The organism is Rathayibacter sp. AY1B4, assembly GCF_002932815.1.
GTDB lineage: Bacteria > Actinomycetota > Actinomycetes > Actinomycetales > Microbacteriaceae > Rathayibacter.
The window spans coordinates 55405-150738 of the sequence record NZ_PSWN01000009.1; the positions used below are offsets into that span (position 1 = coordinate 55405).

A 95334-nucleotide genomic window follows, 5' to 3' on the forward strand; every position below is an offset into this window, starting at 1 on the left:
ACCATGGGCGGCGTCGGCATCCTCATCGGCCTCGGCGCGATGTACGGCAAGCTCCTCGCCGACTCGGGCGGCGCGGACCGCATCGTGGACACCCTCATCGCCCGCTCGAGCACTCGTGCGCTGCCCTGGATGATGGGCTTCGTCGGCGCGCTGATCGGGCTGCCGATGTTCTTCGAGGTCGGGCTCGTGCTGCTGATCCCGGTCGTGATCCTGGTCGCCCGCCGGAGCGGTCTGCCGCTGATGAAGGTGGCGATCCCGACGCTCGCCGGCCTCTCGGTGATGCACGGCCTCGTCCCGCCCCACCCCGGACCGCTGGTCGCGATCGACGCGCTCGGCGCGAACCTCGGCGTGACCCTCGCGTTCGGCGTCCTGGTCGCGATCCCCACCGTCGTCGTCGCCGGCCCGCTCTTCGGCCGGGTCGCCGCCCGCTGGGCGCCGGTGGAGACGCCGCCGCTCTTCGGCGGGGGCGCGGGCGAGACGCGCGAGCACCGCCCGGGCTTCGCCGCCGCCGTCGCGAGCATCCTGCTGCCGGTCGTGCTGATGCTGGGCAAGGCGATCGCCGACATCGCGGCCCCCGGATCCACGGACGCCTGGAAGGGCGCCCTCGACTTCCTCGGCACACCGACCATCGCGCTGGGGATCGCGCTCCTGGCCGGTCTGGTCCTGCTCGGACGCGGCGGCCGGATGAACCGCACCGAGCTGCAGGCCTCGCTCTCGAGCTCGCTGCCGCCGATCGCGGGCATCCTGCTCATCGTCGGCGCGGGCGGCGGTTTCAAGCAGGTCCTCGTCGACACCGGGATCGGCGGGGTGGTCGCCCAGCTCGCGGAGGGGAGCGGCGCCTCGGCGCTGCTGCTCGCCTGGCTCGTGGCCGTCGTGATCCGCGTCGCCACCGGCTCCGCGACCGTCGCCACCGTGACCGCCGCAGGGATCCTCCAGCCGCTGACCGAGACCATGGACGGGCCGATGGTCGCCCTCATGGTGCTCGCGATCGGCGCCGGCTCGGTGTTCCTGTCGCACGTCAACGACGCCGGGTTCTGGCTGGTGAAGGAGTACCTCGGGCTCAGCATCGGCCAGACGCTCAAGACCTGGACCGTGATGGAGTGCCTGGTCTCGGTGACCGGGCTCGCCGGGGTCCTCCTGATCGGTCTCTTCGTAGGAGGTATCTGATGACCGCTCTTCCCACCGTCCCCGTCCGCGCCGTCGTCGTCATGGGCGTCTCCGGCAGCGGCAAGTCGACCGTCGCGTCGCTCCTGGCGCGCCGACTGGGCTGGGAGTTCCTCGAGGGGGACGACCTGCACCCGCAGGCGAATGTCGACAAGATGCACGCCGGCATCCCGCTGACCGACGAGGACCGGGCGCCCTGGCTGGCCGAGATCGCCCGCGTGGTGGACCAGCGGATCGCCGCGGGCGGCTCGGTCGTCGTGACCTGCTCTGCCCTGCGCCGCCGCTACCGCGACGTCCTGCGCCGCGACGACCTCGTCTTCGCGCACCTCGCGGGATCGAGGGACCGTATCGCCGGGCGGCTCGCCTCGCGGGTCGGCCACTTCATGCCGACCACGCTGCTCGACTCGCAGTTCGAGGCGCTCGAGCCCCTCGGCGACGACGAGCTCCACGTCACGGTCGACGTGGGCGGCGCTCCGGAGGAGGAGATCGCCGAGATCCTCGGGGGGCTCGGCCTCGCGCCCGCGGGCGCCTAGAGCAGCAGCGACTCCACCGGCACGGCCGGGAGGTCGAAGGCCGCGGCGACGGCGGTGTTCGTCACCCGGCCGTCGTGGGTGCTCAGGCCGCGGGCGAGCGCCGGGTCGGCGGCCAGGGCGGCCCGCCACCCGCGGTCGGCCAGCGCGAGCGCGTAGGGGAGCGTCGCGTTGGTGAGCGCGCGGGTCGAGGTCTCGGGGACGGCGCCGGGCATGTTCGCGACGCAGTAGTAGACGCTCCGGTGCACGGGGAACACCGGGTCGTCGTGCGTGGTCGGACGCGAGCCCTCGAAGCAGCCGCCCTGGTCGATCGCGATGTCGACCAGCACCGAGCCCGGCTTCATCGTGGCGACCATCTCGTCGGTCACCAGCTTGGGCGCCTTGGCGCCCGGGATGAGGACGGATCCGATCACGAGGTCGGCGTCGGCCAGCTGCGCGGCGATCTCGTAGGCCGAGGAGGCGCGGGTCTGGATCGCGCCCTGGAAGCGGTTCTCGAGCTGCGCGAGGCGGGGGAGCGAGAGGTCGACGATCGTGACGTCGGCTCCCATGCCGAGGGCGTTCGCCGCGGCGTGCTCGCCGGCCGTGCCGCCGCCGATCACGACGACCCTCGCCTTCGGAGTGCCGGGGACCCCGCCGAGCAGCGTGCCCCGTCCGCCGACGGCGCTCATGAGGTGGTAGGCGCCGACCGTGATCGACAGGCGCCCGGCGACCTCGCTCATCGGCGAGAGCAGCGGCAGCCGCCGGTCGTCCAGCTGGACCGTCTCGTAGGCGATGGAGGTCGTCCCCGCCGCGAGCAGCGCATCGGTGCACGGGCGGGAGGCGGCGAGGTGGAGGTAGGTGAAGAGCACCTGGTCGCGGCGCATCCGCGGGTACTCGGCCTCGATCGGCTCCTTGACCTTGAGGACCAGCTCGGACTCGCCCCAGACCTCGTCGGGCCCGTCGACGACGAGGGCGCCGGCGCGGCGGAAGTCGTCGTCCGACACGCGCGAGCCCAGGCCCGCGCCGGCCTCGACGAGGACCTCGTGGCCGCGGCGCACCAGCTCGTGGACGCCGGCCGGAGTGGCGGCGACCCGGTTCTCGTTGTTCTTGATCTCGGTGGGGATCCCGACGCGCACGGCGGCTCCTTCGCTGCGGCCCGCGGGGCGGGCGGTGGGCGCCGATCCTGCACCGGCTCTGCCCCCATCGTGCGAAGATCGTGCCCGGAGCGGAGGAAATCCGCAGGATCGGTCGGAAGTCACCGCACGAGCCGAAGGTTCGTCGGCGGAGTGGAGGAGCGGGCGCATGCCACCGAAGGATCTGCACGACCTCGACGACCTGGATCCGGTCGACCGGACCCTGGTGCGCCTCCTCCGCGCCGACGCGCGGACGCCCAACAGCCGGCTCGCCGAGCGCGCCGGCATCGCCCCGTCGACCTGCGTCGCACGCGTCCGGGGCCTCGTCGAGCGCGGCGTCATCACCGGCTTCACCGCCGAGCTCGACCCGGCGGCGCTCGGCCTGACCCTGCAGGCGCTGATCAGCGTCAGCATCCGCGTCGGCCAGCGCCAGGCGATCACGCGCTTCGCGGAGGAGATCCGCGCGCTGCCCGAGGTGGTGCAGGTGTTCTTCCTCGGCGGCTCGGAGGACTTCATCATCCACGTCGCGGTCCGCGACTCCAGCGACGTGCGGGACTTCGTGGTCTCGAACCTCTCGGCGAACCCGGCGGTGGCCTCGACGCGCACGAGCCTGGTGTTCGACCACCACCGCAAGGGCCCGGCAGTCCCCGAGTAGCGCGGGCCGGCGCGGGTCCGAGCGGCCGCTCGGCCCGCGCCCGTCCCTGGGAGCTAGTGCGCCCCGGGGTTCACGTCGCCGCCCCCGCGCTGCATGAGGCCGGGGATGCGCTTGGCGAGCCCCGGGATCGCCTCGTCCGAGATCGAGATGCGCGTGTCGCGCAGGCGCTGGCGCAGCAGGGTCTCGACGTCCTCCTCCGGTCGCAGCTCGGCGTCGCCGGCGACCTGCAGCAGCACGCCGCGCAGCTTCTCGTCGAGCTGCGCGTCGTCGCTGCCGTGCTGGATCGGGTGGTCCTGGGATGCGTTCGTCATGCCTCCATGCTGGCACCGGCGACCCCGAGCCGAGAGGACTTGCGCCGCGGCAGGATGGTCGCATGCCGTTCACCCGCGCCGAGCTCGCAGCGTTCCAGGACCGCACCGTCGAGGACCTGCTGGGCGACGACGTCCGGCTCCTCTTCGTCGGCATCAACCCGGGACTGTGGACCGCCGCCACCGGCGCGCACTTCGCCCACCCCGGCAACCGCTTCTACCCGGCGCTCGTCGCGGCCGGGATCCTCGAGCGCGCGCCGCGCGTGTCCGAGGGGATGAGCGCTGCGGACCGCGCGGAGCTCGTCTCCCGCGGCGTCGGCATCACCAATCTCGCCTCCCGGGCGACCGCCCGCGCCGACGAGCTGACCGCGGAGGAGCTGCGCGAGGGTGCTCAGCGGCTGGTCGCCACCGTGGAGCGGGTGCGTCCCCGGGCCGTCGCGGTCGTCGGCATCACCGCCTACCGGATCGCGTTCGGACGCCGCAGGGCGGTGCAGGGCAGGCAGGAGGAGGACGTGGCGGGCGCGCCGCTCTGGGTGCTGCCGAACCCGAGCGGCCTGAACGCGCACGACACGGTCGCCTCGCTCGGGCGCGCCTACCGCGAGCCGGCGCTCGAGGCGGGGATCGTCTCTTCCGACGCGCTCCCGCCCGGGTACGTCGGACCCCGCCCGCAGGAATAGCCGTCGACCCCCGGAGGTTGCAGAAGTCCATGAGTATGCATGAAGTCAAGTTCGGCGTCGACACGTTCGGCGACGTCACCGCCGGCCCCGACGGCGCCCCGCTGCCGCACGGCCAGGTCCTCCGCGACGTGGTCGAGGAGGGAGTCCTGGCCGACCGGGTCGGCATCGACTTCTTCGGGATCGGCGAGCACCACCGCGCCGACTTCGCCGTGAGCGCACCGGACGTCGTGCTCGCCGCGATCGCGGCCCGCACCGAGCGCATCCACCTCGGCTCCGCCGTGACGGTCCTCTCCTCGGACGACCCGGTGCGCGTCTACCAGCGCTTCGCCACCCTCGACGGACTCTCCGGCGGCCGGGCCGAGGTCATCCTCGGCCGCGGCTCCTTCACCGAGTCCTTCCCGCTTTTCGGCTACGACCTCGCGCAGTACGAGGTCCTCTTCGAGGAGAAGCTCGACCTCTTCCACGCCCTGATCCAGGGCGGCCCGGTCACCTGGCAGGGCACGACCCGCCCCGCGCTCACCGAGCAGAGCGTCTACCCGACCCTCGACAACGGCACCCTCCGCACCTGGATCGGCGTCGGCGGCAGCCCCGAGTCGGTCGTCCGCGCCGCCCGGTACGGCTTCCCGCTCGTCCTGGCGATCATCGGCGGCTCGCCGGCCCGCTTCCGCCCCTACGTCGACCTCTTCGGCCGCGCGCTCGACCAGCTCGAGCAGCCCCGCCTCCCGGTCGCCGTGCACTCGCCCGGCTTCGTCGCCGACACCGACGAGGAGGCGCGCGAGCTGTACTTCCCGCACCACAAGGCGATGATGGACGCCATCGGCCGCGAGCGCGGCTGGTCCCCGATGACCCGCGAGCGCTTCGAGGAGGAGGCCGGCCCCGACGGCGCCATCCACCTCGGCTCGCCCGAGACGGTCGCCCGGAAGATCGCGCGAACGGTCGAGGCCCTGGGCATCGACCGCTTCGACCTCAAGTACAGCGCCGGGACGCTGCCGCACCCGGCGATCATGCGCAACATCGAGCTCTACGGCACGCAGGTCATCCCGCGGGTGCGCGAGCTGCTCGCGCACTGACCCCCGCCGGGCGCCCGTTGCCCCGCTGGGCGCTCGGCGCGTTCCGAGCCGACGCGGTGCGCGCTCCCACCGGGCGCCCGGCCCGCGTCGATACACTCGGAACCCCCCGCCCCGACCCTCCCGGAAGCACATGCCCGACAGCCACGCCGCCCGCACCCCCTACGAGGTGCTGGGCGTCGCCGCCACCGCGTCCGACGACGAGCTCCGCCGGGCGTACCGGCTCCGCCTCCGCGAGACCCATCCGGACACGGGAGGCGACGCCGCGTCGTTCCACGCGGTGCAGCTCGCCTGGGAGCGGATCGGCAGCGCCTCCGCCCGCGGCGACTACGACCGAGGCGCTCCCGCCCCCGGGAGGTCCTCCCCGCAGTCGCCGTACACCGGCTCGCCGCGCCCGCAGACCGCCTCGGCCGTGCGCGCCCGCTCCTACGGTCACCCGGGAGGCGCGGCGCGCGAGTACTACCTGCGCCTGGTGCGCGAGTGGCTCGGCCGCGGCGTCGAGACCGAGGACCCCTTCGACCCGGCGATCGTCCGCTCCGCTCCTCGCGAGATCCGCTCCTGGCTCGCGAAGGCTCAGGCCGAGGAGGCGACGGCCGCGCTCGTCGGCGCGCTCGGCATCGCCTACACGATCTGGAACGACGTCGCGGTCGGCGACGGCGGGCTCAAGATCGACCACCTCGTGCTCGGGCCGGCCGGCCTGCTCGCGCTGACCTCCGCCGACTGGGGCGACCCGGTCCGCTTGAAGAAGGGCGAGCTGGAGGGCCCCGGGATCGCCGAGGACGAGAAGCCGATCGCCTCGCTCGCGAAGGCCGCGCGCCGTCTCGGCCGCGAGCTGGGCGTCCGCTTCTCGACGAGCGTCGTGGTCGTGCCGGACGACGCGCTGGAGCAGCCGTTCGAGCAGGTCGAGCGCGGCAGGCACCAGGGCGCCGTCGTCATCCGCCGCTCGCTGCTGCCGCAGCTGCTGCGCTCCGGCACGGACGACCCGCGGCTCGGCGGGTACGGCGAGTCGTTCGAGGTCCGCACCCGCGTGCAGAACCGCATCCGCTTCGTCTGACACCGCGCTAGCCGCCGCTCGCGACCGGGGCAAGGGGTTAGCGCGCATCCGGCGCCCCGCCCACCATGGGACGTGCCCCCGGGCATCCCACGACGAGCGGAACGAGGACGGACCATGGTGCGATTCGGATACACCCTGATGACCGAGCAGAGCGGACCCAAGCAGCTGGTGGGCTACGCGGTCGACGCCGAGAGGCTCGGCTTCGAGTTCGCGGTCTCGAGCGACCACTACTCGCCGTGGCTGACCGAGCAGGGGCACGCCTCCTACGCCTGGACGCTGCTCGGAGCGGTCGCGCAGGCCACGTCGACCATCGACCTCACGACCTACGTCACCGCGCCGACCATCCGCTACCACCCGGCCGTGGTCGCGCAGAAGGCCGCGACGCTCGCGATCCTCTCCGACGACCGCTTCACGCTCGGCCTCGGCTCGGGCGAGAACCTCAACGAGCACGTCGTCGGCGAGGGCTGGCCCTCGGTCGCCGTGCGCCAGGACATGCTCGAGGAGGCCGTCCACCTCATCCGCGAGCTGCACACCGGCGAGCTGGTGACCTGGGAGGGCGAGTACTTCCGCGTCGACTCCGCCCGCATCTGGGACCTGCCGGACGAGCCGGTCGAGATCGGCCTGGCGGTCTCGGGGGAGAAGTCGATCGCCCGCTTCGCGCCGATCGGCGACCACCTCATCACGACCGAGCCCGACGCCGAGCTGATCTCGCAGTGGACTGCGGTCCGCGGTGCGGACGCCGCCCCCTCGCGCACGATCGGCCAGATCCCGATCTGCTGGGCGCCGGACAAGGAGCAGGGAGTGGCGCTGGCCCACGAGCAGTTCCGCTGGTTCGCCGGCGGCTGGGCGGTCAACTCCGATCTGCCGACCCCCGCCGGCTTCGCCGGAGCGAGCCAGTTCGTGCGCCCGGAGGACGTCGCCGAGCAGATCGCCTGCGGCCCCGACCTCGACGAGCTCGCCCAGAGCTTCGTGCCCTACATCGAGGCGGGGTTCACCGACATCGCCCTCGTCCAGGTCGGCGACGAGCTGCAGCAGCGGTTCCTCGACGAGGCGGCGGAGGGGCTCCTGGAGCGCCTGCGCACGCTCGCCCCCTGAGGCCGCTGCCGGGTCGCGCGGTCAGAATCCGCGGAGCCGCTCGATGTCGCGCCGGTCGCGCTTCGTCGGGCGGCCCGCTCCGCGGTCACGGACGATCACGCCCGGCGCGGACTCCCGGGGTGGCGGCGGGGGCGTCCGGTCCTCCATGCACTCGGCGGCCACCGGCGCACCGACCCGCTTGACCACGAGTCCGCGGACGATCAGCTCCCGGTCGAAGCCGCCGATCCGGGCGCGGACCTCGTCGCCGACCCGCACGGTCTGCGCCGCCTTGGCCCGCTCGCCGTTGACGCGGATGTGGCCGGCCCGGGCCGCGGTCGTCGCGGCGGAGCGCGTCTTGTAGATGCGCACCGCCCAGAGCCACGCGTCCACCCGCACGGCACCGGTCACCGGGATCTGCATCCCCCCAGTCTACGAACGGCGCCCGCTCGCCACCCACCCCGCGGTCCTACACTGGCCGCCGACAAGGAGGTTCCCATGAACCGAGACGACAGCATCTACACCGGAGCGGACGACGCGCTGCGGAGCGGCGACGACCGCATGGTCGCGGCGAACGACAGCTCCGGAGCCGGCGGAACCCGCGGCGACGTCGGCATGAGCACGACGAGCGGCGAGGGCACCGGGGTCCCCACCCGCGGCGCGCCTCCGCAGAGCGGATCCCCGTCCGAGCTGCGCCCCACCGGCTTCCCGCACGCGGGCCTGGAGTTCTCGCTCGTGCCGTCCGGGCACGAGGAGTGGCGGATCGAGCACCCGGGCGGTCGCACCGTCGGCGTCCTCGCCGTCATCTCACACGCGGGCGAGGAGTCGGAGGCCGTGTTCGTCACGCGCCGCGTCGGCTCCGAGGACGCCGTGGCCGAGGGCACCGACTGGCGCGGCATCGTGTCGGCCGTGATCAACGACGAGGCGGCGGACGAGCGCGATCCGGTCCAGCTCGACCCCACCGTCGAGCACGTCCGCGGCGGACTGATCAGCCGCGGCCCCGCGGACGTCGACGGCCTCTCCTGAGCCCTCTCTCCTCCGGGACGCCGTCCGCGCTCGGCGCGGGGCGTCCCACGGGGAGGATCGGAGTCTCAGCGGGCGAGCAGTGCGGCGTTGATCCGGGCCGAGAGGTCGGCGTCGACGCGGCGGTCGGTCCCGTCGACGGCGCGGACGGGAGCGGCGTTGCGCGCGCTCGAGACCAGCCACGCCGCGTCCGCCGCCTCCAGATCGCCCGAGCGCAGCGGACGCACCGCCGTCCCGAGGCCGAGGCCCGGCGCGAGCGCGAACAGGTCGGCCTGCGTGGTGCCGGGCAGCAGCCCGAGGCTCGGCGGAGGAGTCACGAGCTCCCCGCCCGTCAGCAGCACGAGGTTCGAGGTCGGCCCCTCGAGCAGGTAGCCGTCGCTCGACACGAACAGGGCGTCGTCGGCACCGCGCCGGGCGGCCTCCCGCGCGGCCGCACGGTTCACCGCGTACGAGAGCGTCTTCGCGCCGGCGAGCAGCCAGGGGGACGTCGACTGCACGTCCGAGCGCAGCCCGCGGTCCAGGAGCACCACGCGCACGCCTTCGCGGCGGGCCGGGCCGAAGTCCGGGCTGGTCTGGACGAAGACGACGCCGGTGGGCCGCCCGCCGCCCTCGACGCCGCGGGTCAGGATCGTCTTCACCATCGCCTCGGCGACGGGAGGGTGCGCGGCCACCGCCGCTCCGATCGCCTCGAGCCAGGCGGGCCGGTCCGGCCGGGGCAGGTCGAGCATCCGGGCCGAGCGCTCGAAGCGGTCCAGGTGCGCGTCGAGCGCCTGCAGCCGTCCGTCGACCAGGTTGATCGTCTCGAACACGCCGTCGCCGCGGGTGAAGCCGAGGTCGGTGACGTCCAGATCGCCGCGCCCGCTCGGATCGATGCGGTGCGCGGGTCCTCCCGGCGAGTGGGCCTCGGCGTCGAGGGAGGGCCGGTCGAGGACGACGAGGGTCTCAGCGGGCATGGGCGGTGCGGTCCTTCCGGGAGCGGCGGCGGGGGGAGAAGCGGAGCAGCGCGATCGTCAGCAGGGCTCCGATCAGAGAGCCGCTGCCGTTCGAGACCAGGTCCTGCACGTCGGAGACGCGGGTCGGCAGCCACAGCAGCTGCGCGGTCTCGACGGCCGCCGACACGGCGAGCCCGATGGCGGCGGCCCACAGGCGGCGCCCCGCCGGCAGCTGCGCGGCGATCAGCGCACCGAGCGGCACGAAGAGCAGCACGTTCGCGGTGAACTCCGCCACGTCGAAGTCGAACCAGCCGGTGAGCGGCGTGGAGGCGAGGAACGTGATGATCCCGCGGATCAGCGCGTTGGGCTCCCCGGCCGGGTAGGGCGCGGGCGTCAGCGTGATCAGGGCGATCAGCGCGAGCCAGGCGAGCGTCGCGAGGCGGAGGGGTCTCGAGCGGCGCATCGTCCGATTCTGCCAGCCCGTCGGGGTCGGGTGCGGCGGGCGCGGTGTGGGAGGCTGGAGGGCATGACCAGCGAGGACCCCGGCGCGGACGCCGTGCTCCCGCGCCACCCCTTCGACGCGTCGCTCGGCGACGGCTGGGTCGAGATCGGCGACGGACGCCGCTTCTGGGGGCGCTTCGGCGCCGCCGGCCTCCTCCTTCGCGATCCGTCGGGACGCGTCCTGCTCCAGCACCGCGTCAGCTGGAGCCACTTCGGGGACACCTGGGGGCTGCCCGGCGGCGCCCGCCACCCCGAGGAGACGGCCTTCGAGGCGGCCCTCCGGGAGTCGGAGGAGGAGGCGGGCGTCCCCGCCGACCTGATCCGGCCCGTGCTCTCCAGCGTCGTCGTGATCGGACCGTGGAGCTACTCCACAGTCCTGGCCGAGTCCCGCGAGCACTTCACTCCCCGCATCAGCGACGCCGAGAGCACCGAGCTGCGCTGGGTCGCCCCCGACGAGGTCGACTCCCTGCCGCTGCACCCGGGCTTCGGAGCGGCCTGGCCGGGCCTGCGCGCGCTCGGCTCCTCGATCCCGGTGCTCGTCGTGGACGCCGCCAACGTGGTCGGCTCACGCCCCGACGGCTGGTGGCGCGACCGCGCCGGCGCCGCGGAGCGCCTCCTCGCCACCCTGGCCCGCCTCGCGGAGGCCGGCGTCCCCGGCCGTCTCCTGGGGATCGACGCCGACACGGTCTGGCCGCGCATCGCCGTGGTGCTCGAGGGAGCGGCGCGCGCCGCCCGTCCTGAGCCGGGCGCTCTCACGGAGCGGCTCACGGTCCACTCGGCCGACGGCTCGGGCGACGACGCGATCGTCGAGCTGGTCGGCGCGCTCGAGACCGCGGTCGTCGTGACGGCCGACCGGGGACTGGCCGCCCGCGTCGAGGCGCTCGGGGCCGCCGTGGTCGGTCCGCGCTCGCTGCTCGACCTCCTCGATCCCGCCCGGGAATAGGCCGCGGGGGCACCCGGTTGCATCCCCCATGGCTACGACTGCGATGACCCTCGACTCCCACGACCAGACGATCGCCGACGGCATCGTCCTCATCGACTTCTGGGCCGACTGGTGCGGCCCGTGCAAGCAGTTCGCTCCGGTCTTCGAGGCCACGAGCGAGAAGAACGCCGACATCACCTTCACGAAGGTCGACACGGAGGACCAGCAGCAGCTCGCCGCGAGCTACGGCATCTCCTCCATCCCCACCCTCGTGGTGTACCGCGACGGCATCCCGCTGATGGCTCAGCCCGGCGCCCTGCCCGCCCCCGCGCTCGACAACCTGATCGAGCAGGTCCGCGGCCTCGACATGGTCGAGGTGCGCCGCCAGTACGAGGAGGCGAAGGCCGCTCAGGAGGCCGGCGCCGCCCCGCAGGCCTGATCCGCCCGGCGCCTCGACCCGCTCCGCAGGCGGGAGGCGCCCGCAGACGCACGAGAACCCCCGACAGCCGTGAGGCCGCCGGGGGTTCCGTCGTTCCGAGCCGGGATCAGCCGGTGTTCTGCAGCCCCGCCGCGACTCCGTTGACCGCGAGCAGGAGCAGCCGCTGGTTCTGCTCCGTCCCGGATCCGCCCGGGTCGGTGCGGAGCGCCTTCAGTGCGCGCAGCTGCAGGAGCGAGAGCGCGTTGACGTACGGGGTGCGCAGGCGCACGGCACGGCCGAGCACGCGGTGGCCCGTGAGCAGGCTCTCCTCGCCGGTGATCGAGAGCACCCACCGGCGGGTGAGCGCCATCTCGTCGAGCACGAGTCCGGCGAGGTCGTCGCGGGAGTCGAGGGCGAGGTACCGGCGGGCGATGCCCTCGTCGGTCTTCGCGAGCGACATCTCGACGTTGTCGACCATCGTCGTGAACAGCGGCCAGGAGGCGTAGGCCTCGCGGAGCAGGTCGAGGTCGCCGACGGCTTCGAGCGCGCTGCCCAGCCCGAACCAGCCGGTCAGGTTGACGCGGGCCTGGGTCCAGGCGAAGACCCACGGGATCGCTCGCAGGTCCTCGAGCGACTCGACGGAGAGGCCGCGGCGGGCCGGACGCGAGCCGAGGGCGAGCAGGCCCACCTCCTCCTGCGGGGTGACCCGGGCGAACCACGGCGCGAAGCCGTCGGCCTTCACGAGCTCGAAGAAGCGGCGGCGCGACTCGCGGTCCATCGTCGCCGCCACCTCGGCGAAGCGCTCCGCGGCGCCCGCGTTGCGCTCGCCGACCGCGGGGGAGGAGGCGAGCAGCGTCGCTCCCGCCACCTGCTCGATGTGCCGGGTGGCGATGTCCGGGTTGCCGTAGCGGGCGAAGATGACCTCGCCCTGCTCCGTCAGCTTGAAGCGGCCGTCCACCGATCCGGGCGGCTGCGCGAGGACGGCCCGGTTGGCCGGCCCGCCGCCGCGGCCGAGCGCTCCACCGCGCCCGTGGAACAGCGTGAGCACGATGCCCTCGTCGGCCGCCCACTGCGCGATGCGCGCCTGCGCGTCGTAGAGCGCGAGCGTCGCCGAGACCGGTCCGACGTCCTTCGACGAGTCGGAGTAGCCGAGCATCACCTCGAGCCGGTTGCCGGTGGCCGCGAGGCGCGCCTGCACCTGGGGGAGTCGGATCATCTCGGCGAGGATGTCGGTCGAGGCGTCGAGGTCGGCGAAGGTCTCGAAGAGCGGGACCGCGTCGATGATCGGCGGGACGCCGTCGGTCGCCGCCTCGGCCAGTTCGAAGACCGTCCGCAGGTCGTCGGCCGACTGCGTGAAGGAGACGATGTACCGCCTCGCCGCGTCGGTGCCGAAGCGCTCCTGGACCTTCGCGATCGCCCGGAACACCGACAGGACCTCGAGGCCGCGCTCGTCGAGCTCCTCGCCGGCGCGGATCGCGGCGATCGTCTCGCGGTGCACCTTCGAGTGCTGGCGCACCTCGATCTCGGCGAGGTGGAAGCCGAAGGTCTCGAGCTGCCAGACGAAGTCCTGGAGGTCGCCGTAGGCGGCGCGGACGTCCTCGGCCTCGACCAGGGACTCCTGGAGGGTGCGCAGCTCGGCCAGCAGCTCGGCGGCGGCGGAGTAGGCCAGCGGCCCCTCGGAGCGGGTCGCCGCCAGGCGCTCGGCCGCGAAGAGCAGGACGCGGCGGTGCGCCTCGTTGGGCGAGCGCTCGGCGATGTCGGCGGCGAGCTCGGGAGCCCGCTCGACGCAGGAGGCCCAGAGCGCCTCGACGGCGGCCGACGGGGGAGTGGTCGACGCGTCGAGGGTCAGCGCGCGGCCCACGCGGCGGGCGACGCGCTCGAGACCCATGAGGACGTGCTCGGAGGCGATGTCGACCGCAGCGAGGGTCGTCTCGGCGGTGACGAAGGGATTGCCGTCGCGGTCGCCGCCGATCCAGGTGCCCAGGCGGACGAAGGCCGGTGCGACCGGAGCCCGGGTGCCCGAGCCCTCGCCGAGCAGAGCGTCGTCGAGGCGGCGGTAGACGCGGGGGAGCACCGAGAACAGCGACTCGTCGAAGACGCTCATCGCGGTGCGCACCTCGTCGAGGGGAGTGGGCTTGGACTCGCGCAGCGGAGCGGTGCGCCACAGCGTGTCGACCTCGGCCAGCAGCCTGCGGCGGATCTCCACCAGCACGACGCCGCCCATGCGCGGGTCGTCGCGCTGCTCGAGCAGGTCGCTGATGCGGCGGATGGTCGAGGCCACCGCGCGGCGGCGCGCCTCGGTCGGGTGCGCCGTGAGGACCGGGCGGAACTCCAGTCGTGACAGGCGCGCGAACGCCTCGTCCTCCCCGAGCTCCCCGGTCAGCCGGCGCATCGAGGCGAGGATCGAGTCCTCGGGCGACTGCGCACCGGCGTCGGCCTCGCGCCGGCGCAGCACGCGGACGCGGTGGAACTCCTCCGCCACGTTGACGAGGTGGAAGTAGCAGGTGAACGCCCGGGCGACCTCCTCGGCGCGCTCGAGCGTGAGCGAGGCGACGAACTCCTCCGCCTCCGCGGTCCCGGCCGCGTCGCCGCTGTCGTAGGCGCTGATCGTGAGCGCGCGCAGGCGCTCCACGTCCTCGTAGAGGGAGGGCTCGCCCGACTCGCGGAGCACCTGGCCGAGCAGCTCGCCCAGCAGGTGGACGTCGGCGCGGATCCTCTCGTCGAGCGGAGGCGCGGTCGTCCCGTCGGCGGAGGAGGGGGCGGTGGCGGAGGCGGGTGCTGCGGTCGCGGCGGACGCGTCGGAGAACGGAGGCACGGGAGAGACCTTAGCGGCGGTGCGTATCGAGCACATGACGCCTGCGTCACGATCCGAACTGGAATGATCGAGGGGTGACCGTGACAACCGCACCCCCCGCTCCCGCCGTCCAGACCGAGCAGGCGGCACCCCATGTCGTCGTGCTGTTCGGCGCCGTCGGCGACCTGGCCCGGCGCAAGCTCATCCCGGGGATGGCCCACCTCGCGCTCTCCTCCCTCGCACCGGACCTGCAGATCGTCGGCACCTCGCTCGAGGAGCACGACGACGCCTCGTTCCGCGCCTTCGCGAAGCTGGCCTACGACGAGTTCGGGAGCCGCTCCCTGACGCCGGCGCAGTGGGACGAGTTCGCGTCCAAGCTCCGCTACGTCCCGCAGTCCGCCGGTCCGGCCGCGCTGGCCGCCGCCGTGACCGACGCCGAGGCGGTCCTCGGCCCGGACGTGAGCCGGCTGCACTACCTCAGCGTCCCGCCCAGGGCAGCTCTCTCCGTCGTGCGGATGCTCGCCGAGGCCGGGCTGGTCGAGCGCTCGCGGATCATCATGGAGAAGCCGTTCGGCGTCGACCTCGAGAGCGCGGTCGTCCTCAACGCGGAGCTCCACGAGACCTTCAGCGAGGAGCAGATCTTCCGGATCGACCACTTCCTCGGCAAGGAGCCGGCGCAGAACATCCTCGCCTTCCGCTTCGCCAACGGCCTCTTCGAGCCCATCTGGAACCGCAACTTCATCGATCACGTCCAGATCGACATCCCCGAGCGCCTCACGCTCGACCGTCGCGCCGAGTTCTACGAGTCCACCGGCGCGTACAAGGACATGGTCGTCACCCACCTCTTCCAGGTGCTGGCGTTCATGGCCATGGAGCCGCCGACCGCGCTGGAGCCCCAGGCCATCAGCGAGGAGAAGAACAAGGTCTTCCGCTCGATGCGTCCGCTGAACCCCGAGAACGTGGTGCGCGGCCAGTACATCGGCTACCGCGACGAGCCGGGCGTCGCCGCCGACTCCGAGACCGACACCTTCGTCGCGCTGAAGTGCGAGATCGACAACTGGCGCTGGGCGGGAGTGCCGTTCTACCTCCGCACCGGCAAGCGGATGGCCGAGGGTCAGCGCATCATCTCGATCGCGTTCCGCGAGCCCCCGAAGAGCATGTTCCCGCAGGGCTCCGGAGTCGGTGCCCACGGCCCGGACCACCTCACCTTCGACCTGGCGGACGCCTCGAAGGTCTCGCTCTCGTTCTACGGGAAGCGCCCCGGTCCCGGCATGCGGCTCGACAAGCTGAGCATGCAGTTCGCGCTCCAGGAGACCGACCGCGCGGGCGACGCGCTCGAGGCCTACGAGCGCCTGATCCTCGACGCGATGCGCGGAGACCACACGCTGTTCACCACCGCGGAGGGCATCGAGCGGCTCTGGGAGGTCTCCGCGCCCCTCCTGCAGGATCCGCCGCCCGTCCGTCTCTACGCGCCCGGCTCCTGGGGGCCGAACGCCATCCACCAGCTGATCGCGCCGCACGCCTGGCGCCTGCCGTTCGAGCGGGTCTGGCGCGACAAGCGCTGACCACGCCGCCGTGCGCCCCGCCTAGGCTGGGCGCATGGCGCGCACCGGTGAGGACCGGATCTGGACGGTCCCGAACGTCCTCAGCATGGTGCGCCTCGCCCTGGTGCCGGTGTTCCTCGTGCTCGTGGTCCTCGGCGAGGACGCGCTCGCGCTCCTGACCCTTGTTGTCTCGAGCCTCACCGACTACCTCGACGGCTGGATCGCGCGCCGCTTCGACCAGATGACGCGCCTCGGCCGCGTCCTCGATCCGGCCGCCGACCGCCTCTACATCTTCGCCACCGTGCTGGGCCTCGCGGCCCGCGGACTGGTGCCCTGGTGGCTGGTCGCGGTGCTGCTCGCCCGCGACCTGATGCTCGTGGTCCTGGCGGTCGTCCTGGCGAACAACGGCTACGGACCGCTTCCCGTGCACCACCTGGGGAAATTCGCGACCTTCTGCCTCTTCTACGCGCTCCCGCTGATCATGCTGGGGCAGGCGTTCCCGGCTCTCGCGCCCGCCTCGCTCCCCATCGCCTGGGCCTTCGCGCTGTGGGGCGCGTTCCTCTACTGGTGGGCCGGGATCGTCTACGCCGTCCAGACGCGGGACCTCGTCCTGGGGGTCCGCACAGGTGCTCAGGGGTCCGACGAGGGTCACGATTCGGATACGCTGACCTGATAGGAGGTACGTCTTGGTCGAGCCCGTCGGTGGAGCATCATCCGCCCAGCACAATTCCGTTCCCGGTGAGCCGTCGACGGAGACGACTCTGACGTTCACCGACGACATCGGCGCCCAGCTCGCCGCTCTCGACAACCGCGCGTCGCGCGAGGAGGCCGAGGCCGTCGGCGCTCTGCCCTCGGGATCCGCGCTGCTGGTCGTGCGGCGCGGACCGAACACCGGCGCCCGCTTCCTCCTCGACACCGACTCCACGACGGTCGGCCGTCACCCCGATGCGGGCATCTTCCTCGACGACGTCACGGTCTCACGTCGGCACGCCGAGTTCGTCCGCCGGGGCACGGCGTTCGAGGTCCACGACCTCGGCTCCCTGAACGGCACCTACTTCGACGGGGTCCGGATCGAGTCCGCGATCCTCACCGACGGCTCCGAGGTGCAGGTCGGCAAGTTCCGACTCACCTTCTACGCGTCCCGCGCCGACCTCGTCGCCGCTCCGGACGCGTGAGCCGTGGGCCGCTCCTCCGCGCGCGCCCTCCCCACCGGATCCGCCGCTCTGCTGAGCATCGGGCAGGTGCTGGCCAGGCTGACCACTGAGTTCCCGGACGTCACCCCGTCCAAGCTGCGCTTCCTCGAGGAGCAGGGGCTCGTCTCGCCGGCCCGCACCGACTCCGGCTACCGCAAGTTCTCGGGCTCCGACGTCGAGCGGCTCCGGATGATCCTCGCTCTGCAGCGCGACCACTACCTCCCCCTCAAGGTCATCCGCGGATACCTCGACGACATCGACGCCGGACGCGAGCCCGCCCTGCCGGCCGGTGTCGGGGGTCCGAGCGCCTCGCTCCTCGGCCCCGCCACGCGCTTGACCCGCGAGGGCCTCGCGGCCGAGTCCGGTGCCACGCCCGCTCTCGTCCAGGAGGCCATCGCCGCCGGGCTCGTGCGGGGCGGCGACGTGTTCGGGGACGAGGCCGTGACGACGCTCAAGGCGCTCGTCGACCTCGGCCGATCCGGTATCGAGCCCCGCCATCTCCGACCGCTCCGCGTCGCCGTCGAGCGCGAGATGTCGCTCATCGAGAGCGTCGTCGCCTCCAGCGCCCGCCGCGGAGAGGCGTCCGGCTCCGCCGGCGCTGCCGAGAACGCGGTGGGGCTCGCGACCCAGCTGGGCACGATCCGCGGGGCGATGGTGCGCAGCGCCCTCTCGCGGATCGCCCGCTCGTGAGGGCCGCGCCGCCGGCCGTCGGGCGGCCCGTGCGACACGCCGCGGCGCCGAGGCCGATGTCGTTTACTCGGCCTGCGCCGGTCGGTACGGTAGGGAGCGCGTTCGGAGGATCCGGCGTCCGGATCCGAGAGGCACAGGGATGAGAGAAGTCAGCCGCGACGTCAGCGGCCAGCGCGACCTCGTCCTGTTCACCGACGGACTGCCCGAGCTCGACGCCGACGCGGGCTACCGCGGGGCCGTCGCGGCGCGCGCCGCGGGGATCACCTACCGGCAGCTCGACTACTGGGCGCGGACCGAGCTCGTCGAGCCCACCGTGCGCGGCGCGTCCGGCTCCGGCACGCAGCGCCTCTACGGCTTCCGCGACATCCTCGTGCTGAAGCTGGTCAAGCGCCTGCTCGACACCGGGATCTCGCTCCAGCAGATCCGCACGGCGGTCAACCAGCTCCGCGAGTCCGGGGTCGACGACCTCGCGCAGACGACCCTGATGAGCGACGGCGCGAGCGTCTACCTCTGCACCTCGAACGACGAGGTCATCGACCTGCTCAGCCGCGGCCAGGGCGTCTTCGGCATCGCCGTCGGCAAGGTCCTCCGCGAGGTCGAGTCGAGCCTCGTCGAGCTCGACCACCAGTCGGTCGACCCGGGCGACGAGCTCGCCCAGCGCCGCGCCTCCCGCCGCGTCGGCTGACCGCCCACCCCTCGCGGGTCGGCCGCTGCTCCGGGTCGGCCGCTGCTCCGGGGACTCCCGGGTCTCCTCCGCGCGCTCAACTGGTAAGGAGCGGACCCGCCTGCAGCCGTGCTGTGCGAGCAACGGGCGCCACCCGAGTCTCACCGTGCTGGTCGAGTGGCGGGCCCCGCGCGCGTGAACCGTCCGCCGGACGCGAGCTCCCCGCCGATCACGCCCGCTCACCCTGCTGGTCCGATGACGGGCTCCGTCCGTGTCCCGCCCTGCGGATCCGACGATGGGCTCCGCCCGCGCATCGAGAGTCCGTGCTGAACTCCGACGCCGAGCGTCCGCCGGCGCCGTCCCTGGCACTCCTCGGGCACCGAGCATCGCCCACGTCCCGAGACCTCGAGCCGGAGAAGTCCGGCGGACCCGCCGGCCCTAGGTCGCGGCGGGGACCTGCTCGCCGATGCGACCGGTGCGGATCACGCGGTCGAGCAGCAGGTCGAAGTTGTGCGCCATCTCCTGAGCGCTCTCCCCGGGCCAGACATGCACGGGCTTCGCCGCGCCCTGCGCCTGCTGGAGAGAGGTGCGCTCCGGGAGCTGCGGGCTGAGGACGAGCGGCCCGAACATGTCGCGCAGCTCCTTGATCCGGAACTGGTGCTCCAGCGACTGGACGCGGGCGCGGTTCACGATGATGCCCAACGGCTGGAGGCGCGGGCTGAGTCCGCGGCGGATCTCCTCGATCGCCCGGAGCGCCCGGTCGGCGGCGGCCACCGAGAACAGGCCCGGCTCCGTGACGACGGCGACGCGGTCGCTCGCGGCCCACGCCGTGCGGGTCAGGGCGTTGAGCGAGGGGGCGCAGTCGATCAGCACGAGGTCGTAGTCGGCCTCGACGCTCGCGAGGGCCTCCTCGAGCTTCCAGATGTCGCGGATGCTGGGGTGCGGCCCGTCGAAGTTGATCGCGGAGGGGCTGCCGATCAGCACGTCGATCGTGCCGTGGTGCTCCTTGGTCCAGCCGGAGGGGGCGATCGCCGACCGGACGATCTTCTCCTTCGGCGACGTCAGGACGTCGGCGATGTTGAGGTGGCCGGCGACGTTGATGTCCATTCCGGTCGACACGTCGGACTGGGGATCGAGGTCGACGACCAGCGTTCGCAGGCCCTTCGAGAACGCCGCGGATGCAAGGCCGAGCGTCACCGTGGTCTTGCCGACGCCGCCCTTGAGGGAGCTCACGCTGAGTACATGCATGGCTGACTACTTTACGTTCCTCCGGGCGGCAGAACCTAACCGTTCGCTGCACGCGCCGTCCGCGCCGCCTCCGGAAGCGGGCCGCACTAGCAGTCGGAGCGCGCTCCGACCAAGCCGCCCGGCGCGATCCGGGCCCGCCGGTACACTCGTCCTGAGCGGAAGGAGGCTCGTTCGCATGGATGAGCGCAACGACGAACAGCCCGACACCGGCACCGGTCCCACGCCGCGGACCGCCATGGACGCGGCTCGGGAATCGGGTCAGTACTCCCCGCGAGCGAGCGACACCGCTCCGACCCTCCTGCCCGACGGCGTGCGGATCACCCCGCCCGGCCCGCGACGCCGCTCCACCGCCCCCGCTCCGGTCCAGGACGAGGACGCGATCGACGTCGGCCGCCTCGGCCTGCCGCCCTCGCGCTCGCACGCTCTCGTGCCCCCGGAGCCGAGTCCTGCTCCTACCCCCGCACAGGCTCCCGCGCACCCGTCCGGCGCGAACGGACCGGTCTCGGCGGGGATCCCCGTCCGAGCGGAGTCCGCCGAGAAGCCCGCGGCGTCCGAGTCCGCGGGGGAGCCCGCCGCCGTCCCCACGCGCCGCGACCGCCTCCGCGCCGAGTCCTCGAGCGCCGCTCCCGCCCCGTCCGCGCCGAGCGCCGCCGTCCCCGAGTCGGCGTCGATGCTCACCCCGGACAGGCTCCTGGAGGTCAACCGCAAGACCCGCCCCGCTCCCACGGGCGGCTGGCACCGCTTCCTCTACGGCCTGACCTTCCAGACGGTCAACCTCGGCGACTCCGCGAAGGTGAAGGCGTGGAAGGCGATGGACGAGCGGATCGGCCGGCAGTTCGAGGGCGGCACCCGCTTCGTCCCGGTCATGACCCGCAAGGGCGGCGTCGGCAAGACGACGGTCACGACGCTCCTGGGCATGGCCCTCGCCGATGCGCGCGAGGACCGCATCATCGCGGTCGACGCGAACCCCGACCGCGGTACCCTGGCCGAGCGCGTCCCCAAGCAGACGCGGGCGACCGTCCGCGATGTCGTGAACCGCGCGGCCGGCGTGACCGGATTCACCGAGTTCTCGACGATGGTCTCCCGCGACGAGACCCGCCTCGACGTCCTCGCCTCCGACACCGACCCGCAGCTCTCCGAGGCCTTCGACGAGGACGACTACAACGTGGTCGCCGATCTGGTCGAGCGCTTCTACTCGATCATGCTCACCGACTGCGGCACGGGCATCGTGCACTCGGTGATGCGGCCCACGCTGCAGCGCGCCGACACAGTCGTGATCGTCTCGGGCGGCAGCGTCGACGAGGCCCGCCTGGCCTCCGAGACCCTCACCTGGCTGGACGCGAACGGCTACGGCGCCCTGGTGCGCAACGCGGTCGTCGCGCTCAACACGGCGACGCAGGGCACGAGCCTGGTGAAGCTGGAGGAGATCGAGTCGCACTTCCGCTCCCGCGTCCGCGACATCGTCCGCATCCCCTACGACCCGGTGCTCGCCGCCGGCTCCGTGGTGAAGTGGGAGCAGCTGCGCGAGGGCACGAAGGACGCCGCACGCCTGCTCGCCGCGCTCGTGGTCGAGGGCATGCCGGTCCGACGTGTCTGAGCCGCGGGGCTCCGGGGCGGCGTCCGCCGCGCACCAGGACCGCACCGACGGGCCCGACGCGTCCACCGACGCCTTCGACCTGATCGTCATCGGCGCCGGCTCCGGCAACTCGATCGTCGGTCCGGAGTTCGACGGCCTGCGGGTCGCGATCCTCGACGACGGGGAGTGGTTCGGCGGCACCTGCCTCAACGCCGGCTGCATCCCGACCAAGATGTTCGTCCACGTCGCCGACGTGGTCACCGACGTCGACCAGGGCGGCCCGATCGGCGTCCACTCCCGCCTCCGCCGCCCCGAGTGGGCCGAGGTGCGCGACCGTGTGTTCGGCCGGATCGACGCAATCAGCGAGGGCGGTTTCGAGTACCGCGATCAGCGCTCCCCGAACGTGACCGTCCTCCGCGAGAGCTTCGGCTTCGAGTCGCTCGGAGACGGCGACCGCCCGCACGTCCTCGTCAGCGCCAGCGGTGCCCGCATCAGTGCTCCGCAGGTGGTCGTGGCCGCCGGCTCGCGGCCCAGGCCGCTCCTCGCCGCGTACGAGCCGGACCCCCGCATCCAGGACTCCTCCTCGGTCATGCGGCTCGACGAGCTCCCCGAGCGGATGCTGATCCTCGGCGGCGGCGCCGTGGCCGTCGAGTTCGCCCACGTCTTCTCCTCCTTCGGCACGGCCGTGACCGTCGCCGTCCGCGGCGACCGCCTCCTCCGCGCCCTCGACGAGGACGTCTCGCGCCGGTTCACCGGGATCGCCGCCGAGCGGTACACGGTGCTCACCGGAGTGAGCGCCGAGAGCGTCGACGCCCGCCCTGACGGGCTCCGCGTCGCCCTCAGCGACGGCACGACGGTCGAGACCGACCTGCTGCTCGTCGCGCTCGGCCGCGACCCCAACAGCGACACGGTCGCCGCAGCCTCCGTCGGGATCGATCTGCACGAGGACGGCCGGATCAGCGTCGACACCGAGCAGCGCGTCCTCTCCGGCGGACGCCCCGTGCCCGGCCTCTTCGCCCTCGGCGACGTGTCGTCCCGCTGGCAGCTCAAGCACGTCGCCAATCACGAGGCGCGCCTCGTGGCGCACAACCTCCTGCACCCGGGCGAGCTGCTCTCCAACATCCTCTCGCCGGTGCCCGGCGCGATCTTCGCCCACCCGCAGATCGCCCACTTCGGGCTCACCGCGGCCGAAGCGCGGGACCAGGGCCTGGACGTCGTCACCGTCACCCAGGAGTACGGCTCCACAGCCTTCGGCTGGGCGCTCGAGGACGACTCCAGCGCCTGCCTCCTGGTCGTCGGACTCGACGGCGCCCTCCTCGGCGCGCACATCATCGGGCCGCAGGCCAGTATCCTCATTCAGCCGCTCGTCCAGGCCGCCAGCGCCGGCACCGGCATCCGCGGACTCGCCCGCAGCCAGTACTGGCCGCACCCCGCAGCGAGCGAAGTCGTCGAGAACGCCCTCCTGAGCGCGGAGGAGGCCCTGAGGGAGCGCACCACATGACCGAACGCCAGATCCGCATCTTCGGGGACCCGGTGCTGAAGACCCCGTCCACGACCATCGAGACGGTCGACGCCGGCGTCCGCGGCCTCGTCGAGGACCTCGTCGACAGCGTCCGACCGCCCGGACGCGCCGGCGTCGCAGCCCCCCAGATCGGCGTCAACCTCCGCGCCTTCAGCTACAACGTCGACGGCGTCATCGGGTACATCCTCAACCCCGAGATCATCGAGCTCAGCGGAGACCCGCGACCGGTCGACGAGGGCTGCCTCTCCGTCCCGAACCTCTGGTACCCCGCGATCCGCTACCCGCACGCGAAGGTCCGCGGCACCGACCTCGACGGCAACGAGATCGTCCTCGAAGGCGACGGCCTCATGGCCCAGGCCCTCCAGCACGAATGCGACCACCTCGACGGACGCCTCTACCTCGACCGCCTCTCCCAGGACGACCGCCGCGCCGCCATGAAGGCCGTCCGGGAATCCGACTGGTTCTGAGTTCGATTGCCGGGCCGGTCCCTGCCCGGCCCGGCGCGGTCGGCTCAGCGAGGTGGGGGCGTTCCGTGGAGCGTCGTGCGTTCCGCCGACGGTGAAGCGCTGGCACGCGCTTCACCGGATACGGCTGTGTTGGTGGGGAGCCGGTCCTTGCCCGGCTCCACGCAGTCGGCCGCTCGAGGTGGGTGCGTTCCGTGGAGCGTCGTGCGTTCCGCCGACGGTGAAGCGCTGGCACGCGCTTCACCGAATACGGCTGTGTTGAGGGGGAGCCGGTCCTTGCCCGGCTCCACGCAGTCGGCCGCTCGAGGTGGGTGCGTTCCGTGGAGCGTCGGGCGTTCCGCCGACGGGAAAGCGCTGGGACGCGCTTTTCCGGATCCGGCTGTGTTGGTGGGGAGCCGGTCCTTGCCCGGCTCCGCGCGGTCGGCCTTTCGAGGTGGGCGCGTTCCGTGGAGCGCCGTGCGTTCCGCCGACGGTGAAGCGCTGGCACGCGCTTCACCGGATACGGCTGTGTTTTGGGGAGCCGGTCCTTGCCCGGCTCCGCGCGGTCGGCCTTTCGAGGTGGGCGCGTTCCGTGGAGCGTCGTGCGTTCCGCCGACGGGAAAGCACTTGTACGCGCTTTCCCGGATACGGCTGTGTTGAGGGGGAGCCGGTCCCTGCCCGGCCCGGCGCGGTCGGCACCGCGACAGGGGCGCGTCGAGGAGAGCGTCGGGCGTTCCGCCAACGGGATAGAGCTGGGCGCGCTGTCCCGGAGGCGGCTGCGATCGGGACGGCCTGCTGGTGACGCGGGGAGAGCGCGGGGTCAGCGGAGGGAGATGCCCTCGGTGGCGGGGGCGGCGGAGTAGACGGCGGCGATGGTGTCGGCGAAGTCGGCGAGGATGACGTTGCGCTTGATGCTCATCTTCGGAGTCAGGTGACCGCTCGCCTCCGTGAACTCGGTCGGGAGGATCACGAACTTCCGGATCGACTCGGCGCGGGACACGCGCTCGTTCGCCGCATCGACGGCCCGCTGCACCTCGGCCAGAACGACCGGGTTCACGGCCGCGTCCTCGAGTGAGAGGCCCTTGTCCTGCCCGTTGTTCGCGAGCCACGTCGGCAGCATCTCGGAGTCGAGCGTGACCAGAGCAGCGATGAACGGGCGCTGATCGCCGACGACGACGACCTGGCCGACCAGCGGGTTCGCGCGGATCGGATCCTCCAGCGCCGCCGGAGCGACGTTCTTGCCGCCGGCGGTGACGATGATCTCCTTCTTCCGCCCGGTGACGCGCAGGTACCCGTCCTCGTCCAGAGTTCCGAGGTCGCCCGTGCGGAACCACTCGCCGTCGAACGACTCGGCCGTCGCAGCCTCGTTGTTCCAGTAGCCGCCGAAGACGTCGATGCCGCGCACCTGGATCTCGCCGTCGCCCGCGATCCGGATCGAGACCCCGGGCATCGCCGGGCCCACCGAGCCGATCTTGAACCGCTCGGTGCGGTTGACGGTGGCGGGCGCCGTCGTCTCCGTGAGGCCGTAGCCCTCGAGGATCTTGATGCCGAGGCTGTGGAAGAAGTGCCCGAGCCGGTCTCCCAGCGGCGCCGAGCCGGACACGGCGAAGCGGACGTTCCCGCCCATGGCGGTGCGCAGCTTCGAGTAGACGAGCCGGTCGAAGAGGAGGAACTGCAGCTTCAGAGCGAGCGGCACCGAGCCCGCCTCGAGCGCCATCGAGTGGGCGACGGCGACGTCGGCCGCGCGGCGGAAGATCTTCCCCTTCCCCCCGGCCTCGGCCTTCTGCTCGGCGGAGTTGTAGACCTTCTCGAACACGCGCGGCACGGCCAGGAGGAACGTCGGCTTGAAGGACGCGAGCGAGGGGAGCAGCTGCCTGGTGTCGGCCTGGTGCCCCACCTTCACCCCGCCGTGCACGCAGAGGATCGCGATGAAGCGGGCGAACACGTGCGCCGTGGTGATGAACAGCAGCGTCGACGCGCCGGGCTGGTGGATCAGTTCCGTCAGGGCGACCGCCGAGTTGCGGCTGAGCTCGACGAAGTTCGAATGCCGGATGATGCAGCCCTTGGGGCGGCCGGTGGAGCCGGAGGTGTAGATGATCGTCGCGATGTCGGTGCCGGTCGCCATCGAGCGGCGGCGCTCGATCTCGGCGTCCGGCACGTCGCCGCCGCGCGCGACGAGCTTGTCCAGATCGCCCAGCCCGATCTGCCAGGCGAGTCGGACCTCGGGAAGGTCGGCGCGGATCTCGTCGAAGCGGGCGAAGTGCTCGGGGGTCTCGACGATCACGGCGTGCGCGCCGGAGTCGGCGAGGTTCCACTGCACCTGCGCGGGGGAGGAGGTCTCGTACACCGGGACGAGGACCCCGCCGGCGAACCAGACGGCGAAGTCGATCAGCGTCCACTCGTAGCGCGTCTTGCAGATCAGCCCGACCTTCTCGCCCGGCTCGAGGCCGGCGGCGACGAAGCCCTTCGCGAGGGCCGTGACCTGGTCGAGGAACTCCTGCGCCGTCACATCGCGCCAGCCGTCGCCGTCGGGCAGCGCGAAGAGCGGGCGATCGGGCGTCTCGCGGACGCGGTCCAGCAGGAGGGCGGTCGTGTTGGCCTGGGGATCGGCCGGAACCACCAGGGGGGAATCGAACTGGTCCACGGCAACTCCTTCGGTACCTGAATGAACGTCGTCTCCACCCTACCGGCGCGGCGCAAGCTGTGGATCCGTTCAGGGTAACGATCCAGGGGTGGCTCCGCGAGGAGGGCCGACACGCGTCGCCGGGTCTCGCCGCTGAGCCGCATCGGAGCGCTCGCGGTCACTACACTCGTCCTGGCCGCCGCTCAGGGCGGCCCGCCGACGCTGCCGCGCCGGTGGCGACGGGAAGGCGGTTCGCGTGCACGCGATCGGGATCGACATCGGCGGCACGAAGATCGCCGGAGCCCTGGTCGACGAGTTCGGGGGGATCCTCCGCGAGGACCGTCGGCCCACTCCCGCCGGGCACCCCGAGCTGATCGTCGACGTCGTGGTCGAGATGGTCGAGCATCTGCGCTCCGGCCTGCTCCCGGGAGACGTCTCCGCGGTCGGAGTCGCCGCCGCCGGCTTCATCGACGCCTCGCAGTCGATCGTCTACTACGCCCCGAACATCAACTGGCGCAACGAGCCCTTCCGCGAGAAGCTCTCGGCCCGCATCGACCTGCCGATCATCATCGAGAACGATGCGAACGCCGCCGGCTGGGCCGAGTTCCGCTACGGCTCGGGCCGCCTCGTCAGCGACATGCTGATGCTCACCATCGGAACCGGAGTGGGTGGCGCGATCGTCATCAACGACCGGCTCCTGCGCGGCGGCTTCGGCGCAGCGGCCGAGATCGGGCACATGCGCGTCGTCCCCGGAGGCCTGCCCTGCGGCTGCGGCGCCCGCGGCTGCATCGAGCAGTACGGCTCGGGCCGCGCGCTCCAGCGCTTCGCCGGCGAGCTGGCCGACGCGGGCGGGATCGGCCAGGGCATCGCCGACGCCCGCGCCCGCAACGGCGGCGAGCTGAACGGCCACCTCATCTCCGAGCTGATCACCGCCGGCGACCTCGGCGCCCTCGCGGCGCTGCGACAGCTCGGCCACTGGCTGGGCGAGGCGGCGGCCAGCCTGAGCGCCGTCCTCGACCCGCAGATGTTCGTCATCGGCGGCGGAGTGGCGCAGGCGGGCGACCTCCTGCTGGATGCCATCCGCCAGGCCTACCTCGACAACCTCCCCGCCCGGGGCTACCACCCCGAGCCCGAGTTCCGCATCGCGGAGCTCGTCAACGACGCCGGAGTCGTGGGGGCCGCCGACCTGGCGCGCCTGCACGCGAGCTCCCTCTAGCGGCACCCGCCGCACCCGATCCGCCGCACCGCCGAGGAGCCCGATGTTCTACTGGTTCATGAAGCACATCGTCGCGGGCCCGCTCCTGAAGACGATCTTCCGGCCGTGGGTGGTCGGTGCCGACAAGGTGCCGCAGAACGGCGGCGTGATCCTCGCGAGCAACCACCTCTCCTTCATCGACTCCGTGATCCTCCCGCTGGTGATCGAGCGGAACATGGTCTTCCTCGCCAAGAGCGACTACTTCACCGGCAAGGGCCTCAAGGGCTGGGCGACGCGGACGTTCTTCACCGCCACGGGGATGCTGCCCATCGACCGCTCCGGCGGCAAGGCGTCGGAGGCCTCGCTCAACACGGGACTCCGCGTCCTCGCGGGCGGCCACGCGCTGGGCATCTATCCCGAGGGCACGCGCAGCCCCGACGGCCGCATGTACCGCGGCCGCACCGGAGTCGCCCGCATGGTCCTCGAGGCCCGCGTGCCCGTCATCCCGGTCGCCATGATCGACACCGCGCGCATCATGCCCATCGGCAAGCGCCTGCCGAAGCTGGGCCGCATCGGCATCGTCTTCGGGGAGCCGCTCGACTTCAGCCGCTTCGAGGGCATGGAGGGCGACCGGTTCATCCTCCGCTCGATCACCGACGAGATCATGTACGAGCTCCTCGCCCTGAGCGGCCAGGAGTACCTCGACGTCTACGCGACCTCGGTCAAGGAGAAGCGCGCGGCCCTCATCCGCTGAGCGCGCGCTCGACGCCGGGGCCCCCTCCCGGCCGAGCGCCCTGCCAGGCGATAAGCTCGTCAACCGCTGCCGTCCGTCCGGACGGCGGCCCTCCGCGCGCCGCTGGCGCCCGTCAGAACCGGGAACACCCTCGTGGTCATCGATCCGAACGAACCGTACGTCCTCGCCGCCCCCTCCGTGGTCGCCGGCCTGGACTATTGGCGCGAGCTCGAGATCAAGCAGCAGCCGCAGTGGCCCGATGCGGAGGCCGTGCGAGCGGCGTCCGCCGAGGTGGCCGCGCTCCCTCCGCTGGTGTTCGCCGGCGAGGTGGACCAGCTGCGCGAGCGTCTCGGAGCCGCGGCCCGCGGCGAGGCGTTCCTCCTGCAGGGCGGCGACTGCGCCGAGACCTTCGCCGGAGCGACCGCGGAGCAGATCCGCAACCGCGTCAAGACCGTGCTGCAGATGGCCGTCGTCCTCACCTACGGCGCGAGCATGCCCGTCATCAAGATGGGCCGGATGGCCGGCCAGTTCGCGAAGCCGCGCTCGAGCGACCTCGAGACCCGCGGCGACGTGACCCTGCCCGCCTACCGCGGCGACATCGTCAACGGCTACGACTTCACCCCGGAGTCGCGCGCCGCGGACCCGCGCCGCATCGTGCAGGGCTACCACACCGCCGCCTCGACGCTGAACCTCATCCGCGCCTTCACGCAGGGCGGATTCGCCGACCTGCGCCTCGTCCACTACTGGAACAAGGGCTTCACCGAGAACCCGCAGAACCAGCGCTACGAGCAGCTGGCCCGCGAGATCGACCGCGCGGTCAAGTTCATGGTGGCGTGCGGGGCCGACTTCGAGGGCATGAAGCGCACCGAGTTCTACACCGGCCACGAGGGCCTGCTGATGGACTACGAGCGCCCCATGACGCGCATCGACTCGCGGACCGGCACGCCGTACAACACCTCCAGCCACTTCATCTGGATCGGCGAGCGCACCCGCGAGCTCGACGGCGCGCACGTCGACTTCCTGTCGCGGGTGCGCAACCCGATCGGCGTGAAGCTCGGCCCGTCGACCACGCCCGAGACGATGCTCGAGCTGATCGACAAGCTCGACCCCGAGCGGGAGCCCGGTCGCCTCACCTTCATCACCCGCATGGGTGCCGGGAGGATCCGCGACGCCCTCCCGCCGCTGCTCGAGGCCGTCAAGCGGAGCGACGCCCTGCCGCTGTGGGTGACCGATCCGATGCACGGCAACGGGCTGACGACGCCGACCGGCTACAAGACCCGTCGCTTCGACGACGTGGTCGATGAGGTCAAGGGCTTCTTCGAGGCGCACCGCGCTGCGGGGACGCACCCCGGCGGCATCCACGTCGAGCTCACGGGCGACGACGTCACCGAGTGCCTCGGCGGCTCGGAGCACATCGACGAGGCGACGCTCGCCACCCGGTACGAGTCGGTCTGCGACCCGCGCCTCAACCACATGCAGTCGCTCGAGCTCGCGTTCCTCGTGGCGGAGGAGCTCCGGGGCCGCGCGATCTGATCCGGCCCCGACCGCCGGTCGAGTCCCCGTCGAGGGGCTCGACCGGCGGCGTCAGGTCGTGATGGTGATCGACAGCTGGATCGTCGTGCCGCGCTGCACGAGATCGCCGGCCTTGTTGGACTGGTTCGTGACCTTGGTCAGCTCGTTCGGCGCCGCGTCGATCAGCGGGCCGAGCGTCGTCAGGGAGTAGCTCCACGACAGGTCCGCCGCCTCGAGGGCCGCCTTCGCCTCGTCGCGGTTCATCCCCACGACGTTCGGCACGGCGACGGGCTCGGGCCCCTTCGACACGACGACCGAGACGGTGTCGCCGGTCACGGCGGGCGCCTCCGGGTTCGCCTGCGTGAGGACGACGCCCGCGGCCACGGTGTCGCTCCAGTCCTCGCCGCTGCGGTCGAGGGCGAGACCGGCCGCCTCCGCCTTCGCCGTCGCGTCGTCGATCGAGAGACCGACGACGTTCGGGATCGGTCCGAGACTCACCACCATCGCGATGGTGCTGGTCTCGGACATCGTCTCGGGCAGCGCCGATCCGTCAGGCAGCGAGGCGGAGACGACCACACCCGCGTCGACGTCGGCGTCGAAGATCTTCGAGACGTCGCCGACGGTGAAGGAGCCGCCCGTCACCGCGGCGGCAGCGTCGGCCTCCGAGAGGCCGGCGAGCGACGGGACCGGCAGCTGGCGCGGCCCGCTCGAGACGGTCAGCGTGATGACGGAGCCCTTGTGCACCCCCTGCCCGCCGGGCGGATCGGAGCTCACCACCGTCCCCGCGGGCACGGTGAGGTCGGGCGTCTCCTGCGGCTGCACCTCGAAGCCCTGCGCCTGCAGCTGGGCCGTCGCGTCCTGCTGCGACTGGCTGACGACGTCCGGGATCGACACGATCGCGCCGGGTCCCTCGCCGAACCACCAGGCCGTCCCGCCGCCGATGAGCGCCAGGAGGAGGACGACCACCGTGAGCAGGACGCCGCGGCGCCGTCGGACGCGGCGCCTGCTCGCGAGCCGGGCGACGGTGTCGTCGTCCTCGTCGACCACGAGCACCGCTCCGGGGGCCGGCGCCGGGTCGAAGACCGAGGTCTGCCCGGGCTCCGCCGTATCGAAGACGGCCGTCGCGGGCGCCGGATCGGCGACGGGCGCCGGGAGCGGGGTGACCGCCTGCGTGTCGCCGCGGCGGTCGCTCGGTGTGATGCCCATGAGCCGCTCGGCCTCGAGCAGCTGCGCGAGCATGACACCGGCGTCGCGGGGCCGCATGTCCGGGTCGCGCTCGGTCGCCCAGAGGACGAGCTCGTCGAGCGAGGTGGGGACGGAGGCGACCGTCGCGCTGGGGTACGGGACGGAGTCGTTCGCGTGCTGGTACGCGATCTGCATCGGCTGCTCGCCCGTGAAGGGCTGCTCTCCGGTGAGCATCTCGTAGATCATGATCCCGATGGCGTAGATGTCGCTGCGGGTGTCGGCGGTGCCCCGCGTGACCAGCTCGGGGGAGAGGTAGGCGATCGTGCCGAGGAGGGCCTGACCGGAGGCGGTGTTGGCGGAGGCGGCGCGCGCGAGGCCGAAGTCGCCGATCTTGATCCGGCCGTCGTCGGCGAGGAGCACGTTCTCGGGCTTGAGGTCGCGGTGGAGGATCCCGGCGCGGTGCGCGGCGGCGAGACCCGAGAGCACGGAGTGCATGATGTCGACGACCTGCTGGGCGGTCAGCCGGCCGCGCTCCTTGAGCAGGTCGCGCAGGGTGATCCCGGGGAGGTACTCCATCACCAGGTAGGCCATGTCCGAGTCCTGGCCCTGGTCGAAGACGCTGACCACGTTCGGGTGGGCGAGACGGGCGGCGGAGCGCGCCTCCTGGACGAAGCGGTTCTTGAACGTCGCGTCGTCGGAGAGGTGGCCGTGCATGACCTTCATCGCCACGCGGCGCTCGAGGCGCTGATCGTGCGCGAGGTAGACCGTCGCCATGCCGCCGCGGGCGATCCTCGAGCGCACCTCGTACCGGCCGTCGACGAGACGGCCGAGGAGAGGGTCGAGCTGGCTGGTGGTCACGCGACGAGTCTAGGCAAGACCCCCGGGGGAACCGGTGAGCGACGCCCGGGCGGCGCAGGACGGGCCCGACTCCTTCTCCGGGGCGCCCGCAGTTGGCGGCCCTCCGGGCTCGTGGCAGTCTTGACGCGTGACCGACTCGTCCACTTCCCCCGCCACCTCGACCGATTCCGAGCTCGAGTGGCTGACCGTCCCCGACCTCGTGGAGCTGACCGGGCTCGGCGCCGGCCGGGTCCGCCGCCTCCTCGAGGAGCGCCACCTGCTCGGCACCCGCCGCGACGGCGTGCTGAAGGTCCCCGCCCTCTTCCTCCGCGACGGGGAGCCGATGAGCGAGATCCGCGGCACCGCGATCCTGCTCGCCGACTCCGGCTTCACCGACGACGAGGCGGTCGACTGGATGCTGACGGTCGAGGAGAGCCTGGGCACGAGCCCGATCGTCGCCCTCCGCGCCGGCCGCAAGGCCGAGGTCCGGCGGGTCGCCCAGGCCCTGGCCTGATACCGCCGGTCCGCTCCTAGGAGGTGCGGACCGTGACCTGGGCGGCCAGCTCGCGCAGCTCCGCCACGCCCTCCGTGCGGAGCGGCGCGTCGGGGAGGACCGCGATCGCCGCGGCCACCTCCTGGTCGATGCGCTCCTCGAGCCGCTCGAGGGCGCCGCTGCCCGCGATGATCTCCTGCGCCCGCGCGATGGACGCCGCGTCGGCGTCGCTCCGGCCCACGACCGCGTCGAGCTCGGCCCGCTCGCCCGGCGAGCACGCGCCGCGGGCGAGGCCGAGCAGCACGGTGCGCTTGCCCTCCCGCAGATCGTCGCCGGCCGGCTTGCCCGTCACTGCCGGGTCGCCGAAGACTCCGAGGACGTCGTCGCGCAGCTGGAAGGCGATCCCGACCGGGAGCCCGAAGCGGCGCAGGGCGTCCAGCTGAGCGTCGTCGCCGCCGGCGAGGGAGCCGCCGATCACCAGCGGCGCCTCGATGCTGTACTTCGCGCTCTTGTAGACCACCACCCGCTCCGCCCGCTGCAGGTGCTCGTGCTCGGGGTGCTGCACCCACGCGCTCTCCTCGAGGATGTCGAGGTACTGGCCCAGCGTGACCTCGGTGCGCATCAGGTTGAACTCCGCGCGCGCGCGCTCGGCCGCGACTCGATCCCCGAGCGACCACTCCGCCGCGGCGAAGATCTCGTCCGACCAGACCAGGAGGAGGTCGCCGAGGAGGATCGCGGAGGAGCGGCCGAACTCGTCGCGGTCGCCGGTCCAGCCGCCGTCGGCGTGGAAGGAGGAGAAGCGCCGGTGGGCCGCGGGAGCGCCCCGGCGGGTGTCGGAGTTGTCGATCACGTCGTCGTGGACAAGGGCGGCGGCGTGGAACAGCTCCAGCCCGGCGCCCACCCTCGCGATCGGATCGGAGCCGCTCGGATGGGCCTCGCTCGAGGTGCTCGACACCGCGTTCCAGCCCGCCTCGCAGAAGCGCGCGCGGAACCGCTTGCCCCCGCTGAGAAAGTCCCGCGAAAGGTCGCCGAGGGCGGAGACGTCCTCTCCTATGGAGCGCAGAATTGGCGTGCGCCCGGTGAGGAATTCATCGATTCGGAGCTGGACGCGATCGACCAGTCGAGAGCTGTGGTTCACCCGACCAGCCTATGCACCGAAGGTGCCTGGTGCCTGCGTCGGGCTCGGTCTACACTGAAGCGCCGCCCGACCGGTCGAGCCCAGACGCCGCCTATTCCGGTGCCGATCCCCGAAAGGGTCGACGCCGCACCCTGAAGGGGTCACGATGCCGCTTTCGGAACACGAGCAACGGCTCCTCGATGAGATGGAGCGGAACCTCTACCAGAACGACGCCGATTTCGTGGCGGCGGTCGGCAAGGGACGCGGCGGCACCAACTACCGGGCCCTCGTGCTCGGCATCCTCCTCGGCATCCTCGGTCTCGCCGTGCTCGTCGCGGGAGTGGTCGTGCGCCAGCCCCTCGTCGGCATCCTCGGGTTCGCCTTCATGCTCGGCGGCGTGATCGTGGCCATGCGCCCGGCCGCCGGCGGCTCCTCCGAGCCCGGCCTGCCCGACGTCGGCCGTCCGTCGAAGCCCCGCTCGGGCAACCGCCAGGGGTCCGGCTTCATGGACCGACTGAACGACAGGTGGGACAACCGCGGAGACGGGCGCGGCTAGCCTCCCCTCCGTTCCACCACAGGGTCGATCCTCACGGATCGGCCCTTTTTTCGTGCCCGCGGCCTCCCTCCCGCGGCACTCCCCCTCCACTTCGCCCCACTGTCGCGATTCCGCGGAAACACGCGGATGACCGGGGCCTCTCCGGCGCGCCCCGCGCCGCGCCGGGGTTGTGAGTGGGGGGAAGTGGAGTACTGTGGAGGACACACCATCCTTGGCCGGAAGAAGTGGGGGGCAGTCCGTGTTCCTCGGCACCTATTCCCCCAAGCTCGACGAGAAGGGCCGCGTGATCCTCCCCGCCAAGTTCCGCGACGAGCTCTCCTCCGGAGTCGTCGTCACGCGCGGCCAGGAGCGGTGCCTGTACGTGTTCAGCCAGGCCGAGTTCGAGGTGATGCACGAGAAGATCCGGCAGGCGCCGGTGACCAGCAAGCAGGCGCGGGACTTCCTCCGGGTGTTCCTCTCGGGCGCGAGCGCCGAGACGCCGGACAAGCAGAACCGCGTGACCCTCCCGGCTCCGCTGCGCGCCTACGCCGGCCTCGACCGCGACCTCACCGTCATCGGAGCGGGCAACCGCGCCGAGATCTGGGCGCAGGGCGCCTGGGAGACCTACCTGCAGGAGCAGGAGTCCGTGTTCTCCGACACCCAGGAGGAGGTGATCCCCGGCCTGTTCTAGGTCCTGTCGCGCGACTCCCAGCCACTCGGCGCCCGGACGCACCTTCCCCGGTGTCCGGACGCGAGGTGGATGGGGATCGGACGACAGGAACGGGAACGGCGGGACCGCCATGGCAGAGAACACTCCGAAGGACGCTCCGCGCCCGACCGAGGAGCGGCACCTCCCGGTGCTGCTCGAGCGCTGCGTCGAGCTCCTCGCTCCGGCGCTGGAGCGCGACGGGGCGGTCGTCGTCGACGCGACGCTCGGTATGGGCGGGCACTCGCTCGCGCTGCTCGAGCGCTTCCCCGGCCTGCACCTCGTGGGCCTGGACCGCGACCCCGAGGCGCTGCAGCTCGCGGGGGAGCGGCTCTCCGCCCACGCCTCCCGGATCGACCTCGTGCACGCCGTCTACGACGAGCTGCCCGACGTGCTCGACGAGCTGGGCATCGACACGATCGACGGTGCGCTCTTCGACCTCGGCGTCTCCTCGCTCCAGCTCGACGAGACCGAGCGCGGCTTCTCCTACTCCAAGGACGCGCCGCTGGACATGCGGATGGACTCGACCGCCCCGCTCACGGCGGCGAGCATCCTCGCCGACTACGACGAGACCGCCCTGCGCCGCATCTTCCACGAGTACGGCGAGGAGCGCCTCGCCGCGCGCTACGCCAAGAAGATCGTGGAGGCCCGCCGCGAGGCTCCACTGGAGCGCTCCGGCCGTCTCGTCGAGATCATCCAGGCGGCGACCCCGGTCGCGATCCAGCGGAACGGCCACCCCGCCAAGCGCGTCTTCCAGGCGCTGCGGATCGAGGTCAACCAGGAGCTGTCCGTCCTCGAGCGGGCGATCCCCGCCGCCCTGGGCCGGATCAACGAGGGCGGGCGGATCGTCGTCGAGGCGTACCAGTCGCTCGAGGACCGGATCGTCAAGCGCGCGCTCCAGGCCGCGTCCTCCTCCACCGCCCCGGCCGGCCTCCCGATGGAGCTGCCGGAGCACCGACCCGAGTTCCGACTCGTCATCCGCGGAGCCGAGCTCGCCTCCGACGACGAGAAGGCCCGCAACCCCCGAGCGACACCCGTGCGTCTGCGCGCGGCCGAGAGGATCAGGAGCACCGCATGAGCGCCACCGCCGTCATCGACCCCGCCGTCATCGACACCGCCCGCCGAGCACGCCCCGAGGAGGAGGCGCCCCGCCCCCGCATCGAGGCCGTCCCGGCCGGTCAGGCGCAGTCGCGCCCGAAGCTCGTCTACGGGATCGTCGCCGTCGCCGGCCTCTTCGCGATCATCGTCGTCCAGCTCCTGGTGAGCGTCGGCCTCTCGCAGGGGGCCTACCAGATCTCGGCACTGCAGACCGAGCAGAAGTCGCTCACCCGCAGCAACGCGGAGAAGCAGGACGCCGTCGACACGCTGAGCTCGCCGCAGAACCTCGCCACCGCCGCACAGGGCCTGGGCATGGTCGCCAACACCGCGCCGGTCTACCTCCGCCTCTCGGACGGCGCCGTGCTGGGCGACCCCTCCTCCGCCGCGTCGAGCGAAGTCGCGGGCACCGCCTCCGCGCCGCTCGTGCCCAACGCCCTCGTCCCGGCTCTCCAGCCCGGCGCGAGCGCGTCCTCCCCGGCTGTCGACGGCGCGGCCGTACCGTTGCAGGGCGAGCTGCCCGCGCCCATCACGCACTGACGCACGGCGTCGCGGTCCGCCTCCGCGCGGGCACCCGCCCCGCGGGGCGCACGACGACCATCCGGACCCGACGAACGGCGGCCCGCCCGCCCGGAGCAAGAAGGACACCGCCGCAGTGAGACACCACCGCTCGAGCAGACGCCGCACGGCCGTCACGTTCGTCATCATCGTCGCCGTCGTCGGGCTCTTCATCGGCAAGCTGGTGGACATCCAGATCGTGCGGGCCAACGAGCTCACCGATGCGGCCGCCCAGAACCAGTCGAACAGCGTCGTCACCTACGGTCAGCGCGGCCCCATCGTGGACCGCTCCGGGACGGTGCTCGCGGACACCACCACGCGCTACCGGCTGACGACCTCGCCGAAGAACGTGGCCGAGTTCCCGCGCGAGCTGGGCGAGGACCAGAAGGTCATGGTCAGCGTGCAGCAGGCCGCGTCCGAGATCGGCGCGATCACCGGGCAGTCGGTCGAGCAGATCACCGGAGCGGTGGACGCCGCGCTCGCGAAGGACGCGAAGGCCAACTACCTGATCCTCTCGGAGGGGCTCGACCTCGAGGCCTACCAGAAGCTCGTCGCGCTCGACATCCCGTGGACCTACTTCGAGACCCAGCAGGGCCGCAGCTACCCCAACGGCGCGGTGGCCGGCAACCTCGTCGGCTACGTCGGGGCGGACGGAGCGGCCCAGGAGGGCATGGAGTACGCGGAGAACACCTGCCTCGCGGGGCAGAACGGGTCCGAGAGCTACGAGCGCAGCGCCGACTACGTCCGGATCCCGGGCAGCACCGTCTCGGAGACCCCGGCCGTCGACGGCGGGACGCTGAAGCTCACCATCGACTCCGACCTCCAGTACTACTCCCAGCAGGTCCTCTCGCAGCGCGTCGCCGAGGTCGGCGGCAGCTACGGGATCGTCGTGGTGCAGGAGGTCAAGACCGGCAAGCTGCTCGCCGTGGCCGAGACGCCGACGGTCGACCCCAACAACGTCGAGGCGAGCGCCTCCGCCGACCGCAGCTCGCGCGCCTTCCGCGCGCCGTTCGAGCCGGGCTCGACCTTCAAGCCGATGACGGCCGCGATGCTGATCGACCAGGGCCAGGCGGGCCCGACGACCCAGGTCGTCGTCCCGGACTCCTTCGAGAAGGACGGCGCCTCGTTCAGCGACGACTTCGCGCACACCCCGACGAACTACACGCTGACCGGCATCCTCAAGGACTCGTCGAACGTCGGCATCTCGATGCTCGGCTCCCGTCTGTCGGCCCAGACCCGCTACGACTACCTGCAGAAGTTCGGTCTCGGCACGCCCACCACGAGTGGCTTCCCCGGCGAGGAGGGCGGCCTGCTCGCCGACTACCAGGACTGGGACAACCAGACGAACTACACGACGATGTTCGGCCAGGGCGTCTCGGCGACCGCGGTGCAGGTCGCGAGCATCTACCAGACGCTCGGCAACGGCGGAGTGCGGCTCCCGTCGCAGCTGATCGACGGCTGCACCACGGCCGACGGCTCCGTCGTGGACGTCCCCGATGCGACGGGCACCCAGGTGGTGTCGAGCTCGGCCGCGAAGCAGGTCGTCGACATGCTGCAGACCCACTACAACGAGGGCTGGCTGGCGAACGACATCCACGTCGACGGCTACAACATCGCCACCAAGACCGGTACCGCGCAGCAGCCCGACGGGAAGGGCGGCTACTCGAAGAGCTACACCGTCTCGCTCGCCGGGCTCGCGCCGGCGGAGGACCCGGAGTACGTCGTGACGGTCACCATCGCCGATCCGGTTAAGATGAACACGTCCCAGGCGACGGCTCCCGTCTTCCAGCAGGTCATGACCCAGGTGCTCAAGACCAACCGGGTGGAGCCGTCCACGGTGCCGCCCGTCCAGTACCCCACGACGTGGTGAGCCCCGCCGGGACCACGATCCACGCACCAGAACGAGAGAAAGAGCGGGCAGTGCACGACCCTCGCCCGCAGTCCTCCCTCCGCCCCGAGCACCCCGTGCCGCGGAGCCTCTCGCAGCTCGTGGCCGAGTTCTCCCTCGGCCCGGTCCGCGGCCTCGAGGGCGTCGAGGTGAGCGGAGTCACGCTGGACTCGAACCAGGTCGAGTCCGGAGACCTCTACGTCGGTGTCGCAGGACGCCGTGCCCATGGCGCGGCCTTCGCGTCCGCCGCCGCGGCGTCCGGAGCCGTCGCCGTGCTGACCGATCCCGCCGGAGCGGAGCTCGCCGCCGACAGCGGCCTGCCCGTGCTGGTGACCCCCGACCCGCGGGCCGCCCTCGGCGACGTCGCCGCGTGGATCCACCGCACCCGCGAGGACGTCCCGACGCTCTTCGGTGTGACGGGGACCAACGGCAAGACGAGCGTCGTCTACATCCTCGACGCGCTGCTGCGCCGGCTCGGAGTCGTCTCCGGCCTCAGCTCCACCGCCGAGCGCCGGATCGGCGACGTCGCCGTGGTCAGCTCGCTGACCACTCCCGAGGCGAGCGAGCTGCACGGCCTGCTCGCGCGGATGCGCGAGTCCGCCGTCCGCGCGGTCTCCATCGAGGTCTCGGCGCAGGCGCTCACGCGGCACCGGATCGACGGCCTCGTCTTCGACGTCGTCGGCTTCACGAACCTCAGCCACGACCACCTCGACGACTACTCCGATCTGCGCGAGTACTTCGAGGCCAAGGCCGACCTCTTCGAGCCGGAGCGCGCACGCCGCGGCGTCGTCACGGTCGACAGCGCCTGGGGGCGCGAGCTCGCCGAGCGCAGCCGCATCCCCGTCGCGACGCTCGCCGGCTCTCCGGTCGTCGGAGTCGCCCCGACGACGCCCGCCGACTGGTCGATGACGGTGCTGGACGCGACGCCCGACAGCACCACCTTCCGCCTGGAGGGGCCCGAGAACCGCTCCGTCGTCGTCACCGTCTCGCTGATCGGCTGGTACATGGCGTCCAACGCGGCGCTGGCGATCGTGATGCTGGTGGAGTCGGGCTTCGACCTGGACGCCGTCGCGCACGCGCTCGAGGACAGCCGTCTCGACGTCTACATCCCGGGCCGCGCCGAGCTCGTCTCGGGGGAGCGCGGACCGCGCGTCTACGTCGACTACGGCCACACCCCCGACGCGTTCCAGAACGCGCTCGAGGCGCTGCGGACCATCACGCCCGGCCGCCTGTTCATGGTGTTCGGGGCGGACGGGGACCGCGACACGACCAAGCGGAGCGATATGGGCGCCATCGCCGCCCGCCTCGCCGACGTCGTGGTCGTCACCGACTTCCACCCGCGCTGGGAGGATCCGGCCGCCATCCGCGCCGCGCTCCTCCAGGGCGCCCGGGCCGCCGTGCCCGACCGGGAGATCCACGAGATCGCCGACCCGCGCGCCGCCGTGCGCGCCGCCGTCGCCCTCGCGCGCGAAGGGGACTCGATCCTCTACGCCGGGCCCGGCCACGAGGACCACCAGGAGATCGCAGGAGTGCACATGCCGTATTCGGCCAGAGACGACGTCCGTCACGCGCTGCGCGAGGCGGGCTGGCTGTAGATGATCGCCCTCACCCTCACCGAGATCGCCGAGGCCGTCTCCGGACGCCTCCACCTGGCCGGCTCGTCCGCCACGGCCGCCACCGTGATCGATGGAGCGACCGAGACCGACTCCCGCGAGATCGCGCCCGGCGGCATCTTCGTCGCCAAGCGCGGCGAGCACACCGACGGCCACCTCTTCGCTCCCGCCGCTCTCGAGCGCGGTGCCGCGCTCCTCATCGTGGAGCGCCCGCTCGACCTCGACGTGCCGCAGGTCCTCGTCGACGACTCCGTGGAGGCGCTCGGCGCGCTGGCGACCGAGGTCGTCCGCCGCGTCCGCGCGAAGGGCGGGCTCACCGTCATCGGCGTCACCGGCTCGAACGGCAAGACGACGACCAAGAACCTCCTCCGCACCGTCCTCGAGCGGGTCGGCGAGACGGTCGCTCCGCGCGGATCCTTCAACAACGAGGTCGGCGCGCCGATCACGATGCTCCAGGTGTCCGAGTCGACGCGCTTCCTCGTCGCCGAGATGGGCGCGAGCGCGGTCGGCGAGATCCGCCGCCTCGTCCGGATGGCCAGGCCCGACGTCGGCGTCGTCCTCGCCGTGGGCCTCGCGCACGCCGGCGAGTTCGGCGGGATCGAGCGCACGCTCGAGGCCAAGACCGAGATGGTCGCCGACCTCACCGCCGACGACGTCGCCGTGCTGAACGCCGACGACGGCCGGGTCGCCTCGATGGCGGGCAGCACCGCCGCCCGGGTCCTCTGGTTCGGCCGCGGCGAGAGCGCGGACGTGCGCGCCGTCGACATCGACGCGACCGCCGACGGCACCCGCTTCGCCATCGAGGTCTCGGCCGGGGAGGGCCGCGAGGCCGCCCGCGCCGAGCTCCTGCTGCGCGTCCTCGGCGAGCACCACGTGATGAACGCCCTCGCGGCGACCGCCGCCGCGCTCTCGGTCGGAGTGGCGCTGCCCGCGATCGTCGAGGCGCTCGCGACCGTCACCCTCGCCGAGCGCGGCCGCATGGAGGTCCTGGGCGGCGAGGACGTCCGCGTCATCAACGACGCGTACAACGCGAGTCCCGACTCCACCGCGGCCGCCCTGCGCACCCTCGCCCAGATCGCGAAGCCCGGGGGGCGCACCGTCGCCGTCCTGGGAGAGATGAGCGAGCTCGGCGAGTGGGCCGACGAGGAGCACGAGCGCGTGGGCCTGCTGGCCGTCCGCCTCAACATCTCCCAGATCGTGGTGGTGGGCCGAGGCGCCCGCCGGATCCACGTCGCGGCCGAGCGCGAGGGATCGTGGAGCGGCGAGTCCGTCTTCGCGGAGACCTCCGACGAGGCGTTCGACCTCCTCGAGGACTACCTGCGACCCGGCGACACCGTGCTGGTCAAGTCGTCCAACTCCGCGGGGCTGCGCTTCCTCGCCGACCGTCTCGGGGAGCGTCACCGATGAGGGCACTCCTCCTGTCCGGCGCGTTCTCGGGAGCCTTCACGCTCCTGATGACGCCCCTGTTCATCCGTCTCTTCCACCGCCTGCAGTGGGGCCAGTTCATCCGCGAGGACGGACCGAAGTCGCACCACGTCAAGCACGGCACGGCGACGATGGGCGGCATCGTCATCATCATCGGCACCGTGGTCGGCTACTTCCTCGGGATGCTGTTCGGCAACCGGGCGATCGCGCCGTCGGCTCTGCTGGTGCTGTTCATGATGGTCGGGCTCGGACTCGTCGGCTTCGTCGACGACTTCCTGAAGACCCGCAACCAGCGCAGCCTCGGCCTCGGCGGCTGGGCGAAGATCGCCGGCCAGGTCATCGTCGCCGCGGCCTTCGCGGTGATCGCGATCATGGTCCGCGACTCCAACGGGCTCACCCCCGCGTCCACCTCGATCTCGTTCATCCGCGACCTGCCGTTCGACTTCGCCTCCCTCGGCTGGATCGGCATCGGCCTGTTCGTGCTGTGGATCTGCATCATCGTCACCAGCACGTCGAACGGCGTGAACGTCGCCGACGGGCTCGACGGACTCGCGACCGGGTCCTCGATCCTCGCGATCGGCTCCTACGTCATCATCGGGTTCTGGCAGTCGAACCAGTGGTGCTTCGACCAGCACCTCAACCCCGAGGTCGTCGACAAGTGCTACCAGGTGAGCGACCCGTTCGACCTGGCCATCATCGCGGCGGCCGTCTCCGGTGCACTGGTGGGCTTCCTCTGGTGGAACACCTCGCCGGCGCAGATCTTCATGGGCGACACCGGCTCGCTCGGCCTCGGCGGCGCGCTCGCGGCCCTGGCGATCCTCACCCGCACTGAGCTGCTGGTCATCCTCATCGGCGGCCTTTTCGTCATCGTGACCGGCTCGGTCATCCTCCAGCGGATCTACTTCAAGCTGACCCGGGGCAAGCGCATCTTCCTGATGAGCCCGCTCCACCACCACTTCGAGCTCAAGGGCTGGGCCGAGATCACCGTCGTGGTCCGGTTCTGGATCATCGCCGGCATCTTCGTCGCCGCCGGAGTCGGGCTCTTCTACCTGGAATGGCTGTCGCTGGCATGACCGATCCCGCCCGTCCCGACTCCCTCCGCAGCTGGCACTCGGACTGGCGCGGCCTGCGCGTCGCCGTGCTGGGCCTGGGCGTCACCGGGTTCTCGGTGGCCGACACCCTGACCGAGCTCGGCTCCGAGGTGCTGGTCCTCGCCGACCGCGCCGACGAGGAGCGCGAGCGCCTGCTCGAGGTGATCGGCGCCCGCCTGCACCGGGCCGACCGCCTCGACTCCGCTCCGGAGGAGCTGCACGCGTTCGCACCGGAGCTGGTCGTGGTGTCGCCCGGCTTCCGGCCGACGCACCCGATCCTCGTGTGGGCGGCGGAGTCCGGGATCCCCGTGTGGGGCGACGTCGAGCTCGCCTGGCGCGTCCGCGACAAGGTCGTGCGCGCCGACGGCACTCCGGCCGACTGGGTGGCCGTCACCGGCACCAACGGGAAGACCACGACCGTCCAGCTCACGGCGACGATGCTCGTGGCCGGCGGCCTCCGCGCCGCCCCCTGCGGCAACATCGGCGTGCCCGTGCTCGACGCGGTCCGCGACCCGCAGGGCTTCGACGTCCTCGTCGTGGAGCTCTCGAGCTACCAGCTGCACTACCTGGGCGCGATCGAGCCGATCGCGAGCGCGTGCCTCAACATCGCCGACGACCACCTCGACTGGCACGGCTCGTTCGACGCCTACCGCGCGGCCAAGGGCAAGGTCTACGCCGGCACCCGCGTCGCCTGCGTGTACAACCGCGCCGACGCGGCGACCGAGCAGATGGTGCTCGACGCCGAGGTGGTGGAGGGCGCCCGGGCGATCGGGTTCGGCCTCGGCGTGCCCGGCCCGAGCGACTTCGGGATCGTCGACGGCATCCTCTGCGACCGCGCCTTCCTCGAGGACCGCCGCACCAGTGCCCTCGAGATCACCACCGTGGACGAGCTCGCCGCACGGAACCTCGCCGCTCCGCACATCGTCCAGAACGTGCTCGCCGCGGCAGCGCTCTCCCGAGCGTGCGGGATCGAGGTCACGGCCGTCCGCACCGCGCTGGCGTCCTTCGAGCTCGACGCCCACCGCATCCAGGTCCTCGCCGAGCGCGACGGGGTGACCTGGGTGAACGACTCCAAGGCCACGAACCCGCACGCCGCCGACGCCTCGCTGCGCGCGTACCCGTCGGTCGTCTGGGTCGTCGGCGGGCTGCTCAAGGGCGTCGACGTGGACGCCCTCGTGGCCGCGCATGTCGGCCGCCTGCGGGGCGCCGTGGTGATCGGCGCCGACCGCTCGGCGCTGCTCGCAGCATTCCGACGACACGCGCCCGCCCTCCCCGTGAGCGAGGCGGTGCCGGACGACACTGGTGCGGTGATGCAGGCGGCCGTCGAGGCGGCCGCGACGCTCGCCCGCTCGGGGGACGTCGTCCTGCTCGCACCCGCCGCGGCCTCGATGGACCAGTTCCTCGACTACGCGGCTCGGGGCCGCTCCTTCGCGGCCGCCGTGGCGACACACCTGGGAGGGGGAGCCGATGACCGCTCCGACGACGAGCCGCCCCGCGGGCCGCTCGCGCACTGAGCCGCGCGGGAAGGACCGGAGCGGGGCCCGCTCCGCGCGGATCGTCCTGTCGAAGGTCTTCGCCTCCCACTCGCCGAACTTCTACCTCCTCTTCGGAACCACGCTCTTCCTGGTGCTGTTCGGACTGACGATGGTGCTCTCCTCCTCGTCGGTCACCTCCTACGTGTCGAGCGACGACTCCTTCGGGGGCTTCCTGCGCCAGGGCGGGTTCGCCCTCCTCGGGATCCCGATGATGCTGGTGGTCTCGCGGCTGCCCCTCGGCGTGTGGAAGCGCGTGACGCCGATCCTGCTCATCGCCGGCTGCGTCCTCCAGTGCCTCGTGCTCTTCACACCGCTCGGCGACTCCGTCGGCGGGAACCGCAACTGGATCCGCCTCGGCGCCTTCAGCATGCAGCCCTCCGAGATCATCAAGCTCGCGCTCGCCCTCTGGCTGGGGCTCCTGCTCGCCCGCCGCTACCGGTCGCCGAAGGACTGGAAGGACGCGCTCATCCCCGTCCTGATCGTCGGCGGCGCAGCGATCGGACTGGTCCTCATCGGAGGCGACCTGGGCACGGTCGTGATCATGGCGGGCATCGTCCTCGCCGCTCTCTTCTACGCGAACGTCCAGATGAAGGTCCTCGTGCCGATCGTGGTGGTCGGCGCGATCGGAGCGGTGCTGTTCGCCGTCTCCAGCGACAACCGCCTCACCCGGATCATGTCCTTCCTCGGCGACTGCTCCAACGTCGAGGAGTACCAGAACTCGTGCTGGCAGCCGGTGCACGGCACCTGGGCGATGGCCTCCGGCGGGATCTTCGGCGTGGGCCTCGGCAACTCCAAGGCCAAGTGGTCCTGGCTGCCCGCCGCGGACAACGACTACATCTTCGCCATCATCGGCGAAGAGCTCGGGCTGATCGGAGCGATCGTCGTCCTGGCGCTGTTCGTGGTCCTCGCTGTCGCCTTCTTCCGCGTCATCCACGCGTCCTCCGATCCGTTCGTGCGGATCAGCACCGGCGCGATCATGGTCTGGCTGATCGGCCAGGCGTTCGTCAACATCGGCGTGGTCCTGGGGGTGCTCCCGGTGCTGGGAGTCCCGCTGCCGCTGATCTCCTCCGGAGGCACCGCCCTGCTCAGCTCGCTCCTCGCCATCGGCGTCGTCCTCTCCTTCGCCCGCACCCAGACCGCGCCCCTGCCCGGCGCGGGCGTGCTGCGCCGCAGGAAGGCGGCGGCGGAGTGACCCGCTACCTCCTCGCCGGCGGCGGCACCGCCGGCCACGTCAATCCGCTGCTCGCGACGGCCGATGAGATCCGCAGGCGGAACCCGGACGACGAGGTGCTCGTGCTCGGCACCGCCGAGGGGCTCGAGGCCCGCCTCGTCCCCCTCCGCGGCTACGAGCTCTCGGTGATCCCGCGGCTGCCGTTCCCGCGCCGTCCGAACGCGGCGGCGCTGCGGTTCCCCGGAGCCTTCCGTGCGACCATCGCCGGCATCGTCCGGACGATCCGCGACCGGCGGATCGACGCGGTGGTCGGCTTCGGAGGGTACGCGGCAGCACCCGCCTACCTGGCGGCCCGCCGCGCCGGCGTCCCCTTCACCGTCCACGAGGCCAACGCGCGCCCCGGGCTCGCCAACCGCCTCGGCGCGCGCGCGACCCGCTCGGTCGGCGTGGCCTTCGAGGGCACGCCCCTGCCGCACGCGCGGGTCGTCGGCATGCCGCTGCGCCGCGAGATCGCCGAGCTCGACCGGGCCGCGCGCCGCGACGAGGCGATGGCGGCGCTGGGCCTCGACCCGTCCCGGCAGACCCTCCTGGTGACCGGCGGCTCCCTCGGCGCTCGGCGGATCAACGCGACGGTGCACGCCGCCGCCCGGGATCTCGTCACCACCGGCTTCCAGGTCCTCCACATCACGGGCGACCGCGCCGAGATCACGGACCCGGGGGTGGCCGGCTACCACCTCCTCGCCTACTGCGACCGGATGGACCTCGCGCTGTCCGCCGCGGACGTGGCCGTCTCCCGCGCGGGGGCGGCGACCGTCAGCGAGCTGACAGCCCTCGGCCTGCCCGCGGTCTACGTCCCGTACCCGGTCGGCAACGGCGAGCAGCGCTACAACGCGCGCGGCGTCGTCGACGCCGGGGGAGCGGTCCTCGTCGAGGACGCCGCCTTCCTCCCCGGCTGGGTCCAGCGGGAGCTCGTACCGCTCCTGGGCGACACCGCCCGTCGCGACGAGATGGCGCGCCGGGCCGCCCGCGTGGGAGTCCGCGACGGCTCCGGGCGGCTCGTCGACCTGATCGAGTCGACCCTCTCCGCTCCGCGCTGAGCCCGCTCCGCGCGGCTCGTGAGAGCACTCCCGCCCACCGTCTACACTGATCCGGCGCACCGCGGGAGGCCCCTCCCGCCCGCCGCGACCCACCCGAAAGCGAGAGCCCCGTGATCAAGCCCGACCTCGGCATCACCGTCCCCGACGAGCTCGGCTCGGTCCACTTCATCGGCATCGGCGGCTCCGGGATGAGCGGGATCGCCCGGCTGTTCCACCACGCCGGGCACCGGGTCACCGGGTCCGACGTCCGCGAGTCCCACCCCATCGAGCAGCTGCGGGAGCTCGGCGTCCCGGTCGCCATCGGCCACGACGCGGCGAACCTCGGGGACGCCGAGGCGGTCGTCGTCACCTCCGCCCTGTGGCCCGACAATCCCGAGTACCTGCTCGCGAAGGAGCGCGGCCTGCCCGTGCTGCACCGCTCGCAGGCCCTCGCCTGGCTGGTGCGCGGCAAGCGCCTGGTCGCGGTGGCCGGAGCGCACGGCAAGACCACGTCGACCGGCATGATCGTCACCGGCCTGCTCGGCGTCGACGCCGACCCCAGCTTCGTCAACGGCGGCATCATCGAGAGCCTCGGCACCTCCTCCGCCGCCGGCTCCGGCGAGGTCTTCGTCGTCGAGGCCGACGAGTCGGACGGCAGCTTCCTCCTCTACGACACCGCGGTCGCCCTCATCACGAACGTCGACCCGGACCACCTCGACCACTACGGATCGCTGGAGGCGTTCGAGGAGGCCTTCGTCACCTTCGCCTCCTCCGCGAGCGAGCTCGTCGTCATCTCCTCCGACGACCCCGGCGCCGTCCGCGTCACCGAGCGGCTGGACGGCGGACGGGTGCTGACCTTCGGCGAGGCCGAGGGGGCGGACGTCCGCGTCGTCGACCTCGACCTCGTCGGCCCCGTCGGCTTCTCGGTCGAGTACGAGGGCAGGCGCTACTCGGCCCGCCTCCGCATCCCCGGCCGGCACAACGCGATCAACGCGGCCGGCGCGTTCGCAGTGCTGGTGGGCCTGGGCTTCGATCCGGCCGCCTCGCTCGAGGCCGTGTCGGCGTTCGGAGGCACGGAGCGCCGCTTCGAGCTGCACGGAGCGGTCCGCGGAGTCAGCGTCTACGACGACTACGCCCACCACCCCACCGAGGTGGCCGCCGCCCTCTCCGCCGCGCGCACCGTGGTCGGCGAGGGCCGCATCATCGCCGTGCACCAGCCGCACCTCTACAGCCGCACCCGCCTCTTCGCCCGCGAGTTCGCCGAGACGCTCGAGCGCTACGCCGACGAGACGATCGTCCTCGACGTCTACGGGGCGCGCGAGGATCCGGAGCCCGGAGTGACCGGAGCGCTGGTCAGCGAGAAGTTCGCCGACCCGTCGCACGTCTCGTTCGTCCCGGACTGGGCGGAGGCGGCCCGCCTCACGGCCGGCATCGCGCGCGAGGGCGACTTCGTCATCACCCTCGGCTGCGGCGACGTCTACCGGATCATCCCGCAGGTGCTCGAGTCGCTCGGCGCGAGCGAGGCCGCGCCGGTCGCACGATGACCGCGGTCCTCGCGCCCGAAGCGGGGGAGCGGCCGTGAAGCGGCCCGACGGCGGACGCCCTCCGGCGCGCGGTCGGAGCGTCCCCACGCGCGGCGGCGAGCCGGAGCCGGACACCGAGCCGATCCGGATCGTCACCGCGATCCGCGTGGACCCGGAGCCGGCCGAGCGCACTCCGTCGCGCGCGGGCGCGGTCCGCCGCGCCCTCTCGGGCCTGCGTCTGCCCGGTGCCGAGAACCGGGCCGTCTCCCGGGCCGCCCGCGAGCGGAGGCGCTACGAGCGGGGGGAGGTCCGCCGCTTCACGAAGCGCGCGCGTCGGCGCCGCCTGATCGCCCTGGTCGTGGCCGGGTCGCTCGTCGCCCTCGCCCTGATCGTCGGAGTCGCGGCCTTCTCGCCGCTCATGGCCGTGCGCACGATCGAGATCTCGGGCACCCAGCGCGTCGACGCCGCCGCCCTGCAGAGCGAGCTCGACGACCAGCTCGGCGTCCCGCTCACCCTCGTGGACCGGAACGAGGTCGGCCGCGTGCTGGGCGCGTCCCCGCTCATCCAGAGCTACTCGGTGCAGACCCGGCCGCCGAGCACCCTCGTGGTGTCGATCGTCGAGCGCACGCCCCTCGGCGTGATCGCGGCGGGGGGCCGCTTCGAGCTCGTGGACGCGGCCGGAGTCGTCATCGAGACGGCGGACTCGGCGCAGCCCGGCTACCCGGTCCTCACCACCGCGTCCGGCGACGCCTCGGGAGCCGGCTTCCGCGCGACCGCGCGGGTGCTGCGCTCCCTGCCCGCGTCGCTCGCTCCGCAGGTGACGGCCGCCACCGCCACGACCGGCGACGACGTCTCGCTCACCCTGCAGAACGGCACGGAAGTCGTCTGGGGCGGGTCGGACGAGTCGGCGCTCAAGGCCGTCGTGCTCGAGAAGCTGATGGCCGCGACCGACCCCGCCGTCGTCGGCACTTACGACGTGTCCTCGCCCCAGGCCGCCGTCGTGGCGCCCCGGCCCTGACCGGCGGCGGATCCGCGCGTTCTTTCGAGCGTTGCGGGCGTGTCTGCTGGGAGCGCGACCGGACTCCGCCTACCGTCGGAGCCGAACCCCAAATGCATACTCAGCATAACTTTAAGCCTCAACTACAGGTTTAAGGTTCAGCCCGGAGGCCGGAGACGTGACTTCAAACCAGAACTACCTCGCCGTGATCAAGGTCGTCGGCATCGGCGGTGGCGGCGTCAACGCCGTCAACCGCATGATCGAGCTCGGCCTGCGCGGTGTCGAATTCATCGCGATCAACACGGACGCCCAGGCGCTCCTGCTCAGCGACGCCGACGTCAAGCTCGACGTGGGCCGCGAGCTGACCCGCGGACTCGGCGCCGGCGCCGACCCCGAGGTCGGCCGCCGCGCCGCCGAGGACCACGCCGAGGAGATCGAGGAGGTCCTCGCGGGGGCCGACATGGTCTTCGTCACCGCGGGCGAGGGCGGCGGCACCGGCACAGGCGGCGCGCCCGTCGTCGCGCGGATCGCCAAGTCGATCGGCGCCCTCACCATCGGCGTCGTGACCAAGCCCTTCGGGTTCGAGGGACGCCGTCGGCAGACGCAGGCCGAGGCCGGCGTCGCGACGCTGAAGAACGAGGTCGACACGCTCATCGTCGTCCCGAACGACCGCCTGCTCGAGATCAGCGACCGCGGCATCTCGATGCTCGAGGCCTTCGCGACCGCCGACCAGGTGCTCCTCGCCGGCGTCCAGGGCATCACCGACCTGATCACCACGCCCGGCCTGATCAACCTCGACTTCGCCGACGTGAAGTCGGTCATGCAGGGCGCGGGCTCGGCGCTGATGGGCATCGGCTCGTCGCGCGGCGCCGATCGCGCGATCAAGGCGGCCGAGCTGGCCGTCGCCTCACCGCTGCTCGAGGCCAGCATCGACGGCGCGCACGGCGTGCTCCTCTCGATCCAGGGCGGCTCGAACCTCGGCATCTTCGAGATCAACGACGCGGCGCGCCTCGTCCAGGAGGCGGTGCACGCCGAGGCGAACATCATCTTCGGTGCCGTGATCGACGACACGCTCGGCGACGAGGTGCGCGTCACCGTCATCGCCGCGGGCTTCGACGGCGGAGAGCCGGGCGGGACCGCTCAGGCCGCGATCGCCCAGCCGCGCCAGCAGCAGAGCTCGGCGAGCGAGTCGGCCGCCGAGCCCGTCCCGGCTCCCGCCGCCGCCCCTGCGGCCGGCTCGATCTGGGCGAGCACCCCCGTCGCCGCCCCGGCCCCTGTCGCCGACCCGTCCTTCGACGACGACGACAGCGACCTGGACATCCCCGACTTCCTCAAGTAGTCGTGCCGGATCCGGAGCTGGCCGCGCGCTGGGCCGAGGTCTCCGAGCGGGTCGCCGACGCGACCCGCTCGGCCGGTCGCGAGGCGTCCTCGGTCACGACCATCGTGGTGACCAAGTTCCACCCCGTGTCGCTGCTCCGCGACCTCCTCGAGCTGGGCGTCGTCGACTTCGGCGAGAACCGGCACCAGGAGGCGCAGGAGAAGTCGGCCGAGCTGGCGGGGACCGCTGCGCGCTGGCACTTCATCGGGCAGCTCCAGAGCAAGAAGGCGCGCCAGGTGCGCCGCTACGCCGACGCCGTCCACTCCGTCGACCGGCTCGCGCTCGTCCCGCTGCTGGAGGCGGGGGAGGAGCCTCTCGACGTGTTCCTGCAGGTCAACCTCACCGAGGATCCCGACCGCGGGGGAGCGTCGCCCGCCGACGTCGAGCCCCTCGCCGAGGCTCTCGCCGGTGCGCCCGGCCTCACGCTGCGCGGCGTGATGGCGGTCGCTCCGCTGGACGAGGAGCCCCGTCCGGCGTTCGCCCGGCTCCGGTCGATCTCCGACCGCGTGCGCGCCGTCGAGCCCTCCGCCACGGCGATCTCGGCGGGCATGTCGAACGACTTCGCCGAGGCGATCGCGGAGGGTGCGACACACCTGCGAATCGGATCGGCAATCACCGGAGAACGCCCCGCCCGCACCTAACCTCGTGGTGACCCACCTGTGGGAGCACACACGACACGGAGGACACCCCATGGCCAACCCGCTGAAGAAGACGATGGTCTACCTCGGACTCGCCGACGAAGAGGTCGAGTACGAGCGCGCAGAGCCCGTCGAGGCGGCCCCGGCGACGGCCCACCGCGCACCGGTCTCCCCGGTGCAGCCCGTCCCTCCCGTCGAGCCGGTGCAGCAGCCCCGCGCGACGGTCACCCCGCTCCGCAAGCCCACCCCCCAGACCCCGAAGGCGACGGCACCCGCCGAGATGAACGAGATCCTCACCGTCCACCCGAAGCAGTACCGCGACGCGCAGGTCATCGCGGAGAACTTCCGCGACGGCATCCCCGTGATCATCAACCTCTCGCAGATGAGCGATGCGGACGCCCGCCGCCTCATCGACTTCGCGAGCGGACTCTCGCAGGGCCTCTACGGCCGCATCGAGCGCGTGACGAGCAAGGTCTTCCTGCTCTCGCCGTCGCACATCACCGTCGCCGGCGACTCCGCCTCCGCCGAGAGCGACGCCGACGCGTCGTTCTTCGCGAAGTCCTGATCCCGGGGAGCCCTGGCCCCCGGTGACCTCCGTCGTCTCGCTCCTCGGGAGCGTCCTGTACTTCGTGCTGCTGCTCTACTTCTTCGCGATGTGGGCGCGGTTCGTGCTCGACCTCGTCCGCGTGATCCGACGCGACTGGCGCCCCCGCGGTGCCGGCCTCGTCGCCGCGGAGGGCGTCTACACCGTCACGGACCCGCCGATCGGCTTCTTCCGACGCCTGATCAAGCCGGTCTCGATCGGTCCGATCGCGCTCGATTTCGGCTGGAGCCTCACCATGCTCTGCGTCATCGTGGGCATGTACATCGCCACGTGGCTCCAGCGCGCCTGACCGTCCCTGTATCGTTGGCACGTCCGGACGTTCCCCGCGGTGTCAGCACTGCGCCGTGCGCCTGAAGTTGCTAGCTTTAGTCGCGCGTTGTTAAACGTGTACCTACTTGAAATCGAAGGTGGAAAGCCATGGCGCTCACTCCCGAAGACGTTGTCAACAAGCGGTTCCAGCCGACCAAGTTCCGTGAGGGATACGACCAGGACGAGGTCGACGACTTCCTCGACGAGGTCGTCGTGGAGCTCCGCCGCCTGAACCAGGAGAACGAGGAGCTTCGTCAGCGCCTCTCCTCCGGCGACAGCCGCCCCTCGGACGCCCGAGTCTCCGACGCCCCGCGCGAGAGCACTCCTGCTCCCGCTCCGGTGGTCGACGAGGCACCCGAGCCGGAGCCGCAGCCCGAGCCCGAGCCCACCCCGGCTCCCGCACCGGTCGTCGCTCCCGTCAGCTCCTCGCAGTCGGCTCCGGTCGACGAGGCCGAGAGCTCCAGCGGACTCCTGCAGCTCGCCCGCCGCCTCCACGAGGAGCACGTGCGCGAGGGTGCCGAGAAGCGCGACGCGCTCGTCGCCGAGGGTCGTGCCACGGCGGCCCGCATCGTCGCCGAGGCCGAGGCCAAGCAGCGCCAGCAGGTCGCGAAGCTCGAGGAGGAGCGCGCGACGGTCGAGCACCGCATCGACGAGCTCCGCACCTTCGAGCGCGAGTACCGCCAGAAGCTGAAGAGCTACATCGAGGGCCAGCTCCGCGACCTCGACACCCAGCCGGCGTCGACGGAGTCCTCGCTGTCGGGCTTTGGGGCGTAGTCCCGCCGCAGCGGACGTCAGGCCGAGGGTGCTCGTCACCCTCGGCCTCGTCGCGCTCGCGGTCTTCGCGATCGATCAGACCGCGAAGTTCCTGGTCACGACGAACCTGACCCTGGGCGAGGACGTCCACGTCCTCGGCGACGTCCTGATCCTGCACTACGTGAAGAACCCGGGTGCCGCCTTCTCCCTCGCGAGCGGGTCGACCTGGATCTTCTCGATCATCGCGGCGTGCGTCGTCGTCGCCGTGATCTGGTTCTCGCGCCGGATCCGTTCCACCGCGTGGGGCGTCTTCTTCGGCCTGCTGCTCGGCGGCACCCTCGGCAACCTCTTCGACCGGCTGTTCCGAGAGCCCTCCTTCGGGCTCGGACACGTCGTCGACTTCCTCTTCACGCCGTGGCTGCTCCCGGCGATCTACAACGTCGCCGACATCGCGATCTGCACGGCGATGGCGCTGTTCGTCCTCCTGAGCGTGCGGGGCGTCGGCCTCGACGGCACCCGCGAGCGCGCGGGCCGCGACGAGCAGGTCGCGTCCGAGGACGGCGCTCCCGCCGCCCCCGGAGCGGGCGCCCCCGCAGCGGCCTCCTCCGTCGAGGAGGCGGCCCGCGACGCCGACCGCCCCGGCGGACGCTGATGGCGCAGTCCCGAGAGCTGCCGGTCCCGGACGGGCTCGACGGCCTCCGCGTGGACGCGGCCGTCGCGAAGCTGCTCGGCTTCTCGCGCACCTTCGCGGCCGAGGTCGCCGAGGCGGGCGGAGTGAGCGCCGACGGACGGGTCCTCGACAAGAGCGATCGCGTGCACGCCGGCACCTGGCTGAGCGTCGAGTGGAGCCCGCGCGAGGAGCCGCGGATCGTGCCGATGGCGGTTCCCGGCCTCGGCATCGTGCACGACGACGACGACATCGTGGTGATCGACAAGCCCGTCGGAGTGGCCGCGCACCCCGCGGTGGGCTGGGAGGGGCCGACGGTGCTCGGCGCCCTCGCCGCCGCGGGCTTCACCGTGTCGACCTCCGGTGCGGCCGAGCGCGCGGGCATCGTGCACCGGCTCGACGCCGGCACGAGCGGCCTCATGGTCGTCGCGAAGTCCGAGCGCGCCTACACGCACCTCAAGCGCGCGTTCCACGACCGCACGGTCGAGAAGGTCTACCACGCGGTCGTGCAGGGCCACCCCGACCCGCTCGCCGGGACGATCGACGCCCCGCTCGGCCGCCACCCGTCCTCGGACTGGAAGTTCGCGGTCCGCGCCGACGGCAAGCCCTCGGTGACCCACTACGAGACGATCGAGGCCTTCCCGTTCGCCTCCCTCCTCGAGATCCACCTCGAGACCGGCCGCACCCACCAGATCCGCGTGCACATGGCCGCCCAGCGCCACCCGTGCGTCGGCGACACGATGTACGGCGCCGATCCGACCCTCTCGAAGCGGCTCGGCCTCACCCGCCAATGGCTCGACGCGGTCCGGCTCGGCTTCACCCACCCGGGCTCGGGGGAGTGGGTGCAGTTCGAGGCGTCCTACCCCGACGACCTGGTGCACGCCCTCGAGGTGCTGCGCGGGGAGTGATCCGCGCTCTCCCGGCCGGACCCGCGTCCGGCGCGGTTAGACTTCTTCCCGCCGTGTCCACGGGCCCTCCCGGGTCGCCGGCCATCCCTCCCCTGCCCGCAGTCCGCCGGAGGCGCATCCTTGCCGAGTAACGATTCCTTCGTCCACCTCCACGTGCACAGCGAGTACTCGATGCTCGACGGTGCAGCGCGGGTGAAGCCGCTGATCGACGCGGCGGTCGAGGAGGGCATGCCGGCCATCGCCGTGACCGACCACGGGAACGTGTTCGGCGCCTTCGACTTCTGGCGCACCGCGACGGCGGCGGGGATCAAGCCGATCATCGGCACCGAGGCCTACCTCACCCCGGGGACGCACCGCTCCGACAAGACCCGCATCCGCTGGGGCGACGGCGGAGGGGACGACGTGTCCGGCTCCGGCGCGTACACCCACATGACGCTGCTCAGCTCGACCACGACGGGCATGCACAACCTCTTCCGCCTCTCCTCGCGCGCGTCGATCGAGGGCTACTACTTCAAGCCGCGCATGGACCGCGAGATCCTCTCGCAGTACTCCGAGGGCCTGATCGGCACCACGGGCTGCCCGAGCGGCGAGGTCCAGACGCGCCTGCGCCTCGGCCAGTACAAGGAGGCCCGCCAGGCGGCCGCCGACTACCGCGACATCTTCGGCAAGGAGAACTTCTTCGCCGAGATCATGGATCACGGCCTCGACATCGAGCGGCGGGTGATCGGCGACGTCATCCGGCTCGCGAAGGACCTCGACCTCCCGTTGGTCGCCACTAACGACCTGCACTACACGCACGCGCACGACGCGACCTCGCACGCGGCGCTGCTCTGCGTGCAGTCCGGGACCACCCTCGACGACCCCAAGCGCTTCAAGTTCGACGCGGACGAGTTCTACCTCAAGTCGCCGCGCGAGATGCGCCAGGTCTTCCGCGACCACCCCGAGGCCTGCGACAACACGCTCCTCATCGCGGAGCGCTGCGACGTCCAGTTCGACACCTCGGCGAACTACATGCCGCGCTTCCCGGTGCCGGAGGGCGAGACCGAGGACACCTGGTTCGTGAAGGAGGTCGAGGCCGGACTGCGCGAGCGCTACCCGGACGGCATCTCCCAGGAAGTGCGCGACCGGGCGGACTACGAGACCCGCGTCATCCTGCAGATGGGCTTCCCCGGCTACTTCCTCGTCGTCGCCGACTTCATCAACTGGTCCAAGCGCAACGGGATCCGCGTCGGTCCCGGCCGCGGCTCCGGTGCCGGCTCGATGGCGGCCTACGCCATGAAGATCACCGACCTCGATCCGCTGCGCCACGGCCTGATCTTCGAGCGCTTCCTCAACCCCGACCGCGTGTCCATGCCCGACTTCGACGTCGACTTCGACGACCGTCGCCGCGGCGAGGTCATCCGCTACGTCACCGAGAAGTACGGCGACGAGCGCGTCGCGCAGATCGTCACCTACGGCACCATCAAGGCGAAGCAGGCTCTCAAGGACGCCTCGCGCGTCCTCGGCTTCCCGTTCGGGATGGGCGAGAAGCTGACGAAGGCCATGCCGCCCGCGATCATGGGCAAGGACATCCCGCTCAGCGGCATCAACGACCCCGCCCACGCGCGCTACAAGGAAGCGCTCGACGTGCGCAACGTCATCGCCGAGGACCCGCAGGCCAAGCTGGTCTTCGACACCGCGCTCGGACTCGAGAACCTCAAGCGCCAGTGGGGCGTGCACGCGGCCGGCGTCATCATGTCCAGCGATCCGCTGCTGGACATCATCCCGATCATGAAGCGGGAGCAGGACGGCCAGATCGTCACGCAGTTCGACTACCCCGCGTGCGAGTCGCTCGGGCTGATCAAGATGGACTTCCTGGGGCTGCGGAACCTCACGATCATCGACGACGCCCTCGACAACATCCGCGCCAACCGCGGACAGGACCTCGTGCTCGAGGACCTCGAGCTCGACGACCAGGCCGCCTACGACCTCCTCGCGCGCGGCGACACGCTCGGCGTCTTCCAGCTCGACGGCGGCCCGATGCGCGGGCTTCTCCGGCTGATGAAGCCCGACAACTTCGAGGACATCTCCGCAGTCCTCGCGCTCTACCGGCCGGGCCCGATGGGCGCCGACTCCCACACCAACTACGCGCTGCGGAAGAACGGCGTGCAGGAGATCACCCCGATCCATCCGGAGCTCGAGGAGCCGCTCTCGGAGGTGCTCGGAGGGACCTACGGCCTGATCGTGTACCAGGAGCAGGTCATGTCGATCGCGCAGAAGCTCGCGGGCTTCACGCTCGCGCAGGCCGACCTGCTGCGGCGCGCGATGGGCAAGAAGAAGAAGTCCGAGCTGGACAAGCAGTTCGAGGGCTTCTCGGGCGGCATGATCGCCAACGGCTACTCGATGGAGGCCGTCAAGACCCTCTGGGACATCCTGCTGCCCTTCTCCGACTACGCCTTCAACAAGGCGCACTCGGCGGCGTACGGCGTCGTCTCCTACTGGACGGCGTACCTCAAGGCGCACTACCCCGCGGAGTACATGGCCGCGCTGCTCACCAGCGTCGGCGACTCCAAGGACAAGATGGCCGCCTACCTCAACGAGTGCCGGCGGATGGGGATCAAGGTGCTCCCGCCGGACGTCAACGAGTCGATCGGCTTCTTCACCGCCGTCGGCACCGACATCCGCTTCGGCCTCGGCGCCGTCCGCAACGTCGGCATGAACGTCGTCGAGGGCATCCGGGCCGCCCGCGAGGAGAAGGGGCGCTTCGAGACGTTCCACGACTTCCTCCGCAAGGTGCCGTTGCAGGTGACCAACAAGCGCACCATCGAGTCGCTCATCAAGGCCGGCGCCTTCGACTCGCTCGGCTCGACCCGCCGCGCCCTGGTCGAGGTGCACGAGGACGCCGTCGAGGCGGCGGTGGGGGAGAAGCGCAACGAGGCGAACGGCCAGGTCGGCTTCGACTTCGACAGCCTCTGGGACGAGCCGCAGGCCGCGATCCAGGTGCCCGAGCGGCCCGAATGGGCCAAGCGCGACAAGCTCGCCTTCGAGCGCGACATGCTCGGGCTCTACGTGTCCGACCATCCGCTCGCCGGACTCGAGACCGAGCTCGCCAAGCACTACAGCACCACGATCGCCGACCTGCTGATCTCGGAGACGATCGCCGACGGCGAGACAGTGGTCGTCGCGGGCCTCGTCACGAGCGTCCAGCACCGCATGGCCAAGGCGTCCGGCAACCAGTACGGGATGATCCAGGTCGAGGACTTCGGCGGCGAGATCACCTGCATGTTCATGGGGAAGGCGTACCAGGAGTTCGCCCCGGCGCTCACGAACGACTCCATCGTCGTCGTCAGAGGCCGCGTCAGCATGCGCGACGACGGGATGAATCTGCACGCGTTCAGCCTGTTCGCCCCCGAGATGAGCCAGGACGGCGACTCGGGACCGCTCACCGTCTCGATGCCCGAGTCGCGCGCGACCACCGACACGGTCTCGCAGCTCAGCGACGTGCTCATCCGCCACTCCGGCCAGACCGAGGTGCGCCTGAAGCTCATCAAGGGCGACACGGCCCGCGTGTTCGAGGTGCCGTTCCCCGTGCGCATCACCCCGGACCTCTTCGGCGAGCTGAAGAGCCTGCTGGGGCCGAACTGTCTGTATTGAATTCCGAGCCGGTCCCTGCCCGGCTCGGCGCGGTCGGCTGGGGAGGGTGGCCGGGTTCTCAAGAGCGTCGTGCGTGCGGCTACGACGATCCGCTGGCACGCGGATCGCCGGTTCGCGGTGTCTGTGGCGAGCCGGTCCCTGCCCGGCTCGGCGCGGTCGGCTGGGGAGGGTGGCCGGGTTCTCAAGAGCGTCGTGCGTACGGCTACGACGATCCGCTGGCACGCGGATCGCCGGTTCGCGGTGTCTGTGGCGAGCCGGTCCCTGCCCGGCTCGGCGCGGTCGGCTGGGGAGGGTGGCCGGGTCGGTGAGAGCGTCGTGCGTCCGGCTACGACGATCCGCTGACACGCGGATCGCCGGTTCGCGGTGCCTGTGGCGAGCCGGTCCCTGCCCGGCTCGGCGCGTAGACTGGGGCGGCCATGATCCAGACTCTCGACCTCCGCGGCCGTCGTCCCTCCTCCGCCGAGCTCCTCGCCCTCGTGCCCCGAAATCCGGGCACGTCCGCCTCCGTCGGGCCCGTCGTCGCTGAGCTGATCGCCGACGTCCGCGAACGCGGCGCGGAAGCGCTCCTCGACCAGGCGGAGCGGCTGGACGGCGTGCGCCCCCCGCACCTCCGCGTGCCCGCCGAGCAGATCGCCGAGGCGCTCGACCGCCTCGACCCGGCCATCCGCAGCGCACTCGAGGAGGCGATCGCGCGCGTCCGCCGCGCCAGCGCCGCACAGATCCCCCCGCCCCGCACCACCGAGCTCGACGACGGCGCCACGGTCACCCAGCGCTGGCAGCCCGTCGCCCGCGCCGGGCTGTACGTCCCCGGCGGCAAGGCGGTCTACCCGTCGAGCGTCGTCATGAACGCCGTGCCCGCGCAGGCCGCCGGAGTCGCCTCCATCGCCCTGGTCTCGCCGCCGCAGAAGGCGTTCGGCGGCTCCGTCCACCCCACGATCCTCGCGGCGGCCGCTCTGCTCGGCATCGACGAGGTCTACGCGGTCGGAGGCGCCGGAGCCGTCGCCGCGCTGGCCTACGGCGTCGACTCGATCGGGCTGGATCCCGTCAGCATCATCACCGGGCCGGGCAACGTCTGGGTCACCACCGCGAAGCGCCAGGTGCTCGGCCAGGTCGGCATCGACTCCGAGGCGGGCCCGACCGAGATCCTCGTGATCGCCGACGACTCCGCCGACCCGCGCCTGGTCGCCGCTGACCTGGTCAGCCAGGCCGAGCACGACGAGGCCGCCTCCGCGGTCCTGGTCACCGACAGCGCCGAGCTCGCCGCCGCCGTCGAGCGCGAGGTCGCCGTCCAGGCCGCCGCCACCCGCCACGCGGAGCGCGTGGCCATCGCGCTCGACGGCCCGCAGTCCGCGCTCGTGATCGTCGACGACCTCGAGCTCGCCTGCGCGTTCAGCGACGCCTACGGCCCCGAGCACCTCGAGCTGCACACGGCCGACCCCGTCGCGACCGCCGAGCGGATCCACGACGCCGGCGCGATCTTCCTCGGCCCGACCACCCCGGTGAGCCTGGGCGACTACCTCGCCGGCTCCAACCACGTGCTCCCGACCCTCGGGCAGGCGCGCTTCTCCTCCGGGCTCGGCGCCTACACCTTCCTCCGGCCGCAGCAGCTGATCTCGTACGACCGCGGTGCGCTCGAGCGCGTCGCCACGCACATCCGCGCTCTCAGCGACGCCGAGGCGCTGCCCGCCCACGGCGACGCCGTCGACGCCCGCTTCGCCTGAGACCGAGAGGCCCTCGATGTTCTGCCCCTTCTGCCGGCACCCCGACTCCCGAGTGATCGACTCGCGCACGAGCGACGACGGCCTCTCGATCCGCCGCCGCCGGCAGTGCCCGTCGTGCGGCCGGCGCTTCTCGACGACCGAGACCGCGAGCCTCGTCGTGATCAAGCGCAGCGGAGTCGTGGAGCCGTTCAGCCGCGAGAAGATCGTCAGCGGCGTCCGGAAGGCCTGCCAGGGCCGGCCCGTCACCGACACCGATCTGGCCGTGCTCGCGCAGCGGGTGGAGGAGAGCATCCGCTCCACGGGCGCCTCGCAGATCGACGCGAACGACATCGGCCTCGCCATCCTGCCGCCGCTGCGCGAGCTCGACGAGGTGGCCTACCTCCGCTTCGCGAGCGTCTACCAGGCGTTCGACTCGCTGGACGACTTCGAGTCGGCGATCACCCTGCTCCGCGCCGAGCGCACCTCCGTGCCCCACAGCGCCGACGAGATCTGAGGCCCGGGTGTACCCGCTCCTGTTCCGCACCGTCCTGCGCCGCCTCGACCCGGAGCGGGCGCACCACCTGAGCTTCCCGGTGATCCGGGCCCTCGGAGCCCTCGCTCCGGTCCTGCGCCGGACCACCGTCCCGCGCGGAACGCCCGCGGTCGAGACGCTCGGGCTCCGCTTCGAGACCCCGTTCGGCGTCGCGGCCGGCTTCGACAAGGACGCCACCGCGGTCCTGGGCTTCGGCGCGCTCGGCTTCGGACACGTCGAGGTCGGGACCCTGACCGCTCGGGCGCAGCCGGGCAACGACCGGCCGCGCCTCTTCCGGCTGATCGCGGACCGCGCCGTCGTCAACAGGATGGGCTTCAACAATCACGGCGCCGAGGCCGCGGCGCAACGGCTGATCCGGCTGCGCAGCGCGCGCCGCCGCCCCGTGATCGGCGTGAACATCGGCAAGAGCCGGGTGGTCGAGGTGGACGACGCGATCGAGGACTACCTGATCAGCACGCGCCTGCTCGCGCCGCTCGCCGACTACCTCGTCGTGAACGTCAGCTCGCCGAACACCCCCGGGCTCCGCGGCCTGCAGGAGATCGACCGCCTCGAGCCGCTCCTCGCGGCCGTCAAGGACGCCGCCGACACGACGCCCCTGCTGGTCAAGATCGCCCCGGACCTCTCCGACGACGAGGTCGGCCGGGTCGCCGAGCTCGCCGTCCGCCTGGGTCTGGACGGGATCATCGCGACCAACACGACACTCTCCCGGGAGGGCCTCTCGAGCGACCGCGCCGTGGTCGCGGCGGCCGGCGCCGGCGGCCTCTCCGGTGCCCCGCTGGCCGCGCGCTCGCTCGAGGTGCTCCGCGTGATCCGCGGAGCCGTCCCCGCGGCCTTCTGCGTGATCTCCGTCGGAGGAGTCGAGACGGCCGAGGACGTGCGCGAGCGCCTCGACGCGGGCGCCACCCTCGTCCAGGGCTACACCGCCTTCATCTACCGCGGGCCCCTGTGGGCTCGGGACATCAACCGGGGACTGGCCCGCGCCTCCTGACCCGCCGTGCACCACGAAGGGCCCCCGGAGCCGCGCGAGGCGCGACCGCAGGGGCCCTTCGTGGTCCGCCGTCCGACTACTCGGGGAAGGCGCGGCGCTTGACCTGGGGCTTCGGCAGGCGCATGACGCGCAGCTGGAGGGCGCGCATCGCGGCATACCAGCGGATGCCCTTCTCGACCTTGTCGGCGCCGTAGCGCTCGGCGAGCTTCCGGCGCATCCGCATGCCGAGGAGGATGCAGTCGATCACCGCGAGGAGGAAGAACACCCAGAGGATGACGAGCGTCGCGTACTGCAGCTCCGGCTGCGGGAAGAAGCTCAGCAGCAGGACGACGACCATCACCGGGATGAGGAACTCGCCGAGGCTGAAGCGCGCGTCGACCCAGTCGCGCACGAACTTGCGCTGGGGACCCTTGTCGCGCAGCGGCAGGTAGCGCTGGTCGCCGGCGGCCAGGCCGATGCGGGCCTGCTCGCGTGACACGGCGGCCTTCTCGCGGGCGTCGCGGGCGGCCTGCTTGCGGTCGGTGACGACCAGCGGACGCTTGCGGGCCAGCTCCTGCTCGCGCCGGGTCGGCGTCGGCCGGCCCTTCCCGGAGCCGGGGGAGCCGGCGTCGTCGGGCGTGTCGGTTGCGATCGGGTGCTTGGCCACGGGGAACGTCCTTGGAATCGGGGGTCTCTTAAGATTACCTCCATGGCTCACGACGCTCCGACTCCGCCCGCACTCTCCTCCGACGAGGAGGCCGTCCTCGCCGCCGTCCGCGACGATCTGCCGCGCTCGCTCGCCCAGCTCGGGCAGCTCGTGCGGATCCCGTCCGTCTCGTGGGACGGCTTCGACGCCACCCGCGTGGCCGCCAGCGCCGAGGCCATCGCCGAGCTCGCGCGCGAGACGGGCGTCTTCGACGACGTCGCGATCCACAGCGCCACGATCGACGGCACCGACGTGCTCGGCCAGCCTGCCGTCCTGGCCACCCGCGCCGCCCGCAACGGAGCGCCGACCGTCCTCCTCTACGCCCACCACGACGTGCAGCCGCAGGGCGCCGAGTCGGCGTGGGAGACGCCTCCGTTCGAGCCGACCGTGCGCGGCGACCGCCTGTACGGGCGCGGTGCCGCCGACGACAAGGCCGGAGTCGTGTCCCACCTCGCCGCGGTGCGCGCACTCCGCGAGGTCGCGGGCGAGGACCACGACCTCGGGCTCGTCCTCTTCATCGAGGGGGAGGAGGAGTTCGGGTCGCGCTCGTTCCCCACCTTCCTCCGCGAGCACCACGACGCCCTCCGCGCGGATGCGATCATCGTCGCCGACAGCGACAACTGGGACGTCGACACCCCCGCGCTGACGGTGGGACTGCGCGGCAACGTCACCTTCACCCTCACCGTCAGCACTCTCGCGCACGCCTCGCACTCGGGCATGCTCGGCGGAGCGGTCCCGGACGCGATGCTCGCGGCGGTGCGCCTGCTCGCGACGCTCTGGAACGAGGACGGCTCGGTCGCCGTCGCAGGCCTCACCGAGCACGACGGAGCGGTGCCCGAGACGACCGAGGAGGACCTCCGCCGCGACTCGGGGCTGCTCGACGGGGTCTCGCCGATCGGCACCGGCGCGATCCTCTCGCGCCTGTGGTCGAAGCCGGCCGTCACGGTCACCGGGATCGATGCGCCCAGCGTCGTCGACGCCTCCAACACCCTGGTCCCGTCCGTGCGCGTGAAGATCAGCGCCCGCATCGCCCCCGGCCAGGACGCGGAGGAGGCCTTCGCCGCCATCGAGAGCCACCTGCGGGCGAACTCCCCGTTCGGCGCTCAGCTCGCGATCGAGGACGTCGACACCGGCAGCCCCTTCCTGGTCGACGCGACCGGCTGGGCCGTGGACCTGGTGAAGGGCGCGATGGCGGACGCGTGGGGACGCGAGCCCCTCGAGACCGGGATCGGCGGGAGCATCCCGTTCATCGCCGACCTCGTGCGCGAGTTCCCCGAGGCTCAGATCCTCGTCACCGGTGTCGAGGACCCCGACTCGCGCGCGCACAGCCCCAACGAGTCGCTGCACCTGGGCGTCTTCAAGCGCGCCGCGCAGACCGAGGCGCTGTTCCTGCTCCGCGCCGCCGCTCACCGCGACTGACCACCGGTCGTGGAATACCCGGGTGACCGCCCGGGTTGCAGCCGTAGAATCCCGGAAGGCACGACGACCGTTCCGCCCGTCCCCTGAGGAGTGACATGTCAGACACGCTGACCGACCAGACGGCGACCCCCCTCGCCACCCCGCCCAGCGCGGCCCACGGCGTCTCGATGACCCCGACCGCCGCCGCCAAGGTCAAGAGCCTGCTCGAGCAGGAGGGCCGCGACGACCTGCGCCTGCGCGTCGCCGTGCAGCCCGGGGGCTGCTCCGGCCTCATCTACCAGCTCTACTTCGACGAGCGCACCCTCGACGGCGACGCCGCGGTGGAGTTCGAGGGCGTCGGCCTCGTCGTCGACAAGATGAGCGTCCCCTACCTCGACGGCGCCTCGATCGACTTCGAGGACACCATCCAGAAGCAGGGCTTCACCATCGACAACCCCAACGCGGGCGGCAGCTGCGCCTGCGGCGACAGCTTCCACTGACGCCGCGCGGCCCCGGGCCGCAGCGCCTCCGAACGGCGTCCGACAGTCCACCCCGGTGGCCCGTCGGGCGCCGTTCGTCATGACTGCACCACTCGGCCGGGACGTCAAGAGCGGGTCGTCGTGCACCGGGCCGCCGGAGCGGAAGGGTAGGCTGGAGCCGGTCTAATACAGTTTCGTGTGAACTGGTCCCCAGTCTTCCGAAAGGTCACCGGTGCGCTTCAATCGCCGAATCCGCAGATGGGTCGCTGCCCCCGTCGCAGGAGCCCTCGCCCTCGTCCTCGCGGGCTGCACGCAAGAGCAGCTCCAGGGCTGGCTCCCCACCGAACCCGGCACGACGAACCACGTCGACCGCGTCATCGGACTCTGGGTCACCTCCTGGATCGTCCTGCTCGCCGTCGGCGTCGTCACGTGGGGTCTCACCATCTGGGCGGTGGTCGTCTACCGCCGTCGCAAGGGGCAGACCGGCCTGCCGGTCCAGTTGCGCTACAACATGCCGATCGAGATCTTCTACACGATCGTGCCGCTGATCCTCGTGATCGGCTTCTTCGCCTTCACCGCGCGCGACCAGGCGGCCATCGAGCAGCCCTACGACGACCCGGACGAGACCATCCAGGTGTACGGCAAGCAGTGGGCGTGGGACTTCAACTACGTCGACGAGGACGTCTACTCCGCCGGCATCCAGGGCCAGTACCAGGAGGGCGGGGACGCGGCCGGCTCGCTCGTCGAGTCCGAGATCCCCACGCTCTACCTGCCCGTCGGACAGAAGATCAAGATCCAGCTCGACGCGCGCGACGTGATCCACTCCTTCTGGGTCGTCGACTTCCTCTACAAGAAGGACATGATCCCCGGCAAGACGAACTACATGTACGTCACGCCGCTCAAGGAGGGGACCTACGCGGGCAAGTGCGCCGAGCTCTGCGGCGAGTACCACTCCGCGATGCTCTTCAACGTCAAGGTCGTCTCGCAGGGCGAGTACGACGACTACATCCAGTCGCTGCGCGACGCGGGCCAGACCGGTCAGCTCGGCGCCGAGTACAACCGCAATTCGAACCTTCCAGGAACCGGCGCGCCGGCCCGCGAGAACGAGGAGTAAGGGAGCATGAGCACCGCCACGGCACCCCGCCCGACGCGCACCGCCGGCACTCCGCCGGTCCAGCGCAAGGCGAACGTCCTCGTCCGCTGGATGACGTCGACCGACCACAAGGTCATCGGGTACATGTACCTGATCACGTCGTTCATCTACTTCTGCATCGCCGGCGTGATGGCACTCGTCATCCGCGCCCAGCTGTTCGAGCCCGGCCTGAACGTGGTCGAGACGCGCGAGCAGTACAACCAGCTGTTCACGATGCACGGCACGATCATGCTGCTGATGTTCGCGACGCCGCTCTTCGCCGGGTTCGCCAACGTCCTGATGCCGCTGCAGATCGGCGCCCCCGACGTCGCGTTCCCCCGCCTCAACGCCTTCGCGTACTGGCTCTACAGCTTCGGCTCGCTCATCGCGGTCGCCGGATTCGTCACCCCGCAGGGTGCGGCGTCCTTCGGCTGGTTCGCCTACGCGCCACTGTCGAGCACGACGTTCTCACCAGGGCTCGGCGGCAATCTCTGGGTCTTCGGCCTCGCCCTCTCGGGCTTCGGCACGATCCTCGGCGCGGTGAACTTCATCACGACGATCATCACGATGCGCGCTCCCGGCATGACGATGTTCCGCATGCCGATCTTCACCTGGAACATCCTGGTGACGTCGATCCTCGTGCTGCTCGCGTTCCCGGTGCTCGCCGCCGCGATGTTCGCCCTCGGCGCCGACCGCGTGTTCGACGCACACATCTACGATGCGGCCAACGGCGGCGTCCTGCTCTGGCAGCACCTGTTCTGGTTCTTCGGCCACCCCGAGGTGTACATCATCGCGCTGCCGTTCTTCGGCATCGTGTCCGAGGTCTTCCCGGTCTTCAGCCGCAAGCCGATCTTCGGCTACAAGACGCTGATCTACGCGACCATCGCGATCGCCGCTCTCTCCGTGACGGTGTGGGCGCACCACATGTACGTCACCGGATCGGTCCTGCTGCCGTTCTTCTCGCTGATGACCATGCTCATCGCGGTTCCGACCGGCGTGAAGATCTTCAACTGGGTCGGCACCATGTGGCGCGGATCGGTGACCTTCGAGACCCCGATGATCTGGGCGATCGGCTTCCTGATCACCTTCACCTTCGGTGGACTCACCGGCGTGATCCTCGCGTCGCCCCCGCTCGACTTCCACGTCTCGGACTCGTACTTCGTGGTGGCGCACTTCCACTACGTCGTGTTCGGAACCGTCGTCTTCGCGATGTTCTCGGGCTTCTACTTCTGGTGGCCCAAGTGGACCGGCAAGATGCTGAACGAGACACTGGGCAAGTGGCACTTCTGGCTGCTGTTCATCGGCTTCCACACCACCTTCCTCATCCAGCACTGGCTGGGCGTCGTCGGCATGCCGCGCCGCTACGCCAGCTACCTGCCCGAGGACGGCTTCACCTGGATGAACCAGGTGTCGACGGTCGGAGCGATGATCCTCGCGGTGTCGCTGATCCCGTTCTTCCTGAACGTGTACATCACGGCCCGCAAGGCGCCCAAGGTGACGGTGAACGACCCGTGGGGCTTCTCCCGGTCGCTCGAGTGGGCCACCTCGTGCCCGCCGCCCCGCCACAACTTCACCTCGATCCCGCGCATCCGCAGCGAGGCCCCGGCGTTCGACCTCAACCACCCCGAGGCCGGCATCCCCGTCGGAATCGGTCCGGCGAAGGACGCTCCGGACGCCCCCACGTACGACAAGTCCGAAGGCACGGTGAAGTAGGGCCATGCGCGCCAACGTCAATCTCTTCTGGCTCCTCGCGGGCTTCTTCCTCCTCGCCGACATCACGTACATCGTGTGGTCGCTGCTCGACACGGGCCAGGTGGAGTGGGTCGGCACCGTCGGCATCGGCCTCTCGGCCGTGCTGGGCGCGTTCATCGCGTTCTACGTCGGCCGCGTCCACAAGGCGCAGGGTGCCGAGCTCCCCGAGGACCGCCTCGATGCGGACATCGATGACGGAGACCCCGAGCTGGGCTTCTTCAGCCCGTGGAGCTGGTGGCCGCTGATCCTGGGCGGTTCCGCGGCCCTCGGATTCCTCGGCCTGGCCGTGGGGTTCTGGATCACCTACATCGCCGTCGGACTCTTCCTGGTCGCCATCGCCGGCTGGGTGTACGAGTACTACCGCGGGTACTTCGCCCGATAGGGCGCATCGCACGGCCGAGGGCCGGGTGCACGAGGGCTTCGGCTCCGTGCACCCGGCCTTTTCGCCTATCCAGGAGGAAGCGATGCGCGGTCGGGGCCCGGTCGGCTCGGCCGTTCGGCTGCGTGCAGGGGCGTCATTCGCCGATCGGTGGCGGATCGAGCCTCCCCGTGAGAGCCGGGACCTCCCGGTGAGGGCCGGGGCCTCCCGGTGAGGGCCGGGATCGCTCAGTGAGGGATGACGAGGTGAGCTGGATCTCTCGCGGTGTCCTGCTGGCGGGACACCGAGGCGTCCTGCGCGGAGGAACTCGTCTGGGCACATCCCGACGGCCCGCGACGTGGAAGCTCGCAGGGCAGTGCAGCGGGCGGCGCCGAGCAGGAGCGTCGGCCTGCGTCATCACCCCTACGGGTCTGCGCTGCGACGGCTCCTGCTCTGGTCGCGGGTAAGCGGGCTACGCCTGTGGCGGCTCTCCTGTGCGGCTGTGGGCGTGCCGACGGCGGTGGCGCGCTACGGATTGCGGATACTGCTGCGCCTGCGGCTGTACTGGGGCTGCTGCGCCTGTTCTGGCGCCTGCGCCGCCCTGCGGACCTCTGCACACCGTTCTGAACCCAGTGGAGCCTGCACCCCGACGGAACCGCGCGCGCCCCTGCAGCTCGTGGAGCTCCTCGGTACTGCTAACGGGTTGTGTGCCGGTCGGCGCGACGACAGGGAGCCTGAGACGCCGCTGCAGCGACGGTCGTCGATGTCCGGAGGTCGCCTCCTCTGTCGCACCGGCGAGCGTCGCCGTCGCCGATCACAGAGGGTTCGACCGTGAGTGGGGGGAGGGCAGTCCTGATAGGCCTGCTGGGGACGGGTGCCCTCGAACTGATCCGGAGCGTCTCGACGTGTACGGGAACCGAGTACCTCACCGGACGACCACACTGCGAGCATGCAGAGGGGCTGGATCACTCCATGATCGGACGGGGGCGGACGTCTCCAGCTCGGCGGTGAGACGGCGTCTCGTGATCCAAGGAGCGGAGGTCTCGAGGTCCGGAGTATCGCCCCACCTTCCTGCCGGCTTGTCGCCGTCGAGGCGCTGTGATCCGGTCTCACCGGCTCCCGGTCCACCGCCGACCTCCACCGCTCCAGGAGTCAGGCGCCGCCCCGCTGCAGGAACGACGAAGGGCCCGGACGAATGAACGTCCGGGCCCTTCGGGGGGAGGATCAGTGCTCGCTGTGCGAGCTCTCGAGCTCCTTCTGGGTGACGGGGGTGATCCGGTCCTCGAAGAACCAGCGGGAGAGGCCGGCGCGGACGCGCTGCGGGGCGGTGATGCGGCCACGCGAGTCCGGACGGATCATCAGGGGCTCGTACTCGTCCTGACCGACGAGCTTCCAGCGCTCGTACTCGTCGAGCTGCTGGTGCACCTCGATGAATTCGCCGCCGGGGAGGCGGACAATGCGGCCCGACTCGAAGCCGTGCAGCGCGATCTCGCGGTCCTTCTTCTGCAGCGCCAGGCAGATGCGCTTGGTTATGAAGTACGCGATGAACGGACCCGCGATGAGCAGGAACTGCAGGCTGTGGATCACGCCCTCCATCGTGAGGTGGAAGTGCGTCGCGATGAGGTCGGATGAGGCGGCGGCCCAGAGGACGGCGTAGAAGCTGACTCCAGCGGCGCCGATCGCGGTGCGGGTCGCGGCGTTGCGCGGGCGGTCGAGCAGGTGGTGCTCGCGCTTGTCACCGGTGATCCACGCCTCGAGGAACGGGTAGAGCATGACCACGGCGATGAACAGTCCGAGACCGACGAGCGGGATCAGGATGTTGAACGACAGGGTTCCGATGCCCGGGATGGCCCACTCAAGTCCCGGCGGGACGAGGCGCAGGGCGCCGTCGGCGAACCCGATGTACCAGTCGGGCTGGGTTCCCGCGGAGACGGGCGAGGGGTCGTACGGGCCGTAGTTCCAGATCGGGTTGATCGTGAACAGCGAGGCGATGAGGACGACGACGCCGAAGACGATGAAGAAGAATCCACCGGCCTTCGCGGCGTAGACCGGCAGCACCGGGTAGCCGACGACGTTCTGCTCGGTCTTGCCCGCACCGGGGAACTGGGTGTGCTTGTGGACGACCACGAACACGAGGTGGAGGGCGATGAACGCGAGCACCAGCGCCGGCAGCAGCAGGATGTGCAGCGTGTAGAGGCGGCCGACGATGTCGGTGCCCGGGAACTCGCCGCCGAAGAGCAGGAACGAGATCCAGGTGCCGACGATCGGGATGCCCTTGACCATGCCGTCGATGATGCGGAGGCCGTTGCCCGAGAGCAGGTCGTCGGGGAGCGAGTAGCCGGTGAAGCCCTCGGCCATCGCGAGGATGAAGAGGACGAAGCCGATGACCCAGTTGAGCTCGCGGGGCTTGCGGAACGCACCGGTGAAGAAGATGCGCAGCATGTGCAGGCCGATCGAGGCCACGAACAGCAGTGCCGCCCAGTGGTGGATCTGCCGCATCAGCAGGCCGCCGCGGATGTCGAAGGAGATGTCGAGCGAGGACGACATCGCCGCCGACATCTCGATGCCCTTGAGGGGCAGGTAGCTGCCCTCGTAGTGCGTCTCGACCATCGAGGCCTGGAAGAAGAAGGTGAGGAAGGTGCCCGACAGCAGGATGATGACGAAGCTGTAGAGCGCGACCTCGCCGAGGAGGAAGGACCAGTGGTCGGGGAAGATCTTGCGACCGAACTCCTTGACGACCGCGGAGATGCTCGTGCGCTCGTCGATGTAGTTCGACGCCGCTCCGACGTACCCCTTCTGGAACTTGCCGGATCCGAGGATGACGCCGTCCTCGGGCTCCGCGGGGGAGCTGGAGGGGCGTGAGGGGGTGGTGGTGGACATGTGAGTCATCGCTCCCAGAAGGACGGTCCGACGGGCTCCGTGAAGTCGCTTCTGGCGACCAGGTAACCCTCGGCGTCGACGGTGATGGGGAGCTGCGGAAGCGGACGCTTCGCCGGGCCGAAGATGACGGCGGCCTCGCGCGTGATGTCGAATTGCGACTGGTGGCACGGGCACAGCAGGTGGTGGGTCTGCTGCTCGTACAGCGCCACAGGGCAGCCGACGTGCGTGCAGATCTTGGAGTAGGCGACGATTCCGTCGTAGTTCCAGGTCTCGCGACCCTCACTGACGATGAGGTCCTCCGGCTTCAGGCGCATCAGGAGGACGGCGGCCTTGGCCTTCTCCTCCAGCTTGCCCTCGGCGTCGTTGAGACCCTCGGGGATGACGTGGAAGGCGGATCCGAGGGTGACGTCCGATGCGAGGATCGGCGCTCCCGACGGGTCCAGGGTGAGCCTCGTGCCCTCTTCCCACAGGGTGGTCTTGAGGAGGGCGACGGGGTTCTGGTCCTGCGGGCCGAGGCCCCGGAACAGGATCACGGCGGGCAGGGGGAACACGACGAGGGAGGCGATCAGGCTGTTCCGGACGAGGGAGCGGCGGCCGAAGCCGGACTCCTTGTCGGACTGGTCGAAGATCTCGAGCGCACGGGCGCGGGTGGGCTCCGCGCTGCGGACGGGGTGGCGGATGTCGATGCCCTCGTGGTCCGACATCAGCTGCTTGCCCCAGTGGACGGCGGCGATGCCGATGCCCAGGAGCGCGAGGGACATGCCCAGGCCGATGAACAGCGTGTTCAGCCGGACCGACGCGACGTCCTCGGTGATCGGGAACGCCATGTAGGCGGCGACCGCGAAGATCGAGCCCGCGAAGGAGAGGTAGAAGAGCGTGTACACCGTGCGCTCGGCACGCTTCTCGACCTTGGGGTCGAGGTCGGTCATCCGGGGGCGGTGCGGCGGGAGGCCCGGGTCCTGGACGCGGTCCCGCGTCACGACCGCGGTGCCGGCCGGAGCCGTTCCGTGCCCGGTGGCCGACGAGGTGGCGAGGTCCGTGCCACCCTCATCGTGCTCTGCCATGGTTCTCCTTTTCACGCCGTGTCGGCACCAGTCGGTGCCGTGGGTCAGTCGCGCCCGTCAGGGCGCTGCAGTCGTCTAGTTGGATCGGGCGGTGATCCACACCGTCAGGGCCACGATCGCGCCGAGGCCGAAGATCCAGAGGAACAGGCCCTCCGCGACCGGCCCGAGGGAGCCGAGCGCGAATCCGCCCGGGGACGGGTTGGCCTCGATGTACTTGAGGTACGAGATGATGTCGCGCTTGTCCTCGGGCGAGATGTTCAGGTCGTTGAAGACCGGCATGTTCTGCGGGCCGGTGACCATCGCCTCGTAGATGTGCGCCTCGGTCACGCCGCCCAGCGGGGGAGCGAACTTGCCCTCGGTGAGCGCGCCGCCGGCTCCGGCGACGTTGTGGCACATGGCGCAGTTGATGCGGAACAGCTCGGCGCCGTTCGCCGCGTCGCCCTGTCCGTCGAGGACCTCGCCCTCGGGAATCGCGGGGCCGGGGGCCAGCGACGCGACGTAGGCGGCGAGCTCGCCGACCTGCTCGTCGGTGAACTGCACCGGCTTCTCGAGCGCCTGGGGGCCGTGCATCTGCATCGGCATGCGGCCGGTGCCGACCTGGAAGTCGACCGACGCCGCGCCCACTCCGATGAGGGAGGGAGCGTTGTCGGTGCCCGCGGCGTCGAGGCCGTGGCAGGTGGCGCAGTTCGCGGCGAAGAGCTTCGAGCCCTCGTCGATCGTCTGCTGGCTGGTGGACGACGTCTCCGCGGAGGCGGACGTCGCGACGCCGACCGCGGCGTAGGTCCCGCCGGTGAGCCCGAGGCCGATGGCGATCAGGGCCAGGGTGGCGAGCGGGTGGCGGCGACCCTTCTTGGCTCGGCTCTTCGTCTTCGGGGAGGCCATCGAGGCGTCCTTCCTGCGGGGGTCGGGAGTGGAGTGGGGCATCGGCGGGCGCGTCACTTGAGGAAGTAGATGACGGCGAACAGGCCGACCCAGACGACATCGACGAAGTGCCAGTAGTACGAGACGACGATGGCGCTCGTCGCCTCCTTGTGGCCGAAGTTCTTGACCGCGAAGCCGCGGCCGATGACGAGGAGGAACGCGATGAGGCCGCCGGTGACGTGCAGGGCGTGGAAGCCGGTCGTCAGGTAGAAGGCGGAGCCGTAGGCGTTGCTGGAGAGCGTGACGCCCTCGGAGACGAGGGTCGCGTACTCGAGCACCTGGCCGGAGACGAAGACCGCGCCCAGGGCGTAGGTGAGGAAGAACCACTCGACCATGCCCCACTTGAACGGGCTGAGGCCCGTCGCACGCGGCTGCAGCCGCTCGGCGGCGAACACGCCGAACTGGCAGCTGAACGACGAGGCCACGAGGATCACCGTGTTCACGCCCGCGTAGGGGACGTTGAGGATCTGGGTCTCGGCGCCCCAGAGCTCGGGAGAGGTGCTGCGCAGGGTGAAGTAGATCGCGAAGAGGCCCGCGAAGAACATGACCTCGCTGCCCAGCCAGACGATCGTTCCGACCGCGACCGGGTTGGGTCGGTTCACTACGGGCGCGGTGGCCGTGGGGGAGAGAGAGGTGCTCGTCACACAGACCATTATGGCCGATGGCAGGGGAGGGAAGTCGCACTAGCCGGGAGGCGATCCTCGTCGCATAATCTGGGAGCCATGTCGGAAACCCTGTCCTGGCCGCACGTTCTCAGCGCACTCCTCGAGTCCTCCGATCTGAGCGTCTCCGAGGCGACGTGGGCCATGGAGCAGGTGATGGAGGGCGCGGCGACTCCGGCGCAGCTCGCCGGACTGCTGGTGGCCCTCCGGGCGAAGGGCGAGACCGTCGACGAGATCGTCGGCTTCCGCGACGCGATCCTCGACCACGCGGTGCCGCTGGACGTGGACCCGATGGCCCTGGACATCGTCGGGACGGGCGGGGACCGCTTCGGGACCGTCAACATCTCCTCCACCGCGTCGATCATCGCGGCCGCCGCCGGCACGCCCGTCGTGAAGCACGGGAACAAGGCCGCGTCCTCCTCCTCCGGCTCCTCCGACGTGCTCGCGGCACTCGGGGTCGACCTCTCCCTCTCCCCCGAGCGGGTGGCCGAGGTGTTCCGGCGGACGGGGATCGCCTTCGTCTTCGCGTCCCTCTTCCACCCCGGCTTCCGGCACGCCGGTCCGGTGCGCGCCGAGCTGGGCGTGCCGACGGTGTTCAACTTCCTCGGCCCGCTCTGCAATCCGGCGCGTCCCGAGGCGTCGGCGGTCGGAGTGGCGCACCTCGACCGGGTGCCGCTGGTCGTCGGCGTGTTCCGGACGCGCGGGGCGACGGCTCTGGTGTTCCGCGGGGACGACGGCCTCGACGAGCTCACCACCACGGGTCACAGCCACATCTGGGAGGTGTCGCGCGGCTCCGTGGTCGAGCACGACCTCGACCCGCGCGACCTGGGCCTGCCCCGCGCGCGGATCGACGAGCTGCGCGGCCGCGACGCCGCCTACAACGCGAGCGTGGTGCGCTCGGTGCTCGCGGGAGACGGCGGCCCCGTCCGCGACATCGTCCTTCTGAACGCGGCCGCGGGCCTCGCGGCGTTCGACCTGGCGCGCGACCCGGACCTGGTGCGCACGCCCGTCCTGGAGCGCCTGCGGACGTCGATGGACCGCGCGGCGGAGGCCGTCGACTCCGGGGCCGCCACGGCCAAGCTCGAGGAGTGGGTCCGCGAGACGCAGCGCGCCGTCGTCCCGCTGCCGTAGGCGCGAGCGCAGGGCGTAACGTGGGGCTGCTGTCCGCGACGGTGCGGGCGGCGATCCACCACGCGCCGGATCGCCCGCAGGTCACGGGTCGCCCGAGTGGTGGCCCGATCCTGGAGGAGACCTCGATGAAGAAGCTCATCAACGACCCGAAGAACGTCGTCACGGAGTCGGTGGCCGGCTTCGGCCTGGCCCACGCCGACCTGGTCCGGGTGGTGTCGGATCCCCTGTTCGTGGTGCGGGCCGACGCGCCCCGCTCGGGCAAGGTGGGCATCGTCAGCGGAGGCGGCAGCGGGCACGAGCCGCTGCACGCGGGCTTCGTCGGATTCGGGATGCTGGACGCCGCCGTCCCCGGTCCCGTCTTCACCTCGCCCACGCCCGACCCGATCGTCGCGGCCACGCAGGCCGTCGACGGCGGTGCGGGTGTGCTGCACATCGTGAAGAACTACACGGGCGACGTCCTGAACTTCGAGACCGCGGCCGACCTCGCCGGCGCCGAGGGGATCGAGGTGCGCAGCGTGATCGTCGATGACGACGTCGCGGTGAAGGACTCGCTCTACACCGCGGGCCGCCGCGGCGTGGCCGGCACCGTGCTGGTCGAGCGGATCGCGGGCGCGGCGGCCGAGCGGGGCGACTCCCTCGACGAGGTCGCGACGATCGCCGAGACGGTGATCGCGAACGTGCGCTCGATGGGCGTCGCCCTCACGCCGTGCATCGTCCCGCACGCGGGCGAGCCGAGCTTCGAGCTGGGCGAGGACGAGATCGAGATCGGCATCGGCATCCACGGCGAGCCCGGCCGGGAGAAGATCGCGCTGGAGCCGGCCGACCGCATCGTCGACCGGATCCTCGGCCCGATCCTGGAGGACCTGCCGTTCTCCTCCGGGGACGAGGTGCTGCTCCTGGTGAACGGCATGGGCGGCACGCCGCAGATCGAGCTGTACCTCGCCTACCGCCGCGCAGCCGAGGCGCTGGCCGAGAAGGGGATCACCGTCGCACGCAGCCTCGTCGGCAACTACACGACGTCGCTCGAGATGCAGGGCTTCTCGCTCACCGTCCTCAAGCTCGACGACGCCCTGACCGAGCTGTGGGACTCCCCGGTGCAGACCGCGGCGCTGCGGTGGGGACGCTGAGCGCCCGCGCGCACACCATGACCGGAACGACAGCCGCAGGAGCGGCCCACGAGGAGGAGACGACCATGCAGGACGCACAGGGAGCCGGGCTCGACGCGGCGTGGGCGACGGCGTGGATCCGCCGCGCCGCCGAGTCGATCGCGGAGCACCGGGTCGAGCTGATCACGCTCGACCGGGCGATCGGCGACGGGGACCACGGCGAGAACATGGACCGCGGCTTCCAGGCCGTGGTCGCGAAGCTGGACGGGGCGCCGGAGCAGGGGCTCCCGGCGGACGTGCTCAAGCTGGTCGCGACGACGCTCATCTCCACCGTCGGCGGCGCCTCGGGCCCGCTGTTCGGCACGGCGTTCCTGAAGGCCTCCGCCGCGGTCGCGGGCGAGGACACGCTCGAGGGCGCAGACGTCGCAGCTCTCCTGGCCGCGGCGAGGGACGGCATCGTGCTCCGCGGCAAGGCCGAGGTGGGCGACAAGACGATGGTGGACGCGTGGACGCCGGCGGTCGACGCGGCCGCGGCCGCCGCCGAGGAGGGAGCGGCTCCGGCCGACGTCCTCGCCGCGGCGGCGGAGGCGGCGCAGAGGGGAGCGGAGTCGACGGACCCGCTGGTCGCCCGCAAGGGACGCGCCAGCTACCTCGGCGAGCGCGCCATCGGGCACCGTGATCCCGGCAGCGTGTCGACCGTTCTCCTGCTCCGCGCAGCAGCCGAGGCGGCGGCGTGAGCGTCGGGCTGGTCCTGGTCTCGCACAGCGCGCAGCTGGCGGAGGGGCTGGTCGAGCTCGCGGAGCAGATGGCGGCCTCGGTCGCGCTGGTCGCCGCGGGCGGGACGGACGACGGCGGCATCGGCACCAGCTTCGACCGCATCACGGCGGCCCTGGCGGAAGCGGACTCCGGCGAGGGGGTCGTCGTCCTCTGCGACCTCGGCTCGGCGATCATGACGGCGGAGACCGCGGTCGAGTTCCTCGACGACGACGCGCGCGCCCGGGTCCGGATCGCCGACGCCCCACTGGTGGAGGGGGCGGTCGCGGCCGCCGTCGCCGCGGGCACGGGGGCGTCGCTGGACGAGGTGCTCGCCGCCGCGGAGTCGGCCCGGGGCGAGGCGCTCGCTGCTCCCGCCGAGGAGGCTCCGCCCGGTGACGAGCGCGTGCAGCGCCGCGTCCGCCTCATCAACCCGAACGGCCTGCACGCCCGTCCCGCGGCCGATTTCGTGACGCTCGCCGCCACCTTCGACGCCCGGATCGACGCGAACGGCAAGGACGCCACCAGCCTGCTCGGCGTGATGTCGCTGGGGCTCGACCGCGGGGACGAGGTCGTCCTCTCGGCGTCGGGGCCGCAGGCCCAGGAGGCGGTCGGCCGGCTCGGCGATCTGGTCGAGTCGGGCTTCGGCGAGGTGTAGCGCGCCGTCGACCGGTCCAGGGACCGCGGAGGCGCCTCCTCCTACGCTGAGCGCATGGCCCTCCGCGGAACCCGACCCCCGTCCGTCCTGCTCCGCCGACTCGTCACTGTCCCGCGCGTCGTGCGCCGGGCGGACGCTCGTGCGGCCCGGCGGCTGAACGCCCGTCGCCCGTCGACCGTCGTCGACGGGGCGCTCGTGGGGCTCTCCCGGGCCGCGGACCACGGAGTCCTCTGGGCCGGCGTCGGCGTTCTGCTGCTCCTGGCGGGCCGTCCCCGCGAGGCTCTGCGGGGGACCGCCTCGCTCGCCGCGGCCAGCGCGCTCGCGAACCTGGTCGGCAAGCGCGTGTTCGGCGGCGACCGGCCGCTCCTCGTCGACGTCCCGGTCGGCCGGCGCCTGGCGACGGTGCCGACGTCGGCGTCCTTCCCCTCGGGGCACGCGGCGAGCGCCGCTGCCTTCGCCGCCGGGGTCGCGCTCGAGTCGCCCCGAGTGGGGGCGGCGGTCGCCCCGCTCGCCGCCGCCGTGGCCTTCTCCCGCCTGCACGTCGGCGTCCACTGGCTCTCGGACGTCCTCGGCGGCGCGGCGCTCGGCGCGGCGGTCGCGGTCTTCGGCCGAGCCGTCCTGCCGGCCGAGCCGCGCCACGTGCCCGTCTCGGAGCGCGCGACCCGGCCCCCCGTCGACCGCAGCCCGCTGGGGGACGGCGCCGCCCTCCTCGTGGTCCTCAACCCCGGCGCGGGCCGGGACTCGCACCGCCCCGATCCCGAGCCGCTGGTCCGAGCCCGGTTCCCGAAGGCGCGCGTGCACCGGCTGACCGAGGGGGAGGACCTCGCCGACGTGGTGCGCGAGGCGCGCTCGGGGGACTCTCCGCCCCGGGTGCTCGGGATCTACGGCGGGGACGGGACCATGTCGGTCGGTGCCGCTCTCGCCCGCGCCGAGGGGATGACGCTGCTCGTGCTGCCGGGCGGGACCATGAACCACTTCGCGAAGGCGCTGGGGCTGCTCACCGTCCATGACGCGCTCGACGCGGCGACGATCGGCGAGCGCCGCGATGTCGACGTGGCCGAGGTCGTCGCGGACGGGGGAGACCCGGTCACGGTGCTCAACACGGTCTCGATCGGCGTCTACCCGGAGTTCGTCGCGGCCCGCGAGAAGCGCGAGAAGCGGATCGGGAAGCCGCTCGCCGCCGTGATCGCGGCCCTCTCGGTCGTGCGGCGCACCGATCCGTTCGAGCTCCGGCGCGACGGGCGCACGCAGCTCGTCTGGTCGTACTTCGTCGGGGTGAACCAGGAGCACCCGCGCACGGCCGCCCCGCTCGCCCGGCGTCGGCTCGACGACGGCCACCTCGACGTGCGCATCCTGCACTCAGGACGGACTCCGCGCACCCGGGGAGCGTTCTCGCTCCTGCTCGGCCGTACGGCGACCCCGGTGGTCGGCCGTGTGCCCGGCTGGCGGGCACCGGTGGTGGAGTCGTTCTCGACGCCGGAGATCACCGTCGGCGCGCGCCGGCCCGCGGGGGACGACCCCGAGTGGGCGCACGACGGCGAGACCGAGCGCTTCGACGGCTCCCGCGACGGATTCGACGAGGCCGTGGTGCGGATCGTGCCGCTGGGCCTGCGGGTCTACGCGACCGCCGACTAGGGGGCGGTGCCGGCCCGGTCCCCGCCGTCCGGATCCGCCAGCAGCTCGGCCAGCGCGTCGAGGGCGGCGACCTGCCCGGCCACCACCAGCGAGCGGGCCTCGTCGAGCGGGTGCCACCGGGCGTCCTCCAGCTCGGGGAAGCTGCGCAGCACGCCGGAGCCCCGCGGCCACTCCAGCTCGAAGGTGTTGCTCGCGACGAAGGCGGTGTCCGCGAGTCCGCGCCCGGCGAAGACGGTGACGGTCTTGGCCGCGCTCTGCCGGAACGCGCCGAGGAGGGTCAGTTCCCCGTCGGGCGGAGGAGCGCCGGTCTCCTCCTCGAATTCTCGGCGCGCGGCGTCCAGCGGCGTCTCGTCGCCCGTGTGCACGCCCTTCGGGATCGTCCACGCGCGGGGGCGCCGGGTCCAGAAGGGGCCGCCCATCCGCCCGAGGAACACCTCGGTGCCGGAGGGGCCCTCGCGGTGCAGCAGGATCCCCGCGCTCGTCACCGCGGCCATCGCGTCTCTCCGGTCATCCCGCCATCCTGCCCCGCGCCCGTGGAAGGATCGGCAGGACCCGCCCGCGACCGCACGGAGTGAACCATGCACGACGACGAGATCCTCCGACAGCTGCGCGATGCGCTCGGCGACGCGGTCCTGACCGAGGGCCCCGGGTTCGAGGCCGTGCACACCGACAAGTCGGGCTTCTCCGCACCGGGTCGCGCGCTCGCGCTCGTCGCTGCCCGCTCGGTCGAGGACGTGCAGGCGGCGCTGCGCATAGCGACGGAGCACCGGCTCCCGGTCGTGCCGCGCGGAGCGGGAACGGGCCTCGCTGCCGGGGGAGTGGCGAGCGAGGGAGCGCTCGTCCTCTCGACCGCCGCCATGGACCGCATCCTCGAGGTGTCGCTCGAGGACGAGCTGGCGGTGGTCGAGCCCGGGGTCATCAATCAGGCGCTGTCGGACGCCGTCGCTCCGCACGGCCTCGTCTTCTCGCCCGACCCCGCGAGCCGCGCGATCTCGAGCATCGGCGGCAACATCGCGACGAACGCCGGGGGGCTGCTGTGCGCCAAGTACGGCGTGACCCGCGAGGCGGTGCTCGGGTTGACGGTCGTCCTCCCCGACGGACGCCTGCTCCGCACCGGCCGCCGCAGCGTGAAGGGAGTCACCGGGTACGACCTCACCGCGCTCCTGACCGGCTCCGAGGGGACGCTGGGCGTCATCGTGGAGGCCACCGTGAAGCTCCGCCCGATCCCGACCGGGCGCGTGGTCACGGTCGGCGCGTACTTCCCGAGCGTCGTCGCCGCGGCCGCCGCCTCCGCTGCGATCACCGCCGCGCGGCTCCGTCCCGCGGTGATGGAGCTGATGGACGAGGCGGCGCTCGCCGCGATCTCGCGCTACACCGGAGCGGCCCTGGACCGCGGTGCCGCCTACCTCCTCGTCCAGACGGACGGCGGAGGAGCGGCGGAGGAGTCGCAGCGCGTCCTCGAGATCGTGACCGCCTCCGGGGGCGCCGCCGAGGCGACCGAGGACCCGGCCGAGGGCGAGGCTCTGCTGGCCGTCCGCCGGGCCTTCCACCCGGCGCTCGAGGCGGAGGGCCGGGTGCTGATCGAGGACGTCTGCGTGCCCCGCTCCGCGCTGCCGGCGATGTTCGCGGCGATCCGCGGCATCGAGGAGCGGACGGGGCTCAGCATCCCCACCGTCGCCCACGCGGGGGACGGGAACCTCCATCCGAACTTCGTGCTGCCCGCGGGGGACGGACCCGTGGGGGAGGACGTCTGGGGCGCCGCCGCGGAGCTCTTCCGCACGGCCCTGGCCCTCGGCGGCACGCTCACGGGCGAGCACGGCGTGGGACTGCTCAAGCGGCGCTGGCTGGCGGAGGAGCTGGGCGAGGACTCGCTGGCGCTCCAGCGCGGGATCAAGGCCGTGTTCGACCCGCTGGGGATCATGAACCCGGGGAAGGTCTTCTGAGGAGGGCGCCCCGGGCTACAGCAGCTCGGCCGTGATCATCGAGGCGGTGAGCACGATCGTCGCCGCGGACATCAGCCAGTAGAGGACCGTCTCGCGCCAGGACCCGGCGGAGCCCAGCACGGGCAGCGCGGCGTAGCCGCCGGTGGTCCAGACGTGGCGCAGCGGTGTCCGGCGCAGGCGCCGCGGCAGGCGCACGCGCAGCGGCCACAGCCAGTTGATCCCGCCGGTCGTGAGGGCGTCGCCGGCCACGTGCACGAGGTAGCCCAGCGTCGCGGCGACCCGGAGCCACGCCCAGGTGCCGTCGGCGAGCGCGACGAGCAGGACCGTGACGACCGTCGCCCCGGCCCAGGCGATGCGCCAGGAGGGGGCGGCCCGGACGGCCTTCGCGGCGAACGCGAGGGCGGGCAGCGTGAGCACGGCGGCCACGGCGACGGGGCCGACGACCGGCACCGGGAAGCGCAGCGCCGTGAGCACCGGCACCAGGTACCAGACGACGGCGACCGCGAGCAGCGAGTGCATCCCGTGCCGGTGCCCTCCGCTGATCCGGCCCGCGGTCGCCGTGAGCAGGGAGGCGCCCGGCGCCGAGCGGGAGACGGTCGCGCTCGCGTGGTCCGCGTCGGGCACCAGGGCCCAGCCGGCGGCGACTCCGAGGCCGACCAGTCGGAGGTCGAGCGGGAGACCCGCGAGGCCGAGGGGCCCGGCGACGGCGGGCACGGAGGCGGCGACGGCCCAGGCGAGCGCACCGGAGACGGCGTGCGAGCGGCCCATCATCGCGGGTCGGCTCCTTCGACTGGGCGCTGCGAGGCCGGAGGACGACCGCGGCGGCACGAGAGAACCCCCGGCCGAGTGCGTGAGCACGGACCGGGGGTGAGGGTGGGCGATACCGGACTCGAACCGATGACCTCTTCCGTGTGAAGGAAGCGCGCTACCAACTGCGCCAATCGCCCAGGGGGACGTGCTGGACGACCCGAGAGACGATCGTAGCGGATCCGCGGGGCCCGGATGCACCGCCGACGCCCGCCACGCCCGGGTGAACGGACGGCGACGAGCCGGTTTCGCGCGGAAAGACGCGGATCGGACTCCGAGCGGCGGGATCGGCGTCCGCTCGATTTGGATTCCGGCGCCGCTGTCGTATACATTCTTCTAGGTCGAGCCGGGCAGCGAAAGCGCCGGACAGGCAGCACGACAGCACGACACGCAAGACGGCAACACCAGTACGACCTACATGCGGATGTGGCGCAGCGGTAGCGCATCACCTTGCCAAGGTGAGGGTCGCGAGTTCGAATCTCGTCATCCGCTCGAACACCGGTCTTCGGACCGGCGTCATCGGGACGGCACTCTCGGGTGCCTCCCACCTGGTCGGCCCTTGGGCCGCCGACACCGAATCCCGTACACGGTGGATTGGCCGAGAGGCGAGGCAGCGGCCTGCAAAGCCGTATACACGGGTTCGAATCCCGTATCCACCTCGATCGTTCACCGAACGAGGTGCTCCGCACGGAGCAACGGGCGATTGGCGCAGCGGTAGCGCGCTTCCCTGACACGGAAGAGGTCACTGGTTCGATCCCAGTATCGCCCACCACGAGAACCCCCGGCCCCTGGCCGGGGGTTCTGTCGTTCCCGGCTCCGGCGCTACCCTCGCAGGATGCCCGCCCCGATCCCCGTCGACGACCAGGGCACCCTCCTGCGGCTCGTCTCGCGGGACGACGGACCTGCCCTCGCCGCCGCGTACCGGCGCAACCGCCGGCACCTCGCGCCCTGGGAGCCGACGCGCTCGACCCGCTTCTTCGAGGCGGGGGGCCAGACCGACGCCGTCGCTGACGCACTCGCCGCGCACCGGGCCGGCAGCGTCCTCCCGCTCGTCCTCGACGCGGGCGGCGTGATCGTCGGTCGGCTGACCCTCGCGAACATCGTCCGCGGCGCCTTCGACAGCGGCGATCTCGGCTACTGGCTCGACAGCGGTCTGCAGGGCCGCGGCGTGATGACCCGCGCGGTCGGAGCCGTCCTGCGCACCGCGCGTGAGGATCTGGGGCTGCACCGCGTGCAGGCCGGGACGCTCCTCCACAACGTCGGATCGCAGACCGTGCTGCAGCGCAACGGCTTCGAGCGGATCGGCGTCGCGCGGCGCTATCTGCGGATCGCCGGGGAGTGGCAGGACCACGTCCTCTTCCAGGCGCTGCTCGAGGGCGGCCCGCTCCAGCCTCCGCCGACTCCGCTCGTCTAGGGTGAGCGGCGCCGGCCTTCTCCCGGCACTCCGAGCGGGAGGGACGCGCCCATGACCACGCGGCACATCGGCGGACGAGAGTTCGACTTCGAGCGGCAGGTGGCCGTGATGGCGGTCGTGAACCGCACGCCCGACTCCTTCTACGACAAGGGCTCCACCTTCGCCCTGGACAGTGCCATCGCGGCCGCCGTGCGCGCCGCGGAGCTCGGCGCCGACTGGGTCGACATCGGCGGAGTGCCGTTCGGCCGCGGCCCCGCTGTCACGCTCCAGGAGGAGCTCGACCGGGTCGTCCCCGTCGTGGCGGGCATCGCGGAGCGGAGCGACGTGGTCGTCTCGGTGGACACGACGAGCGCCGAGGTCGCGCGCGCGAGCATCGCCGCGGGCGCCTCCGTCATCAACGACACGAGCGGGCTGCACGACCCCCGGATGCTCGAGGTCGTCGCCTCCTCCTCCGCTCAGCTCGTCATCACCCACAGCGTGGGCGCTCCCCGCAGCGAGCCGGAGAGACCCGAGTACGACGACGTCGTGGCGACGGTGGTCGACCACCTGCGGAGCCGCGTCGATCGCGCGCTCTCGGGTGGAGTGCCTGCCGGGAGGATCATCGTCGATCCGGGTCACGACCTGAACAAGAACACCCTGCACACGCTCGAGCTCACCCGCCGGCTGGGCGAGGTGGCCGCGCTCGGCTTCCCGGTGCTCGCCGCGGTCTCCAACAAGGACTTCATCGGCGAGGCGCTGGACCGGCCGCAGGGGGAGCGCCTCGAGGGCTCCCTCGCCGCCGCGGTGATCTGCATCCTGAACGGTGCGCGGATCGTGCGCATGCACGACGTGCGCCAGGCGGTGGACGCCGTGCGGATGACGGAGGCGGTGCTGGGCTGGCGAGCGCCCGTCTTCCTCCGCCACAACGTGGAGCCGGCGGCGTGAGCGCCCGCATCGACGGCCTGTCCCCGGCCGGGCAGGACCTGTCCGACGAGGCTCTGCTGGCCCTCTACGCGGACGGGGCCGGCGAGCAGTGGCTCCGGGTCAACTTCGTCGCGAGCGTCGACGGCGCGATCACCCGTGACGGCGTCTCGGGCGATCTCGGGGGCGCGGCGGACCTGCGCGTGTTCGACCTGCTCCGCCGGCTCGCCGACGTCGTGCTCGTCGCGGCCGGCACGGTGCGGACCGAGGGCTACGGCCCGATGGTGCTGAGCGACGAGTCCGTGCGGTCCCGGCTCGGCACCGGGCTCGCCCCGCAGCCCGTCTTCGCGATCGTCTCGGGGTCGCTCGACCTCGATTCCGCCTCGCGGATCTTCACCGAGGCGCCGGTGCGCCCGACCGTCGTGACCACCGGCTCCTCGCCGGCCCGCCGCCGCGCGGAGCTCGCCGAGGTCGCCGACGTGCTCGTCTGCGGCGACGCAGAGCTCGACGCGACGCGGATGCGGGTGCAGCTCGCGGAGCGGGGGCTCGGCAGGATCCACTGCGAGGGCGGTCCGTCGCTGCTCGGGACCCTCCTCGCCGCGGACGCCGTCGACGAGCTCTGCCTGACCGTCGCTCCAACGCTCGAGGCGGGGGACTCCGGGAGGCTCGCCCGCGGCGACGTCCCCGGACCGCGCCCGCAGCACCTGGCGCACGTGCTCAGCGCCGGCGACACGCTGCTCCTGCGCTACCTCCGCCGGCGCTGACCCGCCCTACTCGCGGCGCCGCTCGTTCCCGTCGCGCTTGGCCTCGGAGGCCGGACGGGCGGCGATCACGGGGTGGGCGCCGGTGAAGCCGTCCCGGGCGGACGCGATCGCCAGGATGCGCGGCTTCGCGACGTGCCAGCCCACGATCAGGGCGGGCACGCCGACCACCGCGACGATGCCCACGGTCCAGGTGCCGGTCGGGAAGTCGACGGCGATGAGGACCACCACGATCACCAGGAACGCCAGGGTGAGCCACGAGGTCACCGGGGCGCCGGGCATCCGGAAGGACGGGCGCTCCAGGCGCCCCTGGGCCGCCCAGCGCTGCAGCTGCATCTGGCAGAGGACGATCATGCCCCAGCCCGTGACGATGCCCAGCGCCGAGACGTTGAGGACGATCTCGAAGGCCTCGGACGGCACGAAGAGGTTCAGCACGATCCCGATCAGGGTGATGCTCGCCGTGAGCAGGATGCCGCCGTAGGGGACGCCCTGCTTGTTCATCCGGCCGGTGAAGGCGGGGGCGGAGCCGTTGAGCGCCATGGAGCGGAGGATGCGGCCGGTCGAGTAGAGCCCGGCGTTGATGCTGGAGAGCGCGGCCGTCAGCACGACGAAGTTCATGATCGATCCGGCGATCTCGCCCGAGGAGCCGTCGCCCAGCGAGCTGAAGAACGTGACGAACGGGCTCTCGCCCTTCGAGTAGGCCGTGTAGGGCAGCAGCAGCGTCAGCAGCAGCACCGAGCCGACGTAGAAGACGGCGATGCGCAGGATGACCGAGTTGATGGCGCGCGGGATGACCTTCGCCGGCTCCGCGGTCTCGCCCGCCGCCGTGCCGACAAGCTCGACTCCGGAGTAGGCGAACACCACGCCCTGGACGACCAGGACGCTGGCGATCAGGCCGCCGGGCAGGATGCCGCCGTTGTCGTTCCAGAGGCTGATCCCGGGGTCCACGGCGACGCCGCCGGACTGCAGCGGCCAGCCCGCGGCGAGCACGACGACGCCGATCACCAGGAAGACCACCAGCGCAGTGACCTTGATCAGCGCGAACCAGAACTCCAGCTCCCCGAAGACCTTGACCGAGACGAGGTTCAGCGAGAGCACGACGACCAGGGCGATGAGTGCGAGGAGCCACTGGGGCACGGAGGAGAAGAGCGACCAGTACTTCACGTAGAGGGCCACCGCGGTGACGTCGGCGATCGCGGTCATCGCCCAGTTCAGGAAGTACATCCAGCCGGCGACGAAGGCGGCCTTCTCGCCCAGGAACTCGCGGGCGTAGGAGATGAAGGAGCCCGAGCTCGGCCGGTGCAGGACCAGCTCGCCGAGCGCGCGGAGGATCAGGTAGGCGAAGACGCCGCAGACCGCGTACACGACGACGAGCGAGGGACCGGCGGTGGCGAGTCGGCCGCCGGCGCCGAGGAAGAGGCCGGTGCCGATCGCGCCGCCGATGGCGATCATCTGCAGCTGCCGGGGCTTGAGGCCGGGACGGTAGCCCTCCTGCTCCTTCGAGAAGTCGGGCTGCACGGGCCCGCGGTCGTCGTCGCTCTGCGTCACGGGGGCTCCCTCGTCACCGGATCGCGCCGCGCGGCTGCTCCGGCACGCCCGTCAGGGTAAGGGCGCGCTGCTCGGAGGAGGCGGGTGGCGCGGTCCGCGGCATGCGGATCCTCTCAGGATCGGGGCGCCTACCCTGGGGGCATGAGCGGTCCGGACCTCGCACGGCAGTTCTCGCTCGACGGCGTCCGGATCCCGTCGCCGGCGAGGCGCCTGAACGGCGGCACCGATCCGGCGCTCGTCTGGCGCAACGAGCTCGACGGGCTGACCTTCCGCGTGGACGCCGGGTACCTGAAGTGGAATCCCCGGTCCACGGGCGTCGACCTCCGTCGCGAGATCGCGCGTCTGCGCTGGCTGGAGGGGCGGATCGTCGCGCCCCGGATCCTGGAGGCGGGCGAGGACGACGAGGGGCAGTGGCTCCTCACCGCACCGCTGGCCGGGCGGAGCGCCGTCGACCCGGAGTGGACAGCCCGGCCGGAGGAGGCCGTCCGCGCGATCGCGGCCGGCCTGCGGGCGGTCCACGCGCTCCCCGTCGACGCGGTGCCCGAGGAGCTGCGCGACGACTCCTGGTTCGCGCGCCGGCCGTCGGCGCTCGGCGCGGCTCCGGAGCTCGTGGACCCCGTCGTGGTGCACGGCGACGCGTGCGCTCCGAACACGCTGGTCGACGACGACGGACGCTGGAGCGGCACTGTCGACGTCGGCGACCTGGGCGTGGGCGACCGCTGGGCGGATCTGGCGGTCGCCGCCGTCAGCCTCGGCTGGAACTACGGCCCCGGCCACACCCCGCTGCTCCTCGCGGAGTACGGAGCGGATCCGGACGACGAGCGCGCGGCCTACTACCGCGCGCTCTGGTCGTCCGAGTCCTGAGTCATTTCTTCTTCGCGGCCTCGTCGTCCTGGGCCGCGCCCTCGTCGCTGCGGTTCTCGCTCGCCAGGCGCAGCCAGCGTCCGTCGCGGACGTCCTTCTCGTGCACGGCCGCCTTCTTGTCGCTCGCGGCGGTGTCGCGCGGGGGGAGCTGGATGGTCTCCTCCGCCTCGATGCCCGCCTGCAGCTCGCGTCCGCGCTCGAGCTCGGCGTCGAACTCCGCGCCGAAGAGCAGGGCGATGTTGGTGATCCAGATCCAGAGGAGGAAGACGATCACCGCGCCGAGCGAGCCGTAGGTCTTGTTGTAGTTGGAGAAGTTGGCCACGTAGAACGCGAAGCCGGTCGAGGCGATCAGCCAGATCGCCAGGGCGACGATCGATCCGATGCTGATCCAGCGGAACTTCGGCTGGCGGATGTTGGGCGCCCAGTAGTAGAGGATCGCGACGATCACGATCGCGATGACCACGAGCACCGGCCATTTCGCGATGTTCCACACGGTGAGGGCGGCGGGGCCGAGGCCCACGACGTCGCCGACGGCGGTCGCGACCGGTCCGCTGAGGACGAGGATGAGCGCCGCGATCACGATCAGGACGACCGTCACCACGGTCACGCCGAGCATCGTCGGGCGGAGCTTCCAGAAGGGGCGCCCCTCGTCGATCTGGTAGACGCGGTTCATCGCGCGGCCGAAGGCGCCGACGTAGCCGGAGGCGGACCAGATCGCTCCGACGACACCGGTCACGAAGGCGAGACCCGCGGCGGAGGAGCTGGTCAGCGCCTGGATCGGGTCGCGCAGCAGGTCGACGACCTCGCTCGACGCGAGGTTCCCGATCAGGTCGAGGACCAGATCGGTGGTGGCCTGCGCCTGGCCGAAGAGCCCCAGCACCGACACGATCGCGAGCAGGGCGGGGAAGAGCGCGAGCACGGCGTAGTAGGTGAGCGCGGCGGCGAGGTCGGTGCACTGGTCCGCGCCGAACTCGCGGGCCGTCTTCTTGAGGACGTAGAACCAGGAGCGCTTGGTGATGTCGGTGACGTCGTCGGGCTTCCGGGAATCGTCGGGATCGGGCGCTGTCTTCTCGCGGGTCGTGCTCTGCTCGGCCATGCGGACACGCTACGGGGCCGACAGTCGTCGGACGGCCCCCTTGACGGCGCGGCCGGTCGTGTCGCGGGTCAGGCCCGGCGCTGGCGCGCGGCGGCGAGGGTGCCGAAGAGGAGGAAGGAGCAGGTCGCGGCGAGGACGGTCAGCAGGGGAGCCTCCCAGCCGCCGCTCGCGTCGTGCGCGAAGCCGATGGCGGTCGGGGCGGTGGCGGCCACGGCGTAGCCGATCCCCTGCACCGTGGCCGAGAGCCGCGACGCATGGGCGTCGGAGCGGGAGAGCCGCACGACGAGCACGAAGACCACCGTGAATCCTCCGCCCTGGGCCGCGCCGCCCAGCACGCACCAGAGCGCCCAGAGCTGCGGGGCGAGCAGCAGCCCCGCCGGCACCGTGCACCAGAGGAGGCCGACGAGCACGATGCTCCCCAGCGGTCCGAGCCTGCGGACCAGGAGCGGGACGCCGAGGGCGCCGGCGACCGCGGCGAGCTGGAACACGGAGGCGCTCGCGCCCGCGGTCGCGATCGAGAAGCCGTTGCGGTCGACGAGCAGCGAGGGGAGCCACGCCGTCACTCCGTAGTACGAGAACGCCTGGCTCGAGAAGCAGAGCGCGAGCGCCAGCACGGTCGCGCTCCGGAAGATCCGCGGAGCCGGTGCGGCCGGTGCGCGGTCGGCGCGGGCCTGGCGGGGAGTCGGACGCAGGGCCGCCCGAGGCCCCACGGCCACGAGCCAGCCGCCCAGAGCGAGGGCGTTGAGGGCGAGCCAGACGAGCAGGGCGCCGCGCCAGCCGAGCGCCAGAGCGAGCGGAGCGGTGCCGAGCGAGGTGATCGTCGAGCCGATGTTGAGGGCTGCGGTGTAGACGCCCGTCGTGAGGTCGACGCGCTCGGGAGCGACGTCCCGCCGGATCACGACGGGGAGGACGACGTTGCCGATCGTGATGGAGACGCCGATCAGGATGGTGCCCGCCACGGCCGGTCCCACGTCGCCGATCGATCGGACGATCGTGCCGAGCGCGACGCCGATCACCGTGACGGTCACGGCGGCGTCGGGTCCCGCGCGGCGGATCACCAGGAGGGCGAGCGGAGTCGCCAGGGCGAAGCAGAGCACGGGGATGCTGGTGAGGATCCCCGCCTGGCCCGCGGACAGCGCGAGGTCCTCGCGCACCGCGTCGATGATGGGCGCGACGGCGACGATCGGACCGCGCAGGACCAGCGCGACCAGGGCGACCGCCACGACGAGGAGCCAGGGAGCGCTCCGGCGCGCGGTCATCGGGGCGTCGAGGGCCGCGGCACCCCGGTCAGCCGGCCAGGCCGGGGACCCCGGCCGAGAGGTTGCCGACGATGGTGAAGACGCCCGACACCAGACCGAGGATCCCGGTGACGAGTCCTGCCGTCGCGAGCCCGCGACCGCCTCCGACGACCGGTGCGGCCGCCCGGCCCTTCGCCGAGAAGACGATGGCGAGGATCGAGGGGATCAGCAGCGGATTGATCAGCAGGCTCAGGACGCCGAGCACGAGGCTCGCGATCGCCATCGGGTTGCGGCCCGCCGCGGAGGACGGGGCGGACGGATAGGCGTACAGCTCCTGCTCCGGAGCGCCCGGGGGCGTGCCGTAGGCGGGAGCGGGCGCCGAGGAGGACGGGCGGGACCGGTCCGTCCACGCCGCGCCGTCCCAGTAGAGCTCCGAGCCGAGGTCGGCCGGGTGCGGGTACCACCCGGGCGCGGGCAGCGGAGCGGAGTCGTCGGGCATGGGGCGAGTCTAGAGCGGCACCGATCAGCTCTTGGGCTGCTCGATGCCGAGCGCGTTCCCGTCGGGATCGAGGATCCAGGCCGCCCAGACGCTGCCGCGGTCGGCCACGCCGTTCTCGGTGCGCAGCTCGTCGCTGTCGTAGTCCTCCGGAGCCACGCCCCGAGCCGCCAGCGCGTCCAGCTCGGCGCGCAGGTCGGCCACCCGCCAGGCGGCCTTGGTCTGCTCGTCCTTCGAGCCCGTGGTGCTGGCGGTGACGGTGAGCCGCGTGCCGCCGCAGGAGTAGGCGATCGCCGACTCGCTCTCCTCGAGGACCTCCAGTCCCAGGGAGCCGGCGTAGAAGGCGCGGGAGGCGGCGAGGTCGCGGGAGAGCAGAACGGGGCCGATGGGGGAGTCGGAGAGCACGGTGCGTCCTTTCGTCGGTGGGTCTCCAGTCGACGCCCGCTGCGGCCCGGCGCGGAAGGGGTTGCCACCGGGCCGGCCGGAGGGGGCGGGCGCGGCAGAATGGCCTCGGCCGTGCCCGCCGCGCGGCCGGGAGGAGCCCTCATGAGCTGGACCATCGACGAGGTGGCGTGGACCCACCCGGACGCCGAGCGTCTGCGCGACGCGCAGCGGCGCGAGCTCGACGAGCGCTACGGCAACGACGACCACGAGCCCGGCACGCCGCCCTCGGCCGACGACGTGCCCGTCTTCCTCGTCGCCCGCGACGCGAGCGGCACGGCGGTGGCCTGCGGCGGACTGCGGCCTCTCGACGACGACGTCCTCGGACCGGGGGCGATCGAGGTGAAGCGGATGTTCGCAGACCGCGCCGCCCGCGGCACCGGAGCGGCCACGGCCGTCCTGCGCGCGCTGGAGGCGCGGGCGGCCGCTCTGGGCACGACGCGCCTGGTGCTGGAGACCGGGACGCTCCAGCCCGACGCGATGCGGTTCTACCTCGGGGAGGGCTACCACGCCATCCCGCCGTTCGGCGCCTACATCGGGTCCGAGCACTCGGTCTGCTACGCCCGCGATCTCGATCTCGGCGACTGAGCGTCAGCGGCGCAGGGTCTCCACCGGGTACTCGCCGAAGCGGCGGTGGTACGCCCCCGAGAAGCGGCCCTGGTTGAGGAAGCCCCAGCGCGCGGAGACGGCGCGCACGGTCTCCTCGCCAGGAGCGCCCTCGCGCAGCTCGACGCGCGCCCGGTCGAGACGCACGCCGCGCAGGTAGCCGAGCGGAGTGTCGCCGAAGTACCTCCGGAACGCGGCCTGCAGCGCCCGCGGAGTGAGCCCCGCCGCTGCCGCGATGTCGGACACGGTGACGGGCGACGCGGCGAACGCGTGCAGGAACTCGGCGGCACGCAGCAGGTGCTCGAGCCCCGGCCGCAGCACCTGCGCCGGAACGACGACCGGCCGGTGCGCGAAGGTCGCGAGCAGGTGCAGAGCGACGCCGCGCTCGGCCGCCACAAGCTGCAGCGCTGTCGCCTCGCGGCCTGACCGGAGGACGCCCGCGAAGTCGTCGACCGCCCGCCACCAGCCCGGGAGTGCCGACGCGGAGGCGATCGAGCGGTGGTCGAAGACGAGCGGCAGCGGCACGCCGTCGCCGGCCTCGGACGCGACCTGCTCGAGGAGGCCGGCGGCCACGTGCACGAGCCGCTGCTGGAAGTCGCGGCTGACGAACTCGAACGGACGCGCGCTGGGGAACACGACCGGCCGCCCCGGCAGGTGGACGATCCGATCGCCCTCCGGGTCCACCACGCTCGTGCCGGAGAGGAACCACGAGACGACGTACTCGCTCTCCGGACGCAGCCCCCCGGACACGGAGCCCCGGAACACCGACGTCCGCAGGCTCACGCCCTCGCTCCCGGAGACGTCGTAGCGGAAGGAGAAGGGCCGCTCGACCGGTTCCGTCCGGAATCCCGACCCGCCGTAGCCGTCCGAGTAGAAGCGCCGCGCCTCCTCCAGGTCGGCCCCGGAGCGCGTGAAGCGCTGCAGCGCAGGACCGGCACCCATCGGACCAGGATGCCACCTGGACGGATTGCGCACCGGTCGCCCCCGCGCCCCTCTCCGGGGCACGTCCTGTCGGCAGGGTGACGGGGTCGGACGACACGGACGGAGACGCATGGAGATCAGCGCACGCAGACTCGCGGCACGCGACGCGGTGGCCGTCGTCGCCGTGCTCGCCGCACTCGAGGGGGCGCTCGCCGTGGACTCCCTGCCGCCCGGCCTGGAGGAGGTCCTCCTGCACCAGCTCGAGCGCAGCTCGCTCGTGCTCCCCGGCGCCGACCGGGACGAGCTCGCCTCCGCTCTGCGCGCGCTCGGCGTCCGCGTGCTCGACGCGCTCGGGTAGAGGCCGCCGCCGACTACAGTCGAGGGGTCAACCGAGCCCGAGGAGTGCCCGCACGTGTCGAACGAACCGTCGAATCCCGCAGAGAACGAGTCCCACTCGGTCGTCACCGAGGCGGGCACGGGATTCACGCACTTCACCGACCGGGCCGTGGTCGCGATCCGCGTCAACGGGGAGCTCAAGGACCTCGCCGCCGACGTCGTGCCGGGCGACCGCATCGAGCCGGTGCTCATCTCCTCGCCGGACGGGCTGAACATCCTCCGCCACTCCGCGGCCCACGTGCTCGCGCAGGCGGTGCAGCAGATCAACCCGGAGGCGAAGCTGGGCATCGGCCCGCCCGTCACCGACGGCTTCTACTACGACTTCGACGTCGAGGAGCCCTTCACGCCCGAGGCGATGAAGGCGCTCGAGAAGGCGATGGACCGCATCGTCCGCCAGGGCCAGCGGTTCGTGCGCCGCGTCGTCTCCGAGGAGGAGGCGCGCGCCGAGCTCGCCGGCGAGCCCTACAAGCTCGAGCTGATCGCGATCAAGGGCGGGGGAGCCGAGGACGAGAGCGTCGAGGTCGGCGGCGCCGAGCTCACCATCTACGACAACGTCGACCCGCGTTCCGGCGAGACGGTCTGGAAGGACCTCTGCCGCGGCCCGCATCTGCCCAACACCCGCATGATCGGCAACGGCTACGCCCTGACCCGCAACGCTGCCGCCTACTGGCGCGGCTCGGAGAAGAACCCGCAGCTGCAGCGCGTCTACGGCACCGCGTGGCCCACGAAGGACGAGCTGCGCGAGCACCAGGCCCGCCTCGAGGAGGCGGCGCGCCGCGACCACCGCAAGCTCGGCCACGAGCTCGACCTGTTCTCCTTCCCGGACGAGATCGGCTCCGGCCTCGCGGTCTTCCACCCCAAGGGCGGGATCATCCGCTACGAGATCGAGCAGTACATGCGCGAGCAGCTGCTCGCCCACGACTACGAGCTCGTCTACACGCCGCACATCACCAAGGGCGACCTGTTCCTCACGAGCGGGCACCTGCAGTGGTACTCCGAGGGGATGTTCCCCCCGATGCACCTCGACGAGCTGCAGGACGAGGACGGCAACGTCACCCGCCAGGGCCAGGACTACTACCTCAAGCCCATGAACTGCCCGTTCCACAACCTGATCTTCCGCTCGCGCGGCCGCAGCTACCGCGAGCTCCCGCTGCGCCTGGCCGAGTTCGGCACCGTGTACCGCTACGAGAAGAGCGGCACCCTGCAGGGCCTCACCCGCGTGCGCGGCCTGACCCAGGACGACGCCCACATCTACGTCGCGCAGGAGGACGTGTCGGCCGAGCTGACCCGCAACCTCGAGTTCGTGCTGCAGGTGCTGCGCGACTACGGCCTCGACGACTTCTACCTCGAGCTGTCCACGAACGAGGAGGGCAACCCGAAGTTCGTCGGTGCGCCCGAGCAGTGGGAGGAGGCGATCGAGTCGCTGCGCGCGGTCGCCGTCGCCTCCGGTCTCGAGCTGGTGCCGGATCCGGGAGGAGCGGCGTTCTACGGTCCGAAGATCTCGGTGCAGGCGCGCGACGCCATCGGCCGCACCTGGCAGATGTCGACCATCCAGCTCGACTTCAACCAGCCCGAGCGCTTCGAGCTCGAGTACACGGCCTCGGACGGCTCGAAGAAGCGGCCCGTGATGATCCACCGCGCGCTCTTCGGCTCCATCGAGCGCTTCTTCGCGATCCTCACCGAGCACTACGCCGGGGCGTTCCCGGTCTGGCTGTCGCCGGTCCAGGTCGTGGGCATCCCGATCGCCGACGAGTACCTGCCCTACCTCGAGGAGGTCGTCGGCGAGCTCAAGAGGTCGGGCATCCGCGCCGAGATCGACTACTCCAGCGACCGGATGCAGAAGAAGATCCGCAACGCCACGCTGCAGAAGGTGCCCTTCCAGATGATCGTGGGGGAGAAGGACCGCGACGCCGGAGCCGTCAGCTTCCGCTTCCGCGACGGCACGCAGGAGAACGGGATCCCGGTCGCCGACGCCGTCGCGCGCATCCGCGAGGCCGTCGCCTCGAAGGCGCAGGTCTGAGCGTGAGCGACGGCTACGTGCCCGAGGGAGCGGAGGGCTCGGCGCACCTCGCCGGGGTTCCCGACGAGTTCCAGCGCCTGTGGACGCCGCACCGGATGGTCTACATCCAGAAGGGGCAGCCCGGAGCCGACGACTGCCCCTTCTGCGTGGCGCCGACGCTGAGCGACGAGGAGGCCCTCATCGTCGCCCGCGGGGAGCACGCCTACGTCCTGCTGAACCTGTTCCCGTACAACTCCGGCCACCTCCTGGTCTGCCCGTACCGGCACATCCCGCTCTACGACGAGGCCACTCCCGAGGAAGTGGCCGAGATCGGAGCGCTCACGCAGACGGCCATGCGCGTCGTCCGCTCGGTCTCGAACAACGACGGCTTCAACCTCGGGATGAATCAGGGCGCGGTCGCGGGAGCGGGGATCGCCGCGCACCTGCACCAGCACGTGGTTCCGCGCTGGGCGACCGACGCGAACTTCTTCCCGATCATCGCCCGCACGAAGGCGCTCCCGCAGCTGCTCGGCGACGTGCGGGCGAGCCTCGCGGCGGCCTGGCCGAGCCTCTAGACCGCCGCCCGGCCCCCTGTCCAGCGCCGCGGACGGCCGGCGCCGTCTCGTAGACTCGGAGCTGCCGTCGGCGGAAGTCGCCGCACAGAACAGGACTCGCGAACATGACCGACACCACCACTCCGTCCTCGTCCGCTCCCGAGCAGTTCGGCTCGAGCCGCGTCAAGCGCGGTCTCGCCGAGATGCTCAAGGGCGGCGTCATCATGGACGTCGTCGACGCCGATCAGGCCCGCATCGCGGAGGACGCCGGCGCGGTCGCCGTCATGGCGCTCGAGCGCGTCCCCGCCGACATCCGCTCGCAGGGCGGCGTCGCACGCATGAGCGACCCCGACCTGATCGACGGCATCGTCTCCGCCGTGTCGATCCCCGTCATGGCGAAGGCGCGCATCGGCCACTTCGTCGAGGCGCAGATCCTGCAGGAGCTCGGCGTCGACTACATCGACGAGTCCGAGGTCCTCTCGCCCGCCGACTACGTGAACCACATCGACAAGTGGAACTTCACCGTCCCCTTCGTCTGCGGAGCGACCAACCTGGGCGAGGCGCTGCGCCGCATCACCGAGGGCGCAGCGATGATCCGCTCGAAGGGCGAGGCCGGCACCGGCGACGTCTCCGAGGCGACCAAGCACATCCGCACGATCTCCGGCGAGGTCAACCGCCTGAAGGCGATGACCAAGGACGAGCTCTACGTCGCCGCGAAGGAGCTGCAGGCCCCCTACGACCTGGTCGTCGAGATCGCCCGGACCGGCAAGCTCCCCGTCGTCCTCTTCACCGCCGGCGGGGTCGCGACCCCGGCCGACGCGGCGCTGATGATGCAGCTGGGCGCCGACGGCGTGTTCGTCGGCTCCGGCGTCTTCAAGTCGGGCGAGCCCGCCAAGCGCGCGGCCGCGATCGTGAAGGCGACCACCTTCTTCGACGACGCGAAGGTCGTCGCGGAGGCCTCGCGCGGTCTGGGCGAGGCGATGGTCGGCATCAACGTGGCCGACGTGCCCGCGCCGCACCGCCTCGCCGAGCGTGGCTGGTAGCGCCGACGCGCCGCTCGCCGGCGCAGGACCGACGCGGGAGTCCCTCGAGGGGCTCCGCGTCGGCGTCCTCGCGCTGCAGGGCGACTTCCGCGAGCACGCGCACGTCCTGCGCGAGCTGGGCGCCGAGGTGGTGCTGGTGCGCCGCCCGGAGGAGCTCGCCACCGTCGCGGGGCTGGTCATCCCGGGCGGCGAGTCCACGGTGATGGACAAGCTGTCGCGCCTCTTCGGCCTCGCGGAGCCGGTCGTCGAGGCGATCGGGGCGGGGATGCCCGTCTACGGGACGTGCGCCGGGCTGATCATGCTCGCCGACCGGGTCCTCGACCGCATCGACGGCCAGAGCAGCTTCGGCGGCCTGGACGTGTCGGTCCGGAGGAACGCGTTCGGCAACCAGCTCGACTCCTTCGAGACCGATCTCGACGTGCCGGCCATCGGCGATCCGCCGGTGCACGCGGTCTTCATCCGCGCACCGGTCGTGGAGGAGCTGGGGGAGCGGGCGACCGCGCTCGCCAGCGTCGCCGACGGGCGGGTGGTCGCGGTCGAGCAGGGCAACCTCCTCGGGACGGCGTTCCATCCCGAGATCACCGGCGACTACCGGTTCCACGAGCTGTTCCTGCGGAAGGTCGCGGCGACGCGCTTCGGCGACTGACCCGCTGCCGTCCCCTCCGCCAGGGGTGGACGGTGCGGGACCCGCGGGCCAGGGTGGTCGCATGCCCGAACTCCCCGAGGTCCAGGCCCTCGCCCTCGATCTCGACGCGCGCCTGGGCGGACGCGTCCTCGAGCGGCTCGACGTGTTCGCGATCTCCGCCCTCAAGACCGTCGCCATCCCGCCGTCGGCTCTGTCCGGCGAGACCGTCCACGGAGTGTCGCGGCACGGCAAGTTCCTCGACCTCGCAGTCGGCGAGGCCCACGTCCTCCTGCACCTCGCCCGCGCCGGCTGGGTCCGCTGGCGGCCCGAGCGGCCGACGGCGCCGGCGAAGCCCGGCCGGGGACCGCTCGCCGCGCGGCTCGTCCTCGACGACGGGTCGGGGTTCGACGTGACGGAGGCCGGCACCAAGAAGAGCCTCGCGCTCTCGATCGTCGCCGATCCGCTCGACGTCCCGGGCGTCGCCCGGCTGGGTCCCGATCCGCTGGACCCGGAGTTCACCGAGGAGATCCTCGGCGCGATCCTCGCCACGGCGGGCCGGGCGCAGGTGAAGGGCGTCCTCCGCGACCAGTCCCGCATCGCGGGCATCGGCAACGCCTACTCCGACGAGATCCTCCACGTGGCGCGCATGTCGCCCTTCAAGCCTGCCGCGCTCACCGCCGACGAGCTGGACCGCCTCTACGCGGCCCTCCGCTACACCCTCGAGGAGGCGCTCGCCCGCGCCGAGGGCCTGCACGCGGCCGACCTCAAGCGCGAGAAGAAGCTCGGCATGCGCGTCCACGGCCGCACAGGAGAGGCGTGCCCCGTCTGCGGCGACACGATCCGCCAGGTGGTCTTCCACGACTCCACGCTCCAGTACTGCCCCACCTGCCAGACCGACGGGAGGATCCTCGCCGACCGGCT

The 95334-nt window shown here is 72.0% G+C and carries 91 protein-coding genes and 4 tRNA genes (1 of these 95 only partly in view); 71 read left to right on the plus strand and 24 right to left on the minus strand.

What is annotated here, in order from left to right; genetic code table 11:
* Window positions 1-1167, plus strand: the 3' portion of a protein-coding gene (locus tag C5D66_RS08210; protein ID WP_104255478.1) for a GntP family permease. 240 nt of this gene lie to the left of the window's left edge; 1167 of the gene's 1407 nt are visible here — the last part of the coding sequence; its start codon lies beyond the left edge, outside the window; it ends in the stop codon at window positions 1165-1167.
* Window positions 1167-1697 (plus strand): gluconokinase, encoded by a 531-nt coding sequence (locus C5D66_RS08215; protein WP_104225392.1) that lies wholly within the window; start codon window positions 1167-1169, stop codon window positions 1695-1697. Before C5D66_RS08210 ends, C5D66_RS08215 begins: the two co-directional genes overlap by 1 nt.
* Here C5D66_RS08215 and ald read toward each other — a convergent pair.
* Window positions 1694-2809, minus strand: a complete 1116-nt coding sequence (gene ald / locus C5D66_RS08220) for an alanine dehydrogenase (RefSeq protein WP_104247156.1) — start codon at window positions 2807-2809, stop codon at window positions 1694-1696. The genes C5D66_RS08215 and ald overlap by 4 nt on opposite strands.
* Window positions 2810-2975: 166 nt before the next feature.
* Here ald and C5D66_RS08225 point away from each other — a divergent pair, with 166 nt between their 5' ends.
* The gene (locus C5D66_RS08225; RefSeq protein ID WP_104222560.1) at window positions 2976-3461 is read left to right on the plus strand and encodes an Lrp/AsnC family transcriptional regulator; all 486 of its coding nucleotides are present in this window, start codon (window positions 2976-2978) and stop codon (window positions 3459-3461) included.
* Between the two features lie 53 nt (window positions 3462-3514).
* On the opposite strand, the gene C5D66_RS08230 is transcribed toward C5D66_RS08225, so the two are convergent.
* Window positions 3515-3772 carry a hypothetical protein gene (locus C5D66_RS08230; RefSeq protein ID WP_104222561.1) on the minus strand — a complete coding sequence of 86 codons (258 nt, stop codon included), beginning with the start codon at window positions 3770-3772 and terminating at the stop codon, window positions 3515-3517.
* A gap of 62 nt (window positions 3773-3834) precedes the next feature.
* Here C5D66_RS08230 and C5D66_RS08235 point away from each other — a divergent pair, with 62 nt between their 5' ends.
* From C5D66_RS08235 to C5D66_RS08250, 4 genes are all read left to right on the plus strand, one after another.
* A complete protein-coding gene (locus C5D66_RS08235) occupies window positions 3835-4446 on the plus strand; it encodes a mismatch-specific DNA-glycosylase (RefSeq protein ID WP_104274093.1) in 612 nt (203 codons plus the stop codon).
* A 35-nt stretch (window positions 4447-4481) separates the two neighbouring features.
* Window positions 4482-5516 carry an LLM class flavin-dependent oxidoreductase gene (locus C5D66_RS08240; RefSeq protein WP_104225389.1) on the plus strand — a complete coding sequence of 345 codons (1035 nt, stop codon included), beginning with the start codon at window positions 4482-4484 and terminating at the stop codon, window positions 5514-5516.
* A gap of 130 nt (window positions 5517-5646) precedes the next feature.
* Window positions 5647-6567: a DnaJ domain-containing protein gene (locus C5D66_RS08245; RefSeq protein ID WP_104247154.1), complete on the plus strand. Its 921-nt coding sequence runs from the start codon at window positions 5647-5649 to the stop codon at window positions 6565-6567.
* Window positions 6568-6681: 114 nt separating this feature from the next.
* The gene (locus C5D66_RS08250; RefSeq protein WP_104274094.1) at window positions 6682-7662 is read left to right on the plus strand and encodes a TIGR03557 family F420-dependent LLM class oxidoreductase; all 981 of its coding nucleotides are present in this window, start codon (window positions 6682-6684) and stop codon (window positions 7660-7662) included.
* A gap of 21 nt (window positions 7663-7683) precedes the next feature.
* Here C5D66_RS08250 and C5D66_RS08255 read toward each other — a convergent pair whose 3' ends face one another.
* Window positions 7684-8061 (minus strand): RNA-binding S4 domain-containing protein, encoded by a 378-nt coding sequence (locus tag C5D66_RS08255; RefSeq protein ID WP_181027140.1) that lies wholly within the window; start codon window positions 8059-8061, stop codon window positions 7684-7686.
* A gap of 75 nt (window positions 8062-8136) precedes the next feature.
* On the opposite strand from C5D66_RS08255, the gene C5D66_RS08260 reads away from it, so the two are divergent.
* Window positions 8137-8664, plus strand: coding sequence for a hypothetical protein (locus C5D66_RS08260; RefSeq protein ID WP_104225386.1), 528 nt, complete (start codon window positions 8137-8139; stop codon window positions 8662-8664).
* 65 nt (window positions 8665-8729) lie between these two features.
* Here the strand turns inward: C5D66_RS08260 and C5D66_RS08265 are convergent, their stop codons facing one another.
* Window positions 8730-9614 carry an aminotransferase class IV gene (locus C5D66_RS08265; RefSeq protein WP_104274095.1) on the minus strand — a complete coding sequence of 295 codons (885 nt, stop codon included), beginning with the start codon at window positions 9612-9614 and terminating at the stop codon, window positions 8730-8732.
* Window positions 9604-10056: a VanZ family protein gene (locus tag C5D66_RS08270; protein WP_104274096.1), complete on the minus strand. Its 453-nt coding sequence runs from the start codon at window positions 10054-10056 to the stop codon at window positions 9604-9606. Before C5D66_RS08270 ends, C5D66_RS08265 begins: the two co-directional genes overlap by 11 nt.
* Before the next feature lie 63 nt (window positions 10057-10119).
* Here C5D66_RS08270 and C5D66_RS08275 point away from each other — a divergent pair, with 63 nt between their 5' ends.
* Both C5D66_RS08275 and trxA read left to right on the plus strand, forming a co-directional pair.
* On the plus strand, window positions 10120-11037 hold the full coding sequence (locus tag C5D66_RS08275) for an NUDIX domain-containing protein (RefSeq protein ID WP_104274097.1): 918 nt from the start codon (window positions 10120-10122) through the stop codon (window positions 11035-11037).
* 28 nt (window positions 11038-11065) lie between these two features.
* Complete coding sequence (gene trxA, locus C5D66_RS08280) at window positions 11066-11455, plus strand: thioredoxin (protein WP_104274098.1); 390 nt, start codon at window positions 11066-11068, stop codon at window positions 11453-11455.
* Between the two features lie 106 nt (window positions 11456-11561).
* Here trxA and C5D66_RS08285 read toward each other — a convergent pair whose 3' ends face one another.
* Window positions 11562-14249, minus strand: coding sequence for a phosphoenolpyruvate carboxylase (locus tag C5D66_RS08285; protein ID WP_374953554.1), 2688 nt, complete (start codon window positions 14247-14249; stop codon window positions 11562-11564).
* Window positions 14250-14329: 80 nt separating this feature from the next.
* On the opposite strand from C5D66_RS08285, the gene zwf reads away from it, so the two are divergent.
* From zwf to C5D66_RS08310, 5 genes are all read left to right on the plus strand, one after another.
* A complete protein-coding gene (gene zwf, locus C5D66_RS08290; RefSeq protein ID WP_104225448.1) occupies window positions 14330-15793 on the plus strand; it encodes a glucose-6-phosphate dehydrogenase in 1464 nt (487 codons plus the stop codon).
* Window positions 15794-15827: 34 nt separating this feature from the next.
* Complete coding sequence (locus C5D66_RS08295) at window positions 15828-16445, plus strand: CDP-alcohol phosphatidyltransferase family protein (RefSeq protein ID WP_104222572.1); 618 nt, start codon at window positions 15828-15830, stop codon at window positions 16443-16445.
* Window positions 16446-16458: 13 nt separating this feature from the next.
* The gene (locus C5D66_RS08300) at window positions 16459-16947 is read left to right on the plus strand and encodes an FHA domain-containing protein (protein ID WP_104222573.1); all 489 of its coding nucleotides are present in this window, start codon (window positions 16459-16461) and stop codon (window positions 16945-16947) included.
* A 3-nt stretch (window positions 16948-16950) separates the two neighbouring features.
* On the plus strand, window positions 16951-17655 hold the full coding sequence (locus tag C5D66_RS08305; RefSeq protein WP_104225380.1) for a MerR family transcriptional regulator: 705 nt from the start codon (window positions 16951-16953) through the stop codon (window positions 17653-17655).
* A gap of 139 nt (window positions 17656-17794) precedes the next feature.
* Complete coding sequence (locus tag C5D66_RS08310) at window positions 17795-18340, plus strand: MerR family transcriptional regulator (protein ID WP_104222575.1); 546 nt, start codon at window positions 17795-17797, stop codon at window positions 18338-18340.
* A 417-nt stretch (window positions 18341-18757) separates the two neighbouring features.
* On the opposite strand, the gene C5D66_RS08315 is transcribed toward C5D66_RS08310, so the two are convergent.
* A complete protein-coding gene (locus tag C5D66_RS08315) occupies window positions 18758-19567 on the minus strand; it encodes a ParA family protein (protein ID WP_104222576.1) in 810 nt (269 codons plus the stop codon).
* 175 nt (window positions 19568-19742) lie between these two features.
* Between C5D66_RS08315 and C5D66_RS08320 the strand changes: the two genes are divergently transcribed.
* Genes C5D66_RS08320 through def form a run of 3 tightly spaced genes read left to right on the plus strand, consistent with a single transcriptional unit; the run spans window position 19743 to window position 23132 of the window.
* Window positions 19743-21164: a MinD/ParA family protein gene (locus C5D66_RS08320; RefSeq protein WP_258063939.1), complete on the plus strand. Its 1422-nt coding sequence runs from the start codon at window positions 19743-19745 to the stop codon at window positions 21162-21164.
* Window positions 21157-22644 carry a mycothione reductase gene (locus C5D66_RS08325; RefSeq protein ID WP_104274100.1) on the plus strand — a complete coding sequence of 496 codons (1488 nt, stop codon included), beginning with the start codon at window positions 21157-21159 and terminating at the stop codon, window positions 22642-22644. Before C5D66_RS08320 ends, C5D66_RS08325 begins: the two co-directional genes overlap by 8 nt.
* A complete protein-coding gene (gene def, locus C5D66_RS08330; protein WP_104225378.1) occupies window positions 22641-23132 on the plus strand; it encodes a peptide deformylase in 492 nt (163 codons plus the stop codon). The genes C5D66_RS08325 and def overlap by 4 nt, the downstream gene beginning before the upstream one ends.
* 796 nt (window positions 23133-23928) lie before the next feature.
* Here def and C5D66_RS08335 read toward each other — a convergent pair.
* Window positions 23929-25752: a long-chain fatty acid--CoA ligase gene (locus C5D66_RS08335; protein WP_104274101.1), complete on the minus strand. Its 1824-nt coding sequence runs from the start codon at window positions 25750-25752 to the stop codon at window positions 23929-23931.
* A gap of 235 nt (window positions 25753-25987) precedes the next feature.
* Here C5D66_RS08335 and C5D66_RS08340 point away from each other — a divergent pair, with 235 nt between their 5' ends.
* The 3 genes from C5D66_RS08340 (at window position 25988) to C5D66_RS08350 (ending at window position 29192) form a co-directional block, all read left to right on the plus strand.
* Window positions 25988-26947 carry an ROK family glucokinase gene (locus C5D66_RS08340; RefSeq protein WP_104274102.1) on the plus strand — a complete coding sequence of 320 codons (960 nt, stop codon included), beginning with the start codon at window positions 25988-25990 and terminating at the stop codon, window positions 26945-26947.
* Window positions 26948-26990: 43 nt separating this feature from the next.
* Window positions 26991-27680 (plus strand): 1-acyl-sn-glycerol-3-phosphate acyltransferase, encoded by a 690-nt coding sequence (locus C5D66_RS08345; protein ID WP_104255489.1) that lies wholly within the window; start codon window positions 26991-26993, stop codon window positions 27678-27680.
* Window positions 27681-27857: 177 nt separating this feature from the next.
* The gene (locus C5D66_RS08350; protein ID WP_104222617.1) at window positions 27858-29192 is read left to right on the plus strand and encodes a class II 3-deoxy-7-phosphoheptulonate synthase; all 1335 of its coding nucleotides are present in this window, start codon (window positions 27858-27860) and stop codon (window positions 29190-29192) included.
* 51 nt (window positions 29193-29243) lie between these two features.
* Here C5D66_RS08350 and pknB read toward each other — a convergent pair whose 3' ends face one another.
* Entirely contained in the window at window positions 29244-31214 is a 1971-nt protein-coding gene (gene pknB / locus C5D66_RS08355; RefSeq protein WP_104222582.1) for a Stk1 family PASTA domain-containing Ser/Thr kinase, read from the minus strand.
* A gap of 127 nt (window positions 31215-31341) precedes the next feature.
* Between pknB and C5D66_RS08360 the strand changes: the two genes are divergently transcribed.
* Window positions 31342-31707, plus strand: a complete 366-nt coding sequence (locus tag C5D66_RS08360; RefSeq protein ID WP_104255490.1) for an Rv2175c family DNA-binding protein — start codon at window positions 31342-31344, stop codon at window positions 31705-31707.
* Window positions 31708-31723: 16 nt separating this feature from the next.
* Here C5D66_RS08360 and C5D66_RS08365 read toward each other — a convergent pair whose 3' ends face one another.
* Entirely contained in the window at window positions 31724-32824 is a 1101-nt protein-coding gene (locus tag C5D66_RS08365; RefSeq protein ID WP_104222584.1) for a polyprenyl synthetase family protein, read from the minus strand.
* A 145-nt stretch (window positions 32825-32969) separates the two neighbouring features.
* Here C5D66_RS08365 and C5D66_RS08370 point away from each other — a divergent pair, with 145 nt between their 5' ends.
* The 24 genes from C5D66_RS08370 (at window position 32970) to C5D66_RS08485 (ending at window position 60147) form a co-directional block, all read left to right on the plus strand.
* Window positions 32970-33359 (plus strand): DUF3040 domain-containing protein, encoded by a 390-nt coding sequence (locus C5D66_RS08370; protein ID WP_104233350.1) that lies wholly within the window; start codon window positions 32970-32972, stop codon window positions 33357-33359.
* Window positions 33360-33597: 238 nt separating this feature from the next.
* Entirely contained in the window at window positions 33598-34029 is a 432-nt protein-coding gene (gene mraZ, locus C5D66_RS08375) for a division/cell wall cluster transcriptional repressor MraZ (RefSeq protein ID WP_104222586.1), read from the plus strand.
* A gap of 109 nt (window positions 34030-34138) precedes the next feature.
* Window positions 34139-35122: a 16S rRNA (cytosine(1402)-N(4))-methyltransferase RsmH gene (gene rsmH, locus C5D66_RS08380; protein WP_104255491.1), complete on the plus strand. Its 984-nt coding sequence runs from the start codon at window positions 34139-34141 to the stop codon at window positions 35120-35122.
* A complete protein-coding gene (locus C5D66_RS08385) occupies window positions 35119-35679 on the plus strand; it encodes a hypothetical protein (RefSeq protein WP_104222588.1) in 561 nt (186 codons plus the stop codon). Before rsmH ends, C5D66_RS08385 begins: the two co-directional genes overlap by 4 nt.
* A gap of 115 nt (window positions 35680-35794) precedes the next feature.
* Entirely contained in the window at window positions 35795-37567 is a 1773-nt protein-coding gene (locus C5D66_RS08390) for a penicillin-binding protein 2 (RefSeq protein WP_258063941.1), read from the plus strand.
* Between the two features lie 50 nt (window positions 37568-37617).
* On the plus strand, window positions 37618-39180 hold the full coding sequence (locus C5D66_RS08395; RefSeq protein ID WP_104238697.1) for a Mur ligase family protein: 1563 nt from the start codon (window positions 37618-37620) through the stop codon (window positions 39178-39180).
* A complete protein-coding gene (gene murF, locus C5D66_RS08400) occupies window positions 39181-40605 on the plus strand; it encodes a UDP-N-acetylmuramoyl-tripeptide--D-alanyl-D-alanine ligase (protein WP_104255492.1) in 1425 nt (474 codons plus the stop codon). It begins immediately after the preceding gene.
* Window positions 40602-41696: a phospho-N-acetylmuramoyl-pentapeptide-transferase gene (gene mraY / locus C5D66_RS08405; protein WP_104222591.1), complete on the plus strand. Its 1095-nt coding sequence runs from the start codon at window positions 40602-40604 to the stop codon at window positions 41694-41696. Before murF ends, mraY begins: the two co-directional genes overlap by 4 nt.
* Window positions 41693-43228, plus strand: coding sequence for a UDP-N-acetylmuramoyl-L-alanine--D-glutamate ligase (murD, locus tag C5D66_RS08410; RefSeq protein ID WP_104255493.1), 1536 nt, complete (start codon window positions 41693-41695; stop codon window positions 43226-43228). The genes mraY and murD overlap by 4 nt, the downstream gene beginning before the upstream one ends.
* Entirely contained in the window at window positions 43182-44441 is a 1260-nt protein-coding gene (ftsW, locus tag C5D66_RS08415) for a putative lipid II flippase FtsW (protein ID WP_104222593.1), read from the plus strand. Before murD ends, ftsW begins: the two co-directional genes overlap by 47 nt.
* Window positions 44438-45517, plus strand: a complete 1080-nt coding sequence (gene murG, locus C5D66_RS08420; protein ID WP_104326886.1) for an undecaprenyldiphospho-muramoylpentapeptide beta-N-acetylglucosaminyltransferase — start codon at window positions 44438-44440, stop codon at window positions 45515-45517. The genes ftsW and murG overlap by 4 nt, the downstream gene beginning before the upstream one ends.
* Window positions 45518-45627: 110 nt before the next feature.
* The gene (gene murC / locus C5D66_RS08425; protein WP_104233346.1) at window positions 45628-47040 is read left to right on the plus strand and encodes a UDP-N-acetylmuramate--L-alanine ligase; all 1413 of its coding nucleotides are present in this window, start codon (window positions 45628-45630) and stop codon (window positions 47038-47040) included.
* A gap of 34 nt (window positions 47041-47074) precedes the next feature.
* Entirely contained in the window at window positions 47075-48037 is a 963-nt protein-coding gene (locus C5D66_RS08430; protein ID WP_104256180.1) for a cell division protein FtsQ/DivIB, read from the plus strand.
* A 157-nt stretch (window positions 48038-48194) separates the two neighbouring features.
* Window positions 48195-49355 (plus strand): cell division protein FtsZ, encoded by a 1161-nt coding sequence (gene ftsZ, locus C5D66_RS08435; protein WP_104256179.1) that lies wholly within the window; start codon window positions 48195-48197, stop codon window positions 49353-49355.
* 2 nt (window positions 49356-49357) lie between these two features.
* Entirely contained in the window at window positions 49358-50035 is a 678-nt protein-coding gene (locus C5D66_RS08440) for a YggS family pyridoxal phosphate-dependent enzyme (protein WP_104222598.1), read from the plus strand.
* Between the two features lie 49 nt (window positions 50036-50084).
* The gene (locus tag C5D66_RS08445) at window positions 50085-50597 is read left to right on the plus strand and encodes a cell division protein SepF (RefSeq protein ID WP_104222599.1); all 513 of its coding nucleotides are present in this window, start codon (window positions 50085-50087) and stop codon (window positions 50595-50597) included.
* A 22-nt stretch (window positions 50598-50619) separates the two neighbouring features.
* On the plus strand, window positions 50620-50925 hold the full coding sequence (locus C5D66_RS08450; protein ID WP_258059242.1) for a YggT family protein: 306 nt from the start codon (window positions 50620-50622) through the stop codon (window positions 50923-50925).
* Between the two features lie 128 nt (window positions 50926-51053).
* Window positions 51054-51719: a DivIVA domain-containing protein gene (locus tag C5D66_RS08455; protein WP_104222600.1), complete on the plus strand. Its 666-nt coding sequence runs from the start codon at window positions 51054-51056 to the stop codon at window positions 51717-51719.
* Between the two features lie 28 nt (window positions 51720-51747).
* The gene (gene lspA, locus C5D66_RS08460; protein ID WP_104239385.1) at window positions 51748-52350 is read left to right on the plus strand and encodes a signal peptidase II; all 603 of its coding nucleotides are present in this window, start codon (window positions 51748-51750) and stop codon (window positions 52348-52350) included.
* Complete coding sequence (locus C5D66_RS08465) at window positions 52350-53273, plus strand: RluA family pseudouridine synthase (protein ID WP_104256178.1); 924 nt, start codon at window positions 52350-52352, stop codon at window positions 53271-53273. The genes lspA and C5D66_RS08465 overlap by 1 nt, the downstream gene beginning before the upstream one ends.
* Before the next feature lie 171 nt (window positions 53274-53444).
* Window positions 53445-56906 (plus strand): DNA polymerase III subunit alpha, encoded by a 3462-nt coding sequence (gene dnaE / locus C5D66_RS08470; RefSeq protein WP_244229655.1) that lies wholly within the window; start codon window positions 53445-53447, stop codon window positions 56904-56906.
* Between the two features lie 416 nt (window positions 56907-57322).
* On the plus strand, window positions 57323-58627 hold the full coding sequence (gene hisD / locus C5D66_RS08475) for a histidinol dehydrogenase (RefSeq protein ID WP_104256177.1): 1305 nt from the start codon (window positions 57323-57325) through the stop codon (window positions 58625-58627).
* Window positions 58628-58643: 16 nt separating this feature from the next.
* Entirely contained in the window at window positions 58644-59120 is a 477-nt protein-coding gene (gene nrdR, locus C5D66_RS08480) for a transcriptional regulator NrdR (RefSeq protein WP_104224657.1), read from the plus strand.
* Window positions 59121-59127: 7 nt separating this feature from the next.
* On the plus strand, window positions 59128-60147 hold the full coding sequence (locus C5D66_RS08485) for a quinone-dependent dihydroorotate dehydrogenase (protein ID WP_104256176.1): 1020 nt from the start codon (window positions 59128-59130) through the stop codon (window positions 60145-60147).
* 76 nt (window positions 60148-60223) lie between these two features.
* On the opposite strand, the gene C5D66_RS08490 is transcribed toward C5D66_RS08485, so the two are convergent.
* Window positions 60224-60793 carry a DUF3043 domain-containing protein gene (locus C5D66_RS08490; RefSeq protein WP_181027102.1) on the minus strand — a complete coding sequence of 190 codons (570 nt, stop codon included), beginning with the start codon at window positions 60791-60793 and terminating at the stop codon, window positions 60224-60226.
* 42 nt (window positions 60794-60835) lie between these two features.
* Between C5D66_RS08490 and C5D66_RS08495 the strand changes: the two genes are divergently transcribed.
* From C5D66_RS08495 to C5D66_RS08515, 5 genes are all read left to right on the plus strand, one after another.
* A complete protein-coding gene (locus C5D66_RS08495) occupies window positions 60836-62251 on the plus strand; it encodes a dipeptidase (RefSeq protein WP_104246756.1) in 1416 nt (471 codons plus the stop codon).
* Between the two features lie 95 nt (window positions 62252-62346).
* Entirely contained in the window at window positions 62347-62730 is a 384-nt protein-coding gene (gene erpA, locus C5D66_RS08500) for an iron-sulfur cluster insertion protein ErpA (protein WP_104224654.1), read from the plus strand.
* A 211-nt stretch (window positions 62731-62941) separates the two neighbouring features.
* Entirely contained in the window at window positions 62942-63823 is an 882-nt protein-coding gene (gene coxB, locus C5D66_RS08505) for a cytochrome c oxidase subunit II (protein WP_104224653.1), read from the plus strand.
* 6 nt (window positions 63824-63829) lie between these two features.
* On the plus strand, window positions 63830-65554 hold the full coding sequence (gene ctaD / locus C5D66_RS08510) for a cytochrome c oxidase subunit I (RefSeq protein WP_104224652.1): 1725 nt from the start codon (window positions 63830-63832) through the stop codon (window positions 65552-65554).
* 4 nt (window positions 65555-65558) lie between these two features.
* Window positions 65559-65975 carry a cytochrome c oxidase subunit 4 gene (locus tag C5D66_RS08515; RefSeq protein ID WP_104224651.1) on the plus strand — a complete coding sequence of 139 codons (417 nt, stop codon included), beginning with the start codon at window positions 65559-65561 and terminating at the stop codon, window positions 65973-65975.
* A 1200-nt stretch (window positions 65976-67175) separates the two neighbouring features.
* Here the strand turns inward: C5D66_RS08515 and C5D66_RS08520 are convergent.
* The 4 genes from C5D66_RS08520 to C5D66_RS08535 all read right to left on the minus strand — a co-directional run bounded on the left by C5D66_RS08520 (window position 67176) and on the right by C5D66_RS08535 (window position 71469).
* Window positions 67176-68831 carry a ubiquinol-cytochrome c reductase cytochrome b subunit gene (locus tag C5D66_RS08520; protein ID WP_104224650.1) on the minus strand — a complete coding sequence of 552 codons (1656 nt, stop codon included), beginning with the start codon at window positions 68829-68831 and terminating at the stop codon, window positions 67176-67178.
* 5 nt (window positions 68832-68836) lie between these two features.
* Window positions 68837-69895, minus strand: a complete 1059-nt coding sequence (locus C5D66_RS08525) for a ubiquinol-cytochrome c reductase iron-sulfur subunit (protein ID WP_104225358.1) — start codon at window positions 69893-69895, stop codon at window positions 68837-68839.
* Between the two features lie 75 nt (window positions 69896-69970).
* Complete coding sequence (locus C5D66_RS08530; RefSeq protein ID WP_104224648.1) at window positions 69971-70777, minus strand: c-type cytochrome; 807 nt, start codon at window positions 70775-70777, stop codon at window positions 69971-69973.
* Between the two features lie 53 nt (window positions 70778-70830).
* Entirely contained in the window at window positions 70831-71469 is a 639-nt protein-coding gene (locus C5D66_RS08535) for a heme-copper oxidase subunit III (protein WP_104224647.1), read from the minus strand.
* Between the two features lie 69 nt (window positions 71470-71538).
* On the opposite strand from C5D66_RS08535, the gene trpD reads away from it, so the two are divergent.
* The 5 genes from trpD (at window position 71539) to C5D66_RS08560 (ending at window position 76761) form a co-directional block, all read left to right on the plus strand.
* On the plus strand, window positions 71539-72609 hold the full coding sequence (gene trpD / locus C5D66_RS08540; RefSeq protein ID WP_104225357.1) for an anthranilate phosphoribosyltransferase: 1071 nt from the start codon (window positions 71539-71541) through the stop codon (window positions 72607-72609).
* A gap of 125 nt (window positions 72610-72734) precedes the next feature.
* A complete protein-coding gene (gene dhaK / locus C5D66_RS08545) occupies window positions 72735-73736 on the plus strand; it encodes a dihydroxyacetone kinase subunit DhaK (RefSeq protein ID WP_104224645.1) in 1002 nt (333 codons plus the stop codon).
* Window positions 73737-73801: 65 nt separating this feature from the next.
* Window positions 73802-74452 (plus strand): dihydroxyacetone kinase subunit DhaL, encoded by a 651-nt coding sequence (gene dhaL / locus C5D66_RS08550; protein WP_104274265.1) that lies wholly within the window; start codon window positions 73802-73804, stop codon window positions 74450-74452.
* Window positions 74449-75126 carry a dihydroxyacetone kinase phosphoryl donor subunit DhaM gene (gene dhaM / locus C5D66_RS08555; RefSeq protein ID WP_104256172.1) on the plus strand — a complete coding sequence of 226 codons (678 nt, stop codon included), beginning with the start codon at window positions 74449-74451 and terminating at the stop codon, window positions 75124-75126. Before dhaL ends, dhaM begins: the two co-directional genes overlap by 4 nt.
* Before the next feature lie 54 nt (window positions 75127-75180).
* Window positions 75181-76761 carry a bifunctional phosphatase PAP2/diacylglycerol kinase family protein gene (locus C5D66_RS08560; protein WP_104274264.1) on the plus strand — a complete coding sequence of 527 codons (1581 nt, stop codon included), beginning with the start codon at window positions 75181-75183 and terminating at the stop codon, window positions 76759-76761.
* Here C5D66_RS08560 and C5D66_RS08565 read toward each other — a convergent pair.
* Window positions 76758-77255 (minus strand): NUDIX domain-containing protein, encoded by a 498-nt coding sequence (locus C5D66_RS08565; RefSeq protein ID WP_104225352.1) that lies wholly within the window; start codon window positions 77253-77255, stop codon window positions 76758-76760. The genes C5D66_RS08560 and C5D66_RS08565 overlap by 4 nt on opposite strands.
* Before the next feature lie 84 nt (window positions 77256-77339).
* Between C5D66_RS08565 and C5D66_RS08570 the strand changes: the two genes are divergently transcribed.
* Window positions 77340-78704 carry an FAD-binding oxidoreductase gene (locus C5D66_RS08570; protein WP_104274263.1) on the plus strand — a complete coding sequence of 455 codons (1365 nt, stop codon included), beginning with the start codon at window positions 77340-77342 and terminating at the stop codon, window positions 78702-78704.
* A 15-nt stretch (window positions 78705-78719) separates the two neighbouring features.
* Here the strand turns inward: C5D66_RS08570 and C5D66_RS08575 are convergent, their stop codons facing one another.
* Together C5D66_RS08575 and C5D66_RS08580 are read right to left on the minus strand one after the other, a co-directional pair.
* Window positions 78720-79475, minus strand: coding sequence for a metal-dependent hydrolase (locus C5D66_RS08575; protein WP_104269509.1), 756 nt, complete (start codon window positions 79473-79475; stop codon window positions 78720-78722).
* A gap of 103 nt (window positions 79476-79578) precedes the next feature.
* Window positions 79579-79651, minus strand: a tRNA-Val gene (locus C5D66_RS08580).
* Between the two features lie 280 nt (window positions 79652-79931).
* Here C5D66_RS08580 and C5D66_RS08585 point away from each other — a divergent pair.
* From C5D66_RS08585 to C5D66_RS08610, 6 genes are all read left to right on the plus strand, one after another.
* A tRNA-Gly gene (locus C5D66_RS08585) sits at window positions 79932-80003 on the plus strand.
* A 96-nt stretch (window positions 80004-80099) separates the two neighbouring features.
* Window positions 80100-80170: transfer RNA gene (locus C5D66_RS08590), tRNA-Cys, on the plus strand.
* 38 nt (window positions 80171-80208) lie between these two features.
* Window positions 80209-80283, plus strand: a tRNA-Val gene (locus C5D66_RS08595).
* A 63-nt stretch (window positions 80284-80346) separates the two neighbouring features.
* Complete coding sequence (locus tag C5D66_RS08600; RefSeq protein WP_104225349.1) at window positions 80347-80925, plus strand: GNAT family N-acetyltransferase; 579 nt, start codon at window positions 80347-80349, stop codon at window positions 80923-80925.
* Window positions 80926-80976: 51 nt separating this feature from the next.
* Window positions 80977-81849 (plus strand): dihydropteroate synthase, encoded by an 873-nt coding sequence (folP, locus tag C5D66_RS08605; protein ID WP_104246762.1) that lies wholly within the window; start codon window positions 80977-80979, stop codon window positions 81847-81849.
* Window positions 81846-82589: a pyrimidine reductase family protein gene (locus tag C5D66_RS08610; protein ID WP_104274262.1), complete on the plus strand. Its 744-nt coding sequence runs from the start codon at window positions 81846-81848 to the stop codon at window positions 82587-82589. The genes folP and C5D66_RS08610 overlap by 4 nt, the downstream gene beginning before the upstream one ends.
* A gap of 6 nt (window positions 82590-82595) precedes the next feature.
* Here the strand turns inward: C5D66_RS08610 and C5D66_RS08615 are convergent, their stop codons facing one another.
* Window positions 82596-84134: an amino acid permease gene (locus tag C5D66_RS08615; RefSeq protein WP_244229624.1), complete on the minus strand. Its 1539-nt coding sequence runs from the start codon at window positions 84132-84134 to the stop codon at window positions 82596-82598.
* A gap of 141 nt (window positions 84135-84275) precedes the next feature.
* Here C5D66_RS08615 and C5D66_RS08620 point away from each other — a divergent pair, with 141 nt between their 5' ends.
* On the plus strand, window positions 84276-84998 hold the full coding sequence (locus C5D66_RS08620) for an aminoglycoside 3'-phosphotransferase (RefSeq protein WP_104274261.1): 723 nt from the start codon (window positions 84276-84278) through the stop codon (window positions 84996-84998).
* A 1-nt stretch (window position 84999) separates the two neighbouring features.
* On the opposite strand, the gene C5D66_RS08625 is transcribed toward C5D66_RS08620, so the two are convergent.
* From C5D66_RS08625 to C5D66_RS17145, 4 genes are all read right to left on the minus strand, one after another.
* Entirely contained in the window at window positions 85000-86094 is a 1095-nt protein-coding gene (locus tag C5D66_RS08625) for a YihY/virulence factor BrkB family protein (RefSeq protein ID WP_104239455.1), read from the minus strand.
* Between the two features lie 68 nt (window positions 86095-86162).
* A complete protein-coding gene (locus C5D66_RS08630) occupies window positions 86163-87353 on the minus strand; it encodes a CynX/NimT family MFS transporter (RefSeq protein ID WP_104274260.1) in 1191 nt (396 codons plus the stop codon).
* A gap of 28 nt (window positions 87354-87381) precedes the next feature.
* Window positions 87382-87831, minus strand: coding sequence for a DUF2510 domain-containing protein (locus C5D66_RS08635; protein WP_104274259.1), 450 nt, complete (start codon window positions 87829-87831; stop codon window positions 87382-87384).
* A gap of 24 nt (window positions 87832-87855) precedes the next feature.
* Complete coding sequence (locus C5D66_RS17145) at window positions 87856-88233, minus strand: VOC family protein (protein ID WP_104256165.1); 378 nt, start codon at window positions 88231-88233, stop codon at window positions 87856-87858.
* A gap of 141 nt (window positions 88234-88374) precedes the next feature.
* Here C5D66_RS17145 and C5D66_RS08645 point away from each other — a divergent pair, with 141 nt between their 5' ends.
* Window positions 88375-88857, plus strand: a complete 483-nt coding sequence (locus C5D66_RS08645) for a GNAT family N-acetyltransferase (RefSeq protein ID WP_104326887.1) — start codon at window positions 88375-88377, stop codon at window positions 88855-88857.
* A 3-nt stretch (window positions 88858-88860) separates the two neighbouring features.
* Here C5D66_RS08645 and C5D66_RS08650 read toward each other — a convergent pair whose 3' ends face one another.
* A complete protein-coding gene (locus C5D66_RS08650; protein WP_104274258.1) occupies window positions 88861-89817 on the minus strand; it encodes an AraC family transcriptional regulator in 957 nt (318 codons plus the stop codon).
* 109 nt (window positions 89818-89926) lie between these two features.
* Here C5D66_RS08650 and C5D66_RS08655 point away from each other — a divergent pair, with 109 nt between their 5' ends.
* The 6 genes from C5D66_RS08655 to C5D66_RS08680 all read left to right on the plus strand — a co-directional run.
* Window positions 89927-90154 (plus strand): hypothetical protein, encoded by a 228-nt coding sequence (locus tag C5D66_RS08655; RefSeq protein WP_104224631.1) that lies wholly within the window; start codon window positions 89927-89929, stop codon window positions 90152-90154.
* A 147-nt stretch (window positions 90155-90301) separates the two neighbouring features.
* The gene (gene thrS, locus C5D66_RS08660; RefSeq protein ID WP_258061510.1) at window positions 90302-92212 is read left to right on the plus strand and encodes a threonine--tRNA ligase; all 1911 of its coding nucleotides are present in this window, start codon (window positions 90302-90304) and stop codon (window positions 92210-92212) included.
* Window positions 92213-92214: 2 nt separating this feature from the next.
* Entirely contained in the window at window positions 92215-92766 is a 552-nt protein-coding gene (locus tag C5D66_RS08665; RefSeq protein WP_258061501.1) for an HIT domain-containing protein, read from the plus strand.
* 104 nt (window positions 92767-92870) lie between these two features.
* Window positions 92871-93788 (plus strand): pyridoxal 5'-phosphate synthase lyase subunit PdxS, encoded by a 918-nt coding sequence (gene pdxS, locus C5D66_RS08670; RefSeq protein ID WP_104224629.1) that lies wholly within the window; start codon window positions 92871-92873, stop codon window positions 93786-93788.
* 73 nt (window positions 93789-93861) lie between these two features.
* Window positions 93862-94434 (plus strand): pyridoxal 5'-phosphate synthase glutaminase subunit PdxT, encoded by a 573-nt coding sequence (gene pdxT / locus C5D66_RS08675; RefSeq protein WP_258065190.1) that lies wholly within the window; start codon window positions 93862-93864, stop codon window positions 94432-94434.
* 61 nt (window positions 94435-94495) lie between these two features.
* Window positions 94496-95334, plus strand: an 839-nt coding sequence (locus C5D66_RS08680; protein WP_104326888.1) for an Fpg/Nei family DNA glycosylase, incomplete at its 3' end; no start/stop codon positions are given.

Excerpts from the sequence above, each read along its gene's own strand:
- C5D66_RS08570 (WP_104274263.1), top strand. The coding sequence starts at position 77,340 with ATGCACGACGACGAGATCCTCCGACAGCTGCGCGATGCGCTCGGCGAC.
- C5D66_RS08625 (WP_104239455.1), bottom strand. The coding sequence starts at position 86,094 with ATGGCCGAGCAGAGCACGACCCGCGAGAAGACAGCGCCCGATCCCGAC.
- C5D66_RS08250 (WP_104274094.1), top strand. The coding sequence starts at position 6,682 with ATGGTGCGATTCGGATACACCCTGATGACCGAGCAGAGCGGACCCAAG.
- C5D66_RS08465 (WP_104256178.1), top strand. The coding sequence starts at position 52,350 with ATGGCGCAGTCCCGAGAGCTGCCGGTCCCGGACGGGCTCGACGGCCTC.
- C5D66_RS08270 (WP_104274096.1), bottom strand. The coding sequence starts at position 10,056 with ATGCGCCGCTCGAGACCCCTCCGCCTCGCGACGCTCGCCTGGCTCGCG.
- ctaD (WP_104224652.1), top strand. The coding sequence starts at position 63,830 with ATGAGCACCGCCACGGCACCCCGCCCGACGCGCACCGCCGGCACTCCG.
- mraY (WP_104222591.1), top strand. The coding sequence starts at position 40,602 with ATGAGGGCACTCCTCCTGTCCGGCGCGTTCTCGGGAGCCTTCACGCTC.
- C5D66_RS08620 (WP_104274261.1), top strand. The coding sequence starts at position 84,276 with ATGAGCGGTCCGGACCTCGCACGGCAGTTCTCGCTCGACGGCGTCCGG.
- C5D66_RS08315 (WP_104222576.1), bottom strand. The coding sequence starts at position 19,567 with ATGCATGTACTCAGCGTGAGCTCCCTCAAGGGCGGCGTCGGCAAGACC.
- C5D66_RS08525 (WP_104225358.1), bottom strand. The coding sequence starts at position 69,895 with ATGGCAGAGCACGATGAGGGTGGCACGGACCTCGCCACCTCGTCGGCC.
- murF (WP_104255492.1), top strand. The coding sequence starts at position 39,181 with ATGATCGCCCTCACCCTCACCGAGATCGCCGAGGCCGTCTCCGGACGC.
- C5D66_RS08385 (WP_104222588.1), top strand. The coding sequence starts at position 35,119 with ATGAGCGCCACCGCCGTCATCGACCCCGCCGTCATCGACACCGCCCGC.
- C5D66_RS08445 (WP_104222599.1), top strand. The coding sequence starts at position 50,085 with ATGGCCAACCCGCTGAAGAAGACGATGGTCTACCTCGGACTCGCCGAC.
- folP (WP_104246762.1), top strand. The coding sequence starts at position 80,977 with ATGACCACGCGGCACATCGGCGGACGAGAGTTCGACTTCGAGCGGCAG.
- C5D66_RS08345 (WP_104255489.1), top strand. The coding sequence starts at position 26,991 with ATGTTCTACTGGTTCATGAAGCACATCGTCGCGGGCCCGCTCCTGAAG.
- C5D66_RS08370 (WP_104233350.1), top strand. The coding sequence starts at position 32,970 with ATGCCGCTTTCGGAACACGAGCAACGGCTCCTCGATGAGATGGAGCGG.
- C5D66_RS08535 (WP_104224647.1), bottom strand. The coding sequence starts at position 71,469 with ATGGTCTGTGTGACGAGCACCTCTCTCTCCCCCACGGCCACCGCGCCC.
- C5D66_RS08600 (WP_104225349.1), top strand. The coding sequence starts at position 80,347 with ATGCCCGCCCCGATCCCCGTCGACGACCAGGGCACCCTCCTGCGGCTC.
- C5D66_RS08260 (WP_104225386.1), top strand. The coding sequence starts at position 8,137 with ATGAACCGAGACGACAGCATCTACACCGGAGCGGACGACGCGCTGCGG.
- C5D66_RS08630 (WP_104274260.1), bottom strand. The coding sequence starts at position 87,353 with ATGACCGCGCGCCGGAGCGCTCCCTGGCTCCTCGTCGTGGCGGTCGCC.
- C5D66_RS08495 (WP_104246756.1), top strand. The coding sequence starts at position 60,836 with ATGGCTCACGACGCTCCGACTCCGCCCGCACTCTCCTCCGACGAGGAG.
- C5D66_RS08565 (WP_104225352.1), bottom strand. The coding sequence starts at position 77,255 with ATGGCCGCGGTGACGAGCGCGGGGATCCTGCTGCACCGCGAGGGCCCC.
- C5D66_RS08320 (WP_258063939.1), top strand. The coding sequence starts at position 19,743 with ATGGATGAGCGCAACGACGAACAGCCCGACACCGGCACCGGTCCCACG.
- erpA (WP_104224654.1), top strand. The coding sequence starts at position 62,347 with ATGTCAGACACGCTGACCGACCAGACGGCGACCCCCCTCGCCACCCCG.
- trxA (WP_104274098.1), top strand. The coding sequence starts at position 11,066 with ATGGCTACGACTGCGATGACCCTCGACTCCCACGACCAGACGATCGCC.
- dnaE (WP_244229655.1), top strand. The coding sequence starts at position 53,445 with ATGCTCGACGGTGCAGCGCGGGTGAAGCCGCTGATCGACGCGGCGGTC.
- ftsW (WP_104222593.1), top strand. The coding sequence starts at position 43,182 with ATGACCGCTCCGACGACGAGCCGCCCCGCGGGCCGCTCGCGCACTGAG.
- C5D66_RS08455 (WP_104222600.1), top strand. The coding sequence starts at position 51,054 with ATGGCGCTCACTCCCGAAGACGTTGTCAACAAGCGGTTCCAGCCGACC.
- C5D66_RS08310 (WP_104222575.1), top strand. The coding sequence starts at position 17,795 with ATGAGAGAAGTCAGCCGCGACGTCAGCGGCCAGCGCGACCTCGTCCTG.
- C5D66_RS08215 (WP_104225392.1), top strand. The coding sequence starts at position 1,167 with ATGACCGCTCTTCCCACCGTCCCCGTCCGCGCCGTCGTCGTCATGGGC.
- C5D66_RS08265 (WP_104274095.1), bottom strand. The coding sequence starts at position 9,614 with ATGCCCGCTGAGACCCTCGTCGTCCTCGACCGGCCCTCCCTCGACGCC.
- C5D66_RS08655 (WP_104224631.1), top strand. The coding sequence starts at position 89,927 with ATGGAGATCAGCGCACGCAGACTCGCGGCACGCGACGCGGTGGCCGTC.
- nrdR (WP_104224657.1), top strand. The coding sequence starts at position 58,644 with ATGTTCTGCCCCTTCTGCCGGCACCCCGACTCCCGAGTGATCGACTCG.
- C5D66_RS08235 (WP_104274093.1), top strand. The coding sequence starts at position 3,835 with ATGCCGTTCACCCGCGCCGAGCTCGCAGCGTTCCAGGACCGCACCGTC.
- C5D66_RS08295 (WP_104222572.1), top strand. The coding sequence starts at position 15,828 with ATGGCGCGCACCGGTGAGGACCGGATCTGGACGGTCCCGAACGTCCTC.
- C5D66_RS08575 (WP_104269509.1), bottom strand. The coding sequence starts at position 79,475 with ATGATGGGCCGCTCGCACGCCGTCTCCGGTGCGCTCGCCTGGGCCGTC.
- def (WP_104225378.1), top strand. The coding sequence starts at position 22,641 with ATGACCGAACGCCAGATCCGCATCTTCGGGGACCCGGTGCTGAAGACC.
- C5D66_RS08645 (WP_104326887.1), top strand. The coding sequence starts at position 88,375 with ATGAGCTGGACCATCGACGAGGTGGCGTGGACCCACCCGGACGCCGAG.
- C5D66_RS08255 (WP_181027140.1), bottom strand. The coding sequence starts at position 8,061 with ATGCAGATCCCGGTGACCGGTGCCGTGCGGGTGGACGCGTGGCTCTGG.
- rsmH (WP_104255491.1), top strand. The coding sequence starts at position 34,139 with ATGGCAGAGAACACTCCGAAGGACGCTCCGCGCCCGACCGAGGAGCGG.
- C5D66_RS08530 (WP_104224648.1), bottom strand. The coding sequence starts at position 70,777 with ATGGCCTCCCCGAAGACGAAGAGCCGAGCCAAGAAGGGTCGCCGCCAC.
- hisD (WP_104256177.1), top strand. The coding sequence starts at position 57,323 with ATGATCCAGACTCTCGACCTCCGCGGCCGTCGTCCCTCCTCCGCCGAG.
- C5D66_RS08560 (WP_104274264.1), top strand. The coding sequence starts at position 75,181 with ATGGCCCTCCGCGGAACCCGACCCCCGTCCGTCCTGCTCCGCCGACTC.
- C5D66_RS08225 (WP_104222560.1), top strand. The coding sequence starts at position 2,976 with ATGCCACCGAAGGATCTGCACGACCTCGACGACCTGGATCCGGTCGAC.
- C5D66_RS08240 (WP_104225389.1), top strand. The coding sequence starts at position 4,482 with ATGCATGAAGTCAAGTTCGGCGTCGACACGTTCGGCGACGTCACCGCC.
- pdxS (WP_104224629.1), top strand. The coding sequence starts at position 92,871 with ATGACCGACACCACCACTCCGTCCTCGTCCGCTCCCGAGCAGTTCGGC.
- C5D66_RS08520 (WP_104224650.1), bottom strand. The coding sequence starts at position 68,831 with ATGTCCACCACCACCCCCTCACGCCCCTCCAGCTCCCCCGCGGAGCCC.
- C5D66_RS08635 (WP_104274259.1), bottom strand. The coding sequence starts at position 87,831 with ATGCCCGACGACTCCGCTCCGCTGCCCGCGCCCGGGTGGTACCCGCAC.
- dhaK (WP_104224645.1), top strand. The coding sequence starts at position 72,735 with ATGAAGAAGCTCATCAACGACCCGAAGAACGTCGTCACGGAGTCGGTG.
- trpD (WP_104225357.1), top strand. The coding sequence starts at position 71,539 with ATGTCGGAAACCCTGTCCTGGCCGCACGTTCTCAGCGCACTCCTCGAG.
- murD (WP_104255493.1), top strand. The coding sequence starts at position 41,693 with ATGACCGATCCCGCCCGTCCCGACTCCCTCCGCAGCTGGCACTCGGAC.
- C5D66_RS08245 (WP_104247154.1), top strand. The coding sequence starts at position 5,647 with ATGCCCGACAGCCACGCCGCCCGCACCCCCTACGAGGTGCTGGGCGTC.
- C5D66_RS08230 (WP_104222561.1), bottom strand. The coding sequence starts at position 3,772 with ATGACGAACGCATCCCAGGACCACCCGATCCAGCACGGCAGCGACGAC.
- C5D66_RS08515 (WP_104224651.1), top strand. The coding sequence starts at position 65,559 with ATGCGCGCCAACGTCAATCTCTTCTGGCTCCTCGCGGGCTTCTTCCTC.
- dhaL (WP_104274265.1), top strand. The coding sequence starts at position 73,802 with ATGCAGGACGCACAGGGAGCCGGGCTCGACGCGGCGTGGGCGACGGCG.
- C5D66_RS08275 (WP_104274097.1), top strand. The coding sequence starts at position 10,120 with ATGACCAGCGAGGACCCCGGCGCGGACGCCGTGCTCCCGCGCCACCCC.
- C5D66_RS08650 (WP_104274258.1), bottom strand. The coding sequence starts at position 89,817 with ATGGGTGCCGGTCCTGCGCTGCAGCGCTTCACGCGCTCCGGGGCCGAC.